The following is a 115,343-nucleotide window of genomic DNA, read 5'->3' as shown; positions in this document are numbered from 1 at the left end:
CCAATCCTCCTACAATTGTATTGCTGGACCAGAATTTCCGAAGGCTGAAACCGTCAAACATCATGTACGGGTTTTCCAGGTTTCCGATCAGTTTGGATCCCAGCAAAGCCCCGGCGGTAGCTCCTATCAGAACAGCAGCAGAGGTATTGAAAGACAGCTTTTCTTTTGATTTCCGTTTAAGATAAAAATAATACCTCATCCCCATAAACATTCCAACCGCCTCAAAAAGAGGATGGGCAAGAACTGTTTTGCCGAAAATATGAAAGGTTACAGGAAAATCCATAGCTTCAAAAATAATCCATTTGAGATTATTTACTACCTTTATTCTGACAAATAATTACAAAATGCGTATAGAATATGACATAAAACTGGGGTTCAAGGATGTAATGTTCCGCCCTAAGCGTTCAACATTAAAGTCCCGTTCAGAAGTGGATCTGGAAAGGGAGTTTATCTTTAAACATACCCGGAAGAAATGGAAGGGAGTTCCTGTGATTGCCGCTAATATGGATACTGTAGGGACTTTTGAAATGGCAGTAGAGCTGGCAAAAGACAAGATCATTACCGCAATTCATAAACATTATACTCCTGAAGAATGGAGCCGTTTTCTGGACAGTCAACCGGAAAATATCCATCAGTATATTGCCTTAAGTACGGGAACCGGAAAGGCAGATGAAAAAAAAATCCGGACGATCCTCGAAAAGCACCCTAAAATTGAGTTTCTATGTATAGATGTAGCCAATGGTTATTCTGAGCATTTTGTTGACTTTGTGAAGAAGGCAAGGGCGAATTTTCCGGACAAAGTTATTATCGCCGGCAATGTAGTTACCGGGGAAATGGTGGAAGAGCTGCTTTTAGTAGGTGCCGATATCATAAAAGTTGGAATCGGTCCCGGTTCAGTATGTACAACCCGTGTGAAAACCGGAGTGGGCTACCCGCAATTATCTGCTATTATTGAATGTGCGGATGCTGCTCACGGTCTGGGAGGTCATATCATTGCTGACGGAGGCTGTAAGGTGCCGGGAGATGTGGCAAAAGCTTTCGGAGGAGGTGCTGATTTTGTGATGCTGGGCGGTATGTTCGCCGGCCATGATGAGAGCGGAGGCGAAATGATTGAAGAAAACGGGAAGAAATACCGTCTCTTCTATGGAATGAGCTCAAAAACAGCGATGGATAAACATTCCGGAGGTGTGGCAGAATACCGGGCTTCTGAAGGAAAAACGGTAAAAGTAGCTTATAAAGGACCGGTCTCAGAAACCGTAAAAGACATTCTGGGTGGTGTACGTTCTACCTGTACCTACGTGGGAGCTTCCAAGCTTAAAGAGCTTTCTAAAAGAACAACATTTATAAGGGTTCAGGAGCAGGAAAACCAGGTATTCAAAGATTAAAAATAGCAATGAAAAGCCTTTCGGAAATATCGAAAGGCTTTTTTTATTTTGTTCTGATATATTTCTTTTTAAAATATTTCTGAAGCTGATCATTTACAAAACTCTGTTCCTCTTTTTCAGAGGCCATTTCATAAAAATATAAGGTTTTGGGGATCACTTTTATTTTTTCTACTACAACAGAATCTTTAGATTTTTCAATAATTGCTATCCTTTCATTCACTTCACGTTCATATTCCCTCAGATTTGTACTAAAAGCGTCTATCAACATATTGTTAATATTAAAATCAATATTAAAATAAGAATATCTTTCAGGAAAAATTTTCAGTGTTGGCAGAAAAATAATGAGGGCCGATATCCACCAAAATTGCTTAATTTTTTCAAATTTAAATACCATTAATACTGAGAAGGTAATAAAAAAATAAAAAATTATATTTTCAAAATGCCTTCCAATTGAATTGAGGAGGTAGCCTAAAAAAAGCATGGGAAGAAATGTAACACCCCAAAATAAAAAAGCTTCTTTAAAAGTTATTTTATACACAATATTTTTAAGCTCCTTTTCAAAAACCTTGATAAATAATGGAAGTATTAAAATTACTTTAAAAGCAATATATATATAATTTGCTCCAAAAATACCCACTCTCTTTATCCATCTTAATAATCCGTCTTCTACTTCTCCCATCCTGTTAAAATTTCCAGGAGCAAGAAAACTCACAAGTAAAAATACAGTTCCTAATATTAAAAAAGATAAACTTTGCCTATCCCTTTTTTGATAATAATACACAATCAAAAGTCCTTCCAGAATCAATGCCAAAAGTTCATTAGATCCCATCAAAATTATAATCAGTGCTGCTGATAGGTAAAGCCATATTTTGTTATGGGTATCTTTATTTTTTTTAAAAAAATAGAGCAGAAAACCAAATATAATTACCGGAAGAAAATATACATTAGAACCTGTTATCCAAAAATAATGTTCCGAAAGACGCGCAAGAAGAACAGTATAAAATAAAAATAAAATAATAGATTTTTGTAAAGATTTTCCAAGAGGATATTGAAAATAAGCCTTAAAATTAAGAGCTGAAACCCCGATAAAAGAAAGCATTAAAAAAAGTGGATATACCTTTGGAAGGATTCCATATTGATCGTAGGCAACAGGGTTAAGCATATTCACCGTATATCCGAAATATCTCCCTCCCCAGTATAAATAAGTGTGTGTAAAGTTTCCCAAAAGCCCATATTCCCGAGTACCATAAGCACACATATAATCATCGGTCTGGTATACATTAAACAAGCTAATATAAACCAGACCGATGAATAATATAACTGATAAGAATAATACTATATTCTGTATTTTTTTCATTTCTTAAGTCAGCATTCCGCCGTCTACATTGAGAGTCTGCCCTGTAATATAAGCGGACATTTCGCTTCCCAGGAATACACATGCATTGGCAATATCAGCAGGCTGCCCTCCTCTTTTCATTGGAATTTCCTCTCTCCATCCCTGCACTGTTTTTTCGTCCAGAACAGCTGTCATTTCTGTTTCAATGAATCCCGGAGCAATAGCGTTACATCTGATATTTCTTGATCCCAGCTCTAATGCAACAGATTTTGTAAATCCTATTACCCCTGCTTTGGATGCCGCATAGTTGGCCTGTCCTGCATTTCCTTTCACCCCGACTACTGAAGTCATATTGATGATAGATCCTGATCTTGCCTTCATCATCGGCTTGATCACTGCTTTTGTAAGGTTGAAAACAGAGTCAAGGTTTACTTTGATCACTTTATCCCAATCTTCTTTAGACATCCTCAACAGCAGGTTATCTTTTGTAATCCCTGCGTTATTTACCAAAATATCGATCTGCCCAAACTCAGCCATTACTTCATCCACCAACTTCTGGGCTGCATCATAATCTGATGCATCAGACTGATATCCTTTGATCTGGGTTACAGAACTTAAAGCTGCTTCTAATTCTTTAGCTTTGTCTACAGAGCCGGCATAGGTAAATGCTACTTTTGCTCCCTGCTGGGCAAACATTTCAGCAATCCCTTTTCCGATTCCTCTTGTAGCTCCGGTAATTAGTGCTACTTTTCCTTCTAATATTCTCATATCTATTGATAATTATTTCTTATAACTCATTCAGCTTGTGACCGCTGACTCATTCAATATTCATAATTCCTATCCGGAATTAAACGGTTTGCAAAGATATTATAAATTGTTATTCGACACATTTAAATCGTTAAAATACTGAACTTTTTTGATGAATTTCTTTCATTTCAGTTAAGCCGGGTGGTATTATTTTTAAATCTTGTGAAATAAATGAAGTCTGATTTTTTATTTTTGTCCAGTTTCAATACCTCTTTCTGCCATAGAAACTGATCATATACAATTTCCTTCAAAGGCTCATGCTGAAAGTTCGAAACACCATATTTCCCGTCTTTTTTTACCACAATTTCATTTTCAAAATTGCCAAACGTAACGATATCTTCGTAGATGAACGGTACAATTACCGTTCCTTTTCCATCGATAATACCATAAAAATGATCTGAGTTTCTGCAGACAAGCGGCTTTGAATATTCATTGAGAAAATTGAAATACCCGGTTCCTTCATCTTTGATCATGCTTATGTTTTTAAGCACTGCCATCGATTGGTCGACTGCTGAAAATCTATAATAGGTATTTTCTTTAAGTATAATAAGACCTTCAGGATAAAAGCCCAGAATATTAACCCCTTCTCCTATCGTATTTTTCAAATCCTTATCAAGGAGTTTTTCTTCATTTCCTTTTTTAAGATATATAAATTCTCTTCCGGAAATGGTAAAGTTTCTGATAAAGTCATATTCCTGAGGAAAAATCATGTTTCCCTGCAAATCAACAACTCCCGATTTCTGTGTTTTTTCGTTGTATACACTGAAAAGGTTATTGAAAAGAGGATTCAGGTATTTAAAATTATTGGGATAAAGCTTTCTGTCTTTCTTATGAAAGACCGTTGTAGTATTATTTTTAACAAGATAAATATATTCTTTCTTTCCAAAATATTCCGAGGTGATCTCTTTGTAAACTTCATCAGCAATTGTATTTTCTTCCGTGTCAATGAGCCCGTATTTTCCGGTAGCTTTATTTCTGGTAATCAGATATGGATAAGCATTGATATTTACCACCTGCTTTGAAAATTTATGCAGGGTCTGTCCGTTTATTCCTATAATTTCATATTGCCCGTCTTCATTGAGAATAAGTGCTCTTCCCTCTTCAAAGCTGTAATCTTCTTTAAACTCCCGGTCGCTGAGCTGCTTTCCGTCAAAGTCATACAGGAACCATTTTTTATTTTTTAAAACAAAAAATCTGTTCTTTCCGGAGAATCTGATCTTATCGGAAACAGGAATGATTTCTTTCCCATTATAGTCATACAGAACTTCTTTTCCTGATCCGGAAGCAATGATCCGTTCCTTACTCCACCAGGGTGTATCGAATTCCTGAACATCCAGAGGAATCAGCTCTTTTCCTTTCTCATCAATCACAGCTGATTTTCTCTTATTCCCCGTTTCTGCATACAGAATAAACCTGTTTTTAAAAGCGTGTAAAATACCTGCCTTGTAAGGAGACTCAAAGGTAATAGTGCCCAATGAATCTACGATTCCCTGTTTTTTTGAATCCGGATCATAAGTTACTCCGTATCCGTCTGAATAAGAACTGACCTCCTTTCCCGTCTTTTTAGACAGGATAACTTTCATATATTGGTTAGTCTGCCCTGCACAGACTGCAGAACACAATACAAAAATTAGTTTTTTCAATGAAAATCAAATAGAATTATTGATAATAAGAACGATCTCTCCTTTTAAAGTTTTGGTTTTGGAAAATTCAATCAACTCACTGATTGTTCCCCGTTTGGTTTCTTCAAACTTTTTAGAAATCTCACGGCTTAAGCTCGCTTTGGTCTCTTCGCCGAAGAACTCCCTGATCTGTTCCAGTGTTGTATTGATCTTATGAGGACTCTCGTAAAGGACGATGGTTTTCTTTTCTTCTGCAAGCTGCTTAAGTTTTGTCTGTCTTCCTTTTTTCTGTGGTAAAAATCCGGCAAAAAGGAATTCATTGTTCGGAAGTCCTGATACTACCAGGGCAGGAATCAGAGCGGTTGCTCCGGGCAGGCATATCATTTCGATACCATTATCCGCTCCGGCTTTTGCCAGTAAATAACCGGGATCGGAGATTCCAGGAGTTCCGGCATCGGTAATGATAGCGATATTCTGGCCATTTTTAAGGTCTGCAATCACTTTTTCTGTAGCCTGATGTTCATTATGCAGATGATAAGATTTTAAAGGCTTGGAGATTTCAAAATGTTTTAAAAGTATTCCGGAAGTTCTGGTATCTTCACACAAAATATAATCTACTTCTTTCAGGACGTTGACAGCCCTGAACGTCATATCTTCCAGGTTCCCGACTGGTGTGGGAACAAAATATAGGATTCCGCTCAAAATTATAAGAATTTATTTTCCACCAATATCCAAAGTCGCTGGGCATATTCATCCACCTTATTCCATTTTCTGTCGTAGTAAAGGTCACTCAGGTATTCTTTGGCTTCCTCGAGTGTTTTAAATTGGTTCAGCTGGGCTACCGTATCATTAAGATCTGCCTGGCTTCCTTCAAACAGCATTTTGGAGAAGGCAATTCTGTCATTCAGATCCAGTTTAAACTCCGGTTTCTGTTTTTCAGCCTCCATAAACTGGGTTGGAATATTTGATTTAAGGATGCTTCCGGTATCTTCCTTTACAGCGGCCGGCTGGCTCTCCTGAGGGGTTTCTCTTTCCAGAGGATCATCATCAAAAAGTGACTGAACTGCTTTCAATCCTTTGATATTGGCTAATTTTATTTTTTTCTCCTGCTGATATGCTTCTAAATTTTCAAAGCTTTCATCAGATGGATGTTTATCTGTTTCTTCAGGAACCGGTTTATCAATGTCAACAATTTTTCTTCTGTCATAGACTTCAGCGAGAACATTTTCTTCTTTCTTGCCGTCTTCTGAATAATCATTTTTGATGTCATTCAGGATATGTTCTACATTGGAAGTATCTGTAGCCATTTCGCCCTGTTCTATTGAGGTATTTGAAATAAACCGCTCTTCATTTTCCTCGATCAGCATTTCATCATCCAGCATCTCTGTATCAAAAATACTGGGAATGGTTTCCTTAACGGTATTTTCTTTTACGTTATTTACTACTGCGAAATCCGTCTCATTTTCTTTTGTTTCATCAGTCTCTTCATCATCGCTGTCTATTTCATTCAGCTGATTGTTGAAGATCGCTTCTTCTTCCGTTACATCATTACGAAACATATCTTCGCTGATATCTTCATCGGAATCAGGAGCAGAATCTGAAAGAATTTTCTCCTCATCCACAAAGTTGAGCAGGGCTCCGTCAGGGTTTTCTCCCACTTCATTTTCTTCAATTTCGTTCAACTGGTTATTAAATACCACTTCTTCTTCCGTAATTTCATTGGGATTGGTCTGTTCCTGGATATTTTGCACCGTGTTTCCGCCGGAGTTTTCTTCCACAAAACTTATGATATTCTCATGGAATTCATTTTCAACAATTTCATTCAGCTGGTTATTAAAAATAGCTTCTTCTTCAGACCTTTCTTCAAAAACCTCATTTTCATCAATCTCATTCAGTTCATTATTGAAGATGGCTTCTTCCTCCGTAACCTCATTGCCGGAGTCATGATATTCACTTTCACCGGAGGCAAAAGAAATATGCTGATGTTCCGGATGCTGCTCCGGATGATCTGTCACGAAGTATTCGATATTTTTTTCCAGCAGTTTCAAAAAAGAAATCCTGTTAGCAAGCTCATCTACAAGATCCTGCTTGGAAAGTAATTCGTCTACGTTATTTATTTTGTCCAGATTATCAATGATATTCATGGATTCAAAAAAAATCTTTTCCTTTAAATCTTGGATATTCTGCATAATAAGATTCTTATTAAAATTGCTTACTTTTGATGTTAAAAATATACGGCTAATTTAACAAATGTTTTTAGAAAATACAATTAATCATTCCAAACAAAGTGGTTGGATGGAAGTGATTTGTGGCTCTATGTTTTCCGGTAAAACCGAGGAATTGATCCGCAGATTGCGAAGGGCAGAAATGGCAGGACAGAATGTAGAAATTTTTAAACCGAAACTGGATATCCGGTATTCTGAAGAGGATGTAGTTTCTCATAATCAGAACAAAATACGCAGTACTGCGGTAGATAATCCGAATGAAATTCTTCTGCTGGCCTCCAATTGTGATGTGGTAGGAATAGATGAAGCCCAGTTTTTTGATGAAAGCATTGTTGATATTGCCAACCAGCTTGCCAACAGCGGAATAAGAGTGGTGATTGCAGGATTAGACATGGACTTTTTAGGCCGTCCGTTCGGACCAATGCCCAATCTGATGGCTACCGCCGAATATGTTACAAAAGTGCATGCTATTTGTAAGAGAACAGGTAATCTTGCCAATTATTCTATGAGAACTTCCCAGGGAAATGATCTTGTTGAGCTGGGAGAAACGGAAAGCTATGAAGCGGTAAGCCGTAGGGTTTTTATTGATGAAGTGCTTTCGAAAAGGAAGTAATTGATGAGAAAAGCTGAGTACAGCAACATAAAATAGATTTACATTTATATACAATGAAAAGCGGAAAGCACTGTTGAAGCATTTCAGAAAAGGGTAAATCAGCTTAATCCTATTGAGCCTGTCTGATCTTTTTTGAAATTTCCCTGTTGCTGTTTCGCCTAAAATAAAGCAGAAAGGGTACCAATGAATTATACAGTACAGCACATTGCAGAGATCACCAATGCACAGGTTATTGGAGACGGAAATCTGATGATCAGAAATATCGCCTATGACAGCAGGATTATTTATTCAACAAAAAATACTGCCTTTATAGCGATCAATACCCATAAGAATTCCGGTGAAAAATTTATTGAATCTGCAATTGACAGAGGTATCGGTGTCATTATTTCCGAACATTATGATCCGGAGTACAACAATGTAACCTGGATTATTGTTGAAAATTCTGTAGATTTTCTTCAAAAATTAGCCAGGTATCATTTCGAAAACTCTCACATACAATCTATCGGAATCACAGGAAGTAATGGAAAAACTATTTTAAAGGAATGGCTGTACCAATGCCTGTGGAATGAATTCCCTACTGTAAAAAGCCCGAAAAGTTTCAATTCTCAGATCGGTCTGCCCCTTTCTCTTCTTCAGATCAACAGCAATCACAAGCTTGGAATTTTTGAAGTGGGAATTTCAAAACCGGATGAAATGGAAAAACTTGAACATATTTTCCATCCTCAGATCGGATTGCTTACCCATATCGGAACCGCCCATGCCGCCAATTTTTCTTCCGAAGAGCAACTGATTGATGAAAAGATCAGACTTTTTAAAGATTCTGAAGTCATCATCTATAACGGAGACAATTCTTCGGTAGATCAGAAAATAAAAAAATCCTATTCCGGACGAAAATTGATTTCTTACGGATTTAAAAAGGAAAATAATGTCTTCATCAAAAATAATATTTCCAGGGATGAAAACATCATTGTTGAATATTTTGGTGAAGAAATCAGTTTTCCGGCCCACCAGAGGGACGAAGCGACGTTAACCAATGCTATGGCGCTTATCACAGTGCTTAAGGAGCTGAACATCGAAAATAAAAAGATCGTCGAAAAAATCAACCTTTTAAAGGCCGTCGAAATGAGGCTTGAATCCATCGAAGGAATAAAAGGCAATATTATCATCAACGATTCTTTCAACCTTGACCTCGATTCTCTTAAGACTGCCCTGCAGTTTCTGAAAGAATACAACAAATCTAAAAAGTCTTTGGTATTAACCGATATTGTTGGAGTGAATGTCAATTCACAGGAATTGTATGAAGAAGTTTCCGAACTCGTGAATGAGCAGCGTTTTGATTCCGTATTCCTGATCGGTGATAAAATATCAAAGTTCAGTGAATTATTTAAAACTAAAACATATACTTTCATTGACACTAAAGAGCTCATTGAAAGTAAACACCTTACTGAAATTGAAAACCAGATTATCCTTCTGAAAGGAGCCAGAAAATTCGAAATTGAAAAGCTTAAAGATATTCTTGAGCTCAGAAAACATGATACGGTTCTGGAAGTTAATCTGAATGCGATTCTTCATAACATCAATTATCATAAATCATTGCTTAAACCCGGAACCAAAATGATGGCTATGGTCAAAGCTAATGCCTATGGTCTTGGCAGTTTTGAGGTATCGGAATTCTTACAGCATCATCATATCGATTATCTGGGAGTTGCCTATGTGGATGAAGGTGTGGAACTTCGTAAAAAGGGAATCACCACTCCTATTATTGTAATGAATCCTGAACAGCACAGTTATCAGACCATTATAGAATATGATCTTGAGCCTGAAATTTACAGTTTCAGAGTTCTGGAGCTATTTTATGAAGCCGTACAAAAGTCAGGATATGATAAAAAATATCCGATTCACATCAAACTGGAAACAGGGATGCACCGTCTTGGTTTTAAAGATTTTGAGCTGGATCAGCTAAGTGAAACTTTAAGCGGTAAAAACCTGAAGGTTCAGAGCATGTTCAGTCACCTGTCTTCATCCGATATGCCTGAAGAACGGGCATTCACTTTAAAACAGTTTGAAGTATTCGAAAGAAATTCCAGCTATCTGATAGAAAAACTGGGCTACACTCCTATCCGTCACATTCTGAATTCTTCAGGGATTACAAGCTATAGCGACCATCAGTATGATATGGTAAGAATCGGTATCGGAATGCTGGGGGAATCTTCTGACAATGAAATTCAGAAACAACTACAGTCTGTGGTAAGTTTTAAAACCGTAATTTCACAGATATCAATGGTGGAAGGTGGAGAGTCCGTAGGCTACAGCAGAAGATATAAAGCTGATCATCTTACAAGGATTGCTACAGTTCCTGTAGGATATGCTGATGGGATTCCGAGATTAATCGGAAACCAGGTGGGAAGCCTGGGCGTTAATAAGACCCTGGCACCAATCGTCGGAAATATCTGCATGGATATGATGATGATCAATGTAGACAATATCCCAAATGTAAAGGAAGGTGACACTGTAACGGTATTCAACGCCAAACCAAGTTTAAAAGAATTCGCAGGCTACTGCAAAACGATAACCTATGAAGTATTAACCTCCATTTCGCCCCGGGTGAAACGGATCTATATAAAAGATTAACTATGAGAAAACTCCTGATCCTACTTTTCGTATTCCAATTACTGCTGATCCATTCTCAGGTAAAAAAAGATCTGGTAATTCCGAAAAACCCCAAAATAGGACTGTCGCTTGCCGGTGGTGGTGCCAAAGGTTTTTCACATGTCGGAGTACTCAAGGTCCTGGATTCTTTGGGAGTGAAAGTAGATTATATTGCCGGAACGAGTATGGGCGCTATTGTTGGTGGTCTGTACGCTTCAGGCTATTCCGGAAAAGAGATAGAAAAGATCGTTATGGATACGGATTTCTATTCACTTATAATGGATCCGAAGTCAAGGCAGGAAGCAAGTTTTTTTAATAAATCGGTAGATAAATACCTGCTATCTATTCCGCTGAAAAACGGAAAAATTACACTTCCCTCTTCCATCAGTACGGGACAAAGAAACGTGTATCTTCTAAAAGAACTTTTCAAAAATGTTTCGAATATTGAAGATTTTTCAAAAATGCCTATTCCTTTTTTATGTGTTGCCACCAACCTGGAAAGCGGAAATATGCAGATATTTGAAAAAGGCGATCTTGTTCAGTCAATTATGGCCAGTTCAGCCTTTCCTTCATTAATGGATCCTGTAAAAATCGGGGACAGTATTTACATTGATGGAGCGATGACGGTAAACTATCCTTCAAAGCCTTTAAAGGACAAAGGAATTGATATCGTAATCGGCGTGGACCTGAACCAGGATCTATCCAAAAGAGAGGATTTAAACAATATTATTGCCATCCTGAACCAGGTAATTGATTTCGGAATAAAAAGGGATACCCGGAAACAATATAAGTATACGGATATCAACATCAAACCTAACCTGAAAGGAATGTCTGCTACAAGCTACGATGACAAAAAAAAGATCCTTGACAGCGGGTATGTGGAAGGCCTTAAATATTCCCAGGTTCTGGATCAACTGCCCAAACGCCCTTTTGACCGCCTCAGACAAGCTGTAAATCCCATCTACTCCAATGTATATAAGATCGACAGTATTTCGATTGAAGGAAGCAAAATTTACGGGAAAAACTATACCCTGGGGAAAATGGGACTTCGTCTCCCCTCTTTACAGACCTATGGAAGCATCAATAAAATGATTGATAAACTGGTTGCCACCAACAATTACCGTTTTATCAATTATGATATCGTTCAGGAAAACGATGCCAATTATCTGAAGCTTTATGTAACCGAAGATGATACCCGGCATTTTTTAAAATTCGGATTGCATTACGATGAAGTTTTCAAAACAGGACTTCTGTTGAATTACTCTGCCAAAAGGCTTTTATTTAAAAACTCAAACCTTTCCCTGGATGTGGTTGTAGGCGACCGGTTAAGGTATTATCTGAACTATTTTATCGATAACGGGTATATTCCGGGATTCGGCCTTTATTCATCAGGAATGAGCTTTGATATAAAAAATGTTGATAATTATGTTGTAGACCGGTGGGAATGGATCAGAAATGAGGCTTATATACAGTCTGTATGGAAAGATAAGTTTGCTGTTGGAGGTGGAATCAGCCATGATTATTTCAAGGCTGAAAACAGCAATGGGGACAACAGACGTTACAGCCGTTTTTTAAACCCTTATGTCTTTATCAAAACCGATACTCAGGACGACAAGGAATTTCCTACCAAAGGCGTTTATTTTGCTGCAGAAGGGAAAGTTGTGGACCTGTTAAAATCTGAAGTTGATAAAAGAATAATTCAGATCAAGGCGGATCTTAAAGTCAATATCCCTCTTGGCAGGCAGTTTACTTACCGTCTTAATTTATTTGGAGGCGTTACCATTGGTGAAAATCTTCCATCTTATTATCAATACAGGTTAGGCGGAATTTTTGAACAGAATCTTATTAATTTTAAAAGTTTCGGAGGATTTTACTTTGCCCAGCTTTATACAAATAATGTGATCCTGGCATCTAATGATATTCAGTTTAAATTCAATAAAAACTATTTTATCAGCGGAAACTTTACCTTTGCCAACTTATCAAACGATATAAAGTTTGAAGATGCAGTGAAAGTAAATTACAGCTCATTGGGACTTACGGCAGGTTATAAATCTCCTTTCGGGCAGATTAAGGTTAACTTTAGCCACTCACTTAAAAACAATCAAAAAGGTATATTCAGTGTTATTTTAGGACACTGGTTTTAAAAAAATGATACAGTTCTTTTACGAAAATTTACCAGAGTCGGTAAATACAGATTACAAACAATGGCTGGAAGATCTTATTCTTTCAGAAGGAAAAAAAACAGGCGAAATCAATTATATTTTCTGTGATGATGAATATCTGCTGAAGATCAATCAGGATTATTTGCAGCATGATTATTATACCGATATCATCACTTTTGATTATGTAAAAGGGAAGACTATTAGCGCTGAGATTTTCGTATCTTTGCAGCGCATTTCTGACAACGCCTCTACCCTTTCCCGAGATTATGAAGAAGAATTAAGAAGAGTTTTAGCCCATGGAATTTTACACCTGGCAGGCTATAAAGACAAGACGGAAGAAGAGGAAAAAGAGATGCGGAGAATGGAAGATCTGTACTTAGCCAAATATAAGGATTTAAAGTTTTAATATTTAACAATCACTTAAAGTCCGATATCTAAAGTACTCAATTCTAGTAACAATATAGATTTACTTAGAGTCCATTCTTCAAAAATGTTTCACGTGAAACATTGATGATAAAGATAAGGTTTAAAGCTTAAAACAAGCGAGATAAAAATGATTTCAGAAATATATGATGTGATCGTAGTAGGTGCCGGACACGCAGGTTGTGAAGCAGCAGCAGCGGCAGCCAATCTGGGTTCAAAAACACTACTCATCACAATGAATATGCAGACCATCGGACAGATGAGTTGCAACCCCGCAATGGGTGGAATCGCAAAAGGTCAGATCGTAAGAGAGATTGATGCAATGGGAGGATATTCCGGAATTGTAGCAGACAAATCGGCTATCCAATTCAAAATGCTGAATCTTTCAAAAGGTCCTGCCATGTGGTCCCCGAGAACCCAAAATGACAGAATGCTTTTCGCCGAAGAATGGAGATTAGCATTAGAGAATACTCCCAATCTTGATTTCTTTCAGGATATGGTAAAACAACTGATTGTTGAAAATAATAAAGTAACCGGAGTAGTTACTTCTTTAGGAATTGAGATTAAAGCAAAATCTGTAGTTCTTACCAACGGAACTTTTCTTAACGGATTAATTCACGTTGGCGACAAACAATTAGGTGGTGGAAGAATGGGTGAACCAAGAGCATTTGGTATCACGGAACAATTGGTAAGTTTAGGTTTCGAAGCCGGAAGAATGAAAACCGGCACCCCACCGAGAGTGGATGGAAGAAGTCTGGATTATTCAAAAATGGAAGAACAGAAAGGAGACGAGAATCCTCAAAAGTTCAGTTATCTTGATACTCCGAAACTAACAAAACAATTAAGCTGTCATATCGTTTATACCAACGAAACGGTACACGATATCTTAAGAGAAGGTTTCGACAGAAGTCCAATGTTCAACGGAACGATTCAAAGTTTAGGTCCAAGATATTGCCCAAGTATTGAAGATAAGATCAACCGTTTTGCAGAAAGAAACAGACATCAGCTTTTCGTAGAACCGGAAGGATGGAAAACTGTAGAGATCTATGTAAACGGATTCAGTTCTTCACTTCCTGAAGATGTACAGATCAAAGCAATGAAACATATTCCTGGATTTGAAAATGTAAAAGTTTTCAGACCGGGCTATGCTATCGAATACGACTACTTCCCTCCTACCCAACTGAAGCATACCTTAGAAACCAAATTAATTGATAATTTATATTTCGCAGGACAGATCAACGGAACAACAGGATATGAAGAAGCAGCAGGCCAGGGTCTGATCGCCGGTATCAACGCTCACAATAAAGTTCACGAAAAAGGAGACTTTATTCTCAACAGAGATGAAGCATACATTGGAGTTTTGATTGATGATCTTATCACAAAAGGTACGGAAGAGCCTTACAGAATGTTTACTTCACGTGCAGAATACAGACTACTTCTAAGACAGGATAACGCTGATATCAGGCTGACTGAGAGAGCGTATCAGTTAGGTCTGGCAAAAGAGGACAGATTAAGACGAGTAGAAACAAAAATAGCTGAAAGTCAGACACTTGAAGACTTTCTTCGTGAAACTTCTTTAAAACCAGGCGTTATCAATCCCATCCTTGATACAATTGAAAGCAGTCCGGTAGATCAGGCCTACAGAGCAGCTCAAATTCTTACCAGACCTAATATGACATTAGAGAAGCTTGATGAAATAGACTTTATTAAAGAAGTTTCCTCTCAATACAATGATGAAGTAAGAGAGCAGGCAGAGATCAACATCAAGTACAAAGGCTATATAGAGAAGGAAAAAGAAAACGTTGCCAAACTTAACCGCCTGGAAAATATTAAAATTCCGGAAGATTTTGATTATACGAAGCTTTCAAGCCTTTCTGCAGAAGCAAAACAGAAGATGTCTAACGTACGCCCGAAGACTATTGCACAGGCAGGAAGAATAAGCGGAGTATCTCCGGCTGATATAAACGTTTTACTGGTCTATTTAGGCCGTTAAAAGAAAAATGTTTCACGTGAAACATTTAAAATAATAAAACGAAAATTAAGGTATTTATGAGCTTTTTAAAACTTATAGATATCTTAATTTTTTAAATATAACAGATTTCGACTTCATGAAAATAAAAGATCATTTTCTTTCACAGGAAATATTTGAAATTAAAGAAACAGAAACCAAGGGAGTATATAAAACCTCCCCTATCCCATCCAATATTTCAAGATATTACGAAAGCGAAGATTATATTTCTCATCACCAGGATTCCGGAAGCCTGAAAGAAAAGTTATACAAATTTCTTCAGTCCTTTAATCTGCAGTACAAGAAGAATATTCTGGTAGACAGAATTAAAAAAGGATCCAGAGTATTAGACTACGGATGTGGCGCCGGAGAGTTTGTAAAGTTTATAGAAAACGATTTTGAAACTTTCGGTTTTGAACCTGATGCGGATGCGAGAAAAGCAGCTCAGGGTAAAATTGCAAAAGCAAAAATTCTTGACGATATTCAGAAAATTGAAGATAGAAGCCTGGATGCAATTACTCTTTGGCATGTATTTGAACATATCGAAAACCAGGATGAAATGCTGAATATTTTTCACACGAAATTAAAGGACAAAGGTCTTCTTATCATTGCAGTTCCCAACCCCACTTCTTATGATGCAAGGCATTACAAAGAATATTGGGCAGCATATGACGTACCCAGACACATTTATCATTTTTCAAAAAATGGAATGGAAAATCTGATTTCTAAAAAACCTGACTGGAAAATGAGAAAGATCAAACCTCTGGTCCTGGATTCTTACTACATCTCTATGCTGAGCGAAAAATATAAAAAATCGCCCCTTTTCTGGTTAAAAGCAACCATCTACGGAACAATTTCGAACATAAAAGCCCTTTTTTCGAACGAATTTTCAAGTTTGATATATATTATCGAAAAAAGATAGAAAATGGATTTTTAAGGCATTTCTGAAGGTCAATTTTCAGTATTTCAACCCAAAAAATTAAAAACTCAGGAAATTATTCCTGAGTTTTTTAATGTAACCTACATCAAAAATTATCATTTCCAAAAATATTCAAAAACTAAAATAGAGAATTTGGACACAGTTCCTATACCACTCCCCTACTCCATATTCAAATAAAATTTTTTTGAAAGCATAAAATTCCAATAAGCCAATCAACATCGAATTTTTATTTCGAATCTGAAAAATTTTTATTTTTAGAGCACTTATAGAAAATTTGGAAGAAAAAATAGAAAAATTCAGATTTCAAAAGCCAAATCAACCAGAAACACTTCATTTTAAGCTTCATTTTTATTTTACACCTCTATAATCGGAAAATTTAAGAAAATTAATTTTTAAAGCATTTCTGAAGGTCAATTTTCCGTACTTTTTATCTTAATTTCTAAAATGGACTGAAAATTAAAGAAACTGAATCTTATAAAATATTTTATTAATTTTTATTTTCAATTGCTGGCATTAAAAGTTCTGGCGAAAAGAAATATCAGAAATTACATTCCCCTACTCTTTCAAATAAAAATTTTTATAAAATATGTAGACTCATAAAATATGCACAGAATAGAAATCAGCCATGCTAGTAAAAACTATCCGAAGCAATCGTAAAAAATCCATAATGAAAATCAATTAAAAAAATATAAAAAAGCAAAGCAGCTTCAAATTTTAAAAAAAAAAATTTCTGCAGAGACAATTCAGAAGAAAACAGGTAAAACAGATATAAATCAAAATTTAAAAACACTTAGTTAACTCACTATCAATATTTAAATTAGAAAAAGAAACAGCTTAAAAGTAATGAAAATATAAACTTAAAATTATCTGAAAAATACAGCAATAAAAAACATAATAAATAAGTTTAATAATTGATTTAAAAACACTTGCAAACACATCACGATTATATGAAATATTAAATTATTACAATAAGTAATTCATGTAAAAATAGACAAATAATAAGATTTAAAATTACAAGCTAAAAATCAGATAATCAATGTAAAATGGAAAGATTCCAATCATACGTTTAGATTTAAAACCAGCCATTCTCAAAAAAAATAAGTTGTTCTGCTCATCTATAGCCGCTACACAATCTCCTGCTTCCTGAGGACACTTATAAAATGTATTCCCACTATTTTTATTTTGCAGGATAAAAGTCAAGGTAAAAAAAGAGATTTAAGATCAAAACTTGCGGTAAGACTGGGAAAGGTATTCCCATTGTAACCAAAGAAATAAATACATTGTTTTTCTTCCAAATAAGAGCAGTTTTTAACAAGAATATTCTGGTCAGCAAAATTGATACTTTTAAGAATTCTAAAATCAGAAGAAGAGATTTCAATATAGAAATCATGGCCTGAAAATCATCAGACAATGCAAGAATTGCAAACTCTCCTTCCTGATGATCTCTCCTTTGGTTTTTAATTTGTCCATACCGTATGATCAAAATCTAATGTTTTAAAAGTATGTCTTTTCTTTTTATCGTTAAGTAGCAGCTTTGGGAAACGACAATATTCCTTATTATTTCCTTTAATTTCAGGTTCACTGGATATTAGTTAAAATGTACCTGGGGAGTTTAAAAATAGCTCTTCAAACCACTTCAAAATTATAATTTTTTAAACAAGGTTTTAATGACCTTTTATTCCAAAAAGTATAAAGAATAAGACACAATCTTACGAATAAATATTGAGAGATAATTGAGGATCTGACAGGTTTGGAGCTTAGAAAAACATAAGTTTCAGGAAATGAGTTCACTGCTAAAATCTATAACTTATAGTTATATCTATTCATAATATAAACCTAGAAGAATTCAGGATTTCACAATGAAAATTTGGGTATAAAAAAACCTGCTAATAATATTAGCAGGCTCCAGATATTGGGTTTTATTCTCTATTAATTATTGATAGCAGCCACACCAGGAAGCTCAAGTCCTTCAAGACTTTCAAGCATTGCCCCTCCTCCGGTAGAAACATAACTTACCTGATCAGCATATCCGAATTGCTTAACGAAAGCCACACTGTCTCCTCCTCCTACTAAAGAGAAAGCACCTAACCTCGTTGCTTCAGCAATACTCTCTCCAAGAGCAACAGTTCCTCCGGCAAAGTGAGACATTTCAAAAACTCCGATCGGTCCATTCCAAAGAATTGTTCTAGAATTTAATAGTACATCGTTGAACTGGTCTCTTGATTTATGACCGGCATCCAGTCCCATCCATCCTTCAGGAATAGCATAGATATCTGATTCTTTTCTTTCTACATCATTACTGAAACTTTCAGCGATGATGGCATCAGACGGTAAATATACTTTTACTTTATGCTCTTTTGCTTGTCCTAAGATCTCAAGTGCAAGAGGAAGCTTATCTTCTTCTACCAAAGAGTTTCCAACTTTACCACCAAGAGCTTTAATAAATGTAAATGCCATACCGCCTCCGATGATCAGATTATCTACTGCAGGAAGGATATTTTCTATAATCGTAATCTTAGTTGAAACTTTGGAACCTCCAAGGATTGCGGTAACCGGTCTTTCTCCGCTCTTCAGTACTTTATCAATCGCCTGAAGTTCTTTAGCCATCAGTAAACCGAAATATTTAGTTGATGGGAAATATTTAGCAATTACAGCTGTTGAAGCGTGAGCTCTGTGTGCAGTTCCGAAAGCATCATTTACATAAGCATCCCCTAATTGAGAAAGTTGCTCAGCAAAGCCTTCGTCTCCTTTTTCTTCTTCATTGTGGAAACGTAAGTTTTCCAGCAGTAAGATTTCTCCCGGTTTAAGATCAGCAGCAGCCTTTTCAGCTTTTTCACCCACACATTCATCTACAAATTTTACTTCCTGACCGAGAACAGCTGATACTTCATCTACAATATGCTTAAGTGAAAACTCATCCTTAACTTCTCCTTTCGGTCTTCCAAGGTGTGTCATTAAGATAACAGATCCGCCATCCTTAAGAATCTTTTCAACGGTTGGTTTCACCGCAACGATTCTCGTATTATCACTTACTTTCAGCTGGTCATCCTGTGGAACATTGAAGTCAACTCGTACAAGAGCTTTCTTATCTTTAAAATTGAAGTCGTTAATTGTTTTCATTTTATAATTTAGATTATTTTTTCTGAGATCTCAGGCAATCCTCCATCAGGCCCGGGATGCATTTCAGCAAATTCCGGAAGGGAGAATTCCATAAATTTCATTGAATTTCCGTTTCACAAATGTAAGGTTTTAAACTTTTTCAACAGTTTGATTGAAATAAAAGTTTTCAAAAACTTTCCCCGAAGCCAATCACCCATTAATCAACAATTCTTTTCTCTTCTTAAAAAAAAATAATGTAGTTGTTGTTATGTATTGTTAGTAACGGGGATAAGTTTTTAGCGTAAAGTTGATCATACTCAACTGGTATCCAATTCATATTTAACTCACAATATAAATCTCTGTAAACCTGCTGTTTCACACACTTATTCACAATTGTTGATAACTTTGAGGAAAAACCATTATGAGTTATTTTGCTATGGAAAATTCTGGGGATAGCTGAAGAAAACATCTGGAAAGTTGTGGTGAAAACTTTCAGAAAGATTTTCTATTACGAAATAAATTGATCTTTAAAAATAGAAAGTTGGTAAAAGTTTTCCACACTTATTAACATACCTTTTCACAATTAACTCCCGGTTTACTAACACGAATTGTTATTATTCTTACCTTTGTAAGGAAATAAAATCTAAAAAAGCTTAATAAGAGTATTATGAAAAGAAAAATTGCTATCGCAGCGGACCATGCAGGCTATGAATATAAGGAGATTGTTAAAAACTACCTTTCAGAACAGTTTGAAGTTCAGGATTTTGGTACGTTTTCCACAAACAGTGTGGATTATCCGGATTTTGTACACCCTGCTGCAACCTCTGTGGAAAACGGAGAGAATGAGCTTGGAATTCTGATCTGCGGAAGCGGAAACGGAGTTCAGATCACGGCAAACAAACATCAGAAAATCAGATGTGCACTTTGCTGGATGCCGGAGATTGCAACATTGGCAAGACAGCACAATGATGCCAACATGATTTCCATGCCGGCAAGGTTTATATCAAAGGAGCTGGCAATAGAAATTGTTGACAGATTCCTCTCAACAGAATTTGAAGGAGGAAGACACCAAAACCGGGTTGATAAAATCGCAGTTTGCTAAATATACTGAGGTCTGTAATTTGAATTGCAGACCTTATTTATTTTTTATTCGTACATTTGCATCAACAGAATAGAAATTACCACTCTATTATTTCCATAGCCGGCCTTTATTTGTTTTAGAATACAGATCAAAGGTTTCAAAATTTTTCCTCATACTCATATTGTATTTTTAAACTAAAATTATAGTTTTGTTACGGACTAATAATTAAAACTAAAGATTAAAATTAAACAACCTTCAAAAACAATATTAAAACGATTCGCTTCCAGGTATTGAAAATATAAAGCTGACCCAGCTATTGAACAATATAATTTTTGCTTCTGGTAAAACTATCTTATTTTCTATAGTGGTGAGTTTGAAAATATGGAGTATTTTTACTTTTCACCAATGGAAAATGAGTTTGATGATGGGCGTATTATGAAAGTTGCGTTTAAAAAAAATCATAAAAAGATTGGAAGGAAAATTGATAGATTAAAAAAAGAAGATCATATTTATATTTAAATGTGATGCTGATAAAAAGAAGAGCTTCTGAATTTGGAAAGAAGCTAAAACGAATTAAAAAGAAAATTAAAATGCCAAAAAAAAGAAAATATATAAGTCATAAAAATGATTTGAAACTGATGGAGATCGGAAGACTCATCCTACGTTTCATGAATGCCAATGCATCAAAGATCTATAACTATAAACAGATCGCTGATGGAATAGATTACAAAAATCCGAGACAAAGAGAACTTGTGATTCAGGCACTGCACAAACTTCAGGGGTCTGAAAAGATCAAAGAAGTGGAAAGAGGAAAGTATATCGTGAACCTGAAAATTGCAGGAACACTTACCGGAATTATAGATTTCAACCAGAGCGGAAATGCGTATGTGAATGTGGAAGGAATGGAAGACGATATCTTCATTCACTCCAAAAATGTGAAAGATGCCTTGCAGGGAGATAAGGTTCTTATTATAACTTATCATTATAAAGGAAAGAAACTGGAAGGCTCGGTTTTGGAAGTTTTGGAAAGAACAAGAACAGAATTTGTAGGAACTTTTCAGAAGGTTGCCCACAAAGATTTCGGGTTTGTAGTTTGTGATAAAAAATCAATCAATACTGATATTTTTATTCCGAAGAATAAATTCAATAATGCCGAAGATGGAGATAAGGTTATTGTAAAGATGACCGAATGGAAACCGGGGGATAAAAATCCTGAAGGAGAAATTATCCAGGTACTGGGTGCTCCGGGAGAACATGAAACAGAGATCCACTCTATCCTTGCAGAATATGGTCTTCCTTATGAGTTTCCACAGGAAGTGGAACTGGATGCTGACAAAATCGACAGAAGCATTACAGATGAAGAAGTGGCAAAACGTTGGGATATGCGTAATATCTGCACATTTACCATTGACCCCAAAGATGCAAAAGACTTTGATGATGCCTTATCCATAAGAAAATTAGAAAACGGAAACTGGGAGATCGGAGTTCATATTGCCGATGTATCTCATTATGTGGTTCCGGGAACGATTCTGGATGACGAAGCGTATCAGAGAGCAACCTCAGTGTATTTGGTAGACAGGGTAGTTCCGATGCTGCCGGAAGTATTGAGTAATGATGTGTGTTCCCTTCGTCCGAATGAGGATAAATATACATTCTCAGCAGTTTTTGAACTGAATGATCAGGCCGAAATTCAGAAACAGTGGTTCGGAAGAACAGTGATTCATTCAGACAGAAGATTTACCTATGAAGAAGCTCAGGAGCGTATTGAAACGGGTGAAGGAGATCTGGCTGAAGAAATCAATGTTCTGGACAGACTGGCAAAGATCATGCGTAATGAACGTATCAGAAAAGGAGCGATCACGTTTGACAGAAGTGAAGTAAGATTCAATCTTGATGAAAATAATGAACCGGTTGGAGTTTATTTTAAAATCAGTAAAGACTCTAATCACCTGATTGAAGAGTTCATGCTTTTGGCCAATAAAAAGGTATCGGAGTTTGTATCTTTATCCAGAAAAGGTGAGATTACCAATAATACCTTTATTTATAGGGTTCACGATGATCCGGATCCTGCAAAGCTGGAATCACTGAGAGATTTTGTAGCAACTTTCGGATATAAAATGAACCTGGCCAATACCAAAAAAGTTGCAGAGTCTCTGAACAAACTTTTGCATGATGTGAAAGGAAAAGGAGAAGAAAATATGATTGAAACGCTGGCGATGAGAAGTATGAGCAAGGCTGTATATTCTACAGAGCCTATTGGTCACTACGGTTTGGGATTTGAGTATTATACCCACTTTACCTCTCCTATCCGTCGTTACCCGGATTTGATCGCACACCGTCTTCTTCAGCACTATCTGGATGGCGGGAAATCTCCAAGCAGACAGGAGCTGGAGGAAAAAGCGAAACACTGCAGTGCGATGGAAAGACTGGCAGCTGATGCAGAAAGAGATTCTATCAAGTACATGCAGGTGAAATTTATGGAAAAACATCTTGGTGAAACGTTCACCGGAGTGATTTCCGGAGTTGCCGAATTCGGATTCTGGGTAGAAATTCCTGAAAACGGAGCTGAAGGTCTGATCAAATTAAGAGATCTTGTAGACGATTCATACATGTACGATGCAAAAACACATGCTGTATACGGCGTGAGACACGGAAATAAATATCAGCTGGGAGATCAGGTGCAGATCAAGGTGGTGAAAGCCAATCTGATCCAGAAACAATTGGACTTCAAGATTGTTTAATAATATCAGCAGTTAAAAATATATCAGTGTAAAGAGGTTGTTCCAAAACGGAACAATCTCTTTTGTTTTTGTCAACCTTCCGAAAATCATAAAATGAGATTACAGATCTGCTAAGGCTTCCGGTACTTCCCTCTTCCTTTCTTCCGGCTTCCTTTCTAAAAATTCATTCCCAACAGGAAGTAAAATAAACTTGATATATCACATCTTTATTGAATAATTAAATCATAAAGTATAACTTTGTATGAAACGGAATGGAATTTTTTTCCATTTTAAAATACCACTTAATGCTTGAACTAGTACTATCTGCCATCATTTTAGGATTCATGTTGAGTCTGGTTTTTATAGGACCTATATTTTTCCTGTTGATTGAAACCAGTTTTTCCAGAGGGCCAAGGCATGCCTTATCATTGGACCTGGGAGTTATTACTGCAGATTTGCTGTGTATTGTGGCAGCCTATTATGCCAGTGCAGATATTGTTACTTTGATTGATAAACACCCCGGATTCTACAGGATCACCTCGATTCTGATTTTTATCTACGGAATTGTAATGCTGGTCACCAAGACCAAAATGCATATGCCCGGTGAAGAAAAGATCATCAGTCAAAATTATATTAAGACCTTTTTTAATGGTTTTTTCTTTAATCTTTTAAATGTAGGAGTCATCCTTTTCTGGCTGGTAACGGTAATTTCCGTAAGGAATCAATATCCGGACACCAGCAGTTTTATTTTATACATAGGCATTGTGATCGGTACTTACCTTTGTATTGATCTTGCCAAAATATTCCTTGCCAAACAATTCCACGATAAGCTTACCCAGAAACTGGCCAATCAGATCAGAAGAGTGGTAGGTGTGATTCTTATTATTTTCAGTTTCTTTATCTTCCTGCAGAGTTTTAAAAAATTCAATCAGTTTGAAAAACAACTGGAGGAAGCAGAGAAAAAAGAAGTTAAATACCAAAAAACAAAATGAAAAAAATGATCTTTCCGAAGCCGCTGAAAAAAGGGGCGAAAATAGCTGTTATTTCTCCTGCCGGAGCGGTAGATGCCGCTCAGCTTGAAAAGGGGATAGCATTAATTAAAAGTAAAGGATATAAGCCGGTTTTAGGCGAACACCTTTACACAAAGTTTTCCAACGGGTATAATTATGCCGGAACAGAAAAGGAAAGAATAAAAGATATCAACTGGGCTTTAAATGATAAAGAGATCGGTGCGATATGGGCTTCCAGAGGTGGCTACGGATGTCAGCACCTGATCCAGCATCTGAAACTGAAAGGTTTTACAGAAAATCCGAAATGGTACATAGGATATTCAGATAATACGGTGATACAAAGTTATCTGTTGAAAAAAGGCTTCGCTTCCATTCATGGGCAGACCATCAAAACATCAAGCTTTGGGGTTACAGATGAAAGCTATGAGCTGATCTTTGATATTCTAAAAGGAAAAACTCCACAATACAGCTTAAAAACTCATCCATTGAATAAAACAGGGAATATTGAAGGAGAACTGGTAGGAGGTAATTTAGCCCTTATCTATGCCCTTCTGGGAACCCGGTATTCTTTTGATTTTAAAGATAAAATTTTATTCATTGAAGATATCGGGGAAAACTTCTATGCGCTGGACCGTATGATCATGAGCCTTGAGCTTGCTGGTGTTTTCAATAAGATCAAAGGACTTATTGTAGGAGGAATGACCAATATGGGCGATGAAAAAGATAATAAAGACTATGAAGCCAGCTTTGACGGATTTGCTTACAAACTGATCTCAGAAAGAATTTCAAAATATAAATTTCCCGTGGTATTCGGTTTCCCGAATGGACACATCAGAGACAACCGGCCTCTTATTATTGGCGGGAATGTAAAGGTAAAGTCAGAATCTAAAGTAAAGATAGCGTTCTGATAACTCTCATTAAAAGATATGGCTGATCATAACGACTTTGGAAAAATAGCAGAAGATCTGGCCGCCGGTCATCTTCAGAAGAACGGCTATAAAATTCTGGTCAGAAACTTCCGTTTTCAGAAGGCGGAAATTGATATTATAGCTGAAAAAGATAATCTGGTGATCATTGTTGAAGTAAAAGCAAGATCTACAGATGCTTTTATGCTGCCCCAGGAAGCTGTGACCAAAACTAAAATCAGGTCTATTGTGTCGGCAGCCAATCACTATCTTGAAGAATTTAATAAAGGAAATGAGGTGAGATTTGACATTATTACCGTCCTTCCTGATGAAAAAAGACAACTGACTATTGAGCATATACCTGATGCTTTTCAGGCATGGGATGCCAACTGATCTGTTATTTTTAAAAATATAATTTTATGAAGACAATATTGATCACCGGAGCAACTTCCGGAATAGGAAAATCCACTGCAGAGCTTCTGGCAAAACAAGGGAACAGGATAATCATCTGCGGAAGAAGAAATGAAGTACTTGAAGCCGTAAAATCGGAACTGTCCCAATATACCGAAATATTTAGTTTAAAGTTTGATGTAAGGAATCTCGATGAAGTGGAAGCTGCTATCAGTGCTCTGCCTGAAAACTGGAAAGATATTGACGTTCTGATCAATAATGCTGGTAACGCTCACGGATTAGACCCTCTTTCTGATGGGAAGACCGGTGACTGGGATTCTATGATAGACGGTAATGTGAAAGGCCTTCTGTATGTTTCTAAAGAAATTATTCCGGGCATGAAAACTAAAAATTCAGGTCATATAATCAATATCAGTTCTGTAGCAGCAAGACAGACCTATGCCAATGGAGTGGTTTATTGTGCTACTAAAAAAGCGGTAGACGTGATTTCCGAGGGAATGAGACTTGAGCTTACCGAATTTGGAATCAAAGTGACCAACATCCAGCCGGGAGCTGTAGAGACCGACTTTTCTATGGTAAGGTTCAAAGGAGACAGCGAAAGAGCAGCCAACGTATATGCAGGATACGAACCGTTGAAAGCAGAAGATATTGCAGATGCGATCGCCTATTGCATCAATGCCCCGAAACATGTTACGGTTTCTGATATGACCATTTATCCAAGTGCGCAGTCGGAACCGAGAACAATTCATAAAAAATAGTCTCAAAATAAAGGCTTAAATTTGCAGCATATTGTAGTGATTGTACGTTTCGTAATTTCACAGTTTAGCTTAAAACAAAAAAATGAAAATTCTATATCTTGAAACCTCTTCTAAAAATTGTTCGGTAGCAGTATCTGACAACGAAAAACTGCTTTGCCTTTGTGAAGAAGTCTCTGAAAACTATAAGCAGTCTGAAAGTCTTCATACCTATGTGGAATGGGCATTGGAAGGTGCGGGAATATCACTTAAGGATATCGAAGCTGTTTCTTTGGGAAAAGGGCCGGGATCCTATACGGGATTAAGAATCGGTGCAGCCTCCGCAAAAGGATTCTGTTATGGGTTGAAGGTTCCCTTCATTGCCATCAATTCTCTTGAAAGTATGATAGAGCCTTTTTTAGGCAATAACTATGATTTGATAGTACCTTTGATCGATGCAAGGAGAATGGAGGTTTATACGGCCGTTTATGATGGTAATACGGGAGAAGAACTGTCCGGTACCGAGGCTAAGATTCTGGATGAGACTTCATTTGAAGAATACAGGGATAAAAAAATCATTTTTGTAGGAGACGGGGCTAAGAAAGCAAAAGATATTCTACAGCTTCCTGATGCCGTTTTCAAAGACGATGTCTACCCTTCTGCACAATACCTGATCAAAAAGACACTGGAAAAAATTGAAAAGAAAGAATTTGAGGATATGGCTTATTTCGAACCGTTTTATCTCAAAGATTTCCACGGCGTAAAGAAAGATAAATCATAGGATTCTGATTATAAAACACAAAAAAGCGAAGATTCATTCTTCGCTTTTTTTATTTTTACTGTGCATTTTGCACTGACTTTTTATCGGCAGCGTTCTTTTTCAATTTTTGCTGTTGCTGGCCGCTTTGCTCGGGTATCACAGTCTCGAACTGTTTTTCTGGTGGTCCCGCATTCTGTGGCTGGTTAGGTATTCCTACAGGCTGCTGTACATGTTGTCCCGGTTGCCGCACCGCGGGTTGTTGAGGCTGTTGCGAAACTGGATTTCCTTTGTTATCTGTGGCCTGGAAGCTCAGATCACTTTTCAGGTAATTCAGCATTTCCTTTGCTCTTACACCTTCCGGAGTTTTAGAATAATTTAGGGCGATCTGTTCAAGCTGTAGTATCATTACTTCTTTCCCACTCGATTTTCCGGAATTGAAAGCATTTAAGAGATATAGCTTGGGAACCAGTGCATCCTTCGGGAATTTCTGAATGGTCTGATCAATGATATCCTTACTTTCCGTAAACTTTTCAGATTCAAATAAAGCATAGGCTCTTTTGTATTCATTTTCAACTTCTTCCGTTGATTTTACAAAAGATTTATTTTTAGGATTTCTGGCAAATTCAGCATAGGAAGTATAAGGATAATCGGTGAGAAGTATCTGTTTTGCCCTTTCGGAGGCTTGTGGATTTTTCTCATAATTCATGGCAAAAATCTCATATAACGCCTGAAGCATTACTTTTTCTTCCGGTTTCACATCGATGAGGTCATACAAAGTCTTTGTAGCCAGCGGTGTGTTCGTAAAGTAATTCTGATACATGATCCCAAGTCCCAAGGAAGCCGTATCCCTATCCTTCTTCAGTTGGCCCAGTTTGCCCTGATCTGTCGGGATCTGTTCTATATAGTAAGCCGGTTCAAAACGTCTCGGATTAGGTGCGGAAGTCACTCCTAATGCTTCATTCTTCATATCCTCAATCGTGGCCATTTTCTTGGAATAACGCCAGTTATCAGCAAGTGCCCTGTCGCCCCAGATCTGCTTAAATGAAGAGGTTCCTTTGCTTACCGTTCCTGTATTGCTGAAGTAAAAACCTTTGGTAGTAACTCCAAAATCTTCAAAAGAATTGGAACTGTTGGCAAAAACAGAGTTGGCACTGTAGTCACCGGTATCAAAGCCTTTATTTCTTTCTGCACGCCTTCTCTCCTGTTCTTCTTTCTCTTCTTTAGCTTTCAGTTTCGCAATATGTTTAGAGAAAAACTCTGTTCTCTGGTTGGTATCCATTTTTGCCAGAGAAAGAATACTGTCGTTCTTTTTGATCAGATAGTAATTTTTAGAGATCTTTTTGATGTATGCAGACTGATCTTTAAGTAAAATTTTTGAAGGCTCATAGGTCATCACTGCAAGAGCGGAATCATAATAACTTCCTGCCCCGATGTAATCATTCCTTTCAAGATAGCTTTTTCCTATTTCATAATAGGCAAGACCACGGATCTGAGGATCAGAAACTTTTTCAAACAAGGATTTTCTGAAGAACTGCTGTGCTTCGTCTTTTTTTCCTGCCTTATTGGCCATTAAGCCCAGTGCATAATAAAATTCGTTCTTTCTGGATCCGTAAGTTCCTTTCTTACTGATTCCTTCCAGATAATTTTTTGCCCCGTTATAATCTCCTTTACCATTGAATGTCTTGGCAATGGCGATCTGGGATTTTACTTCAAATTCAAAATCATTGGAATATTTGTATGCTGCCGTATAGCTTTCCCTTGCCTTATCATTCTGTCCCAGATTTTCCAGCACCTGCCCTCTCAGATAAGCAATTCTGCTCTTAAGTTTTCTGTTGCTGTTCAGGTCATAAGCGATATCAAGTTCTTTGGCGGCATCTTCCTTTTTTCCTGCATCCAGAAGAGATTCAGCATAATAAATACTCAGCAGTTTAGCATAGGTTTTATCAATCTTCTCCCCTTTCAGTTTGGCATATGTTTCATGCGCCCTGTGATAATCTTTGACTTTGTCATAAGCCAGACCCTGATATATTCTTGCCAGGGCGATCCTTTTATCATCTTTCATGTGGGTGAAAACGTAATTGAGTGCATCCAGTGCTTCCAAAGGTTTTCCACGATAAATTCTTGACTGAACAAGGATCATATAGGCATCAAAAATCTGTTTGTTCTTTTCTTCGCCGTTTCGGGTTACAGAATATTTATTAATTGCTTTCAGGGCTTTTGCTTCTGCAATTTCCAGGGTTGTCGCCCCTTTAGACTGCCCATTCGGACCCTCTGCATTGCTGCCCGGGCCGCCCGGCATATTGGGCACTCCGGAATTACCTCTTCCGGGAGCCTGGTTGGCCACTTCTGCCATTTTCATAGAATTTTCGGCAAAAGCTTCGGTCTGCCCCAGGTCACTTCCCAGCGGCTGTTCTTCATAGGTAAGAATAGGAATATAGGGAGCATAAAAATTATCTTTATGTCCTTTATCCCTTGTCGTAAATTCACTGTTTAACGCATCTTTGGCGTTAAAAAGCGTATTGTAATATGTGGAAAATCCTTTCAATAGCTTGGACCGCTGCTCCGGCTTTTTGGTTTTGGTAGCACAGGAAGCAACAAGGCATATTACTAAAAGGAATAATATATTCTTTTTCATTATTCAATATAACTCGCTAATCTGCTTTTTATTATCAGCAGTTTGATCATTTTGTAAAAATAATAAAATTTTATAATGAATAATATTTATTTCTTCTTTATAAACATCAGGAAGCTCGATCATTTTTTAAATCACGGAGATTTCCTTCAGAATTTTATAAACAAGATGGGTAGGAAGCCCCATAATGGTATAGTAACTTCCCTTCATATCTGTAATTTTGGCCATTCCAAGCCATTCCTGAATACCATAGCTTCCTGCTTTATCAAAAGGCTTATAGTTTTGAATATAATACTGTATTTCATCATCGGAGAGAGGAGCGAGGGTCACATCTGCCACATCCGTTTCTGTAAAGATCTGATCAGCTGTTCTGATGGTAATCCCCGTGTAAACCTGATGCGTTTTTCCCGAGAGGCTCTGAAGCATACTGAAGGCATCTTCCTCATCTCTTGGTTTTCCGAGGATCTGATGATCAATGGCCACCACTGTATCCGCAGTCAGTAAAACTTCATCTGAAACAAGGCTTCTGAATGTATCAGCCTTCAGTTCAGATAAATAAGCTGCAGCCTCTTCTATTTTGATATGTTCCGGAAGAATTTCCTCGCAGTCTATTTTTACCACTTCAAAGTCAAAACCAAGACTGGTAAGCAGTTCTTTTCTTCTCGGAGATTGTGATGCTAAAAGTAATTTCATAGTAGAATTATACAGATTGGGTATTATCATCATGCCAGTTCCCCTGTACTTTCATCACCTGTTCGATAACGTCACGTACAGCACCGCTTCCTCCTTTTTTAGTAGAAATATAATGGGAGACTCCTTTTACTTCAGGAACAGCATTTTCCGGGCACGCAGCAATCGCTGAGCGTTCCAGAATATGAATATCCGGAAGATCATCACCCATCGTCAGAATTTCTTCATTTTTAAGATTGTGCTTCTTTTTAAAATCCTCAAAATCCTCAATTTTATTGTGAGACTTCGGGTAATAATCCTGAATACCGAGGTAATTGATTCTGTGTTTTACCATTTCATCATTTCCTCCGGTGATCACTCCTATTAAATAATTGTTTTTTAAAGCTTTAACTACTGCATAGCCGTCAAGCACATTCATGACCCTGCACATATTTCCGCCCGGAAGAAGATAAACGCTTCCATCTGTAAAAACACCGTCAACATCAAATACAAATGCCTTAATATCTTTTAATTTCTCTTTATAGCTCATACATTTTCTGAATAGAATGATTCATTGTTTTATAAATTTCAAGACTTTCTTCGTCTTTTATTAACTGCTCATGCAATTCCAGTATCCTCAGATCATTTCTTACAGCAGGACCGGTCTGGGCTTTTTTAGGTTCAATTTCATGAATTTTCTGAACGGTCTCATCAATCAGAGGTAAGAAATAGTGGAACGGGATCTCCTGGGAATCCGAGATTTCCTTAGCCCTAGAAAAAAGATGATTCACAAAATTGCAGGCGAAAACTGCTGTCAGATGAATATATTTTCTCTTTTCATGACTGCTTTCCATGACATTTTGAGAGACCCGGGAAGCAAGGTCAAAGAGTATTTCCTTGTCAGCTTCATTTTCAGCTTCAATGAAAAACGGAATTTTTTCGTACTCAAGTTCTTTGGATCTTGAAAAGGTCTGCAAAGGGTAGAAGCTGGCCTTCCTGTATAAACCCGATAAAATTTCCTTTGGCAGAGAGCCTGAGGTATGGGCCACAAGACAATCTTTCCCTGTGATGATTTTTGAAACATCTTCCACGGCATTATCACTTACACAGATGATATAAAGATCTGCGTCTTTGAGCGATCCGGTGGAGTAGGGTACGTTTAATTCTTCCGAAATTTTACTCAGTTCTTTTTCGTTCCTGCCAAAAATCTGGGCAATGGAAATGCCTTTCAGTGTGAAAGCTTTTGCCATGTGATAGGCAACATTTCCGGAACCGATGATTACAATTTGCATCTAACAAATATAAGATTTTTAAGCTGATCCGGGAAGGGAATAACGGGACAGAAGCCCGGAACTCCAATCCAGGCACGTTTATTGCGTAACTGTCTCATATTATTTTAAATATTTGGATTGAAAATTGGAAAATTAATTTAACTTTCAGCTATTTTTGTAATCCAAAACAATGAAAGGCATCTTATGAAGATTAAGGACGCGGAAATTATTTCGTTGATGCAGAATCCACGGACCCAGGATAAAGGTGTCCGGGCCTTGATGGATGCCTATCAAAGCAGATTGTACTGGCATATAAGAAGAATTATTGTAGACGGAGATCTTGCCCAGGATACTTTGCAGGAGACTTTTATTAAAGCTTATCAGAATTTTCATCAGTTCAAAAATGATAGCCAGCTGTATACCTGGCTGTACAGAATTGCTACCAACGAAGCCCTGCAGCAGGTAAACAAACTGAAGAAAATGCAGAAGACTGATGAAGATCCTGAGTATCATATGCAGAATCTTATAGCTGATAACACCGAAGGAGATGCGGAAGAAATTCAGATCTTGCTGCAGAATGCCATACAAAGCCTGCCTGAAAAGCAGAAACTGGTATTTATGATGCGGTATTATGATGATTTACCTTACGAAGAGATATCCAAAATCGTAGATATGTCCGTAGGAACATTAAAGACCAATTATCATTATGCCAAACAAAAAATTGAAGATTATATTAAAGAAAATTACGAAAGATAATTTTTGATACAACAAAGATGAAAGAGTTCGACATAGAAAAACTGGAGCGTAAAAACATTTACACAGTACCTGACCGTTTGTTTGAAAATATTCAGGAGAACGTTATGAATGATATAAAGACAAGTAAAAAAGCACCTGTCTTTAAGCTGAACTGGATGTATGCAGCGGCAGCATCACTGGCGTTGATCTTTGGAGCAACTTATGTTTTCAATTCCGGTAATGATTCTGCTGACGAAACAATGAATACAAAAGGAGTATATGCCAAAGGAGAACCAAAAACAGAAAGTGAACTCGCTTATGAAACTTTACAATCTGATTTAACTTCTGTTGAAAATAATAATCAAACAATTGGAAATCAGAAAAATAATACTACCTACGCCTATAAAAGCGAAAATGTAAATGAAAAAACAGCAGAAACACCTCAACCGGTGAAAGCTGCTTCAAAAAAAGAAGAAACCCGGATGAATGAATATTTGGACTCATTTTCTAATTCTGAAATCGCAGAATTAGCAAGTAACTCAACTCAGGACGTTTATTTGGATTTATACAATTAAGTAAGAAGATGAAAAAGATATTATTAGCATTTTTGATTATTTATGGTTTTGGCTTAAATGCCCAAAGGACGGATTATGACTGGAAAAAGATGGATCCTAAACAAAGAAAGGAAGTCATCAATAACCTTTCTCCCGAAGAAAGAAAAGAGCTGCTGAAAAAATTCAGGAACAATATGATTATGGATAACCTGAATGTAGATCCGGGGGATAAAGCTGAGTTTACACAGCTCTATAACGAATACCTGGACAGCCAGAAGCAGATCAAAAGCCAGTTTGATCCAAGCTTTGATCCTGAAACCCTGTCTGATGACGAAGCAAAAGCCAAATTGCAGCAAAGCTTCGATGTAGGGCAGAAACTATTGGATAACAGGAAAAAATATGCAGATAAAATGCAACAGGTGATTCCCTGCCAGAAAGTTTTGAAACTGTTTCAGTCCGAAGGAATGATGAGAGATAAAATGAATGAAAGAAAACCCCACGGAAACTATAATAATACTCAAGGACCTAAACAAAACCCATAATAGTTTATTTTTTTAATGTTGGACGGCTCTCACAGATTTTTTTGTGAGAGCCGTTTGATTTTTTGTCAGAATTTTTAATTTTGTGAAAAAACAAATATGAAAAAAAGATTATTATTTTTGCTGTTCCCCATATTTATTTCTGCTCAAAAGTATCAATTTATAGAACTAAGAAAAAATATAAAAGATAAAAATCATGCTGCTGAATCTCTTACTTTACTTGACAGAAGAGAAGATAAATTTATAGGAATTGTATCTCATAGAAAAACTCCTTATGAAGTAAAATTTGAAAAGGATGATCTGAATAAATTAATTTCAGATTGGTTTATAGAATATAATAAAGAGCGTGGAAATAATCAATATTTTCTTATACTGGAATATTTAAAAGTTAAAGATATACCAATAGAAAGATCAGTTAAGGGACATTTGGAGATGCAGTTAGCTACTTTTCTTAAAAAAAACAATCAATTTTATTTTCTTAAAAAAAATAAAATTTCAAAAGATTATCAACAGAAAGATCATGCATATATTACAAGAGCTATAGCTACCAATATATCAGCAGAATTTTCTAATATTATAAAGGATTCTTATGATATAAAAGAATTGAATATTCCAGTTTCTGAGAATGATATGGAAAATTATGAACAGGTAATATCTGAAAAGCTGCTGATTTTTAGATCAGAATCTTTTACAGATGGTGTTTATAATGATTATAGATCCTTTGCGGAGCAAAAACCAAATAAGGAGCTTACGGTAAGAAAAAATAAAGACGGCGTAATTAAAGGTGTTAAAAGAGTCGATGATTATGACAACTTAAACAGAGAAGTTTTTGCAGTTGTCGATAATGGAATTGCCTATAAAAAAACACCAGTAAGTTTTATTGAAATTGAAAAAGATAATGATGGATTCTTTATAATAGCGTCAGAAGAAGAACTCTTTCCACAAAATAATACAATGACTATTGCAGGAGCGGTTTCTTTCGGTATTGTAGGTGGTATAGTGGGTGCTGTAATTGATGGTGCCACTTCAAAAGCTCGTAAACAGAATGCAAAGTATTCTAGAGTAGGAATTGATAGACTTACAGGGGAGTATGTTTTGCCAGAAAATTTTGGTAAATCAAAGTAAGAAGATAATTTCCGTTTTTTTATTCCATTGGTAAAATAAATAATCAAAAGAGCTTTTTATGTTATAAGCAAAATGATAACTTAATTTATGTCTTAAAATTATGTGTGATGAATTCACTTGCAATTTCTTATCTTTGCAAATTACAAGATTCTTAAATGAAAAACATACGAAATTTTTGCATAATCGCTCATATCGACCATGGTAAAAGTACCCTGGCAGACCGTCTTCTGGAGTATACCAATACCGTTACCCAAAGAGAATTACAGTCTCAGACGCTTGATGATATGGATTTGGAGAAAGAACGCGGGATTACTATTAAATCTCACGCTATCCAGATGGATTATGAGTATAAAGGCGAAAAATATATTTTAAACCTGATCGATACACCGGGACACGTTGACTTCTCTTACGAAGTTTCCCGTTCTATCGCAGCCTGTGAAGGAGCCCTTCTTATTGTAGATGCAGCTCAGAGTATCCAGGCACAGACGATCAGTAACCTGTATCTGGCATTGGAAAATGATTTGACGATCATTCCTATTCTGAATAAGATTGACCTTCCGTCTGCCAACCCTGAAGAAGTAACCGATGAGATCATGAACCTTATCGGATGCGAATATGAAGATGTATTAAGAGTGTCAGGTAAAACAGGTGAAGGGGTTCATAACCTGCTGGAGCAGATCGTAGAAAGAATTCCTGCACCGGAAGGAGATCCTGACGGGCCACTTCAGGCATTGATCTTCGATTCTGTTTACAACCCTTTCAGAGGAATTGAAGCTTACTTTAAAGTAGTAAACGGAAGCATTACAAAGAATGAAAAGATTAAGTTCTTTGCAACAGGAAAAGAATATGGGGCTGATGAAGTAGGTACACTGAAACTTAAGCAGGTTCCGAAAAAGACCATCCATTGTGGAGACGTAGGATATCTGGTTTCGGGGATTAAAGATGCCCGTGAAGTAAAGGTAGGAGATACGATCACTTCTTTTGATAAGCCGGCTGCAGCACCAATTGATGGTTTTGAAGAGGTAAAACCAATGGTATTTGCAGGGATTTATCCAATTGATTCTGAGGATTTTGAAGAACTCAGATTCTCACTTGAAAAATTAAGACTGAATGATGCTTCGCTGGTTTTTGAACCGGAAAGTTCAGCAGCTCTTGGTTTCGGGTTCCGTTGCGGATTCCTGGGAATGCTTCACATGGAAATCGTTCAGGAACGTCTTGACAGAGAGTTCAATATGAACGTGATCACTACAGTACCGAACGTATCTTATTTTGGTTACTCCAAAAAAGAACCTGAAGTTCCGATCCTGATCAATAACCCTTCTGAAATGATGGATCCGTCTATTATGGACAGGGTGGAAGAACCGTTCATTAAAGCTTCTATCATTACAAAATCTGATTTCGTAGGACCTGTAATGACGCTTTGTATCGAAAAGAGAGGAGAGATCGTTAATCAGAGTTATTTAACTTCAGAGAGGGTGGAACTGGTATTTAACATGCCATTGGCAGAAGTTGTTTTTGACTTCTACGACAGGCTGAAATCTATTTCTAAAGGATATGCATCATTCGACTATCATCCGATCGGATTCAGAGCCTCCAAGCTTGTGAAAATGGATATCCTGATCAATGGGGATATGGTAGATGCCCTTTCATCCCTGATTCACGACAGTAACGCTTATCATATCGGTAAAAAGATGTGTGAGAAGCTTCGTGAGCTGATCCCGAGACAGCAGTTTGATATTGCAGTTCAGGCAGCTTTGGGAACGAAAGTTATCGCAAGGGAAACAATTAAGGCCCTGAGAAAAGACGTTACCGCAAAATGTTACGGAGGAGATATTTCCAGAAAACGTAAGCTGTTGGAAAAACAGAAAGAAGGTAAGAAGAAAATGAAGCAGATCGGAAGGGTAGAAGTACCGCAGTCTGCGTTCATGGCTGTATTAAAGCTTAATGATTAAAATAAAACAGAAACCGCTTCAATCGAAGCGGTTTTTTTATGATCTATTTTTTACGGGTGAAATTTATTTCCATTGTTTTATACTCTTTTCCTGTCTTGGAATCAGCCCCGTACATTTCCATTTTTTGAGTATTATCATCAACAAATGTGAAAACCTCTCTGAAATCACAATCCTTTCCCGGTCTTGAAGGATCAGTCATTTTTCCTTTAAATTCAACCGACTTTGTTGAAGGATTCCAATCTCCTTCTCCATGCATTATTCCAGTTCCCATATTATCTATCCAGGTACTGACAAATTTCTTTTTTGAATTGTCATATCCTACAATGCTCATCCCTTCAAAGGGCATCCCCATAAAGCTTCCTTTATGATTACTGATCTGATAGCGTCCGCCATACATCATTTTATTGATCGCTTCAGATTTGCTCATCATTGGCTTGCCTCCATCCTCCATCCACATGGTGGTTTCTCCTGTCCAGGTTCCATCAGATTTTGCCAGCATTTTCTGCATTTCTCCAGGAGTTGAGTATTCCATCCAGGCTTTCATAGCGGTTGCTGAATCTACAGGTTTCCATTCGGTATTTGCTGCAGCAGAGTCCTTTTTATCAGAAGAATTGGCAGCTGTTGTTTTTCCTTTCTCACACGCTATAAATATAAAAGGGAGAGAAATAATTACTAATAAATTTTTCATAAATATTTAATTTTAAGTTGATTATATTAATAAACATAAAGTTATAAACTTTTATTATGTTTAAAATTTTTTTTATTGTGAGGATAAATTGTAACTTTGCGTATTCATAACGCAAATCAATTTATGGAGTCTCCAAAAAAAATACAGGATATCAAAGTAGCGGTAGATGCAGTCATTTTCGGATATTTTGACAAAAAAGACCTGCAGATTCTTTTAATTAAAAGGAATATTGAGCCCTTTAAAGGCGGTTGGGCGCTCCCTGGAGGGCTGGTTCTGGATGATGAAAATCTTGACGATGCTGTAAAAAGAGAACTGTACGAAGAAGCGGGCATAAAGCCGGATTTTCTGGAACAACTCTACACATTTGGTAACGTAGGCCGTGATCCGAGAAACAGAGTGGTTTCTGTAGCCTATCTGGGCCTTGTAAACCCATCATACCATGAGCTGTTTGCAGATTCGGATGCTGATGATGCCCAATGGTTCAGTGTTAACAGTCTTCCAGCAGTAGCCTTTGATCACAAAAATATTATTGACATTGCATTAAAAAGACTTCGTACCAAAATTCAATACCAGCCGATCGGCTTCAACCTTCTCAATGAAGAATTCCCTTTTTCAGACCTTGAAAATCTTTATAAAACCATTGTTGGGCAGGAAATAGACCGCAGAAATTTCCGCAAAAAGATCATGAGCTACGGATTGCTTAATGAAACCAATAACGTTAAAAAAGAAGGCAGCGGCAGGCCTGGAAAACTCTTTACTTTCAATCAGGAAAAATACAAAGAACTGGAAGAACAGGGATTTTATTTTGAAATCAAATAGTGTTTAGACAAAACTACAAACTTGTCGGTGAATTTATGATGTAAAGAATTACAGTAAAAAATAGCACAGAATATATTCAATAGAAACGGACTTTAGTCCGTTTTTTTTATCCCAACATTCCGACGGCTTTAGCCAAAACATAATAAATACTGTCATTTGTAATATTTCGGGTAATTAAATTTTAGTGCTGATAATCAGTTTGCTATATTTATTAGCGTAAAATTAACACAAATAAATTTGGTGAATAAAACTGAATTCCTTTAAATTTGTGTAAAAATAACGCAATAATGAAATACACCTTACAGAATATCACAGACCGTTTTCAAAAGAAGGAAAAGCTAAAATTTCTTTTTTTCTGGGGGCACACTGTAAAGGACGAGATTACTAAAGCGTGTTTCAGCCAGTGGTATCCGTCGAAATTTGAAGAAGACGGAGTTTTGTATAAAACCGCAGAACATTATATGATGGCAGAAAAAGCCAGATTATTTAATGATTACGAAATAGCAGAGGAAATTCTGCAGGCAAAGACCCCAAATCAGGCAAAGAGTCTGGGAAGGAAAGTAAAAAATTTTGATGCTCAGCTTTGGGATGAACATAAATATGAGATGGTAAAAAAAGGAAACCTTTTAAAATTCTCACAAAATCAAAAAATCAGGAAATTCCTGTTATCTACTGGGAAAAAGATCTTGGTTGAAGCCAGTCCTTATGATAAAATCTGGGGAATCGGAATGCTGGAAACAGACCGTAGAGCAGAAAATCCACTGTTATGGAATGGAGAAAATCTTTTAGGGTTTGCCTTGATGGAAGTTCGGGATGAATTGGAAGGGTAAAAACACAATAATCAAACACAAAATAAAAATCATGGAAAAGAAAGAATTACACTCACAGATATTTCTGATCAAAGATTTCCTGAACCACGAAGAATGTGATCAGTACATACACCGGTCGGAGGAACAGCAGTTCGAAGAGGCAAAGATCAGCGTTTATGGAAGACAGCTGATGAATAAAGGAATCAGAAATAATGACAGACTGATGATGTTTGATGAAAACATTGCTGAAGGTCTTTTTAAAAGAGCTGCAGAATTTTTGCCCCAGGAGCAGGATGGCTATAATATTCTGAATTTTAATGAAATGCTCAGGGTTTACAGATATGCTCCGGGACAGCAGTTTAAAATGCACAGAGACGGAAGCTACATCCGGAATGAAAAAGAAAAGAGCTTTTACACCTTTATGATCTATCTGAATGATGATTTTGAAGGTGGAGAAACGGAATTTGAAAACCTGCTTACCGTAACGCCTGAAAAAGGAACGGCACTGCTTTTTTACCATCCTTTAAGGCATGAGGGAAAAGCCCTTGTCAGCGGATTGAAATACGTATTGAGAACAGATGTCATGTACAGAAAAGATTGAATATGAAAAGAATATATGTTTTTGGAAATGGAAATATATCTTGGGAAAGATTTCATCAGTTTTACATAGAACCCTTACAGGGAACTGCCCTTTCAGAATGTGAATTTTTTATAGGTGATTTTTCGGGAACAGATACCTTGATGATGGAGTTTTTAAAAGACAAAACAGAAAAAGTAACCGTACTTCATATAGGACAAAAACCGAGATATACAGTGAATACATTCAATACCAGGGCCGCAAGCTGGAATATAAAAGGTGGCTTCGGTTCTGACAGAGAAAGGGATCAGTTCGCTATTGACAGATGCACCCACTATTTAGCCGCTGATTTTAACTCTGATGAGAAAAGAATAAGCGGAACGCAGAAGAATATGGAACAATGCTTTGCCTTGCAGAAAATAAAGCTGTAAAATCATGCCCTGTTGTTTTTGCGTAGTTATAACACAAAATAAAAACTTATGGAAGATGAATTAAAACCTAGATTTATTGAATCATTACAGAGAAATAATGATCAGATCAGAGAAGACCGTGCCAGAACGATCGGAGCAGATTCAGAATTGATCTACAGGCGCAGGGTTGAAGATATTGAACTGAAAATCAAAAGGCTGGAGCGTGAGCAGGAAGGTCTTATCGATATCAGTCCGTTAGACAGGAACAGCTTAACCTTTGCGGATTTCAATCCCGAAGAATTTGTTCAGAAAGACATGGAATTATCATTAATCATCAGAAATCTGAATATTCAGCTCGAAGTAACCGGAAAACGGGTTGAATATTTATTTGGAAAAAAACTTTAGTTATGGGAAGCACAAGATACGATATAGACGCTCGTTACAGCAGAGCAAGTAAAGCAGGTTACGGAACAAAATCCGCAGGTGAGATTTTCACTCAGAATGCCAAAAGAAGGGCCCACGAATCGATGAATCCACACGGTATTGCTTTCAGGGAATCAAGGGACTCTGAAGTTCATCCTTTTTCAGTTCCCATTATTCTGGGACTGGATGTGACGGGAAGCATGGGACATATTCCCCATGAGCTGATCAGGGAAGGACTGCCTAAACTGATGGGAGGAATCATCCAGGGCGGAGTTCCGGATCCGGCCCTTCTGTTCCTGGGAATCGGGGATCATGAATGCGACGGGTATCCGTTACAGGTCGGGCAGTTCGAATCCGGTGATGAAGAACTGGATATGTGGCTTACCCGGACTTATATAGAATCCGGAGGGGGTGGAAATGCCGGAGAAAGCTATCTTTTAGCATGGTATTTTGCAGCTTTTCATACAAGAACCGATGCTTTTGAAAAGAGAAAACAGAAAGGATTACTGTTTACCGTAGGCGACGAGCCTTGCCTGAAAACACTTCCTGCTTCAGCCATCAGAGAAATTATGGGAACCGGACAGCACACCTATACCCATTATGAACTGCTGGAAGAAGCGAAGAAAAGATATGAGATCTACCACATCAGTGTCTTACATTCAGATCAGGCGATCAGGGCCGATAAAGGCTGGAAAGAGTTATTAGGACAGAATTGTATATCCATAGAAGACCACAGGGAGATCCCTGAAGTGATTAAAAATATTATCTGTGACAGATTCAGAAATCAAACCTCCGGAACATCAGAAAACAGAGGGCTGGATAATGTTCAGATGCTTTAGGATCAAATAGCGGTAAAGAACAATATTCCTTTGAAAAACAAAAGGTGAATAGAACATAAAAGGTAAACAAAAAAATAGAAGATGAAAAAGGCCCAAATTGTTATAGGACTTGGTTTTGGTGATGAAGGAAAAGGAATCACTACCGATTTTCTGGCCCGGCAAAATCCTCAGTCTGTTGTGATCAGGTTTTCCGGAGGGCAGCAGGCAGCACACACGGTGATGATTGAGGATAGGAAACATGTGCATTCCAGCTTTGCAAGCGGGGCACTTCGGGGCTTACCTTCTTATTTTACTGAACACTGCACTATTCACCCTGTTTTTCTTTTGAATGAGCAGGAAGAATTAAAAGGAAAAAAAGGAAATACTGAGCTGCATATTCATCCGCTGGCAAAAGTAACAACCCCTTTTGATGTCTGGCAGAACAGAACAAATAGCAGAAACCTGGAACACGGGACCTGCGGAAAAGGAATAGGTGCTACCATGAAAAGACATGAAAGCCCTTATAAACTATTCGCTGCAGATCTGATCGCTCCCAGAGAAATGCTGATCGAAAAACTGAAAGGAATCGCTTATTACTACGGTTTTGCAGATGAAAATGAGATCAGAGAACTGCTGCAGGATTTTTTAAAAGCGATTGATACAATAGAATGGAATATAGAGGATTATTCCTTCCTGAATTCCTTTGATCACCTCATTTTTGAAGGCAGCCAGGGAATTTTACTGGATATGGATCATGGAATTTTTCCCAATGTAACCTACGCACACACAACATCGAAAAATGCCTGTGAAGTCTGTAAATTTTTAAAAATTGAAGATATTGAAATCTATTATGTGACCAGAAGCTATGCGACCCGCCATGGAAACGGATGGATGAGTAATGAAAAGAAAATAGACCTTAAAAATAATGAGGAAGAAACCTGTATCTTTAATGAATATCAGAAAGAACTCAGGTTGGGAACCTTGGATTATGATCTGCTGAATTATGCTTTAAAACTGGATGGAGCTTATAGCTATCCCGCAAGAAAAAACCTGGTGGTAACCTGTCTGGATCAGACGGATGAAAAATTTGATACCGGAAAACTGAACACAGAATTTGATACCGTTTACGGATCTTTTTCTCCACGGTCAGAAGATTTTAAAAAGCTTTATGAATAACCACAGATAAAGAGATTAATTTTATTTTTAAAGTGAAATAGAAGACTGATAATGTTAATGAAATAAAAAGCCCCATAATGACAGCGATACAGTATTTAAAAGGAGATGCCACATCCCCACAGGCAAAAGGAACAAAAATTATAGCCCATATCTGTAATGACATAGGAGGTTGGGGAAAAGGCTTTGTGCTGGCAGTTTCCAGAAGATGGGAAACACCTGAAAAAGAATACAGGCACTGGCACCGTTTCAGAAGTGAAAATAATTTTGCTTTGGGCGAAGTTCAGATTGTGCAGGTAGAAAAATACATGTATGTTGCCAATATGATTGGGCAAAAAGGAATAAAAACCGGAAGCAACGGAGTTCCTGTAAGATATGAAGCGATTGAAAAATGTCTGGAAACATTAGCTGACAAGGCTTCAGAACTCAATGCCAGTGTTCATATGCCAAGAATCGGATGTGGATTGGCAGGAGGGAAATGGGAGAAAATAGAACCCCTCATTGAAAAAACATTGCTGAACAATAATGTTGAGGTATATGTATATGATTTTGATTAAACTATAAAACAATGAAAACAACAAGACTTTACAGACCGGTAGGCGAAAAAGAAATGCTGCTGATCATAGAGAACGGATTTAAGAAGTTTCCGCCAAGATTAGAGTGGCAGCCGATTTTTTATCCGGTTATCAATGAAGAGTATGCCTCTGAGATCGCAGAAAAGTGGAATACCCGGGATGAATTCGGGAACTATCTCGGTTTTGTAACGCAGTTTGATGTTCTGGAAGACGTAGCCAATCAATACCCTGTTCAGAATGTAGGAGCAAGAAATCATAACGAACTGTGGGTTCCTTCCGAAGAACTGGAAACATTTAATGCTGCTATCGTAGGAACAATTGAGGTGATCAGAGTATTTATCGGAAAAGACTTTAAAAAGCCGGCAAATGATGCAATTGAGAACCTATTATTCAATATAAAAAAACTAACAATGACCAATAAAGAAATGGCAAAAGATACATTGGATATCCTGGCCAGAAAATATTATATCAACGAACAGAACGAAACAATATACATAGAAAACGAACTGGAAATCTGTAAAAAAGGAACCGTGCTGTACTCTCCGGAACAGCTTTCAGAAATGGCTGAAGCAACAATGCCGGAAACTGATTTTGAAACACAGTTTGAAACCTGGAAATGCAGTTCACTGAAAGCCATTTTGCAATTGGCTGAAGAGGAAAACCAGGAGAAACTCATGTGCCTGAATTTTGCTTCGGCAAAAAATCCGGGCGGTGGATTCATCAACGGAGCAGAAGCACAGGAAGAAAGCCTGGCAAGAACTTCCGGACTGCATGAAAGCCTGCTTCAGGCCTGGGATTACTATACCATTCACAGAAACATGGAATCCTGTTTTTATACAGATAACATGATTTACAGCCCGAAAGTACCCGTGTTCAGAAAAGATAAAGGAGAATTGCTTAACAAGCCTGTTTTATGTAATTTCATCACTTCTCCGGCAGTAAACGCTGGGGTTGTAAAGAAGCAGGAACCGGAAAGAGCCGGTGAAATACTGGATGCAATGGATGTAAGGACAGATAAGATGCTTTCGTTGGCTTTACATCAGGGAAATGAGGTATTAATTTTAGGAGCCTGGGGCTGCGGAGTCTTCAAAAATGATCCGAAAGAGATTGCAGGACTGTTTAAGAAATACCTTCAGGGGAAATATAAAAATAAATTTAAAAGAGTGGTTTTCGCTGTTCTTACCAAAAAAGAAGAGATGCTGAAGCCGTTCGAAGAAATACAATGAAAATTGAATTAATCCAGGGAGATATTACAAAAGTTCATGTAGATGCTGTTGTTAATGCTGCCAATTCTTCTTTATTAGGTGGAGGTGGTGTAGACGGAGCCATTCACAGAGCAGGAGGACCAAATATTCTGGAAGAATGCAGAGCCATCAGAAACAGACAGGGTAAATGCCATACAGGAGAAGCTGTTGTAACCACAGCAGGAAACCTTCATGCAAAATATGTAATTCATACCGTAGGACCCGTTTGGAATGGTGATGAAGAAAGAGGGGCAAAACTCTTATCTGACTGTTATGTCAATTCATTAAAACTGGCAGATGGCCTGGGAGTAAAAACAATAGCTTTTCCAAACATCAGTACGGGAATTTATAAATTTCCCAAAGAAATAGCCGGAAGAATTGCTGTGGATGAAGTAAGAAAATTTCAGGCAGTTACTATAGAGAAAGTTATTTTTGTCTGTTTTGATGATGAAAATGTAGAAATTTATAAAAAGCTTTTAAGACATCCTTTTAAGGATTAAAATCTTGTGCAATTGTGGCAAAATAAAGCTCAGTGTACAGAAAAAATTTAAACCAATGAAAAAACTAACCATATTAAGCGGCGCAGGAATAAGCGCAGAAAGCGGGATCAAAACCTTCCGGGACGGAGACGGCCTCTGGGAAAATCATAGCGTGACAGACGTAGCAAGCCCGGAAGGATGGAGAAAAGACAGAGCCCTGGTCCTTGAATTTTACAACCAGAGAAGACGTCAGCTGCACGAGGTAGAGCCCAACGAAGCCCATAGATTATTGGCAGAACTGGAAAAATATTTTGAAGTACAGATCATTACCCAAAATATCGATGACCTTCATGAGAGAGCCGGTTCTACCAACATTCTTCACATCCACGGTGAATTGTTCAAATCATGCTCATGCAGCAATAAAAGCCTGATTTATGATCAGAAAGATGATATAAAAATTGGAGATAAAGCCGAAGATGGAGCTCAGCTAAGGCCATTCATCGTTTGGTTCGGCGAAGACGTTCCTTTATATCAGACCGCAAGAGAAATTGTAAAAGATTCAGATATCCTTTTGGTGATCGGGACTTCCCTTCAGGTATATCCTGCTGCAGGACTCATTCATGATATCAAAGACGATTGCCTTTTGATTGTGATCAATCCTAACGAGACAGGATTTGGGTATGGGCAGCGGGCAGTGGTGATGAAAGAAACTGCTACACAAGGAATGAAATTATTATTCGATAAACTGGTGAATCTTGCCTGATGGAAAATAAAGTAAAAGCAGGAATCATGGGCGTTTGCGTAGGAGATGCCCTTGGAGTTCCGGTAGAATTTAAAAAAAGGCAGGATTTAAAAATAAATCCCGTCACAAAAATGCTGGAATATATGTCCTGGAATCAGCCCAAAGGAACCTGGAGTGATGACAGCTCGCTTACCCTTTGTCTGGCTGAAGAACTCACAAAAGGGTATGATCTTGAAAAAATCGGATCGGGCTTTGTAAAATGGGTAAAAGATGGGCATTGGACAGCTCATGGAAGACTCTTTGATATTGGAGGAACAACAAGACATTCCATTGCAAGGCTGATTAAAGGAGAAAGTGCAGGATTTTCAGGAAATATTTTTGAAGAAGACAATGGGAACGGTTCTCTCATGAGGATCCTTCCCCTTGCCTTTTATCTTCAAAATGAAAATGATACAAAGAAGCTCTATCTTACGGTAAAAGAAGTTTCTTCAATCACACACGGACATTTCCGGTCTGTTTTTGCCTGTTTTATCTATGTGGTTTTTGCCATTCAGCTGATCAAAGGGAAAAGTAAAAAAGAAGCGTATTCGCATATGCAAAACACAGCTTTGGAATATGCAGAAAATCAGGATTTTAACCCAAAAGAAATTGAGCTTTTCAACAGGGTTTTAAAGCATGATATTTCCGGATATCCCGAAGATGAAATCAAAAGTGGAGGCTATGTTCTTCACAGCCTGGAGGCTTCCCTGTGGTGTTTTCTCAACTCAGAAAGTTACTCTGAAGCGGTTTTGAAAGCCGTCAACCTCGGAGAAGATACAGATACAACAGGGGCCATTACAGGAGGAATTGCCGGAATTTATTATGGCTATGAAAATATTCCGCAGGAATGGCTCAATGTGCTGGTGAGAAAAGATGATATTGAAGCATTGTGCGAAAAACTGAACAATACATACAACCGGGACTGATGGAATTTTTAATGAAAGTAATGGCAGGTTTGTTTTCAGGAAGAAACAATTCAGATCTGAACAGAAAAACAGCTGAAGAAAATCTACCCGTATACCACGGTAAAATTGAAGTTGATAAATATGTGATGATTAAAGACAATAAAGTAAGAAGGTCAGATGATTATTTGTTTAAAACGCCGGATGAAATATTGAAAATTTTAAATCATGACACTCTACTGTGGGTAGATGAAAAAAATGATTTGCTGGGATACTCTTGTGCGGAAAGAACTAAGCTGTTTGTGTTAAGTGAAGTCAAAGGTTTTGAAATTCAGAACATGCTGCCTGCAAAAGGCGCAGGATATTCCTGGATGTCATTATGTTTATTAAATGGAACATCCTGTGAAATCGCTGACGCTACCTTTGAGAAATATGCCGATGAGATAAGGCAGATAACCGGAGTAGCCGTGACCGTTCTTCCGGAATATTATAATTGTTGATTAAAAACCAATAACAGCAGAAAAACATTGTGATAATGCCTGATAAGAAGTAATTTAAAAAACTAAAACCATTGATAACGCTATATAAACTTACATCAGAAAAAGAACTGCTGGGAATAGGAAAAACACTTTTTAAAGAATTTATTTCCGATATCCCTCTGCATTTTCATACCGTTATAATTCCCGATCCTATCCCGGAACCTGGAATGTTTCTTGTAAAGTGTGAAATTCAGGAAAATACAATCAGCAATTTTAAAAGATTGGAGAACGGAGAGCTGATGGTAGAAACTGATAGAATACCACTCTTCAATACTTTAATCAAGGATAAGATAAAAATCGTTGACTACTTTGGCCATACGAAAGAATTCGAAAAAGAAATCCCTGAGGTCTTGGAGAAGGAAGAAAGATTTTTTAAAATCAGGTTAGATACTTTTCTGGAGACGAATGACCATACAATTATTCCCTATGATGATTTAGACCAGCAGATTGATTATGACAATGATATATCTGAGCAAAATGAAGAAGATACTTCAATCCAATATGATGAAAAGAGATCGGAAATAAATACTGTGGAAGAGGCTGTAGATTTTTTAATAAATGAAGAATTGAGTGAAGATACTATCAATGAAATCAGGAACAGGTCATTAGCTTCAAAGTTTGATGAAATGGGTGGCCTTTTCGGTCTTGGAATGTATCTCCGGAATGTATTTATTTATCCGAATAAAAATGAAAAATTCCTACAGCACCTTAAAACTTACGATCCGCAATATCAGGTAAGCCGTGGAGAATTCGGAGAGGGAATTATTGAAGACCTGTTATGGAGGAAATTAAATCACAGTCTGATAAAGGATGAAAGTAAAAATAAAATTGCTGAACTGAAAAAGGAGGAATTTAAAGAGGAAACTTTTTGGGGCAATTATATAAAAGAGCAACTGCTTTCCTATAATCTTGCTGATGAGGTTATCAGAGAGTACTTGGATCTGAAAGATAAAAAAGACAGTGACGAAGAAAATTTTGAACTTTATTATTATGAACAGAAAAGAATTCTGGCAGGAATATCCAAGGGTGAAAGATCGGTTTATGATCAGTTAAGCCGGGATTATTTCACAGTCAGAGATCTTATTGAAAAATTAAAACAGAAATCATGAACGAAATAGAAAAGAAAAGAATAAGTAAATTTTTAAGCCTTATCCTAAGGCATCAGCCGGAAACCATCGGCTTGAAACTGGATGAAAACGGTTGGGCAAATGTAGAAGATCTCAGAGCAAGATCAGCCAAAAGAAGCGTGTATTTTACTCCCGAAGAGTTGGATGAAGTGGTGGAAACCAACAATAAGAAAAGATTTGCCTTCAATGAAGACAAAACCATGATCAGAGCCAGCCAGGGACATTCTATTGCAATAGACCTTGCTCTGGAAACACTGCAGCCGCCAGATTTTCTGTACCATGGAACAGCAGAAACCAATATCGCTTCCATTCTGGAAAATGGAATTGAAAAAAGAACCCGTCAGCACGTGCACTTAAGTGCTGATAAAGAGACTGCTACAAAGGTGGGCATGAGACATGGTAAACCTGTGATTCTTACCATCAGGACCGGTAAAATGCATGAAGACGGAATCGAATTCTACCAATCTGCAAACGGAGTCTGGCTGACGGATTTTGTAGATGCAAAATACATTTCGAAATGACCAGACCGGAATTTGAGGAGGAAACAAAAGATTTTTCTCCCGGAAAAGAAAATATCAGGGATAAGGTAGACGCACTGTTTGCGAAAGGAGCCAATGCTGTGTATGTCTTGCACTTCATTACACAACATTTGAACTGTCGTTTAACTGAAGCCCTGAAAGTGGCAGAATCCTGTCCGAACTACCATAAAAGATATGGTACAGATAAAAAAAACCGATGAGCAGAACATTAGTAATAGGAGATATCCATGGAGGATTAAGAGCCTTGAAACAGGTTTTTGAAAGAGCAGCAGTAACCCGTGAAGATAAGCTGATTTTTCTCGGAGACTTTGTTGACGGCTGGAGCGAATCTTCACAGGCCATCAGATTTCTGATAGAAGTTTCCGGAAATCAGGAATGTACTGTAGAAAGCTATACTGATTATTCGCGGGAAGAACTTGAAATTCACCTTGAATTTTTTCAAAGAATGAAAAATTACTATGTGGACAAAGACAACCGCCTCTTTATCCATGCAGGATACTCTTCCATGCACGGGCCTGAAAAGGAAGTGTATTCCAGCAATTACCACTGGGACAGGACCCTTTGGGAAACTGCTGTAGCAATGGACCGGAAACTGAAAACCAGTTCGGAATTATATCCTAAAAGGCTGCTTTTGTATAATGAAATATTCATCGGGCATACCCCAACCTTATACCTTGGCATCAGAACACCCGTCAACAAAGCCAATATCTGGAATATGGACACAGGGGCCGCTTTTACGGGGGCCCTTTCCCTAATGGATATCAATACCAAAGAATACTGGCAGAGTGATCCGCTTCCTCTCTTGTATCCTGATGAAAAAGGAAGAAATAATGATAAGGCAAAACCTAAAAACAGATTATAGAATATACAAAGCCTCACTAAGATTTAAGATCAATGAGGCTTTTATGTTTCTGAGGGTTGATGTGATTAAAACATTCTATATTTGCTAAAAGCTATTACCGCAATGAAAAAAAACATCTACCAGGAATTAACCAACGAAGACCTGATCAAAAAAAGCAAGACCTTCAAAGGGGTTTTAATCGGCTTAGGAACTGTCTTTTTATTGGGAGTGGCAACATTTATTGTTTTGCTTACTATGAAAGGAGCGAAAGACTTTCCTTTTGCAGCGTTCATTCCGTTTATCGTAATGCCTGTTACGTTAGTACCTTTACTGATCAATTTAGGTTTAATCAACAAAAAAATTAAAGCAAGAAATCTTTAATGAAACCGGAATAATCTGAGATCAATGCGGAAGTATTTTTTGCGTTTTGTTTTTTTGGCAGCATCATATTGACTAATTTTAAATCCCGAAAATTATGTCAGCAATGAAATTGAAATACCTCCTGCTTATTCTAAGTTCATCATTCGTATTGGCCCAAAAATCATTTCAGACCCCTTTTGAAAAAGGAAACGGTAATCAGACGGTTACTTATGACGAAATGAATGTCTATTATCAGGATCTTGCCAAAAAATTCCCGTCAATTCAATACCTTAAAAAAGGGGAAGATGACAACGGAAAGCCTATTTATGTGGTCATTTACAACCCGTTTCCTGAAAAAGACCTGGAAAAACTCAGAAAAAGTAAGGCCATTCTTTTTGTCAATAACGGAATTCATCCCGGAGAGCCGGACGGGATTGATGCAACCATGATGCTGATGCGTGATCTGGCCACCCAAAAGATCAAAACCCCGCAGAACTTTATCATGGCTGCCATTTCTGCCTATAATGTCAGCGGAATGCTCAACAGGGGAGCCTACTCAAGAGCCAATCAGAACGGGCCTGAGCAATATGGCTTCAGGGGAAATGCCAGAAATTATGATCTGAACAGGGACTTTATAAAAGCCGATTCTAAAAATGCCAGAAGCTTTCAGGAAATTTACCAGTGGCTGAAACCTGATGTTTTCATAGATAACCATGTAAGTAACGGAGCAGATTATCAATATACATTTACCTATATTTCTACCTTTAAAGAGCGTCTGGGAAATACTTTAGGGACTTATTTCTATAATGATTACCAGGCTAAAAACCTTAAGGATATGGAGAAGCTTGGGTATGAAAGCACTCCCTATGTAAACATTCACGGAGACGTTCCTGAAGTTGGTTTTGCTGCATTTGAAGACTCCCCGAGATATTCCACAGGATATACTTCCCTTTTCAATTCTCTGGGAACCGTTCCGGAAACCCATATGCTGAAACCTTATGATAAAAGAGTGGATGCGACTTACAAATATATGCTCGTAAACCTTCAGAATTTAGATAAAGAGTACAGTAAAATAAAACAGCTGCGCCTTGAGAACCTAAAGCAGTATCAGGCAGGGAAGCAATACGGTATCCGCTGGAAGATAGACTCTACAAAATATTCTACCATGGATTTTAAAGGCTATGAAGGGAAATACAAACCGAGTGAAATTTCAGGAAAACCAAGACTTTATTACGATAGAAGCAAGCCTTTTACAAAAAATATAAAACTCTTTACTACAGCAGTTCCTACAGGGTATATTACCATTCCGAAATATTATGTCATTCCCCAGTCACAATACCGTGTCATTGAAGAGTTCAGACGGAACAAAATCCAGATGAAGCCGATTCAGAAAGACAGTACACTGGCTGTAGAATCCTATAAGATCAGAGATTTTAAAACCGTGAAAAACCCTTACGAAGGACATTATCTGCATTATGAAACTACAGTGGACACTTCCCGCAGAAATCAGACCTTTTCAGCAGGGGATTATCTGGTTTCCACAGAACAGCCTGGTGTGAAATATATTATTGAAACCCTTGAACCTGAGGCATTAGACTCCTTTTTCAACTGGAATTTTTTCGATGGAATTCTGGCACAGAAAGAATATTACTCAGCTTATATCTTTGAAGATACTGCTGCAGAACTGCTGAAAAATGATAAAAAACTGAAAGAAGCATTTGAAGCAGCAAAAACATCAGATAAAAAAATGTCGGATAGCGGTGAAGCGCAGCTGGACTGGATCTACAGACACTCTCCTTATTTTGAAGAAAAAACCTTCAGACAGTATCCTGTATACAGGGTGTTATAAATCAAAAAAGGGTTTTCTGATGGTAAATTAAATAACCGACCTTGTAAATCTTTTTCTTCAGAGAAAATTTCAGGTATTATTCTTTTCTCAGAACATTATTATCAACAATATTTTTCAAAAATTTGATTTAAAAGATAATTGACATGTATTGGTGTTTTTTAATTAATTATAGATGTATTTATTAAATAAATCATTTTTTTTTAATTAAATTGGTAATAAAAAGTAAATATGAGAAAGATTTATCAATTTTTAATGATGGCCCTATTAATGCCATTAAGTATGTCTGCACAATATCTTCAAAGCTTTGATTCGGATACAGTGCCGGCAGATTGGACCATAATTAATGGTGGAGATTCCGGAACATGGGAAACATGGACTACCTACAGCGCATCTACTACTATTCTTCCGCATTCAGGATCTCACTATCTTGGATTGAAATACGGCTCCTCCGCTCATGATGACTATGCGGTAAGTCCTGCAATAGTTGTTACCGCAGGAGTATCTGATAAACTGACCTTTTGGAGTAAGAATGGAGGATCCAGTCTTGCAGAGGTGATTGATATCAAAATATCCACTACTACTCCTACTGCTGCAGCCTTTACCAATACATTAGCTGCCGCTGTGAAACCTCCTACTGTGTGGACACAGTATACCTATGATTTGACTCCTTATGTTGGGCAGACCATTTATATTGCCTTCTATTCAAGCACAACAGATATTTGGTTTATCGGAATAGATGATTTTGAAATTTCAGGAAGTAACCTTTCGGTTTCTGATGTAAATAAGGATAAGCATACTGCGTCCGTCTACCCTAATCCTGTACAGGATGTTCTGCATATCAAAAACAAAAATAAAATATCTGAGATAAGTATCCATGATCTTATAGGTAAGTTGCTGAGAAAAGAAAATATGAACTCAGAGAATGGAACGGTAAATGTAAGCGGGCTGTCTCCTGGAAATTATCTTCTGCAAGTGAAAGACCGTGAGGCGGTAAGAAGCTATAAAATCATTAAAAAATAACTGTATTCATAAAAAAAACGCTTCAGACGAAGCGTTTTTTTTTATCTTGGTAATCCTCTTTTCAGGGCAATCTCTGCTCTTTTAATGGCTACTTTCTCTTTCCAGTCCATATATTTCTTTCTGAAATTAGACTTCATAATGTCATCAAACTTACGCTGCACGGTCAGATTCCATAGAGAGTGTGCTTTTACTGCCCATGATTTGTCCCATGCTCTCAGGGATATGGAGAAGCTTCCGTCCAGATATTTCATCCAGTGCCACCATCCGGTTGGCATAAAAAGGGTGTCTCCGTGTTCCAGGTAACATTCAATACCTTCCACTCCGTCCAGAGCCGGGAATTTTGTGAAATCCGGGTTCTCAATATCATAATCTTCCAGTGCATAGGTTGCATAAGGAATCTGGTATAATCTTTCTTTCCATTTATAATCAAAAAGAAGAATATGCTTTCTTCCGTTGAAATGAGTATGGAAAATATGAGCCATATCAATATCAAAATGAAGGAACGTTACCGAACCTTTTCCTCCGAAGAACATATTGGGGTATTTATCAAGAAAACCTCCCATGAGTTCTTTGGGTGAAATATAATCTTCCAGCAGCTTAGGCGCATATTTTATTGGATCAAAAAGGAATATTCTAAGATCAGTGGGTTCACGCTGTATAAGATCTATATAATCTCCAAACTTCATTTTGGCCGCAGAAGCATTGATGGGAGCAGAAGGGTCTGCTTTTGAGCTGTCATATAACGGGACCTCCACATCTCCTACAACCTCCTTCATGTATTCCATCGTCCATTTTTGGTAAGCAGGCCACTTTTTTGCCATATTTTTGATGACAACGGGCCTTCTTGGCTTCAGATATTTTTCGAAGAATTCTTCCTTAGAAATTTCGTCTACAACATCTATAGGCTTTAAAATAATTCCCATTTTAATAAATTTATGTTACAAAATTATTAAATAAATATTTACAAACCTGCTGTTTAATTTTTTTTTAATCTATGATTCAAATCAGATTTTATTACTTAGTCTAAATAAAAATACAGATATTGCTATTTATGGAATAAAGATGGTCTTTTATTACACAGATAAAAACAAAATACCCTGTAACAGAACTTACAGGGCAAAAACACAAATTGGATGAATAATAATCCATTCAGATACGAATATATTATTTTTATTTAATAGATAAAATCAATATATAGTTGATAAAATTAATAATATGCAGTGAATGTCTTGTTTTATTTCGAATTACAGGGATATAATTCAAATTTTAATTTTAAAAATTAACTTTCTTTTAGAAATATTTTTCATAAATAAAATAAATTTCATTTTCTTTCAGTGTATTCAAATTGCTGATACTTTATGTTTTTGCAAAACCTTTTGTTTATAATGAACAGGTTTCATTTCAGGATAATACTTTTCTGATAATTTTCTTAAACTGTAAATCTTTTTTCGAACCCTTATAACGATTATTTTAGTGATAAGATTTAACCTTCGCCTGTAAAACATATCTTTTTAAAAAAACTGTAACGAAAAACCATAAAGGTTAACTAATTGAACAAATAATAAGTATGAAAAAGAATATTTCCTTATTTCTGATGCTTTTTTTCACAGTGCTCACTTTTGCACAGAAAACCGTTTCGGGAAAGATTACTGATGATGATGGGGTTGCAATACCCAGTGCCAGTGTTACGATTGAAGAACCCGGTAAAGATGCTATCCTTGCCTATGGAATTACCAATTCCAAAGGTGAATATAAAGTAACCTTTACCTCCGGAGAAGCCAATGTAGACCTTAAGGTAAAAGCATTCAATCAGAAACCCCTTACCAAACAAATCAGCAACAGCGATCAGACCCTGAATTTTAAAATGCAGTCTGAAGCTACAGAAATAAAGGAAGTACAGCTGAAAACCAAAATGATCACAGCGAGAGGAGATACCATTTCCTATGACCTGAAAGCATTCAACAACAAAAACGATAGAACCCTGGCGGATGTCATGAAAAAAATTCCGGGAATTGAAGTCAACAAAGACGGTAGTATTCTTTATCAGGGAAATGCAATCAATAAATTCTATGTCAACGGAAAAGACCTGATGGAAGGAGGCTATGGAACCATCAATAACTCGCTTCCAAAGGATGCCGTACAGAAAGTAGAAGTACTGGAGAACCACCAGCCGGTGAAAATCCTTCAGGATAAAATACCGTCAGATCAGGCAGCCATCAATATCAAACTGAAAAATTCCGTGACCATGACCGGTAGAGGAGAAGTGGGTTCCGGTTTCGGAGATCCATGGCTTTGGAATGTAAAACTGACACCAATGTTTTTCGGACAGAAAAGCCAATGGGTAGTCAATTACAAAACCAATAACATGGGTGAGCAGGTAGAAACAGAAGGGAATATTCTGGCTTTTGGAAGCTCATGGGAAGGAAGAAGGAGCAATATATCTCAAAATAACTGGCTGAGTGTGGAAAATGCAAGCACGCCGGATCTCCCTGTGAAAAGGTACCTGATGAACAGCGTACATTATCTGTCTGCCAATTATCTTACCAATATTGATAAGAAAAAAGAATGGGAGCTTAAAGCCAATGCCAACTACACCAATAATGCGGTAGAAAGAGAATCAAACAGTGTGACCAGGGATATCCAGCAAGGAACTCAATACAATACAAGATTCCTGAACAATTTCTATACAGATAAACTGAAGGGAGAATTAATATTTACTAAAAATGCCAAAAAAGGGTTTTTCAAAAATACCACTACATTTTCTCAATTTTGGAATGCAGACCGGGCTTTTGCAGAAAGAAATGACAAAACAGGATATCGATTAGGAAAAGAAGCTTTAGAATCTCCTACCTCTTCTTTTCAGAACTCTTTAAGCACCATTATTCCATGGAAAGAAAAAATGGTCAACTTTAAGTCTTATATAAGTTATCAGGATGACAGGCAAACTTTAGAAATTACGCCGGCAAACTACCTTCAGTTTCCTTACAGGGATTCGCTTACAGGTCCTGTTAAAACAATAGATTTTAAACCGGGAAGTACTGCTTACCAATATTTCAGAATTAAATCTTTAGATACATCACATTCTGCCAACATCAGTTTTTCTTCAAAAGGATGGACGTTTACACCACAGGCAGGATTTGATTTCTCATCAGATCAACTGAACACCAATTTTGATGGCATTACAGTAAATAATTCCCCGGATTTTACAAGCTTAGCTTACGAAAATGATTTGAAGTTTACGAGAATTAACCCAAATGCTTCAGTAGGTATTAATTATAAATCTGAATCATGGAGTCTCTATTCAAACTTCCCTGTAAACTTCAACAGTATTAAAGCTGAGGACGCTTTCAGAAATGTTTCAAAATCTCTGAATAAAGTAACCTTTACTCCTAATATTTTTGTACAGTATTCATTCGCTTCATTTTTCAAAGCAAGTATGAGCGGGGGAATCAGCAATAATTTCGGAGACATCCAGACAGCCTATGCTGGGTATATTCTGACAAGTCCGGGAGGGTTTAATGTGATGAACCCTAACAATCCTATCCCCGAAACCAATACAAAGAACGGTGGAGTAAGATTAGAATACAGAAACCCGTTAAATAATCTCTTTTTCAATTTAGGATATAGACTGAGCGATGCAAAAAATAATTTATTAGCCTCAAGCGCAGTCAATGAATTAGGTTTTAGTGTTATTGAATACATAGAAAGTGAAAATAAAAGAACCAGTAACAGTTTTTATGCAGAGATTGGAAAATATTTCCCGAAATTCAAAACCAATGCATCATTGACGTTTAATGATACCGGTTCAAAGTCACAATCAAGAAGAAATGACCAGGATATCAATACAAAAACAACAGGAAATACTTTAGGATTTAAATTCAATAATACCTATTTCTCCTGGATGAGTATTGATTTCAATATGACAAAATCATGGAACAAGCAGAATAACGGAATCATCCAGAACGATCTTGGTAAAACGGAAAGTTATACCCATAATCTGAACGTATTTTTCTATCCTTTAGAAAATCATACCATTGGTTTTTATTGGGACCAGATTAACTCGAAATTAGGACAGACAAAATTAAATAATGGCTTTTTTGATGTTTCCTATCAATTCAGCTGGGCTAAGAAAAAAGTTGATTTTGAATTGAAATGGATGAATATTGCGGACAGAAAAGTTTTTGAAAGAATAAATGTGGGCGACGCAACAATTACACAGACAACAATGCAGCTCCGCCCTAGCCAGGTTATGTTTACCGTAAAGTTCAATTTTAAATAAAATAAAAACCAATCCTCAGGATTGGTTTTTTGTTGAGATATACTATTATCATTTTAAATGATCAAAGATGAAAACCTGAAAAATAAGAATTGATTTATGTTGCCGAAAAGTAACTTCCAGCTTCCCACTCCCTGCTTCCATCCTTTTAACCCTGAGTGCATTAAAAGCCCTGATAATCAGCAGACGGGCCATAGCTTCCCGGTAATGGAATATCATTCAAACGGTAGTATACTCCTAATTGTGCCCTGTGGTGGGTAATCTGGTTCAGTGCATGCCGTATAGATTCATATTTGGTCCATTTGGCCAGCTCATGACCATTATGTTTTAAAGCCCAGGTGTCATTCAGATCATTCTCCTGAGCGTTCTCCAATGCTTCTTTTCCGGATTTGAAGTTCTGGTCAAGGGCCTGCAGCAGATCTTCTCTGGTGGATAACTGTTTACGCTGATTGCCACTGTTGGCAAAATCAAGTTCAGAAGTAGTGAGCATGGTATTGGGCCATTCGAAGATCTCGGCAATATGAGTAGACAGCGGCATCATTTTCATACTTTTCTCATGGGGCGCATACTCGTTCTTTCCTTCCGGATAAGCTTCAAAAAACTTTCTGGTAGTGTGATACTCGGCCTCAAGCTCATTTTTAAATTGGGATAAGGTGTCCATATTATTTTGTTTTTTAGAAACTTAAAGGTAAGGCTTTACCATTCGAAAATGTTTTAACGGAATCATAATTTTTAAGGTCTTTAAAATTGACAAAAATAAAATTTGAAAAAAACTGTAACAAAAGAACAGATCCGATTACTAATTATATAAACTTGCAAAATGAAAAAGCTTTTTTCAGTATTTCTTATCGCACTTTTTGCTTTCGCCGGAGCTCAGGAGACCAAGGAAACCGCAAACCGTTTCTTTTATGAGCTGACTTTTAAACCTAAGAAAGATTCGGCAAAACTGGATAAAGTAGTGACTATCTTAGATATAACAGATAAGAATAGATCAATATATCAGGATTATACCGTGATTGCTCAAGACTCTATCATGAAAATTGAAATGGAAGCGATTAAGAAATCAGGAATGATGAAAGATTTTTCAAAATCTCTTAAAACACCAAAAATTTCATCTAGGATATATAAGTCATACCCAAGCATGAAAGTGCAGTATGTGGATAAAATAGCCAATGGATTTACTCCAACTAATATTGGATATAGTGAAGATCTGAAGTTCAATTGGAATATTCTGGCAGATAAGCAGAAAATAGGAGAATATAACGCTCAAAAGGCAACAACTGATTTTGGAGGCAGAACTTGGACAGCTTGGTTCAGTACAGATATTCCATTTCAGGATGGTCCATATAAGTTTTATGGGCTTCCGGGTCTAATTGTGAAAATTGAAGATGCAGACAAAAACTATTCTTGGGTATTGCAGGGAAATAAAAAAGTAAAAGATTATACAGAATTTTCTTATATTGAAAATATGATGCATGCTTCAGGAGGAAAAGTAAATGAGTTATCAAGAGAAAAATTTGAAAAGACATTTAATGATTTTAAAAAGGATCCGTTCTCTTCCGTAAGACCAATGATGACACAAGAAATAATGTCTAAAACGATACCTGGAATGGATGGAACTGTAGGAGATATGATGAAAAAGCAGGAAAAACAATATAAAGATTTTTATAATGCCAACGACAATCCAATAGAAAAAGAGCAAACTTCCGACAAGAAGAAAAAATAAGCATTCATATCAACTAAATTATATTCAAATCACCCCAAATACATTGCTGTATCTGGGGTGATTTTTTTACTAAATAATTTTCTACACTTAATTAAAAACTGTTGAAAATAAACTTTATTTTGAGCTGATTTTCTAGAAGAAGCCTTATTTTTAAAATTTAGAAAACAGAAATTTCATTTTGTTGCTCTTCATTATATGTTTGTTTTACAACAAACTAAATATAATTGTAATGAAAAAAATCATTTTCACGTTGTTATTAGCAACATCTGCAATATTATTTGCAAAAACGGAAGAGCCAAAAGTGAAAACAGAAGAAAGTAAAAGTAAGGTTGAGGCTGTATTAATTGCCAAAAAGAATTTTAAGGACGAAAAAGCAGTAATAAAGGTGAGTAAAGAATTAAAACAAGCAATGAATTTAGAAGGGTGTTTGGCCATCGCTTTTACTATAATAAATGTTGATCCTCCATTAGGAACTGCTATGATAAGTAGTTGCTTAGATAATTATTCTAAATAAGTTTGAATTACAGAGTATATAAATTATATTAGGAAAAAACAACAGACTGTTTCAATTTTGAAACAGTCTGTTGTTTTTATAAATACGTTATTTAGATTAAATTTAAATAGCGTATATTTGCAGCACTAAAAATTTGGCTTTGAAAGAGAAAGGATTACATAAATTAAGTGGATTCCCCAAAAACAAAACGGGGAAGATATTGGGATATGATAATGACCATCTGAAAATGCCCAATAAAATCATAGAAATGGGGCTTCTTCCGGAGACCATTTTCAGGATTTTGTACCAGGCCCCCTTCAATGGGCCTATGTATGTGGAGTTTGGGGCGGAGAAAAGCCGGATTGCTCTTCGTGAGGAAGAAGGAGATTATATCATTGTTGAAGAATTGAATTAATGCAGGAAAACAAGAAAAAACAGATACTTTTAGTCGGAAATCCCAATGTAGGAAAGTCTACCGTTTTCAATTCGCTTTGTAACAAAAAGCAGAAAACCGGAAACTATGCCGGGGTTACCGTAGCAAGCCATTCAGGGAACTATGTATATAACAGTGAGGAAATCGAAGTTATCGATCTTCCCGGTTCTTACAGCGTGTATCCAAGCTCGGAAGATGAAGCTATTTTTTCCAAATATCTGATTGATGAGCAGAAAAACTATGCGGGAGTGGTGTATATTCTTGAAGCATTAAGCCTAAAAAGAGGCCTTCTCCTCTTCCAGCAGATTCAGGATCTAGGAATTCCGATGATTCTGGTTGTTAATCAGATCGATCAGGCTGAGAGAAGGGGAATTACTATTGATATTCAGAAATTTTCCGAATCATTAGGCATCAGAATCATTCAGACCAATGCCAAGGAACAGATCGGAATTGACGAAATAAGAAATGCCGTCCATAACAATGAATTTGTAAAAGCAGACAAAATTTCATTTGAAACCCCGAATGAGCACAGGGATTTTATACATAAACTGGCCTCACACAAAGGTTTTGATAACGAATATAAAGCCTGGATGAGCGTTTCATTAGGTACCGATCTCGGAAGACTGGAAACCGTTATGGAACAGATCCATGATGCTGAAGCTAAAAGCTTGGTCCCTAAAAGATTACAGGTTCAGGAGACCGTGAGGAGATATCAGAATGTTGATAAAATATTGAATAATGTTATTTCCAAAAAACCACAGTTTAAAGAACTGCTGACTGAAAAACTGGATAAGGTTTTAGTACATAAATTCTGGGGATATGTGGTCTTCATGGCCATTCTGTTAATTATTTTCCAGAGTGTATTCTTCCTGGCAGAATATCCGATGAGCTGGATTGAAGATACATTCTCATGGCTCGCAGCTTTTACCAGTGAGCACCTCCCGGAAGGACCGGTCAATTCTCTGATCTCCAATGGGATCGTGCCGGGAATCGGAGGAATTGTTGTATTTGCCCCTCAAATCGGAATTTTACTATATTTCCTCTACCTGTTGGAAGACTCGGGATACATGGCAAGAGTAGTCTTCCTGATGGACAGATTGCTTCGTCCTTTCGGACTTAACGGAAAAAGTATTGTTCCACTTGTTTCAGGGACTGCCTGCGCAATTCCTGCAGTAATTTCCACCAGGAATATTGAAAACGTCAGAGAAAGATTGCTGACTATACTGGTCACTCCGTTTATGACCTGTTCCGCAAGACTTCCGGTATACAGCATTATCATTGGCCTGATTATTTCAGAAGGAACATTCCTGGGAATAAAATATAAAGCATTGGTTTTGATGGGTATGTATCTCCTGGGTTTCCTGGTAGCATTATTTTCAGCAGCCATCCTTAAAAGATTTATTAAAAATAAAGGGAAAACCTATCTGGTAATGGATCTTCCGGCCTATAAAAAACCACTTTTCGGATATGATTTTAAAATGGTTTTAGGCAAAGTTTGGGACTTCATTACCGGGGCAGGAAAAATCATTTTCATCGTGAGCATCATTATCTGGTTCCTGAGTTATTTCGGGCCGAAGCAGAAAGCGGATGAATTTGTAGCTTCCAACGTTGAGCTGGATCATTCTTACCTGGCCAAAATGGGGAAAGGAATAGAGCCTGTTATCGCTCCGCTGGGTTACGACTGGAAAATGGGGGTGGGAATCCTGACCAGTTTTGTGGCAAGAGAAGTTTTCGTAGGAACCATGTCTACCTTATACAGTCTGGAAGATGACGCTCCGGAAGTAAAAGTAATTGATAAAATGAGAAGAGATGTAAAGCCGAACGGAGAGAAAGTCTTCAGCTTTGCAACAGGAATTTCCGTACTTCTGTTTTATGCATTCGCAATGCAGTGTGTTTCCACGCTTGCAGTAGTCTACAGGGAAACCAAAAGCTGGAAATGGACCGGCTTTCAGGTGGTCATGATGACAGGTTTGGCATATTTTGTGTCGATGATAGTATATCAGATTTTAAAGTAATGGATTCATCATTAATTTTTCAGTATGTCATTATCTTATTGGTGGTAGCATTCGCTTGTTACTCACTATTTAAGGTCTTAAAAAACAACTTTGCTCCAAAGAAATTCAGTTCCAAAAGAAGCAGCTGTGATAAAGACTGCGGTTGTTCTTAATATACCTTCAGCGGATAATTGAAAAAAATGTAGTATTTTCATTTTTTTAATTTAAATTATTCGTTTTGAATTTCTTAAAAGCAGGATCTGCTGCATTATTTTCTTTATTTGCCCTTAAGGGAAAAGCTCAGACTGATACCCTGAATACCAGGTCTTATGCAGACCAGGTCATGATCCGTGTCAATCTGGATACCAATATCGAAAGCTATACCTTTTCACAGGGAGAAGACGATGCGGATCAGACCACTCTTTCCATTAATAACAAAATAAAAACATCCTTATCACTCGATTACAGAATAATAAGTGCCACCTTATCCTTTGCACCCAAAATTTTCAACAGAGACGATGGGCTTAAAGGCAACAGTTCTTATACCGATTTCAGTTTCAGGCTTTTCCCGGGAAGATTCATTCAGAACGTTTATTATAAAAATGTAAGAGGTTTTTATATTGAAAATATGAAAGACCTTTTCCCCAACTGGCAGGAAGGAAGAGATCCTTATATCCAGTTTCCGGATTTGCGGGTTCAAAGCTTCGGAGGAACTACCTCCTATATTCTCAATAAAAACTTTTCAGCAAGAAGTATCTACACCCAGGGCGAATGGCAGAAGAAGAGCAGTGGAAGCTGGGTTCCGTTTCTGGATTACGACCTTACGGTTTTCAGGAATAAGATCGATGAGGTAAAAACCAAAGAATTCCAGTATAAAATAGGAGGAAATATAGGATATTTCTATAACTGGGTGATTGGGAAAAATGTAAATATTGCCCCTTATCTGACTTTGGGACTCGGAGGAAAATTTTCCAGCTACCGTAATGCCCAGAACGGAAATGCCAGAGAAACAGCTCAGTATATCACAGTCAGGATGGAAGGAGGTCTGCATGTGGGATATAATACCGATCGCTTTCTGTTTGGCGGAAGAATGAATTTCAATGCATACGCTTATGAGCAGAAAGATAACCGCACGGTGGAAAATAATAATGTTTATGGCTTACTGTATATCGGCTATCGTTTTGCCCCTCCGAAAGTTGTAAAAAACACCTATGATAAAGTTCAAAAAAAGATCCCTGTCCTCTAAGTTGAAGTCTTTTTAAGTATCTTTGTTTCGGACAAATTATTATAGTAACAACAAAGCAATATAAAAACATAATGTCGTTAATAAAATCTATTTCAGGAATTCGCGGAACTATTGGCGGAAAAGTAAATGATAACTTAACTCCACTTGATGTGGTAAAATTCGCTTCCGCATTCGGAACCTGGCTTCAGAATAATAAAAATAAAAAAGACCTGACACTCGTTATCGGCAGGGATGCAAGAATATCCGGGCAGATGGTATCTTCATTAGTTACTGCTACACTGCAGGGATTGGGAATCAACGTTGTTGATCTCGGGCTTTCTACAACGCCAACGGTTGAAGTAATGGTTCCTGAGCTTAATGCAGACGGAGGAATCATCCTTACCGCTTCCCACAATCCAAAACAATGGAATGCCCTTAAACTCTTAAATGAAAAAGGAGAATTCATCAGCGGTGAAAACGGGGCAGAAGTACTGGCTCTGGCAGAAAACGAAGATTTTAACTATGCAGAGGTGGATGATCTTGGAAAATACGAAACAAGAGATGATGCTTTTGATATCCATATTCAGCAGATTCTTGATCTTCCGATGGTAGACGTTGAGGCCATTAAAGCTAAAAACTTTAAAGTAGTGCTGGATGCAGTAAATTCTACAGGTGGTATTGCAATTCCAATGCTTTTAGACAAATTAGGCTGTGAAACCATTAAGCTGTATTGTGATCCTACAGGCCATTTTCCACATAATCCTGAGCCTTTGAAAGAACACCTGGGTGATATCTGCGAATTGGTGAAAAAAGAAAATGCAGACCTGGGAATCGTGGTAGATCCGGATGTAGACAGATTAGCCTTAATTGACGAAAAAGGGGAGATGTTCGGTGAAGAATACACGCTGGTAGCAGTTGCAGACTATTTATTAAAGCATAAAAAAGGTGCGGCCATTTCCAACCTTTCTTCAAGCCGTGCCTTGAGAGATGTGGCACAGGCCCACCATTCAGAATATTTTGCCAGTGCTGTAGGAGAAGTAAACGTAGTGACTCTGATGAAAGAGAAGAATGCAGTAATCGGAGGAGAAGGAAACGGAGGAATTATCTATCCTGAACTACATTACGGAAGAGATTCTTTAGTAGGCGTAGCTTTATTTTTAACGCATCTGGCTAAAGAAAATAAAACCGTTTCAGAGCTTAGAGCAGGCTACCCAGGCTACTTCATGGGTAAAAAGAAAATAGAACTTACTCCTGAGATCGATGTGGATAGTATTTTAAGCAAAATGGAACAGGAATACCAGAATGAAGAAGTTTCTACCGTAGACGGAGTGAAGATAGACTTCGAAAACAACTGGGTTCACCTTAGAAAATCAAATACAGAACCGATTATCAGAATCTATACAGAAGCAAAATCCCAGGAAGAAGCTGATAAGTTGGGAGACGATATTATTGCTAAAATCAAGAGTTTAATTTAAATAAATCGAAAAGAACGGAACCGGTAAAGCTCCGTTCTTTTTTATATCAGATGTTTGAGCATACCAACAACCGGTTTCCCTTCCCCAAAGAAAAATGGCGGAAATTTCTTAGCAGTTTCGAGCGTATGGAAATTCCTGCAAAAACTTTGCTGTTAAAAGAAGGAGAAGTTTCGTCCAATGCTTTTTACATTGAAAAAGGAATTGTAAGAGCATGGTATAATAATGACGGCAAAGATGTTACCTTCCAGTTTTTCCTTGAAAATACAATGTTTTCTTCCCTTGAAAGTTTTAAAAAAGGATTACCAAGTATGGTTTCTTTTGAAACTGTAGAATCTTGTGTTTTGTATAAAATCAATAAACCGGATGTGGAAGCCTTTCTGGAAGAGGTGTACGAGAATAAGGAACTGAGAAGCCTATTCATGGATGCGCTTTTTGAAAGGATATTTGATTATATGAAGAACTTCTTTTCATTCATAAAAGACACCCCACAACAACGGTATATCAACCTCACCAAGAAGAACCCGGAAATCATCAGAAGAGTTCCTCAGCATTATATTGCATCTTATTTAGGTGTTACAACGGTACATCTCAGCAGAATAAAGAGCAAAATATTAAAGGAGAATCGTTCTTAGACGGGAAATTGTAAACTTAAAGCAATCCCCTCTTTGCCGAGTGAAACGCCCTAGCGATCAAAAAATAAAGCGCCCGTTTGTAAAATTTCCCTGCGGTTTTTGCGTTACCATTCCTTTCTAATAATCTGAATTTAACCTTTCCATCTTGAATATTATCAGTACCCCTTGCTGAGTGAAACGCCCTAGCGATCGAAAAATAAAACGTCCGCATGTAAAATCTCCTTGCGGGTTTTGCGTTTTTTCTACTGCTTAGTACAAGATAGATTTCAATAACGCTGGCTCCTCTTCCAGCTTCCCCCTTCAATACAAACTGATAACAAATGTTATCGTCCGCCCGGCTCTTCTTATCCTAATTTTGTATAAAAATTTACAAAAATGAAAGCAGCAGTAGTATTTGAAAAAGGAAGCATTCCAAAATATACAGACATTGCAGAACCTGAAATTACCAGAGAAAATGAAGTATTGGTTACTGTAAAAGCAGCATCCATCAAGAACCTTGACAGAGCAAGAGCGGGCGGAAATCACTATTCCACGGAAAACGAAGCCCATCAGCCCAAAATTGTGGGATCAGACGGAGCCGGTTATCTCGAAGACGGAAGTAAAGTGTATTTTTTCAGTAAAAAAGGAACTGTTGCAGAAAAAGCTGTAGCAGCTAAGACTATGATGGTCACGATTCCGGAAGCTCTTGATTTTTCCATAGCGGCGGCTTTGCCTAATGCTGTTATGGGATCAGCGATGGCCCTGAAATATAAAGCCGGGATACAGCCCGGAAATACCGTTCTGATCAATGGTGCAACGGGAATTACCGGAAGAATTGCCGTTCAGATTGCTCAGCTATATGGAGCTCAGAGAATCATCGTTACCGGAAGAAATGAAGAATCCCTGAAGTCTCTCCTTGAATTGGGAGCAGATGAGGCGGTTTCCCTGCATCTCAGTGATGAAGGATTCAAACAGAAAATTAAAGATATTCATACCCAGACTCCCATTGATATTATTCTGGATTATATCTGGGGACATTCTGTGGAAATGATCCTTTCGGCTTTCAAAGGTGACGGAACATTTTCTCATAAAACCAGACTGGTTACCGTAGGAGGAATGAGTGGCGATACCATTCAATTGTCTTCGCAGATTCTCAGGTCTACAGATATACAGATTTCGGGTTCAGGATTGGGAAGCTGGACAAAAGAAGAGTCAGCCCTTCTTTTTAAGAAAATAATTCCGGAAATGTTTCAGGCAGCAGTAGAAGGAAGAATAAAAATTGAAACGGCAGACATTGATCTCAGAGATATTGAAACGGGCTGGAATGCTGAATTGGAAAATGGGAAACGGCTTGTAGTAAGAGTTTAACCGCAATTTTTCTTTTTTTATCCACAATCCTTTTATCGGTTTTCTTTTTTTACTATTTTTATAATAGAAATTTATGAAATGGAAAATTCAAAAAAAAGTTGCAACTTTGCATAAATATTTGAATATCAGTTTCAGATGTATTATTAATTAATAAGTTTGCCGAGGTCTGTAAGCACATTCAGACATCTGGCCGACAAAGAGGACACTATTGGAAGAGTATTTTGGAAATGAACTTGTAAAGAAGTTCGAGGAAATGATGGAAAACAATGACGAATTCTACTTCGATACCGAGGAGTTGGAAGATATTATTGTTTATTACTTGGAGCTTGGTGATTTTAATTACGCCGATATGGCTGTCAATTATGGACTGAAGCTTCACCCTAATTCATTAGATATCAAGATCAAAAAACTTGAAATTCTTCTGGAATGGGAAGAATATAATACAGCGAAGGAGCTTATCAACGAGCTGAAAGGTTCTTCTATGGAAAACACAGACTTTTTGGTTTGCTACGCCAAGTATTATTCTAGCCTGGGAAATCCCCGAAAATCCATTGAAATTTGTAAAAAAGCTTTGACATTAGAGGAAGAAGAAAACTTTCTCCACAACTTTATTGCGGATGAATATGTGAATCTGGGTGACCCCTTTAACGCTCTTAAACATTACAGAAAAGCACTCAAAGAAGATCCAACGGATGAATATTCCCTGGAAAACTGCATGGTGTGCTTCAGTGACCTGAATAAGAGTGAGGAGGCAATTGCCTTTCTTAATGAATATTTAGATGAATTCCCTTATTCTGAAACCGCATGGTTCGAATACGGGCAGTTTTATTTCAACAGAAAAAATTACGATGAAGCCATAAAAGGATATGACTATTTGTTGGCGATCAATTCAAACTCTGTAGGAGTATATGCCAATAAGGCGGCCTGCTATGAAGCACAGGGACAATACCAGAAAGCTATAGAAACTTATGAGGAAATGCTTGAGCTGGAATATACCAAAGCATTTACTTTTTATAAGATCGGACTTTGCAATAAAGCTTTAAAACAACCTATCCTGGCTTTAAACGCATTCCAGAAATCATTGAGAGAAGACCCGCAGTTTTATCTTGCAATGATGGAACAGTCTTATCTGTATGAAGAAATGGGAGGAATGTCTGAAGCTCTGCATTTTGCCAAAGAAGCCACCCAGCTGAATGAGAACAATCTTGATTATCAGAAAAGACTGGCCTTCTTATTCATCGATTCAGGAAAGTTCGAAGAAAGTCTTACCTGTCTTAAAAAGCTTGTAGATGTGGAGCCGACGAGATTTTATAACTGGTATGCCTATTCAGAAGTGCTGATGCTGGTAGGTGAGTATGAAGATGCGGTAACCATTCTGAACAAGGCGATAAAGAACCATCACAGAGCTGAATTGTATTACCAGCTGAGCAACTGTTTCTTCAATCTGAAAGAGCAGGATAAAGGACTGGAAGCACTTCAGATGGCCCTGGAGCTTGATCCGTCTCTGGTAAAGGATATGCAGAAAAAATATCCGTTCATCAAAGATGAGGTGAAAAAGGTGAAAGCTGCTAAAGTGAAGAAAAAGAACTAGATCAATCTGAAATAATGAAAGCCTGCATTTATGCAGGCTTTTTTATTGATAATGATGAAAAATTATTTTTTAGGATTGGCTCTTAAGAAGATGAGCCCGCCAATGATAATTCCGGCCCCTATAAACTGTAAATAGGTCAGCTTTTCGCCATCTATAATTCCCCAGATAATGGCAACAATAGGCATTACCAATGTAACGGTGGAAGCAAAAAGAGGGGTTGAAACTTTCAGTAAACGGTAATTCATCATCATGGCCAGACCCGTCCCGAAAATCGATAACAGGCTTACAAATAGCAACCCGAGCATATTGTCTTTCGAAAAATTGAATTCTGAGAAAAATCCGGTACTTGTAAGGGCAATAACAGACGGGAAGAATAAAACAAATGAAAATACAAAGGCAGAAAGCACCGTAGAAGAAACTTCCATAAGCTTTGATTTGACGGTTGTTGTGCTCAAAGCATAGCACAGTGTGGCCAGTAACAGAAGAAGGATCGGGATCAGTTTAAATTCTCCGCTGTCCCCACCTCCGAAGGCAAGAATACAAACCCCGGTGAAGCTAATAAAAGTTCCTATGATCTGTTTTTTCGTTGTTTCAAACTTCCAGACCAGAGCACCTACAATAATGACAAAAATCGGCATCATTGAGTTAATAATCCCGGCAATACTGCTGCTGACCTCTGTTTCTGCAATAGGAAAGAGGAACATCGGGATGAAATTTCCTGTAAAAGCTGCAAGAATTAACCATTTCAAATGCTTTTTAGGGAAAAGCTTATAATTGGAAATCGCAACAGGAAGTAAAATAATGCCGGCAATAAGAACCCTTAAAGAGCCCACCTGAAACGGATTGAAATGCTCGAGCGATTTTTTGATTAAAATAAATGAGGAGCCCCAAATAATGCTCAGGATCACCAGGAGAATCCATTTTTCTTTATCTGCGTTCATTATTTTCGTGTAAGATTTTTTAAAAACTCTTTTTTTGGAATCATTCTGGCTCCTAAACTCTCAAGGTGCTCAGTATGAGATTGGCAGTCAATTAATTCAAGTTGATCCTTATTGTTCTCAACAAAATGAATAAAACCTGCCTTTGAGGCATTGCTGACCTTGGCAAACATACTTTCACCACAGAAAACATTTCCGATCTGCAATCCGTAAAAACCACCGACAAGCTCTCCGTCCTGCCATACTTCAATGCTTCTTGCCAGGCCATATTCGTGAAGTTGGATAAAAGTATTCATCAGCTCATCGGAAAGCCATGTTCCGGTCTGTCCTTTACGGTTCACCTGCTGGCAGTTTCTGATGACTTCCCTGAAATTCCGGTTCTCGGAAAAAGTAAAGACCTCCCTGTTCAGTATTTTCCGCATTGATTTTGAAACTTTTATTTCATCAGGATACAGAACAAATCTCGGATCCGGGCACCACCAAAGGATTTCCTCTCCGGGATTGTACCAGGGAAAAATACCCAGCTGGTAGGCAAACCAGATGCGCTCTATAGACAGATCTCCGCCAAAAGCGATCAGTCCCTCGTGACCGTCATACACCTCCGGATCAGGAAATGAAATCTCGTTTTCGTCTAATCGGACCATTTTTTAGAAAAAAAATCCCACTTCAAAAAGCAGGATTTATATTTGATCTTTATTCTTTAATTAGAAAGGTAAATCGTCATCATCATCTCCGGCAAACGGATTCTCGTTGGAAACTGGAGAAGCTGACTGCTGAGGCGTAGCCTGAGTAGGTTCTGAAGCGTTATCAAAAACTTTTTCTACTCTCCACCCTGTAATAGAGTTGAAGTACTTTGTTTCACCCTGCGGAGAAACCCATTCTCTACCTCTGATGTTGATTCCTACCTTTACGTTTTCTCCTTCTTTAAGGTTATCTAGCAAACTGATCTTGTCAGATAAAAATTCTATGTTTATCGGCTGTGGATACTGTTCTTGAGTTAAGATAACCATTTCTCTTTTTTGAAATCCACTCGCAAATGTTTGAGTATCAAAAACTTTCTTTACCGTTCCTTGTAATTCCATATCGTAAGTATTAACGGTGTAAAAGTAAGAAAATGAATCGTAATAATAGGGGTGGCAATAAAAAAAAGTAGAAAATTTAATTTTTTTCTCGGAAAAGTTTGGAGGTAAAGGAAAATGTCCTATATTTGCACTCACAAAAACGAAGCAAGCTCTTTAAAACTTACAATATAAAAAACCAGCGGATGTGGTGTAATTGGTAGCCACGCCAGACTTAGGATCTGGTGCCGTGAGGCGTGGGGGTTCGAGTCCCTTCATCCGCACTATGCGAAAATAGCTCAGCTGGTAGAGCACAACCTTGCCAAGGTTGGGGTCGCGGGTTCGAATCCCGTTTTTCGCTCCACACCATGCCCTGGTGGTGGAACTGGTAGACACGCAGGACTTAAAATCCTGTGTCCGCAAGGACGTACGGGTTCAAGTCCCGTCTGGGGTACAAGACCCTCTGTAATATCTTACGGAGGGTTTTTTGTTTTAATAGAGACTGTGATCTTTAAATAAAAAATCTTATATTTGTAAGAAATAAAGCTGAATTTGGGAAGACCAATCAGCAAAAACCAGCGGATGTGGTGTAATTGGTAGCCACGCCAGACTTAGGATCTGGTGCCGTGAGGCGTGGGGGTTCGAGTCCCTTCATCCGCACTATGCGAAAAGACTCTTATAGGGTCAACTAAGAAGGTTGGAACCACTGGTTCGAATCTTTTTTTTTCGCCCCACACCATGCCCTGGTGGTGGAACTGGTAGACACGCAGGACTTAAAATCCTGTGTCCGAAAGGACGTACGGGTTCAAGTCCCGTCTGGGGTACAAAGCCTTCTGTAATCAATTACGGAGGGCTTTTTTATTTTCAAAACAGGATATATTATTCATTCGTTTTACTATTTCTTTTTTAACCTGAGAAAGTTTCTCCTTTCCCTGTTTAGTAACCTCTTATCTTCTAGCATATTTTCTTTTTTTTGTCAGGTTTTTTGTCAGTTCTGTCATTTTTAAAAAAAATAATTTTACCATGCCATATTAAGACAGATACCGTTTAACACTAATAAATAACTTATGAATTTAACCAATGACCAAGAAGTTTTACAATCCGTTGTAAAAAAAGCATGGAAAGATCCTGTGTTTAAAAACAGCCTGATCAGGAATCCGGTTTCTACTATGGAAGGTTTTTTAGGACGTTCTATTAATTTACCGGCAGGAAAGAATCTGGCGTTTGTAGACCAGACCGACTCTTCTACTATTTTTATAAATATTCCGGCAGAACTTGACATGGAAGATATGGAATTGAGCGAAGAGCAGTTAGACATTGTATCAGGAGGAAATGCAGGAGATCCGCCAATCTTTATAAAACCTGTGAATTCAGGTGACAATATATTCGGTGGAAAGTAGATGGTAAAAAATCCCGGAATCGTATATAGTTCCTGATTTCAAGAATTATATACGGTTTTTTATTTGAAGGCACTGGTTGTTAAGCGGTATCTGTCCATATGTTTATTACCACGTTTATGCCCAATATTATAAAGAACTTTTGTTATGAATTATAAATATATTTTGTTTTTTTGTCTTTTATCGTTTGGAAATAAGACTGAAATACACTCCCAGATTCATAATAATGAGAATACACCATCTTCTCTTACTAAAAACAGTGCAGACAGTCTTTTAAATATTGGTATAAAACAACAGGAATCCGGAAATTTTGCAGAATCTGTAGTCTATTTTAATAAAAGTTTAGCGGGTTATTATCAACATAAAGACTTTAAAAAAGCCGGAGACAGCTATAGTTATCTGGCTATTTCCTATTCTCTGCAAGGAAACTATACCCAATCTCTTTCTTATTTTGAAAAAAGTATCTCCGAATATAAAAAAGTAGGATATCAGCTAGGAATATCATCGGTAACAAACAATATGGGTGGAACCTACTACTATCTGGGAAACTTTCCTAAGGCTCTTAACTGCTATCAAAAAGTACTGGATATACAAAAAGAAATCAAAGATCCGAAAACTATTGCCATTACAACGCAGAATATTGGAGGCATATATTCTAAACTGGAAGATTATACCAATGCTTTAATGTATTACCGAAAAGCCTATGGTGTCTATACAAAACTCAATGATGTAAAAGCAATTGCCCAGAATCTGAACTCTACAGGATCTATTCAGGTGAGACTGAAAGATTTTGATATGGCCTATAAAAACCTCAGTAAAGCCCTTCAGATTGCAGGTCAGGAAAATGATAAACAGATTAAGATAGAGGTTTTAAATAATTTAGGAACCCTTTTTTACAAAAAGGCTGAATATCCTAAGGCTTTGGATTATTTTAATAATACACTGCTTTTAGCAAAAGAAATGAACAGCCAGCAGTATATCGGAGATTCTCAGGTTTCAATAGGGAATATCTATACGGAGCAGGGAAAAAATAAAGAAGCGGTTAAAAAATGTACCGAAGGTCTTACTATCGCTCAAAAAATAGGCTCCCTGTCTTTAAAGAAAGATGCATGTGATTGTTTGTATCAATCCTATAAACATCTGGGGGATTCTCAAAGTGCACTCAGCTATTATGAAAAATCAAATATTTTTGAAGATAGCCTGAATTCCAAAGAAACCTCTAACAGAATGATGAGTATGGAATTCCAGAAGCAGCAGCTTACGGATAGTATTGCTTATGTAAAGAAAGAGCACACTACTCAGATTAAGCATAGGGAAGAGGTGCAGAAGCAGGAGAAACAGAGGAATATTGTAATTGTTTCGCTGTGCTTTATTCTCATAGTGGCAGGAGGGCTATGGAACAGACTTAATTTTGTAAAAAAATCCAGGGAAGCTCTCAGAGTAGAAAAAGACCGTTCTGAAGAGCTTTTGCTGAATATCCTGCCTGAAGAGATCGCTGAAGAGCTCAAGCAAAAAGGAACTGTAAATGCCAGAGACTTCAATTTGGTATCCATTCTCTTTACCGACTTTAAATCCTTCACACAAACCGCCGAAAAAATGTCACCGCAAAGCCTGGTAGAAGAAATCAATGTATGCTTTAAGGCCTTTGACTTGATTTCTGAAAAATATAAAATTGAAAAAATAAAAACCATAGGTGACTCTTATATGGCTGCAGGAGGAATTCCCAAACCAGACCAGAATTCCTTGAAAAATATTGTTCTCGCAGGACTGGAAATGCAGGCATTTATGGCAAAGAGAAAAAGTGAAAATCAGGAAACGGAAAAACCGGCTTTTGAAATGCGTTTAGGTATTCACGCAGGACCTATCGTCGCCGGAATCGTCGGAGTAAAAAAATTCCAGTATGATGTCTGGGGAGACACTGTAAATACTGCAAGCCGCATAGAAAGCAATGGCATGGTAGGAAAAGTGAACATCAGCGAGTCGCTTTACCTTCTTATTAGAAATGAAGACTGTTTTACTTTTGAATACAGGGGAAACATCCAGGCAAAAGGGAAGGGTGAACTGAAAATGTATTTTGTTGACGCTGTTTTATAAGGGTTTTAAAAATAGAGTAACTGGCAATTTTAAAGCAAAAATTGGCTATTTTATACAAAAAACACCTCCTATCTTTACCATATTGAAAATAAAGATTATCAGAACAGATGAAACGGATAATTATTAAAAAGAAGAAAAATAAAGATGACAGTTTTGAAGTAAAACATGGCAAATCTATATAGAAAGGACCTTCTATCTTTACCTTATCAAAAGAGATTATTTGTGTAAATACAAATTCAAGCAATTGAAAAAGAGAAAATTATAGATGGCGATTTTGAAGTGAAAGTTGGCCATTTTATACAGAAATCACTTTCTATCTTTACCTTATTAAAATGAAGATTATCAGAACAGGCGAGAAGGATGATCATTGAAAGAAGAAAAATAAAGATGACAGTTTTGAAGTAAAACCTGGCAAATTTATATAAAAAATACCTTCTACCTTTACCCTATTGAAAAGTGAGTTATCACAACCAGGTAAAATGAAAGATGATTGAAATAGAGGATGATAGAGGTGGCGGTTTTGAAGTGAAACTTGGCAAATTTATAGAGAAAAAGCATTTTATATTTATCTCAACAAAATGGTAATGTTATGGAAGATAAAAAAGAACAAATAATACAAACAATTATATCTAAAGCCTGGGAAGATGCAGAATTTAGAAAAGAATTACTTTCAAATCCAGTAGAAACGATAGAGAAGCTGGCAGGTGTAGTAGTGATTTTACCAGAGGGGAAAGAGTTGGTAATTGTTGATCAGACTGATAAGTCCAAAGTGTATGTCAATATACCTGCTGAGCCGGAAATTGATAATTTAGAACTGACAGAAGATCAATTGGAAATCATCGCCGGGGGAGGACAAATGATATGGAAGGATTTGGTAAATTCTATATTTCCAGCATTAAAAGATTGCATAAAACTAAACTAAATTAAATATTCAATTATGAAACTAACTAAAAACCAAGAAGCGTTACAAAAAGCAGTTGTTGAAGCATGGGAAAATGCTGAATTCAAAAAACAATTATTATCTAATCCTGTTGAAGCGATTGAATCTCTTACAGGTGAGAAGTTTGAAATTCCTGCAGGAAAAGAATTTGTAATCGTAGATTCAAATGACGACTCTAAAATCTACTTTAATTTTCCTACTAAAGAATCGATTATGGAGGTTGAGCTTACAGATGAGCAGCTGGAGGCTGTGGCGGGAGGTGCCAATTGCAGCGTAGGAGATCTTAGAACCCTTACTATTATTGATTCTTGTTTTTGCACCGGAGATACAATATTATCAAATAACTAAAATAAAAATATAAATAAAATTAACAATTAAAAACTTTAACATTATGAGTACTTTAGAAAACTACAGAGAAAATTTAGAAAACCTTCAAAACACAGTAATTAACCTAAGCTGGTCTAGTGATTCTTTCAAGAAGCAATTATTGGCGAATCCTGAAAACTATTTAAGAGAGTACGGAGCACCAATCCCAGAAAACATTAAAGTATCTATCAAAGAAGTTGAAACGGCTACTCCAGTAGGTCTTGATGGTAATACTGTAACTCTTTATATTCCTGCAAAGCCAGATTATCAGGATGTACAATTATCTGAGAAAGAATTGGAAGTTGTAAGCGGAGGTGCAGAAGCTAGTATTAGATCTGTAATTTGCTCTTATTCAATGTGTGGTGATATCATTATCAATTTATAATATTGAATACATAAATTCTTATAAGTCATTTGATATCACATATCAAATGACTTTTATATTCATGTGAAGTAAGTATAATTCTCATTTTAATATTCTAAGTATGTCACAAAATTTTAATCATTTATATCTAAAGGCACTTCTGCCATTTGAGCGAATTAATGAAAGCTCCGTTTTTATCCCTTTTTCCGGAGAAAACAATAAGTATTTGGGATTCTGGAAAAAAAATATTGATAAAGATGGTTTAGAAGAACAATTTAAAAAATACTGTGAAGCTGTAAATATTAATGAAGATGATGTTACTCTTATGATCTCAAATGATTTTAAAGATAATAATGAAATAAAACCTTCTGTTTGGATAGAGCTATTACAAAAATTTCTAACCTACGAGAGCATTCTGATGATCAAAGAGAAAAATAATGACTTACCCTTTTACGACATTTTATTTCCTCTTGTAGATTTTTCAATATCTTCAATAGATAGAATATTATCAGATAACCTGGTGAATACCTTACAATCTTTTTTTTACAAAGATTTAATTTCAAGTTGTTATAATGTTTTTCTTGATGAGTTCCTCTTTTTTTTAGAAAAGCATAATTATACTGTTATTGAATCAGAAAATAGTAATATTTACTATAAAGAGTTTGCTCAAAAGAATATATCAGAAAAATATCTTGGTCTTTTTGATAAATATCCGATGTTAGCCAGGATACTAATGACCAAAACATACCGGAATATTCAATTTATTTCCAAACTTTTCGAAAGGTTGGAAAAGGACTATAATGATATTGAAAATAAATTTCAAGTTAAATTAGGTGAATTAGATGATATTATACTTAATGCTGGAGATAAACATAACGGGGAAACAACGGTTATTTTAAAGTTTGCGAAGAGTTATAAAGTGGTATATAAGCCTACTAATCTTGAAGTAACAGATGCATTCAATGATTTATTAGATTGGGTAGGCGATAATTTAGTAATTCCTCTGAAGAAATTTAAAATTATTAATAAAGAGGAATATGGGTGGATGGAATTTGTAGAATATAAGGAGTGTGAAACATTGAATGATATTGAAGAGTATTATGAAAAGGCAGGAATCATTACAGGGCTTGCTTATTTTCTTAGTACAAGAGATTACCATTATGAAAATGTAATAGCTTCTGGAAATTGTCCGGTTTTGATTGATCATGAGACTATTATTGGACCAAAGATAAAATATAGAATAAAGAATGATACCAAAAGGCTTGAAAATTCCATATTAGAAAGTTTACTGCTTCCTACAGATGAGACCGGAGATAGAGAAATTTGTGGATTGGGGTCTGTAGCTCAGAAAAAATCTAAAACAATTATTTCTCCCAAAATAATAAATCCGAATAGGGATACAATGAAAAAAGTTCCCCAGTGTATTACCCAAAACAATGAATCAAAGAATATTCCGCATTTAAATAATGTTCCTTATCATATTGAAGATTATAAAGATACATTTATATCAGGTTTTATTAAACTGTATCATTTAATATTAGATAATAAAGAATTTTTATTATCTGAACAATCTCCAATTAATAGTTTTGAGAATAAAAAAGTAAGATTCCTGGTACGGAATACGGAAGTTTATTTTAAATTACTCGTCATCCTTTCCCATCCTGAGTACCTGAAAGACTCTACAATGTATGGAATAAAGCAGGAGGTGCTGTCTAAAGCATATATGGTTAATAAACACCTGAATACAGGACTTTTGAAATCTGAGAGAGAACAAATAACCTTAGGAGATATTCCAGCTTTTTATATCAATACACTGTCAGATCATTTATTGTTGGAAAATGGAGAAAAGGTTGATTTATTTGATATGAATGCAATGCAAAATTTAAAAAATAAAATAGAGTCAGCTTCTATTGAAAATTGCAATGAACAAATTGATTTTATAGAAGAGTCATTATCTTTGCACGCAGTAAATGCATGATTTAATATGGGAAATAGTAAGTGTTTAAACTGTAATTCTGAGATTGAAAATAATTTCTGCTCCATTTGTGGGCAGAAAACTACTACGCATCGTTTTTCTCTGAAACATTTTGTAGTTCATGATTTTATACATGGTGTATTTCATTTGGATAAGGGTTTTTTGTTTACTATTAAAGAACTTTTTACAAGACCGGGTCATAGCATCAGAGAGTATATACAAGGGAAAAGAGTTCAATATTTTAACTATTTTACTTTGTTTTTGATTCTCCTCGGAATCAATCACTTCGTGCAGAACTATTCATCAGTTAATAATGTAGAGTTATATGGAAAAGAAATTGTTTCCGGATATATGACACTGGCGGAAAATTATTATAAAGTTTTAAAATTTATAAGTATTCCTTTTTGGGCATGTGTTGTATATTTATTTTTTAGAAAAAGTAAACAGAACTATCTTGAGATGCTTATCTTATGCATGTATATGATGTGCGGAATGCTGATAATATATCTCGTTTTTGAAATATTTCTCATCATCTGTAATGATCTGAGTGTTTTAAAAGCTATAAAAAGGATTATCGATTTTTTTACTGTTGTTTATTTTTTCTGGTTTATCTATCAATATTTTTCAGTTTTTTATTACAAAAAATATTCTTTAATAGTCCGATCTCTTGTTTGCACAATACTGATTATCCTGTTACAATGGTTTGTCCTGAATACAATTAATAATATAGGGAAAATGTATTTTCATTAAATAAGCTTATTATTCGTAGCATAGGCAATGGCTTCTGTAATATTGCTTACCTCTAATTTGTCAAACAATTTTCTTCTGTGAAATTTTACAGTATCCGGTGAAATAAAAATAGCCTCTGCGATGTCATTAATAGTAAAGCCCCTTGCGCAGAGTTGCAGGATTTCCTGTTCTCTTTTAGAGAGAACTACTTTTTTTTCCGTTTCCCAAATATTCCGGTCTAGTCTGTATTGGTAGACTTTATTTTCTCCGTTTTGATAGATTTTAATATTTCCGGAATCTCTTTCTGAAGAAATAGATATAATACATATTGCTTTCCAGATTTTCCCTTCTCTGTTGAGGAATAAAGGGGTTAGCTTTTGGTTTACCAATATCTTTTTATCCTCTTTGTTGATGATATGAAAATCATAAGAAATAGTATAGTCCAGCCTGTTTTCTAAGGCAATTTTTTCATAAAAATCAAATCCTACGGAATTAATCTTCAATAATAGTTCCAGATCTGTTTTAGGAACGTATTTAAAATAAAAGGCATATCCCATTTCCAGGACCTGTTGGGGGGTGTTGCCACAGAGAAATAATGGGTTGTCCGAAACATATTCAAAGCCTTGTTTCATATAATCAATTACGTAGATACTGGTGTAGGTAGCTCTTGCAAATGCCTTAATAGATTCAAGGTAACTGAACTGTTGTTCCTTCTCTTCTTCCGTTACATTATCAATAGTATTCTTATGATTGAAAAAAGAATTCGTTTCATTCGTGTTCATTATTATCAGTTTTATACAAAAATATAATAAAATGAATAACATCCATAGTCTTAAGGTATAAAATTTAATCTTTTTGTACTGATCTTAATGAAATATGGAATTTGTTTTAAAGGTCTTATTCATAGATGGTTATATAAAATTAAGAGACTACACTTTTAGGTAGTTGTTTGGTTTTCAGATCAATACTACAATTTGGTGTAGTGGAATTGACATTTATGCCAAGTAGATTTGTTAAAAACATAACCACCATGAGAATCACACAAAGTTATTTAAATCAATTAGAGCTGGAGCAGCTCAACGAACTGGCCAAATTTGTAGTAGAAGAAAACTTCAGCCATCATACTGAGAATTGTATACCGGAAATGGTTTTGCAAAATGATGTGGAGAAAGTTTATAATGAAGAACTAAATTATTTTAAAAATTCTGAAATTTTTGTTATAAAAGATTCCACTGGAAACATCCAGGGCTCTATCCGTATTATTAAATGGGATTACAAAATAAAACTTCCCATTCAAAAACTTTTTAATATTAATCCACTGGATATAAGCTTTTCACAGAATGCTTCTTCAATATGGCATATTGGAAGATTCGCAACCAATAAGTACAACCAGGATCGCACTCTATTTAAAAAGCTTATGGTACATGCTATTACGCCTATTTGTAAAGATGAAAATAGTGTTGCCTTTGCAGAATGTGATAGTAAACTTCTAAGGGTAATGAATATGATGGGAATAAAAGCAGATGTAATAGGTGATTCTATTAATTATTTAGGCTCCGAAACGATTCCTGTATCCATGAACTATGACGGACTTAAAGGATTTTATGACGCTAACAGATATTTAGTAAGCTAACATTACCAACTATAACCATTTAAAAACAAACTAATAATCCCACTAAGATGAATACAGCAAGAAATATAGACTGGAACTCTCCTGACATTCTGGAGCAGATCATTCAAAATATCAAGCACCCCCTGGAAAATATCATTTCTGTAAGCAAAAGTACCGCTTTGCACCATAAAGAAAAAAAAGATGAGATCATATTCTCAAGCAGTAAAGAAATCAGTGATATCATTGAAGAAATAATGCTGAAAACAAAATCTAAAGCATTGAATCTAACATTCAGAGGCCGTCCGGAGATTTTTGATATATACGAATCTAATGAGAATGTCCGGGAGCTTTGTTCAGACGAAATAAATCCTCAGAAAATTGCAAAAATTGATCAGGATTGGCTGATTAATCTGGAAAAAGAAATTTTTGGCTCACTTACCCAAAACGAGCTGAGTCTTTATGAACTTTCATACAAGATGGCAGTTAGCGAGAGACAATTACATAGAAAAATAGGGAACCTTGTTTTCCTGACACCCAATAAATACATAAGAATATTAAGGTTGCACAAAGCAAAGCAGATGATAGATAATTATATACAAAAATCTATTTCACAGATCGCTTATGCAGTAGGTTATAATGATGTGCATTACTTCTCAAAATTATTTGCAGATCAATATAACATCAGCCCTAAAGAACTCATCAACTCTTTAGAATAACAGATATAAAATAAAAATATGAACTTAACAGAAGAACAGAAAAAAGGACAGGAAGTATTCTTTAGAATTATCTCTGAAGCCTGGGAAAATGAAGATTTCAAAAAATATTTACTTGAAAATCCAGAAGAAGCTTTAGAAAAATTCTTTGGAAGAAAACCACCCATTGACAAAAAAATCAGAGTTACTGATCAGTCTGATCCGGAATATCTGTATATCAATATTCCTGTAAAGCCACAAACAGAATATATAGAATCAGATAACCCATCAGATGATGTAGTCAAAGACGATAAGAGTGGTCAGATCATGACAGATTATACAGGAATTTATGATTCTTTACAAAAAGTGAAAAGTAAATAAAGCGTCAGGTATCGCAGTTTTTTTGGCGTAATCATCAATGAAAAACAAAATATTTTAGCATAACCTTATTAAAAGAATCTATATTATGAAAAGAGTACTTTTTTTCTTAGGTCAATTAAATGACAGAGATGTAGAATGGATGATCCATAACGGAAATAAGCTGGAATTGCCGGCAGGATACACCCTTATCAACAAAGGAGAATGTATAGACAGCTTATTCATCGTGCTGTCGGGTCAGCTATCTGTGTTTTCAGATAGTAATAATAGAGACGCAATAGCAAAGCTGGAAGCTGGTGAAATCGTAGGAGAGATGTCTTTCCTGGAGTCAAGGCCTCCGTCTGTTTCAGTAGTTGTTACGCTGCCATCAGTAGTCTATCAGATTTCCCGGGATACAATAAGCGCAAGGATGGCTGAAAATCCGGAATTCAGATCAAACTTCTACTATGCTTTGGCATTATTCCTTTCAAACAGGTTGAGAAAAACAACCGATCAGCTGGGATATGGCAATCCTGAAGAAGAAGATCTTATAGATACCAATATTTTGGATGGAGTAGCTCAGGCAGGATCCCGTTTTGGGCAGATACTGCACAGATTTTCAGAAGTTTAACATAGAATTAATTCATCTCTAAAAATGAGGTTTTATAAATTTATCTGCGTGCTGTTTACGGGAGTCGGTATTACCGGCTTCTATGGACAATCCAAAATAAATTGTGATCTGGTGGGAATTTCAAATATAGCGTTTGAAAAAAATCCAACCATTCAGAGAAGTGCCTATACTATAAAAAGTGCGGAAGCCGATTTTCAGATTCAGAGAAGCGTATTTGATGTCAATCTGTTCTCGGAAGTCGCAGTTAAAACCAACCGGTATACCCTTTTTGGTGAAGATCCCAGAAATCAGTTTATAGATAAGATTTTAAAAACCAATACGTTGGATTTTTCTGCCGGAGTACGGAAGAAATTGAGAACAGGACAAATAACAGACATAAGTTTAAAATATGGTTTTAATAATAATAACTTTCCTTATGACGGCTTTAATCAATATGTTGGGGCTTTCTGGGGGAACCATGTAAGCTCAGTCAATCTTTCATTGACACAGCCTTTGTTGAGGGGAAGAGGGAGAGATGTAACCACAATTTCCGAAAGGATCTCACAACTCTATATAGAAAACTCCAAAAGCAGTAATGAGTTTACAAACTCAAATACCATTCTGCAAATCGGCCAGGCGTATTGGAATTATTACCTGGCTTATAAAAGAGTAGAAATTTATAAACAAAACGAAGGTCGGGTAAGAAATGTTTTGGATGTTACCAAAGAACTTATCAAAGCAGATAAAAAGCCGGCCGGAGATTTGGCCCAGGTGAATGCAGACCTTGCGAATCAGGAAAAGCTGACAGCTTTGGCAGAACAAAGTTTGTTTGAGGCAAGAGTAAATCTGGGAAGAGCAATTGGATTAAGCAATGAGGAAAGTTTACAGCTGGGTATTCCTGTCAATGATTTTCCTACCATTCCCGAATCTGAGTATAGAATTGACCTTGACAGAACGGCTTTTATCAAAATAGCAAAAGAAAAAAGAGGAGATTTACAGGCTGTAGGAAAAATTTCTGATGCACTGGAAATGCAATACAGATTGGCTGAAAACAATACAAAACCTCAGTTAGATCTTACCGGTTTTGTTTTCTATGGAAGTGCTATTGCTGGAAACGGAATTGATAAAACCTTTTCATCATTTACCAATAATGAGGGAAGAAATCTTGGGGCAGGTGCCAAACTTACTTTTACTTTTCCTGTCAATAATAATCTGGCAAAAGGAAATTATGCGAAAGACCTTGTTTCTTTGAATGATCAGAAAATATCGAATGAAAACCTTCAGCGGAATATAGAACTCAATATAAGCAATGCAATTAACAAACTGGATAATAGTGTCATTGTTCTGCAAAGAGCAAAAGAAGCGTTGGATTCTTATAAAGAGGCTTTCAACAGTGAGCAGGTAAAACTCCAAGCAGGGCTCACAACGATCCTGAATGTAATCTTATTCCAGGAAAGACTTACTTCCTCGGAACTGGAATATCTGCAGGCTTACCAGCAGTTTGCCAATGCCATTATCAGTCTCAGACATGAAACGGGAACATTAATCTCTCAGGGAGATAGAGGGTTTACTCTTAATCAGGATGTATTTTATACCATTCCAAACATAGCTAATTATTAAATACTAAAATTATGTCAGCAGGTTTTTTTAGAAAGTCAGCATTAGAAAAACTTTCTACTCCGGAAAAATTAGATCAGTTAATAAAAGTTACGGGACCAAAGGCATGGATTGCCCTATTTACTGTTTTCATTGCATTGGGGACAGGAATTTGCTGGGCCGTATTGGGTACTGTAAAAACGAAACTTAATGCAGTAGGTGTTGTACTTGGCGGAGAGGTTCATGAGGTGGTTGCAACCTCTCAGGGACAACTTGTGAAGTTACATATTGCTATAGGAGATAAAGTAAAAAAAGGAGATGTAATTGCTACGATACAGCAAACCGATCTTTTTCAGCAGATAGAAGATGCCAAGGCAGTACTATCAGACAGAAAATTTGAAATGGGAAAGCTAATGGCCTATGGAAACGAGGGCAATCACTTAGAAGGAAAACTGATCAGTCAAAACAGAGTCAGTATCCAGGGGGAAATCGAAGCAGAAAAGAAAAAACTTGCATTTCTTTATAGCCAGTTGGAATCTGAGAATAACCTTCTTAGTAAAGGGCTCATTATTAAGTCACAGGTCGCCGGAACAAAACAGCAGATAGACGCTTCAAAAAATACCATAGAAAGATTAAAAGCACAAATGGCTCAAACATCTAGCCAACAACATAATTTAGGCTTTGATCTGGAGCAGAAAATAACGCTGCAAAATCAGCGTATTGCTGAAGCAGAAAGAAATCTTCAGTTCCTTTCCGAAAGATATGAAACACAGAATAAAATAAAGAGTCCTTATGATGGAGAAGTTGTAGAAGTTCTTACAGATGCAGGAGTTGTGGTAGGAGCAGGAACTCCTTTATTTAAGTTAAAAAATTTAGGAACTGAAAAATTAGCAGGACTGAAAGGAGTCCTTTATATCCCTTCTCAGGATGGAAAGAAAATAAAAAAAGGAATGGAAGCTTTTGTTGTTCCTTCTACAGTACAACCTCAGGAATATGGATTCATAGAAGGAAAAGTTACTTACATTTCTGATTTTCCTATTACTCAACAAGGATTAATGACTTTAGTAAAAAATGACCAGCTGGCCAAAGGTTTGTTAGCTTCAGGCCCTTTATTCGAAGTGCATGTAGAGTTTGAAAAAGATGCCCAATCTTACAGTGGTTACAAATGGACCTCAGCCAAAGGACCTAATGTCGCGATAAAGGAAGGTACTTCCTGTAGCGGAAAAATTACAATTAATCAGGAACCTCCTGCCACAATTGTCGTTCCGGCGTTTAAAAAATTCTTTGATCTATACTAATAACCGAGTTTGAAAGATGGAAAAGAGTACTAACTTTGTGTTGAACAAACAGGCAAAACTTGTCAAGGTTCCTACTGTTTTGCAGATGGAGAGCGTAGAGTGCGGCGCTGCATCATTAAGCATTATTTTAGGGTATTTTGGCAAATTTGTTCCGTTGGAGAAACTAAGAATTGCCTGTGGTGTTTCGAGAGATGGGCTGAAGGCAACCAATATTATCAAAGCAGCAAAAGAATTCGGACTGGATGCTAAAGGCTACGCCAAATCTATTGAAAAGCTGATAGAGGTACAGACCCCTGCCATTATTTTTTGGAATTTTAATCACTTTCTGGTATTGGAAGGATTTACAAAGAATAAAGTATATCTGAGTGATCCTGCACAAGGAAGATATCAGGTTACCCATCAGGAGTTTGATGATGCGTATACAGGAGTAGTTCTTACTTTTAATCCTACTGAAAACTTTGAAAGAGGAAATGAAAAAAGGGGATTGATGTCTTCTTTGGCAGAAAGGATATCCAATTCCAAATTAAGTGTTATTTATCTTATACTGGCAAGCCTTTTCCTTGTTATTCCGGGATTGGTGATCCCGTCATTTATCAAAATTTTTATAGACAAATATCTGGTGAATGGGTATGCAGGCTTTGTGATGCCATTATTGCTTATCATGGGAGCTGTTTTACTGGTGAACTCAGCATTGGTCTACATCCAGCAGTACTATCTTCTGAAACTTGAAACAAAGTTGGCCCTTACTACCTCCAGTAGATTTCTCTGGCATGTATTTCATTTGCCGATTGCATTCTTTACCCAGCGTTATAGCGGTGAAATAGGTAACAGGGTTTCCCTCAATGATAAAGTAGCCAGGCTGTTGAGTGGCGATCTTGCCAACGCAGCCCTCAATATAATAATAGTTATTTTCTATGCATTTCTTATGTTCTCCTATGATGTGCCTTTGACCATAATAGGAATACTGATGGCAGCAATTAATGTAGCGGTTTTACGATATGTTTCTACAGCAAGAAAGGACGGTAACCGGCGCCTAAGCAATGAAAACGGAAAGCTGTTGGGGACTACAACCTCAGGAATCAGTATGATAGAAACCCTGAAAGCATCAGGAAGAGAAAATGACTTCTTCACCAATTGGATCGGATATCTTGCGAAAGTGACAAACGCTCAGCAGGAACTGGGCTGGTTAACTATCCGGCTGAATGCAATACCTCCATTGGTTACTTCACTTACTACAACCCTGATTTTAGGGGTAGGTGCATTAAGAATTATGGATGGTGAGATGACCCTTGGAACTCTGGTGGCTTTTACCTTTCTGATGGGGAATTTTATTTCTCCAGTCAATCAGTTGGTTTCTGCAGGTGCCATGTTGCATGAAACAGAAAGTGACATGAACAAAATTGACGACGTAATGAATTATGAAATTGATGATCAGTTTCTGGAAAATACAGATAAAAAAACAATAGTAAAAGAAGAAGGCAATAGCAAACTGGTAGGTTATTTTGAGATGCGTGAAGTAACATTTGGATACAATACCACAATGCCGGCTCTTATACAAAACTTTAGTCTGAAATTGAAGCCGGGTAGCCGGGTAGCTTTGGTAGGTGGCTCCGGAAGCGGAAAGTCAACAGTAGCTAAAATAGCTTCTGGCCTTTACAAGCCTTGGAAAGGTGAAATTTTATTCGACGGAAAAAATAAAGATGATATCCCAAGAAATGTTATCACAGAATCATTGGGAGTAATCGATCAGGATGTTCTTATTTTCAACGGAACAATTAAAGAAAATATCTCTTTCTGGGATGCTACAATTTCAGATAAAAGTATTATCCAGTCTGCAAAAGATGCGGCTATTCATGATGTAATTGCAGCAAGGAACGATGCCTATGACAGCTCAGTACTGGAAGGAGGGGGCAATTTCAGTGGAGGGCAGCGCCAGCGTCTGGAGATTGCAAGAGCTCTGGCTACCAATCCTTCTATTCTGGTGATGGATGAAGCTACAAGTGCATTGGATCCAACAGCTGAAAAAACCGTAATGGATAATATTAAAAAGAGAGGCTGTACCTGCCTGATTGTAGCTCACAGGCTCAGTACCATTATCGATTGCGATGAAATCATAGTAATGGAATACGGAAAAATCGTAGAAAGAGGAACTCATCAGGACCTTATGAAGCTCAATGGGGTGTATTCAAAATTAATTGAAACTAAATAAAACAAAATACCATGCCTGTAAAAGAAAAGATATATATCAATGTTGAAAATCCTTTTACCCTGAATGATACAGACAAATTTTGGATGGTACTTTCAGGAGAGGTAAATGTGTTTTATACTAAAATTGATGAGAATGGTAATTACCTGATTCCTCTGAAACATTTCTATACAGTAGAGAAAGGAGAGATAGTATTCAGTTTGAGGACTGAAAATCTTACTGAAAATACAAGACTTATTGCCTTTTCAGGGGATGCAAAACTTTTGCCGATAGATAAAAACAAACTTCTGGAGATGGATCATTTCTTTCTAAAGAATATGATTAACCGATGGATTTCAAAAACAACATCAGTAATCTGTAATCATAACAGCCCGAGAGTATACACGGCGCTGGATGATTATAAGATAATAAAACTAGAAAAGAATGCCATTGCTTTCCCTTCAAGCGGAATCAACTGGGTACATATCCTAAAGGGAGAAGTAAGTATTTATGCTGAAAGTACTCCCATTAGTCATGATAAATTACCCGGTTTTCTTACACCGGTATCGAATAAGTTGTGGATAAAATCATTGAATGGTAATGCTGAACTGAAAGTACTCAGTACACGGGAAGTACTTCAGGATGATATCTACTTTTTACTTTCATTGAAAAAGCTGGAAGAACATTTTTATAACAAGCTTAATGCTCTTATAGAGACTTATAAATCCGAAGAAAACAAGCGCTTTCAGGAAAAAAGAGTCTTGGAAGAAGACGGAATCAGAAATACTTTACAGAAAATCAGATCCATTGTTGCGGGTAATGAAGAACATGTTCAGGCTGAAACTTCAGGTTTTACAGGAAAGAAAAGTATTCTTTTCTCTACCTGCCAGCTGATAGGAGAACAATCCGGGTTCAAAATAGATGAGCCTAAACATATAGAGTCTTATGAAAACAGTGTAACTAATCAGTTGTATGCAATAGCCAAAAGCTCCAGAATAAGAATCCGTAAAATCATCCTGAGAGGAACATGGTGGAAAGAAGAAAATGGCCATTTATTGGCATTTACAAAAAAAGATAAAACTCCTGTTGCCTTATTACAGACAAAATCTGACACTTATACCATAAAAGACTTATCAACAGGAATAGAATCACGAATCAACAGTGAGATCGCAGAAACATTAGAACCTATCGGATATATGTTTCTCTCCGGATTTGACGGTAAGATGTCTTCCGTGAGAAAAGTGGCGGGCTTTGCCATGAAAGGAATACAGAACGATGCAAAAGTATTGGTGCTTGCAGCTTTGGCGGGCAGTTTAATAGGATTGTTGGTTCCCATATTGTCCGGAATGATGTATGATGATGTAATTCCTACAGCAGACAGATCGCTTCATTTAGAGGTTTTTGGGATTATGATTATGATTGGTCTCGTAACCGCAGGTTTGCATCTTGCTCAGGGAGTACTGCAGCTAAGAGTAGAAACCAAATCCAGTATCAACCTTCAGGCGGGCGTTATGGATCATATGCTGAGGTTACCGGTTACTTTCTATAAAAAATTCAGTGCGGGGGATCTGACAAACAGGGTTTTAAGTATAAACGCAATACGTCAGATAGTTTCCAGTACTTTAATGACAGCAGTATTGAGTGGCGCATTTTCTTTTGTGAATCTGATACTTCTTTTTTATTACGATTCCAAACTGGCCTGGATGGGAGTAGGACTGGGGCTTATTGCCGTTATTTTTATGGTTACCATCGGATGTTTGAAATTGAGGTATGACAGACAGGTCTCAGAATATCAGGGGAAAATACAAGGCTTTTTGTTTGAGTTCCTATCAGGGATATCCAAAATAAGAATAACAGGGGGAGAAAGAAGAGTCTTTGCACTGTGGGCAGATAAATTTTCTAAACTTAAAAAATTAGGATTTAATTCAGGAAGCTACCAAAACTTTGTGGAGACATTCAATGCTTCTTATCCGCTTCTCACAAGCATATTCTTCTTTTCTTTTCTTTACTATACGGTACTTAATTCCGATAAAGTCACCACGATGCTTACAGTAGGAGCATTTATGGCATTCATTACGGCATTCAACCAGTTTTTGAATGATAGTCTCAGACTGAGTATGGCCTTAATCACGTCCCTTAATGTGGTTACTCTGTATGAAAGGGTAAAGCCTATTTTGGAAGAAGAAACTGAGTCTGCAGAACAAAGTGTTGATCCGGGAGAACTGGCCGGGGAGATTGAGATGAATTCAGTTTCTTTCCGGTATAATCAGGATCAGCCTTTAGTATTGGATAATGTTACCTTTAAAATTAAACCCGGTGAGATGGTTGCTTTTGTCGGAGCTTCCGGTTCAGGAAAATCTACCATCATGAGGTTGCTGTTAGGATTTGAGCACCCGGAAGTAGGATCTATTTATTTCGATGGTGATTCTTTTGACTCTATGAATAAAGAGTTAGTGAGAAGACAAATAGGCGTGGTATTGCAAAACGGATCTCTGATGGCCGGAAGTATTTACCAGAATATTGTAGGGAATTCTGAACTTACACTTGATGATGCCTGGGAAGCCGCCCGAATGGCCGGAATGGAAGAAGATATAAAACAGATGCCTATGGAAATGCATACCGTAGTGAGTGAAGGAGCAGGAACATTTTCAGGCGGGCAGAGACAGAGGCTGATGATTGCCAGGGCTATCGTTCATAAGCCGAGATTATTATTCATGGATGAAGCTACCAGTGCGCTGGATAACAGAACCCAGAATATTGTTTCTGAAAGCCTGGATAAATTGCAGGCAACCCGTATTATCATTGCCCATAGATTAAGCACCATTAAAAATGCGGACCGTATCTATGTAATGGATAAAGGGACAATTGTAGAAACAGGAACTTATGATGAATTGATGGAAATGGATGGTCTGTTCTCAAAATTGGCTAAACGACAGATTGCCTGAAGCTAAAAGGTTCAAAAATGATAGCAATGAAAAATAACGAGGAATTTCAGGTTTCGAAAGAACTTGAATCTTATTTTCAAAATAAATTTTCTCCAGCAAGTATTACAACAATACCATCTGGAGAAAATTTTTGTATTAAGTTCTGGAAAGATTATCTTCAAACAAACAGCCTGAATTCATTTCAGACGCTGAAAAGTTTTTATCCCCAACTGCATTTTCCAATACAAGCAGATATCAACAAAACTGACGCCTATATCAATGCAGTTTTGAAAGGAAAAGAATCTTATAAGGAGTTTCAGCATGGCCTTAAACTGAATGATGTCGAAGGACTCACTATCAGTGTCCACGAAAGCATTGCCGGTGGAATTCCGGTGGTGTCTGTACCGGACAGTAAAGACTTTACAACCATTGTACAAAGTTTTCTCCATAAAAGCAACCCAATAGAAGTTCCTGAATCTATGGGGGCCTTTCTGGCAAGCGGGATGAATAACTGGGCAAGGATCCACGCATTGAAAAAGCAATGGACAGAAACGAATCCTTTCGGAAACTGGAATGAAGAATTTTCTAAAAATATCCTGCCTGATCCGGATTTATATAAAGATAAGATCATTGTTCTGAGCAATAAACCTTACAGTAATGTTTCGGCAGGCTATTTAGGCCTTCCGGATGATGAATGGAAGGCTTATTCGTATTTAATAAGGCTTGAGCATGAGTGTACACATTTATATACCCTACAAACATATGGATTTGCATCTAATAATTTGCATGATGAGCTTATTGCAGACTATATCGGAATAGCCAAAGCAGTGGGCAAATATAATAAACAATGGATGCTTTCATTTATGGGCCTGGAAGACTACCCAAACTACAGAAAAGGAGCCAGGTTACAGAATTACCTTGAAAGCCTGCTGCTGTCTGAAGAAAATTTCCGGATATTGACAGGCATCATTAAAAATGCGATTGAGACAATTGCCTGGTTTGACTGTGAATTAGGACCTATACAATCAGATAAAGATCAAAAGATGCGTATAGAAGCACTTTGCGAAACAGACCTGATAAATATAGCCTCCCGAAAAGGAGGCTATATACTGATGACAAAGTATAATGAAAAGGATTAATACAACTCCTAATTTGTCAGTTAACAGTTGTAAGATAAAAATCGGGAAATTTTTTTACAGATTGTTGGGTGGCAATATTAAATGCAATTTTTACACAACTTGCAGCTGCCAGAAATGAGGCAATGGACAATTGAGGAGGAGGAAGCTGTTTGTTTTCGTTAATATACTCTTCAACCACTTCTTCCAGCCATTTCTGGGGATTTCCCCAGTATCTCATATGGCTGGAAACATACTGTACTACGCTTACTTCATTGAAATTTTCCTCAGCTTTTTGCAGAGAATCCAATCCCATATTTTCGCTTATTACCATAACTAAGGCTCCCCAGCCCAGGTTATAGGGATGAAGAACAGGAATATTCTTTTCCTGGCAGATTTTGTCAAACACGATAGGAATATCACTTGAAAAATCTAATGCATTGATTGCCAGATCATGGCTGCCAATAATTTCCGATACATTGTCCTTATTGATAAACTCGCTATGGTAGCGGATGTTGGCATTGGGATTAATGCTTTTCAGACGTTGGTATAAAGTTTCTGCTTTATAAGAAGAGACATCCTGAAAAGTATAATTCTGCCTGTTCAGATTAGATAATTCTATAGTATCACCATCTACCAGTGTAATGTTTTCAAAACCAAAACGCAGGGCACATTCGGCAATATTGCTCCCTATACCGCATCCGGCAAGTAAAATAGAAAAATCCTTTATGATTTTCTGTTCTTCTTCTTTTACATATATCCTGTTTCGGGAATATTGCTCTTCCATTATTTACATTTTAAAACAAAAATAGAGGTATGTAAAAGAAATAAGACTACACAAAAGTTTAGTTTTTAGATTCAAAAATAAAAGATAAACCCGGTGCCTTAGAATTTGTTTAAAAATTCACTCAGGTCATTTTCCCTGTCGAGGCCAAGTTTGAACTTTACTTTAGTCTTGTATACCCTTATACTGCCTACGGTGAAGTTTTCGAGCAGGGAAATCTCTTTTGCAGCGAGATTAAGCTTAAAATAGACACATAGTTTGAGTTCCTGACTGGTGAGGAGGGGAAACTTTTCAGAAAGTCTTTCCATAAAAAGTTTGTTTTCAAGAGAACTTTCATTGATGAGGTCATTGCTTTTTCTGTCGATCATAATCAGGTTATTGATCTTGAACTGGAGGTCTTTCAAAACCTCTTCAGTATCTGTATTTTTAGCTTTCTTTATTTTTTTTAGATTTTCTAAAAATGCGCGTTCCGTTTCCGTCTTTAAGTTGAGGTTCAGATGGAGATTCCTGATTTTCTCCTTTTGCAGCTCAATATCCTGCTCCAGAATTTTGTGCTGGTTGGCAGAAATTACTTTTTCCTTTTTTACAAGTTCTTCTCTTTTTTTTCTTGATCTGATGAGATTTGTTGTGATAATCAGGAAGATAAAGCATAAAAGGACAACAGAAAATAGCAGCAGCATATTATTTCTTTTATGATAGCTGTTTTCAGTATTTATATTTTTGATGATGTAATTATCAGCAATATCAAAATTAATCTTTAATTCTTTTTCAATCAAATTGTTACGTTCTTTGTTAGCTTCCACAAGCTTTTTAGAAATTCTTTTAAAATTCTCAATATCATTTTTTTGAGAATAATATTCCTGGGTAAGCTCATACAGTTCAATTCTGTCCGCAGGTTTTTTCAAATTAGTTTCAATGGGTTCTAATGACTGAATGATCTTTCCTGTTTTTTCAGGTTCATGGAGAATGTTTTTATAAAGATCAATCAGCTTTTTTGCCGCATACAGGGCCATGCGATAATTATTATTATGGAGAGAGAAGTTGAGTTTGGTAGCCAAAAGATCTTCGGCTTTTTGATAATCCCTGGCTTGTAAAAAATATTCAGCAAGTCCCCCTTTCATATAATTGATAAAAATAAGTTCTCCATTATTGGGGTTTCGGTTTTTCTCCAGGATATCAATGGCTTTATAGGTTTCGCTGATGGCTTTGTCAAGGTTTTTCATTTTATCATAGCACATTCCTATATTGTTGTACATGGATGAAACATAGAGGATATCTTTTTGCGGATCATAAGAATGCAGTGCTTTATTAAAATAGTCCAGTGCATTTTTATAATCGTTTTTGTTGTAAAGAAGGCGGCCTTTGAAATGATAGAGATGTGGAAGGAAATATTTCTTCTCAGTTTTCTCACTATACTCTATAGCTTTGTCAATACACTTCAGAGACCAATCCGGAGAGCTGAGTTCAAATTGTGAAGCCAGATTATAATTGCCAATGATAGTGATGTATTCATACTTATTGTTGTTGAGCCTCAGCAGTTCGTATACCAAAGGAATTTGCTTCAGTCTTTCATCAGCAGACAGGGACATTTCAACATACTTGCTGCTTAAAAGAAATATTTTCTTTTCACTTTGTTTATACTTCTTAAGCTCCCTCTCGTATAACTTTTTGATCTGTTTCGGATTTTCTTTCCTGAGAAGAGATACTTCATCAGTAATAGAATCGAAGTAATCATTATCTTTTTCCGATGGCCCACAGGAAATAATGATGGTAAAGCATAGCAGACAGAGTAGAATTAATTTCATATTCAGGCAGGTGTAAAGAAAATTATAACTGATGCTTACCTTAAAAGAGTAAATAATAGAGGGTACTTTTCTTTTAATTTAAATTAACATGTTTTAATGTTTATTTTATTGGTTATCATCTGTTTATATTTTTAAAATTAATGATTTTCTCTCTAAAATACGAAATTTATTAATGCTAATTAATGTCTTCTTTTTAAATTTTTTTGATCGAGCACTCTATTTTTGACCATCCATCAACAGCTGGTCAGAAATTCCGTTGACCATTTCCGGACAGTTCTGGGATATAGGTGGATAAAACAAATGAATAATTAAAAAAATAAAAATGTATGAAATCTATTTTGATAACCCTTAGCCTGCTAAGTGGACTGGGAAACTTACACGCTCAGATGGGTAACGTAGGGATTGGTACCACCTCTCCGGGATCAAAAATTACCGTGAACGGTTCCTTTGCCGCTGCCTATGGAAATATTACCGCCAATACCTACAATATAAGTGAAAATGACTTTTATGTTTCCTGGGCCGGAACTGCAGATGGTACTGTAACACTTCCTGATTCTACTACAGGCCTGGACCGGAAAGGAAGAACGTATTATGTTAAAAATACTTCGCAGATGTATATTCTTACCATTGATGCGAATGGTACTGAGCTTATTGATAATGCTCAGAATGTTCCCTTATTGCCCGGAGAATCTGCTCTCCTGGTTAAGACAGATGATAATACAGCCGGAGGAACAACATATCAGCTGGTTTTACTGTCTAAAGCAGATACAAGCTATATCTGTGCAGTATCTTCTTCCACTTCGGAAACCCATAATCAGGGAACAACTTACAAGGCCAATTTTACTTCTGTGGACTTCAATACCAATGGCGGAGCAGACTTTAATCTTGCTACGGATACCTGGACTTGCCCGAAATCAGGATATTATAAGATCGAATTTATGGAAACGGGCTACCACACCAGCACAAATGTGGCGGCACATCGCCTGATGTCTATCCTTAAAAACGGAGTTGCGCAATCACAGCAGTATTATACAATGGTGCTTCTTGGCGTTTCGGCTTCCCAAAGGGCAGGGGCCTATGATTCTGTTGTCCTTAATCTGAAACAGGGGGATACCATCACAGGCAGCCTTGTGATGTGTAATGGTTGTGGTACTGCATCAATGACCTCCTTCCTACGAAGAATGGTCATTACAAAGATTTAAAAACAGGATTTAGATTTTTAATAAAAGAAAGTTCCCCGCATCATCTGTTGTGGGGAGCTTTTAATTTTATATTACTGGGATTTCGTTTCAAGCCTTTCAAGTCTTTCAAAAATACTGCTGAAAATATTTTTTTCTGCTGTGGAAACATAGCCTACCACTTTATAAGCCTGTTGGTTTTTTGTTTTTTGGTGATCAGTCAGATACTGTATTATTCCATCTGTGTGAAGCAGTAATGTATGGTGGCTTTCTGTGGTGAGGTCTGCCTTGTTCAGAAATAAAATATCCCCATATTGGTATTGCGGTAAAAGAGGTTTATCGGGTGTAAATTCATAAACGAGATCTACTGATGCTAATATTTTTTGCAAAATTTCTGAATCAGGGGTTTGTTTTTCCTGATCTGCTTTCGCTTCTTTATTATTCTGAATGGCCAATTCCGGGAAAAGCATCAGCTGGTCAATATCAGAAACACTTGCTAACTGATTTACCTGCAGGGTTTCTGTCAGTAATTTGTCAAGATTCAGATTAAAATGATGAGCAACCTTTAATATCGTTTCGATTTTCGGTTCGGCACGTCCTTCCTCATAAGAGCTTATTACCCCTCTGTTCAGATCAAACAGATCTGCAAAAGCTTTCTGGCTCAGCCCTTTTACCTGTCTTATTTTCTTAATATTAGTTCCAAAGAAGCTCATTTTGTCTAATCTTTTTTGCAAATATAGAGAATCTGAAATAAATGAATGCTAAAAATATTTGCAATTTGAAAATTTTATGTTATATTTGTGTAGAAGAAATTTGAACACAAAACAAGCCATCATGAAAAATCAAATATTTAGAACGGTCAAAGAGTGGTTGCAGGATTATGAGTTTACCATTACTCTTGAAGATGAGGCTCAGAGAATCCTGATCATTGAAAAAGAATCCAACGGGATAAAAAATATGATCCTTATTATATCAGACTCTATTCTGATCATGGAACAGTTTCTTTTCGAAATCAAAAACCCTTCCGAACAGACCTTCCGGAAACTGCTTCAGAAAAACAGGGATATCGTTCACGGTGCTTTTGTCCTGGATGGTACAGGCCGTAGGGTTATTTTCAGAGATACGCTGCCCACAGATAATATGGCCCAGAATGAAGTAATGGCATCTATCAATTCACTGGGGATCCTGGTAGGGGAATTTACCAACGAAATGCTTGAAATGAGTAAGTAATTTACAAAAGATATTTAAAATGAACATTTTTAAAAGATTATTAACAATTGGAAAAGCGGAGATCCATTCTGTGATCGAAAGCTTTGAAGACCCGATCAATACAACGGAACAGGGAATCCGTGAAATGAAAGAACAGCTGGGAAAAAGCATCGAAGCCCTGGCACAGCTGAAAGCGCTTGATATCCGCAAAAAAAATGAAGCCGAAGCCGAAGAGCAGACAGCCAAAGACTATTACAATAAAGCCATCGTCATCGTACAGAAAGCAGAAAAAGGAGAAGTGGAAACCGCAGAAGCAGACCGCCTTGCCAAAGAAGCCCTGAAAAGACAGACTTCCTCACAGGAAAAAGCCCTTGAATTACAGAAAGAACATGAAAAAATTCATGCCGAATGTGAAAAAATGCAGGGAAATATCAATCACCTGAAATCAAGTATCGCCAAATGGGAAAACGAACTGAAAACGCTGAAAGCAAGAGTACAGGTGAGCGAAGCGACTAAAGACATCAATCAGAAAATGACCCAGATGGACAACGGAAGTGCTGTAAGTATGCTTGAGAAACTGAAAGACAGGGTAGTGCAGCAGGAAGCCCTTGCAGACGCCTATGCCGATCTTTCAAAATCAGGAAAAACAATTGATGAAGAGATTGATGCAATGGTCAGCAATAAAGATATGGAAGCTGAAGAAGCTTTAAACAGATTAAAAGAAACACTTAAAAAAGGCTAAACTATGACCTTTCAGGAATTTTTAAATGTAGCGTTTTCCCCGGTCAATACAGTGTTAAGTGTATTGCTTGGCCTCTCGGTGATCTATTGGCTGTTTACCATCCTTACCGGCCTGGATATTGATGTGGGAATTCATTCTGACCTGGATGCCGGAGGCGATGTTCACGCTCCCGACGGTCATTTTCATGCGCCGGAACATGATCCTTCGGCATGGATGCATTTCCTGAAATTTCTTAATCTGGATATTGTTCCGGTAACCTATTTTCTTACTTTATCATTACTGGTTACCTGGCTGGGATCATTTTATCTGAATTATTTTTTTCCACTGCCTGTATGGGCCGGGATATTGGCCATATTTCCTTTAATGATCGGAGGAATGCTGCTTACCAAAATAGTATTGAAACCCCTGAACCCCTTCTTTAAAGAAATCAATCATAAAGGAGAAGCATCTTATGCTTTCCTGGGAAGAGAGGGACGCCTGAAATCAAACATTCAGGATGATAAAATAGGAATGATGGAAGTCTTTATCGGAAGCGATCCAATGACGCTGATGGTGAGAAGTAAAGACGGAAGCAGGCTGGAACACGGAACCCATGTCATGATTGTAGACGAAGAGCCGGATAAAAGGATTTATTACGTGCAAAGATCAATGAGATACTAAAAAACAAGACTAATAACCATGTTAACTCTTTTTTTGATCATGCTGAATTATATCGTGGAGATTATTCTCCGGTATTTTTAAAACAAAAAACACATTCACATATAAACTATAAACTTATAAAACTATGAACTTACCTTTAATTGCTGGGATTATTATTGTTGCAGTAGCAACAGTCGGATTGATTTTCTGGATTTTATCGATGTATAAAAAAACCGTTCAGGGAATCGTTATTTTAAGAACTGGTTATGGAGGTACAAAAGTCTTCTTCAATGCCGGAATTGTCATCCCTATCATCCACCGCATGGAATCTATGGATATTTCTGTGAAAAAGCTCGAAATTTCAAGAGAAGGCCGGGCCGGATTAATATGTAAAGACAATATGAGAGCAGATATTCAGGTCGCTTTCTTTATCCGTGTCAACAAATCGGTAGATGATATTGTCAATGTAGGACAGACGATCGGATGCCAGAGAGCTTCAGATGCACAGACCTTAAGAGAACTTTTTGAAGCCAAATTCTCGGAAGCCCTTAAAACCGTAGGAAAGAAATTTGATTTTACAGAATTATATGAAGCAAGAAGCGAATTCCGTCAGGAAATCCTGGACATTATCGGAACAGACCTGAACGGATATGTTCTGGATGACTGCGCCATCGACTATCTTGAACAGACTTCAATTGACAAATTAGATAAAGATAATATTCTTGACTCTGAAGGGATTAAAAAGATTACAGAACTTACGGCTACACAAAATATTAAAGCAAACCAGGTACGTCGTGACGAAGAAAAAACAATTACGAAACAGAACGTAGAAGCCCGTGAAGCCATCCTGGAGCTTGAAAAGCAACTGGCTGAAAAAGAAGAATCCCAGAAAAGGGAAGTGGCCAATATCAAAGCCCGGGAAAATGCAGAAATCTTAAAGGTAGAAGAAGAAGAAAGGCTGAGATATGAAACTGTACGCATTGCTACTGAAGAAAAACTGCAGATCGCAGAAGAAAATAAGCTCCGTCAGGTAGTTATTGCTGCTAAAAATAAAGAACGTGCAGACCTTGTAGAAACAGAAAGAGTATTGAAAGATAAAGCCCTTGAAGCTACAGAAAGAGAAAGAATTGTTTCCCTTGCTCAAATTGAGAAAGAAAAAGCAATAGAACTTGAGAAGAAAAGCATTCAGGATGCGATCCGTGAGCGTCTGACCATGGAGAAAACCGTAGTGGAAGAGCAGCAGGGGATCAAAGATCTTGAAGCCTTCAAAACAGCAGAAAGAAACAAGCAGGTAGAAATCACGGTAGCCACTCAGGAAGCAGAGAAAAAGCTGATCGAAGAAACCAGAGCAGCAGAATCCCGCAGACTGGCAGCCGAAAAAGATGCACAGAAATATGTAATCGAAGCCCAGGCAAAAAGAGATGCGGCAGAAAAAGAAGCAGAAGCACGCAAGATCATTGCTGATGCCAAAGCGAAAGAAGAAGCAACGGTAGGATTATCTGAAGCTCAGGTATTACATGCTAAAGCTGATGCAGCAGAAAGACAGGGAATCGTAGAAGCGGTTGTTATTGAGAAAAAAGCAGATGCATCCAGAAAAGAAGGAATTGCACAGGCTGAGGTGATCAAAGAAAAAGCCCTGGCAGAAGCTGCAGGAATTACAGAGAAAGCTGAAGCAATGAAGAAACTGAACGATGCCGGAAAAGACCACGAGGAATTCCGTCTTCAGCTGGCCAAAGAAAAAGATGTGGAACTGGCTCAGATCGCTATTCAGAAAGATATCGCAGAAGCACAGTCAATGGTATTGGCAGAAGCATTCAAAACGGCAAAAATTGACATCGTAGGTGGTGATAACACTTTCTTCGATAATGTGATCCGTCAGGTTTCTGCAGGAAAAGGACTGGATAAATTCGTAAGCCACAGTGAAAATGCACAGATCGTAAGAGAAAACCTTTTAGGGGACGGTGAAAATATCATTGGCAAAGTGATGGGAATGGTAGATAAATACAAAATCTCGTCAGATGACATCAAAAATATGAGCATCGCCTCCCTGATCTTCAAGCTGAACGGACTTGCCAACCAGCAGGAAAAAGGAATTCTGGAAAGAGCCCTTGATATGGCAAGACATCTTGGTGTGGAAAATAAACCGGTCAATAATAACCACGTTTAATTCAGCAATGTTTTAAACCGTAAAAAACTCTCATTGAAATATCCATTGGGAGTTTTTTTTAACAGACTTATACAAGGATCTGCTGTCTCACAGCAGTAATGACAACTTAAATAAATACGATGTCAGAACAACTTAATTCCGGAACCTACGAAATTATTCAGAACCGCCTGAATGAGCAGAAAAATGACCTTATTCAGAGGCTTCAAAAGTTGAATGAGAGCCGCAAAAATATATTTGGAGGCGTAGATTTTTCTCTTATTGCGAACGAAAGAATTTCAACAGAGCACAGCTGCATCGCCAAAGATATCTATTCGTTGGGAGACCATCTGGTCTTTGGTTCCAATGCCCATTTAGGCTTACAGACTGAAATCAACATTTCAGATGTTTTTTCAATATATAAAATTAATCAGAACCGGTTTGAACCTCAGGATTATAGCCTGATTAATGATGAGGTCTTCATCGATGAGTTTAAAAACCTTTACAAATACTACAGGAATACCTTTTTTGCCAGATTTACCTTTACGGAGAACTACCTTTATATGGTTTTCCAGCTTTCTGAAAGCACTACAGACATCAAGGCTTTCAAATGGCTCATTAAAGAAAATCAGCTGATCTATGTAGATTCAAGAAGTGCCTCAGAGACGTCATACCCTCAGCAGCATGGATTTCTCTGGACAAAAGCAACCAGAGATATGCAGCGCTCCGGGAAGCATCCCCATATCTCTCTGGCAGATAAAGTTTTTGTAGAAAGTATTGGCGGTGATATTACCATCAAGATAGAAGACAATACCGATACGGGAAAAGGAATCTATTCCGAAGATGTGATTCATAAAGATCAGAATCTGGATGATGCGGAGATCCATTTCTGTGATCTGGATAATCTTGTTCTGTTTAAAATAAAACCTTACCAGGAAACAGAACGTTATTTCATTTACAATCATAAGGAAAAAACGGTTTCCAGGGCAGACGCACTTAAATATTCAGGATTATTACTGCCTGAAAATCAGGGCGTATTGTTTTCCAATGGGTATGCACTTCAGACCGGCGGCTTAAAGGTCATTTCGCAGGATCAGAACAGGTTATATTATCTTAAAACAGTCATAGAACCGAACGGTGAGAATTTTTTATATGTTTTTTACGATGATAAAACAAACAACTACCAGCTGATCTCGTACAATATCATTACCCAGACGATAGAAACACCGATCCGTTGTAGCGGATTCACCTTCTTGAATGATGGAAAGCTGATCTATCTTCGTGAAAGCATAGAAACCACAAAAAACCATCTTGCCCAGATCTGGCAGACCCCTTTTTCCAAAGAAATTATACCGAACGCCGAAAAAGCAGACCGTTTAATTTATAAAATAGGGAATAAGGATATTGTAAGAGTAATGGCAGAAAGCCAGGAGCTGATCACACTTCTGAATAAAAAGGACTCGTACAGCGGGCTTTATAATGATATTGTAAAGCTGGCCACATTCATTCTGGATACTTACTATTTTCTGGGTGAAGAAGAAGTTCAGAAGCTGGATCAGCCGTTGAAGGAGATCAGAGCCATTGCCCATTCTGCAATCAATGAATATGAAAAGGTCGTAGAGCAGAGAAAGAATACAGAAGAAGCTTTAGAAAAGATAAAGCATTCCTGCGATAAAATTCTTGATGAAACCAAAAGACTTCACTATTCCCAGCTTACGGAATATATCGATGCGCTTTCACAGATCAGAGCCTTAAGAGGTGAAGTTACGGGCGCCCGTGAACTCAAATATGCAGATCCGGACTTATTGGATGCACTCGAAAAATCTTTAGCAGACCGCTACACCGAACTTTCCAATGCCTGCGTTGATTTTCTTCTTCAGGAAGGTGCTTTGCTGCCTTATGAAGAGAAAGCTCAGAAAATATCAGAAGACATTATTGCCCTGCAAAAAGCTATAGACGCAAAAACTATAGATGAAAACATCAATACCTTATCCGGTCAGCTGGAATTATTGGTGGATATTGTCAATAATTTAAAAATAGAAGACACTTCCCGGTCTACCCAGATCATTGAAAACATTTCGCTGATCTTTGCCCGCCTGAATCAGGAAAGACTTGAACTCAGCAAAAGGAAAAGAGAAATTTCAGGGAAGGAGCTTGCGTCGGATTTTCAGGCGCAGATCACTTTATTTGATCAGTCTGTTATTAATTTTCTGGAACTTTCCCAGACCCCTGAAAAATGTGATGAATATCTGACCAAGCTTTCCATTCAACTGGAAGAAATGGAGACAAAATTTATCGATTTTGATGATTTTATCCAGCAGATAGGAACCAAAAGAGAAGAAGTGTACGGCCATTTTCAGAATAAAAGAGTACAGCTTACCGAATCAAGAAATAAAAGAACACAGAATCTTTTCGATGCAGCTCAGAGAATCCTGAAATCCGTACAGACCAAAGCAGAATCATTTGATTCTGAAAATGAGATTAATGGCTATTTTGCAGCAGACCTGATGGTGGAAAAGGTGAGAGATCTTGCCAGGCAACTTGCAGAACTGGAAGATTCCGCAAAGTCGGAAGAAATCCAAACCCTGTTAAAAACCTCCCAGCAGGAAGCGGTAAGAAAGCTGAAAGACAAAAAAGAGATCTACGCAGATGGTGAAAGCGTTATTGCGCTGGGAGATTATAAGTTTGCGGTCAATCAGCAGAAACTGGATCTTACCTTGGTCCTGAGAAACGCCCAGTATTATTATCACCTTACCGGAACAAGCTTTTATGAGCCGTTGAATTTCAATACGGCAGATGAATTCAGAGAAGTCTGGAATCAGGAATTTGTGTCGGAAAACAGCTATGTAAAAAGATTCGAATATTTAGCCTGGAATGTATTCTCTTCCCATAAAGATATTGCAACTGATCAGCAGAACGAAAATGCGGTACAGCAGTTTCTCGCAGAACATTTCGGAGAAGGCCTTGTAAAAGGAATTCATGATAAGGATGCTCAGATTATTGTGACCCGGTTGCAGCAAATACATAACGAGCTCGGACTGATGAGGTTTACCGCACAGGAAAGAGCATTGGCCCAGCTGTTCTGGTTTTTCCTTGAAAAAGAAAGAAAAGATTACTATACCAAACAGTTTGAGGCAGCTGCCATCATCGCTCAGTCATTTACGGCAAAACAGGGATTTGAGTATTTAAGGAAGGAGCTGTCAGAAGAAATGAATGCTTTTGCATCAACGCATAACATTCTTAAAGAAACAGATTGTATCAACGCAGCATTCTACCTGAAACAGGAAGATAAAGAAAATTTCCTGATCTCGGAAAAAGGCGGTGCTTTGTATGAATTATTCATGAAGGAGCTGAAAGAAAAAGGCAAAGATCTGGAATTTATAACCCAGGTACAGGCAATGTATCAGCATCCTTCAGCATGTTATTATATTGCAGAAGGTGCATTGCAGGCCTTTGATCCGCAGGCTGAGAAAGATATTGTACAGGAAACGGCAGGATTTATCATCACTCAGAAATTTGATCCGAAAAATATCAGACGTATTTCTTATGAGGTCACCATTAAAGAACTGAAATCCCTTGAAAAGGATACGGAGTACCATCTTAATTATTTTGAATTTGTATCCCGTCTGAGCCGTTTCAATACAGTGACCGTTCCAAAGTATAAACGCCTTCAGGAATTGAAGTTCAGTTGGGTGGATGAAAAGAAAAAAGCATTAAAACTGGATACATTTAAGCCACAGATCCTGAGCTCTTTTGTCAGAAATAAGCTGATCAATGATGTTTATTTTCCTCTGATCGGGGCTAACCTTGCTAAACAGCTGGGAACAGTAGGTTCAGATAAGAGAACAGACAGAATGGGAATGCTTCTTCTGGTATCGCCACCAGGTTACGGAAAGACCACCCTGATGGAATATATGGCAGAACGTATGGGCTTGGTTTTTATGAAGATCAACGGTCCGTCTTTAGGCTATGATATTGTGTCCACTGATCCTGCAGAAGCTAAAAATGCCGGAGCAAGACAGGAACTTGAAAAACTGAACCTTGCCCTGGAAATGGGAGATAATGTGATGTTGTACCTTGATGATATTCAGCACTGTAACCCTGAGTTTTTACAGAAATTCATTTCGTTGGCTGACGGACAGAGAAAAATAGAAGGAATTTACAACGGGGAAAGTAAAACCTATGATCTCCGTTCCAAAAGATTCTGCCTGGTAATGGCCGGGAACCCATATACGGAAAGCGGAGAGAAATTTAAAATTCCTGATATGCTGGCCAACCGTTCAGATACCTATAACCTGGGAGAAATATCGGGATCAAAAACCGATCTTTTTGACCTGAGCCTTATTGAAAACGCCCTGATGTCTAATGAATACCTGACCAGACTGACACAGCCGGGAATGGAAAATCTTTACGAACTTTATGAATGCGTGATAACAAATAATCCGGCCGATAATCTGAAAGGGAATTTCAGTTCCAATGAAATATCAGACTTCAGAGCTGTATTGAAAAATACCATTATGGTGAGAAATACGGTTCTTAAAGTAAATAAAGAATATATTTCCTCTGCTGCGATGTCTGATGACTACAGAAATGAACCGCCGTTCAAACTACAGGGGTCTTACCGTAATATGAATAAGCTTATAGCACAGATCCAGCCTATTCTGAAAACCGATGAAGTAACCCAGATCATACTGAATCATTACCAGAATGAATCCCAGACTTTAACAACAGGAGCAGAGGCGAATATGCTTAAACTGAAAGAACTGATGGGCACCATTTCAGAGCAGGAAACGGAGCGTTGGGATGAAATCAAAAAAACGTTTGTAAAAAATAAAACAATAAAAGGATTAGGAGAGACCGACAGGATGTCCCAGATTGTGGCACTGCTTGCCCAATTCGGAGACGGGCTGGAAGGCATTAAAGAAGCTTTGAAAAAAGTGGAGTAATACTCACAGATCTTTTAAAAACCATTAACCGGGCTGTTTCAGAGAAACAGCCCGGTTTTATATAGCTTAAAATGCAAAAAAGTATATAATTCTGAATATGATAATCTCTCGCAGATATGGCAGATTACGCGGATTTTTATTTCAACGCAAGGATCTGCGCAATCTGTGTGATCTCGAGAAAAAATTATGTATCATGTTATTCTGGTTTTTAGAATGTAACCACAAAATTATGTACATCCTTGCTGAAAATCTTTAATTTTCTTGCGCCTTAAAAACAAGATAATATAAAAACCTTGGCGCCCTTGAGTTTTTCCAAAAGATCCACAGCAATCGGAATTCAAGATTAAAAAATGAAAATCTGTACCCATGATATTCTATTCTTCTGTATCTGTATCCAAAACCCGGGACTCCATAATTTTGTTAAGCAAGAAGAACACTTATGGAAACAATAGTTCAACATCAGGAACAGATTCAATATGCTGAAGTCTATATTTCAGACCTGTTGATACTGAAAAATATTTTTCTACAGGCACAGGATGCTAAGACTGTGAACCGGAGTTTCGGGCTTCCTTTCCTTTTGGCAAAAGATAAAAACGAAATCATTGCATTTGCGAGCCTTATCACCAATGGAAAAGACGGTATTACTTTTCAAATGTTTGATAAAAAAAGAATGCCGGAAACAGAAAAAGAAAATTTTGCTTTAAAGGCGGAAAACTATTTTAAAAAGAATGATACTCCCAATTTCCGCAATGCTGATCAACTGAAAAGCAGTATCAGCAATATGGTAGACTGGCTGAATTTTTAATAAAACACAGAGAAAATTGTACATTTACTTAAAACCGGAATTTCAATGTCTAAAGATATCCTGTACCTTAAAATAGCCAATTCCGTCACGGAGCAGATCAAAAGTGAAACGCTGCAGTTCGGGGAGAGGCTTCCTTCTCTGAGAAGTGCCCAGAAACTCTATAATGTGAGCCTGAATACCGTAAAGCAGGCTTATATGGAACTGGAAAGCCGTTCTCTGGTAGAGTCGAGGCCCAAATACGGATATTATGTAAGCCAGACTTCCCAGCGGAAACTGGCGTTGCCCTCTGTGGCTCAAATGAAACTGTCTGAAAAGAAAAATACCCCGCAGGATCTCATAGATAAAGTCTTCGGAACCATTGAAGGAACGGATATCACACAATTTGCCCTGGGAATTCCGGGGAAAAGCCTTCTTCCTGTAGCCAAGATGAAGAAATGTATGATTGATGTAATGAAGCGGAAAAATGACAGCGGTACCAATTATGAGCCGGTACAGGGAAGCGAGGTTCTCCGTCGGGAAATAGCCAAATGGTCTATCGTGATGGAAGGTAAGATAACCGAAGATGATATCGTGATCACCTCCGGTGCCATGAATGCCGTTTACAATTGCTTAATGGCAGTTACCCAGCCCGGTGATTCTGTGGCGGTGGAAAGTCCTGTGTATTTTGGAATGCTTCAGGCAATTCAGCTGTTAGGATTAAAAGCGGTGGAAATTCCTACCCATCCTATTTATGGAGTAGATCTGGATGCTTTAAAGAAAGTATTGCCAAAGCTTTCCGCATGCTGTTTTGTGACCAACTTTAATAATCCGCTGGGTTTCCAGATGCCGGATGAAAATAAAAAAGAACTGGTAAGGCTGATCACCGAATACAATGTTCCCCTCATTGAAGATGATGTGTACGGGAATATTTATTTCGGAGCAGAGAGACCGAAACCCTGTAAGTATTATGATGAAGCTGATCTTGTGATGTGGGCAGGCTCTGTTTCAAAAACGCTGGCCCCTGGGTTCAGGGTGGGATGGGTAGCTCCAGGGAAATTTAAAGATAAGATCATTCGCCAGAAACTGGTTCAGACCGTAAGTGGTCCGTCATTATTTTCTGATGTGATTGCAGATTTTCTTGCCCACGGGCGCTATGACCATCACCTGAGAATGTTCAGGAAGAAGCTGTATGCCAATTATCTGCAGATCCAGAAAGCCGTGAATCAATATTTCCCCGATAACACCAAAGTTTCGGAACCCAAAGGCGGTTTTATGCTCTGGCTGGAGCTGGATAAAAGAATATGTACAGAAGACCTCTATGATGTGGCATTGGACCAGAAAGTAAATTTTGCTCCCGGAAGAATGTTTTCACAATATAACCAGTATCAGAACTGTATGCGGCTGAACTATGCCCTTGAATGGACTGACCGTGTGGAAAGCGACCTTGAAAAACTGGGAAAACTGATTAAAAACAGAATATAACAAAAACCTTTTAGCGATGGATGATACTAAAGAAGAAGTAAAAATAGTGACTTATGAACCTCAATATAAAGCTGCTTTTAAAACTTTAAATGAAGAATGGATCAGAACATTCTTTGTGATGGAAGCTGGTGATTATAAAATTCTGGACCATCCCGAAGAAGAGATCTTGGCGAAAGGCGGACATATTGTTTTTGCCTTACTGAATGATGAGCCTGTGGGAACATGTGCTCTCATGAAATCAGGACATGAGCCTTCCATATATGAACTGGCAAAAATGGCAGTGAGCCCTAAGGCACAGGGAAAGAAAATCGGATATCTGCTGGGCAAAACATTGGTGGATCTGGCGAAAGATCTGAATGCTGGGAAAGTTGTCCTGGAAACGAATTCAGCATTGGTTCCGGCAATAAAGTTGTATGAAAAGCTGGGCTTCAGACACATTCCTATTACGGATGCAGGCTATGACCGTGTAGATGTACAGATGCAACTGGATCTCAATATTTAGGGCAAAAAAAAGATATTAGAACCCGGATAGAAAACCCTTGTTCTAATATCAAAAATTTAAATCTAATTGCTTTACTGTTTATCTTTTAATAAAAGTTTTCGTCAGAGACTTTTGGGTTCCGTTGATTTTAAGGAAATACATTCCCGCTGCAAGACTTTCAATATTCAGTTTTTCATCATAATAGCCGTTTGAAGATTTCAGATGATGGGTTGAAATAAGAATTCCTTTTGCATCAATAATATCCGCTTTAATCGATTTATCTTCAGACTTGTACTGAAAGGCAATAGTTGCAGAGGCAGGATTAGGAAATATTTTCAAATCATCTGCGGCAGTCTTTATTTCTCTTGTGGCCAATATTTCATTAGAACATGCCGGAATTCTGTTGATCCCGTCTATTCCCCATGAAGACTGTACCGGAATACAAAGCCAGTTCAGTACCGTAGGGAAGTGGTCTGTTTCCCTTGTGGTTGAGGTATAATCATAAATTTTGAAATTATTGGTTGTATTGGCATTATAAACAGGAGCTCCGGTAATAGCCATATTGTTGGCATTAGAACTTGAATCTGCCAGGGTGTTTCCGGAAGTCTCATTACATTTCCAGTTAGCCAGTAATTGAGCATAATAAGGATGGGATGGTGTAATATCCTGGTTGGCCCAGTTCACGATCACATCATTGGGAAGCGCTGATTTCCAGATTCTGATATCCTTATAAGACGCTGCCAGGTTGGGACTGTACGTATTCGTTCCGTCCTGATTTAAGGTCAAAGGAAGCCCGGAATCAATGTTTCCGATACTGCTCATTTTGGCAAAGGTTACCGGAACACCGTCTTCATAAAGCGTAACAAGACCGTCCCTGTCGAAGCTGGCGGCAATATGCTTCCATTTGTTGGTTTCTGCCTTTCCGCCTGTCAGGTCAATCCTGTTGGTTCCGTCACCGATATTCATTTTGAAAGTCTGTCCGGAATATCCTGAGAAAATGATTCCTTTATTTTTTCCGCTTGCCCAGTTTTTATTACCAAGCATTACAGGATCACTGCTATAGGAAGCATTTGGCTTGACCCAAAATTCAATGGTGAAATCCTGAGTGGCTCCAAAGTTAAAAGCAGCCTGATTAGCCGGTTTTGCATACGTTCCTGCAGGAAAGTTGAGTTGATTGAATGTTTTGTTGGATTCCAGAACCGTTTTGCTGATCTGCTGAGGAGTAAATCCCGGATTGGAATACACGGTAAAAATGTTTCTTTCAGATAAAGCGCCTCCTCCATGAGAGGTTTCTACCGCTCCGTGATCTGTGGTCAGTACTACCAGCCAGTCTTCATTGGCATAGGTCGGCCTGTTTTTCATTGCAGTAACAATTTCCCCGATAAAGGTATCTGTGGTCTGGATCGAAGAAACATATTGCGGAACCGTTGAAGAGAAACCGTAAGAATGACCGGCATGATCCACATCATCGAAGTCTACAAAAAGAATATCCGGATTGTCGTTCTGCAAAGCGTTTACCGCAGCATTTTTTACGGCAAGATCCGTGGCAAGATTGGTTTTTACGTCTGCATTCTGCACAATTTTATCATTGATCGGAGACCAGTGAGCCAGGGAAATGGTTCTTAAGCTGGGATTAAAAGTTTCAGCTCTTGTGAGAAAGTCCGGGTAATTGGCATAGTTCGGGCTTGTGAAATTGTTATCCTGAACATTGTGCTTCGTGTGCCATACCCCGGTAAGCATAGTGCTCCAGCCGTTTCCGCTCCAGGTGGTGGCAGCGCAAAGCCCGTCGAGAGAGTAAATAGACTGGCTGATGAGGTTCTGGATGTTGGGGGTAGAAGTAGACATCATTACGTCTGCACGGCATCCGTCAATACCGATAAATAGAACTTTTTTGGTCTGAGCTCCAAGGAAACAGCTCATTACAACCGCCATTGAGAATAGTTTTGTTTTCATGGGAAAAGGGTTTTGAAAAAGAAAAGTTTACAAATAGTAATTTATTTTTAATAATTGTAAAATTAGTTTACTATTTGTAAACATGTGTGAACGGAAAATTAATTAATTGATAATTAAAAAGTTCCTGTAAATGAGAATAGTAAAAGCCGTAAAGCCACAAAATGATTAAAAAATATCAGTTGTTTTTAAGTTTACTGAAATCTCTTGTTTTTACAAAAATATCAGCCAAAGTTCTACACTCCGCTGTACCGGAAGGGTATCAAATTCCTGATTTAGTAGTCAAAAAAGCACAAACATTTTCAACAGTATCATCATGAAAACATTTGTGCATCAGTATGTAAAAAAATGAGGCTGAATTAATAATTCAGGGGTGAAAAGAAGTTGTTAAAGAATACCTTCAGCCTCAGAAATCGTATTCAAAATATAATCAGGTTCTGCCCGCGCAAGCTCTTCCCTGCCCTGAGCACCGGAAAGTACGGCGATTGTCAATCCGCAGCCGGCATTTTTTCCTTCTTCAATATCAATCACGGAATCTCCGGCTTTTAGAACCTTACCCGCTTCAGTGATATTGAATTTCTTCATTGCAAGATGGATCATTTCCGGGCTTGGGCGGCTTTCTGAAACATCATCTGCTGTAATCAGGGCATCAAAATGAATCGTTTCTTTCCAGTTCAGTTTACTTAAAAGCTGATGAGCGATTTCGGAAGTGTACCCTGTATTTAAAACTATTTTTTTATGTTGGGCTTTCATTTTCAGAAGAAAATCTTCCGTTCCGTTGATGGGTCTTACTTCAAGGTTCTGGTATGATTCTTTTAGCTGGTCAGAAAAATTTTCAAAAATAGCCGGAGCATCTTCCTCATTACCGTTAATTTCTTTCAGCAGGCTGGTGATGGCTTCCAGTTTTTCCATTCCGGCGCAGGTAGATAATACTTTATCAAGGCTTACCTCATAGCCATAATCATTCACAGCATCCGTAAGGGTTTTATACACTACATTATCCTCGTCAATTGTTGTTCCGGCCATATCCAGAACCAGTAATTCTATATTTTTCATTTAAATTCTATGCGTAAATTTTTTCAATATTAAATTTAGAGAAACCACCGCTTCCCGTCATTCCCTTTCCTCCGATACCCGTTACAATATGAATATTGGCAGATGGGCTGTGCTCAAAAATGTCTTTGGTCTTGCACTGGGAATAAACCCCAAACCATCTTCTCTGGATTTCATAGGTAGGAAGGTCAATAATTTTCTTTGCTTCATGAATCATGAATTCATCAATCTCCATATTAAGGTCGTAACCAAGATCATCGGCATTTTTAGCATCGGCATATTCATGAGAATCGCCAAGAATGACCGAACCGTCAAGAGCCTGTTTGAATAAAATGTGGACCCCATATTTCTTTTCAAATGAATTAGGGTCTTCTAAGGCCTTGATTTTCTGGAAAGAAGGGCATTCGCTGAACGATTCATATCTTCTGATAGAAAGGCCGGTAAGAATATTCCCCTGAAGCGAATAAATCCCCTGCGGTTTGGTCTGAAGCATCTGAAGTTTACTCACTTCCAGGTCACTTTCATTGAATACGGCAGGATATAATGTCTTGAATTCATGGCCGCCGCAGATGATCATTTTGGAAGCATGAAATTCCTTGCCGTCTGCAGTGATAGCGGTACATTTTTGATCATCTTCCCAGGTTTCCAGAACCGTTGTGTTATAGAAGATCTGAAGTCCCATTTTTTCCTGTAAGAGCTTATGAAGTTTTATAATCATCTCTGCGGAATCTACGGAGAGTTCCTGTGGGAAGAAAAGCCCTCCTTTACAATAATCGGAACGAAGACCGTCAAACTTCTTGATACAATCGTTTTTTGATAATAAGACAGATTCATAATCATTATTTCTGTTGATTTCATAAAGCTCTTCAATCAGCTGAAGCTCTTCGTCATTGGAAGCAATGTATACAGATCCGTTTTTTCTGATGGTAAGATCAGCCTGGGTATGAAGTTCATTATATATTGCGAGGCTTTCTCTTCCGAAATTCTGCCATTTAAGATCCATTCCGGAGGGAACCACCTGGCCGAAATTTCTCACTGTAGCGCCCTGAGGAACAGCGTTTCTTTCCAGTAAGGCAACCTTAAGGTTTTTCTTCAGTGCATGATAGGCATGGAATGTTCCTAAAATACCACCTCCTACAACGAGTAAATCAAATTTTGTTGTCATAGTACTTATAATTTAAATTTTCGAAGTATCGAAATTGATGAATTGATTAGATTGAGAGTTTGAGTTTGATTTCGGCTTTGATTTTTTCCTGAAAGCCAGAAAAGCAATCACCGAAAGAATAAATACAGAGGCTGTAATAATATAATTTAATCCGATATAAAAATTAAGCCAGGAAGTCTGTGCCGAGCCGAAGTTCTTGTACAGCAGAATCAGGACACTTCCCAGATAACCGAATGAATCTACGATATAGATCAGGAATCCTACATTCCCCCTGATTTCAAAAGCGGCAATCATCCTGTCAAAATAAATTCCGTTGAAAGGAATATAGCAGATGTACATTCCAAAACCGGAAACGGTCATCCATAAAAACGGCGATAATAAACCTTTCTGGAATAAATAAGTTGAAAGTCCCACTGTAATAATCCCGGCAAAAAGAATGTAATGGTAATAAGCAAAAGCTTTCTTATTGTTTTTTACCTTCACCATAAAGCTCAGGATCACAAGAACCATTACTGCAATGGGAATTTCTGTTAAGGTGAAAACAGAGCTGTCAAATGTAAAATGCAGCCCGTCCCAGATCTCCCGGTTGAAATTATCCCTGAAATCTCTCAGAACCGTCAGGCAAATGTAAAGGAAGATAATACAGACAATCGGGATAAAAAACTGCTGAACCAGAGCTTTTCTTTCTGTACCATTCAGCGGCTGGCGTTTGTTTTTGAGCAAAATATCTTCTTCCGTAGGCTTCGGAATTCTTTCCAGCAGGATCCCGAAAAAGATCAGAGGAACAATGAAGATGAGTCCGGCCGAGAAAGGCATCCAGAACTCTGAGATATGGAAAGCATCCATGAGGAATTTCCCTACAGACTTTGTAAACCCTGAAGAAACCACAAAGCTCGAACATAGGAACAACCCTATAATTTCCGTTGTCTTACGTCCTTCAATATAAGAGAAAACAATACCCCAGATCATTCCCAGCGGAATACCGTTGATGAACATCAACAGGATATTGTAAGGAGCAGGAACCGCTGCAAACCCGAGCAGGGCAAGTTCAGCCATCGCAATGAAAGAGAATAGATAGGTAATTCTTTTTTTAGGCTCCAGCTCGGAAATAAATTTGATCCCGATAAATTTTGAAATGAAATATCCGATCGCCTGTGCGATGATGATCAGGATCTTATAATCTACTCCGAAATAAGAAAGTCCTTCAAAAGAAGCTACAGTGAAAGGTTTCCTGAAACCGTACATGCAGAAATAAACACCGAAAGCGGCAAAAGCAGCCTTCAGTGTTACTAACGTTTTTTTATTGATGGTTCTGGCCATGGTAATGGTTTAGAAATTCAGTTTTATTCCAAGATTGAATCTTACTCCGTAGTATTCCACCTGCTCGGGACGGTCTTCATTTTTACCGAAGTGATAGATCAGTGGTTTGTTCAGAATATTATTGACATCTGCGTATAAAGTCAGGTATTTTGTAAACTGGTAAGATCCTCCGAAGTCAAGATTACTGTATTTGCCGTAATAAGAATCATTGATGTCATCTTCAGCATATTCCACTGCATATTTTCCTTTGTAGTTGTAAGCAAGCCTTGCATTGAACCCTTTTTTCTCAAAGAAAAGCTGGGCATTATAAAGTTCCTTAGCCTGGTAGGGCAGCGCAACCTTTCTTCCGCTGGGTTTTTCCATTTCAGAAGTCATGAAAGTAGCATTAAGCTGCACTCCGAAATACTGAAGGAAACCTGGTAAAAAATCAAATCTTTTGTTGATTCCCAATTCGATACCGCCTAGCCATGCTGCATTCCCGTTGTTGGGAGCGGTAAACTGTACCCCGTTGATTCCGTTATAATTTCCAATGAAAGAATCCTGGAATATAGGATCAGTAATCGATTTATAGAAAACGCCACCACTCAGAATTCCCACATTGGAAAAATAATATTCTCCCATCAGGTCAAAATTCAAAGAATAGGTAGGATTAAGGTTAGGATTTCCACCTTTGAATTCATTATCCGCTTCAATATAAGTTCCTCCCGGTGTCAGGTCCCCGAAATTGGGTCTTGAGAACGTTCTTGTGGCTGCAAAACGGACATTGGTCTTATCATTCAGTGTATATTTTAAATGGATCATCGGAAGAACAGCCAGGTAGTTCTTGGTATTTTCAACAGGGGTAAGAACGTCGTCAATTACGCTGTATCCTCTTACTTTTGTATGGGTATTTGACAATCTGATTCCTCCAAGAAGGGTCATCTTATCATTCAGTTTATAAGTTGCCATTCCATAAGCATCTGCATGCTTTTCGAACACATCAAAGTTTCTCCCCAATGCCTTATTATATTCTAGCGCTTCGGAATCTGCCGTGTTAATCTTCAGATTTCCCTGATTCTGGTACCAGAACTGGTTCATTCCAGTCGTGGAAAGCACCGGTCCGAAAGTATTCCCGATATGGGTATTCATTTCACTTAAATATTTCGGCCCGTTGGCCTGTGTGGTGATGTATTGGGAATAATCTGACAGAAGGGGTGCCGTTCCGTTGCTCCAGTTGTAGAAAATATCCGAGAATTTCGCATTACGTTCTTTATCCCTGTATTTGAATCCGTATTTTAAAGTCAGTTGATCAGAAGCATTGATCTCATGATTGAACGCTGCTACGATTTTATCTTTTTCTTCCACAAAAACCTTATAGAATTCAAGATCTGTAAACCTCATCCGGGAGGCATCCATTTTAAAATTAGGATCGCTGTAGAAACCGAAGAGAGCATCGGGATTTTTATAGTCCAGTTTTCCGCCGTCGGCTTTCCAGTAGGCTCTTGGTCCGTTGCCGTGATCAGAAATATAATCCGGATTGATGCCTACTCCTGATTGAGTGTATTTGATAACATAATACGAGTTGTTCTGCTTGTCAGGAATATTGCCATACTTGAACCTATTGTCGTAATAAGATAAATCCCAGTCAATTTTTCCTTTACTTAAATTATGAATTCCACCCAAAGACACAGAGGTAAGTTCCGTGATCAGCAGATTGTGAATATTCTGAAGTTCAACCCTCGCCGTATTGTTTGCAGAACTGAATTTATCAAACCTGATTCTATGTTTGTAATGTGTTTCGTCATCTGAAAGCGTACCATACATCCCTTTCAGATAGAAAGTTGTTTTTGGAGATAAAACGTATTCAAAAGCTGTATTGATGCCGGTTGTTTTTCTCACCCCGTTGTAATCACGCAGCTCCATCCTGAATACACCTTCATCACCACTTCTTCTCGCTTCAAAATTATCCGTAGACCAGTTTCTGATAAAGTGGGCAAAGTTGAACAGATACCCGAACTTTTTATCTTTAGTTCTTCCGCCGTACAGCAATCCAAGATTGTAAACTCCTTTATCTGCCTTGCCATTATATCCGCTTCCCAAAGTTGCTTTGAACTCGGTTTTCATTGGCGGGGTTTTGGTAATGAAATTGACACCGCCACCAATTCCGTCAGCTTCAATATCTGGGGTAAAAGACTTATTGACATGTACATACGAGATCAGTTCCGTAGGAAAGAAGTCAAATGCTGTTGCTCTGGAAGTCGTCTCTTCTTCAGCGGTGGGAAGCCTGTTTCCGTTAATGGTCGTTGATGCCCAGAACGGAGGAAGTCCTCTCAGCGAAACGAATCTTCCTTCTCCCTGGTCCCTTTCGATGGATACTCCCTGTACACGCTGTACCGTTTCTGCTGCGTTTCTGTCCGGTAGTTTACCGATCCCGTCTGAAGCGATAACATTGGTAATATTGATCGCATTTTTCTGAAGGTTGAGTGCTCTTGCTTCCGTATTCTTTAAAGTTCCGGTCACTACAACCTCATCAATATTTTTTCGCTGCTGAGAAAGTCTGATCGTTCCCAGGTCAAATGTTTCTCCTGATTTCAGATCAACATTGATGTCGCTAGGTTCATAGCCGATGTAGCTTATCTGCAGGCTGTATTGGCCTTCTTTAATATCATTGATGGCGAATTTTCCGTCAACATCAGTGACTGTATTTTTCGACAGCCCTTTTATTTTAACTGAGGCGCCGGGAAGGGGCTGGCTGTCGTCAAGAACAGTTCCTATAATTAACTGTTTCTGTGCTGATACAAAAATAATGAAGCAGACAAAAACAAGGGTAAGTAATTTCTCTAATGCTGTTTTCATTTTTACATATATTAAATTTTTTATGCAAATCACGCCAATAATTTTAATATATATAAATATTTCGTGTTAAGTATTGATTAACAAATAGGTGCTGTTTGTTACGCTTATTTTACCTTGAAAATCACAGAAACAGGGAATGAAAATGAAGTGAAAGGCTGTTTAAATTCACTATATCAACGTTTTTTGTAAATAATGCCTGAAAATGGCTGATGTGGTTTTTTGTGAAAAAAGGGTCTGTTTCAGTTAATATTCTGTTCATTTAAGAAGAAAACAGAAAAACAAAAGTTGCATATTTGTAAACTTTTGTCAAGGCCAATAATGTAGATCAATCTGAAAAGTATAAAATAACAGCTTACCGGATGGGTCGGAAACTTTGAATTTTTTTCATCTTTTATGACTTACGTAGAAACCTCAATGGCTATTCATTATATTGAATCTGTTATACGGATTATAAGTTTAGGCTAAAGCCAATGGAATAATCTTTTTAATGAGAACGGGCTAAAGCCCGTCTCTCTTGAATAGAATGGCTAAGAGAATGTATTGCTGATGAAAACTATTATGCAGTATAAAAGTACAGCACCAGCATCACACAGCTTTGATCACTGATGCTTACCGGCACGTGTGGAAACTTACCGTTAAAATATAAAGAATCACCTTCTTTCAGAATTATCTCTTCATTATCTATGATATACTTGACTTCGCCTTTTAAAATATATTTGAACTCCCAGGCATCTGTGATTACCTTTTCCCTTTTAGAATTGGGCTCAAGAGTCAGCAAAACAGCTTCAAAACCTAAAGAGTGAAGACTTTTGCTGAAAATGTGCATATATTTAAACCCTTCAGCCTCAACCTCTTTTTCAATGATCTGCTGGCTTTCTCTGGGAACATAAATGAATTTCGCATTAGACTTTTTCTCTACACCTTCAAAGAAATAGCTGGCATCTATCTCAAGCGACTGAATCAGGTCCAGTAAAACAGGAAGCGATGGAATGGTTCTTCCGTTTTCAATCCTGGAAACAAGGCCGTTGCTCACATTGGCTTTGAA

General features: G+C 37.4%; 101 protein-coding genes and 5 tRNA genes (2 of these 106 cut by a window edge). 79 read left to right on the top strand and 27 right to left on the bottom strand.

The features are described 5' to 3' along the window. Positions 1-283: the 5' end (the start) of a prolipoprotein diacylglyceryl transferase gene (locus tag BBI00_RS16125; RefSeq protein ID WP_065399904.1), read on the bottom strand. The gene continues 470 nt to the left of window position 1, outside the view; 283 of the gene's 753 nt are visible here — the first part of the coding sequence; it begins with the start codon at positions 281-283; its stop codon lies off the left edge, out of view. A 61-nt stretch (positions 284-344) separates the two neighbouring features. Between BBI00_RS16125 and BBI00_RS16120 the strand changes: the two genes are divergently transcribed. Continuing rightward, positions 345-1,385, top strand: a complete 1,041-nt coding sequence (locus BBI00_RS16120) for a GMP reductase (protein ID WP_065399903.1) — start codon at positions 345-347, stop codon at positions 1,383-1,385. Between the two features lie 43 nt (positions 1,386-1,428). Here BBI00_RS16120 and BBI00_RS16115 read toward each other — a convergent pair whose 3' ends face one another. The 5 genes from BBI00_RS16115 to BBI00_RS16095 form a co-directional block, all read right to left on the bottom strand. Then, positions 1,429-2,742: a DUF6056 family protein gene (locus BBI00_RS16115; RefSeq protein ID WP_123843851.1), complete on the bottom strand. Its 1,314-nt coding sequence runs from the start codon at positions 2,740-2,742 to the stop codon at positions 1,429-1,431. A gap of 3 nt (positions 2,743-2,745) precedes the next feature. After that, positions 2,746-3,489: a 3-oxoacyl-[acyl-carrier-protein] reductase gene (gene fabG, locus BBI00_RS16110; RefSeq protein WP_065399901.1), complete on the bottom strand. Its 744-nt coding sequence runs from the start codon at positions 3,487-3,489 to the stop codon at positions 2,746-2,748. A 167-nt stretch (positions 3,490-3,656) separates the two neighbouring features. Then, on the bottom strand, positions 3,657-5,171 hold the full coding sequence (locus BBI00_RS16105; RefSeq protein WP_123902308.1) for a WG repeat-containing protein: 1,515 nt from the start codon (positions 5,169-5,171) through the stop codon (positions 3,657-3,659). Positions 5,172-5,177: 6 nt separating this feature from the next. Beyond that, positions 5,178-5,852: a 16S rRNA (cytidine(1402)-2'-O)-methyltransferase gene (gene rsmI, locus BBI00_RS16100; RefSeq protein WP_065399899.1), complete on the bottom strand. Its 675-nt coding sequence runs from the start codon at positions 5,850-5,852 to the stop codon at positions 5,178-5,180. 2 nt (positions 5,853-5,854) lie between these two features. Next, positions 5,855-7,339: a hypothetical protein gene (locus tag BBI00_RS16095; protein WP_065399898.1), complete on the bottom strand. Its 1,485-nt coding sequence runs from the start codon at positions 7,337-7,339 to the stop codon at positions 5,855-5,857. Between the two features lie 61 nt (positions 7,340-7,400). Here BBI00_RS16095 and BBI00_RS16090 point away from each other — a divergent pair, with 61 nt between their 5' ends. From BBI00_RS16090 to BBI00_RS16065, 6 genes are all read left to right on the top strand, one after another. After that, positions 7,401-7,988: a thymidine kinase gene (locus BBI00_RS16090; RefSeq protein ID WP_065399897.1), complete on the top strand. Its 588-nt coding sequence runs from the start codon at positions 7,401-7,403 to the stop codon at positions 7,986-7,988. A gap of 183 nt (positions 7,989-8,171) precedes the next feature. Continuing rightward, positions 8,172-10,619 carry a bifunctional UDP-N-acetylmuramoyl-tripeptide:D-alanyl-D-alanine ligase/alanine racemase gene (locus BBI00_RS16085; RefSeq protein ID WP_065399896.1) on the top strand — a complete coding sequence of 816 codons (2,448 nt, stop codon included), beginning with the start codon at positions 8,172-8,174 and terminating at the stop codon, positions 10,617-10,619. Positions 10,620-10,621: 2 nt separating this feature from the next. Continuing rightward, positions 10,622-12,781 (top strand): patatin-like phospholipase family protein, encoded by a 2,160-nt coding sequence (locus tag BBI00_RS16080; protein WP_065399895.1) that lies wholly within the window; start codon positions 10,622-10,624, stop codon positions 12,779-12,781. A gap of 4 nt (positions 12,782-12,785) precedes the next feature. Continuing rightward, the gene (ybeY, locus tag BBI00_RS16075) at positions 12,786-13,205 is read left to right on the top strand and encodes an rRNA maturation RNase YbeY (protein WP_065399894.1); all 420 of its coding nucleotides are present in this window, start codon (positions 12,786-12,788) and stop codon (positions 13,203-13,205) included. A gap of 147 nt (positions 13,206-13,352) precedes the next feature. Further along, on the top strand, positions 13,353-15,215 hold the full coding sequence (gene mnmG, locus BBI00_RS16070; protein ID WP_065399893.1) for a tRNA uridine-5-carboxymethylaminomethyl(34) synthesis enzyme MnmG: 1,863 nt from the start codon (positions 13,353-13,355) through the stop codon (positions 15,213-15,215). Positions 15,216-15,330: 115 nt separating this feature from the next. Then, on the top strand, positions 15,331-16,152 hold the full coding sequence (locus tag BBI00_RS16065; protein ID WP_065399892.1) for a class I SAM-dependent methyltransferase: 822 nt from the start codon (positions 15,331-15,333) through the stop codon (positions 16,150-16,152). A gap of 1,947 nt (positions 16,153-18,099) precedes the next feature. Here the strand turns inward: BBI00_RS16065 and BBI00_RS16055 are convergent. Beyond that, positions 18,100-19,290: a phosphoglycerate kinase gene (locus BBI00_RS16055; protein WP_065399890.1), complete on the bottom strand. Its 1,191-nt coding sequence runs from the start codon at positions 19,288-19,290 to the stop codon at positions 18,100-18,102. 646 nt (positions 19,291-19,936) lie between these two features. On the opposite strand from BBI00_RS16055, the gene rpiB reads away from it, so the two are divergent. The 7 genes from rpiB to tsaB all read left to right on the top strand — a co-directional run bounded on the left by rpiB (position 19,937) and on the right by tsaB (position 26,911). Continuing rightward, entirely contained in the window at positions 19,937-20,371 is a 435-nt protein-coding gene (rpiB, locus tag BBI00_RS16050; protein WP_065399889.1) for a ribose 5-phosphate isomerase B, read from the top strand. Positions 20,372-20,940: 569 nt separating this feature from the next. Then, positions 20,941-23,091: a ribonuclease R gene (gene rnr / locus BBI00_RS16045; RefSeq protein ID WP_065400399.1), complete on the top strand. Its 2,151-nt coding sequence runs from the start codon at positions 20,941-20,943 to the stop codon at positions 23,089-23,091. Between the two features lie 284 nt (positions 23,092-23,375). Continuing rightward, complete coding sequence (locus BBI00_RS16040) at positions 23,376-24,062, top strand: LysE family translocator (RefSeq protein ID WP_065400398.1); 687 nt, start codon at positions 23,376-23,378, stop codon at positions 24,060-24,062. Next, entirely contained in the window at positions 24,059-24,988 is a 930-nt protein-coding gene (locus BBI00_RS16035) for a S66 peptidase family protein (protein ID WP_065399888.1), read from the top strand. Before BBI00_RS16040 ends, BBI00_RS16035 begins: the two co-directional genes overlap by 4 nt. A gap of 18 nt (positions 24,989-25,006) precedes the next feature. Continuing rightward, positions 25,007-25,378, top strand: coding sequence for a YraN family protein (locus BBI00_RS16030; RefSeq protein ID WP_065399887.1), 372 nt, complete (start codon positions 25,007-25,009; stop codon positions 25,376-25,378). Positions 25,379-25,404: 26 nt separating this feature from the next. Then, entirely contained in the window at positions 25,405-26,154 is a 750-nt protein-coding gene (locus BBI00_RS16025; protein WP_065399886.1) for an SDR family NAD(P)-dependent oxidoreductase, read from the top strand. Between the two features lie 82 nt (positions 26,155-26,236). After that, entirely contained in the window at positions 26,237-26,911 is a 675-nt protein-coding gene (tsaB, locus tag BBI00_RS16020) for a tRNA (adenosine(37)-N6)-threonylcarbamoyltransferase complex dimerization subunit type 1 TsaB (RefSeq protein ID WP_065399885.1), read from the top strand. Positions 26,912-26,966: 55 nt separating this feature from the next. Here the strand turns inward: tsaB and porW are convergent, their stop codons facing one another. The 4 genes from porW to BBI00_RS16000 form a co-directional block, all read right to left on the bottom strand. Further along, positions 26,967-29,525 carry a type IX secretion system periplasmic lipoprotein PorW/SprE gene (gene porW / locus BBI00_RS16015; protein ID WP_228394784.1) on the bottom strand — a complete coding sequence of 853 codons (2,559 nt, stop codon included), beginning with the start codon at positions 29,523-29,525 and terminating at the stop codon, positions 26,967-26,969. Between the two features lie 126 nt (positions 29,526-29,651). Continuing rightward, positions 29,652-30,215, bottom strand: a complete 564-nt coding sequence (locus tag BBI00_RS16010; RefSeq protein WP_065399884.1) for a Maf family protein — start codon at positions 30,213-30,215, stop codon at positions 29,652-29,654. Between the two features lie 7 nt (positions 30,216-30,222). Beyond that, positions 30,223-30,741 (bottom strand): KdsC family phosphatase, encoded by a 519-nt coding sequence (locus tag BBI00_RS16005; RefSeq protein WP_065399883.1) that lies wholly within the window; start codon positions 30,739-30,741, stop codon positions 30,223-30,225. Then, positions 30,731-31,483 carry a Rossmann-like and DUF2520 domain-containing protein gene (locus tag BBI00_RS16000; RefSeq protein ID WP_065399882.1) on the bottom strand — a complete coding sequence of 251 codons (753 nt, stop codon included), beginning with the start codon at positions 31,481-31,483 and terminating at the stop codon, positions 30,731-30,733. The genes BBI00_RS16005 and BBI00_RS16000 overlap by 11 nt, the downstream gene beginning before the upstream one ends. Positions 31,484-31,666: 183 nt before the next feature. Here BBI00_RS16000 and BBI00_RS15995 point away from each other — a divergent pair, with 183 nt between their 5' ends. The 5 genes from BBI00_RS15995 to lepA all read left to right on the top strand — a co-directional run bounded on the left by BBI00_RS15995 (position 31,667) and on the right by lepA (position 36,367). Continuing rightward, a complete protein-coding gene (locus BBI00_RS15995) occupies positions 31,667-32,218 on the top strand; it encodes an RNA polymerase sigma factor (protein ID WP_065399881.1) in 552 nt (183 codons plus the stop codon). A 17-nt stretch (positions 32,219-32,235) separates the two neighbouring features. Continuing rightward, complete coding sequence (locus BBI00_RS15990) at positions 32,236-32,772, top strand: hypothetical protein (RefSeq protein WP_065399880.1); 537 nt, start codon at positions 32,236-32,238, stop codon at positions 32,770-32,772. A gap of 8 nt (positions 32,773-32,780) precedes the next feature. Then, positions 32,781-33,293 (top strand): hypothetical protein, encoded by a 513-nt coding sequence (locus tag BBI00_RS15985; protein ID WP_065399879.1) that lies wholly within the window; start codon positions 32,781-32,783, stop codon positions 33,291-33,293. Positions 33,294-33,389: 96 nt separating this feature from the next. Further along, positions 33,390-34,415: a hypothetical protein gene (locus BBI00_RS15980; protein ID WP_065399878.1), complete on the top strand. Its 1,026-nt coding sequence runs from the start codon at positions 33,390-33,392 to the stop codon at positions 34,413-34,415. A 155-nt stretch (positions 34,416-34,570) separates the two neighbouring features. After that, positions 34,571-36,367, top strand: a complete 1,797-nt coding sequence (lepA, locus tag BBI00_RS15975; RefSeq protein WP_065399877.1) for a translation elongation factor 4 — start codon at positions 34,571-34,573, stop codon at positions 36,365-36,367. Between the two features lie 43 nt (positions 36,368-36,410). On the opposite strand, the gene BBI00_RS15970 is transcribed toward lepA, so the two are convergent. After that, positions 36,411-37,055 carry a DUF1579 domain-containing protein gene (locus BBI00_RS15970; RefSeq protein WP_065399876.1) on the bottom strand — a complete coding sequence of 215 codons (645 nt, stop codon included), beginning with the start codon at positions 37,053-37,055 and terminating at the stop codon, positions 36,411-36,413. 141 nt (positions 37,056-37,196) lie between these two features. On the opposite strand from BBI00_RS15970, the gene BBI00_RS15965 reads away from it, so the two are divergent. The 20 genes from BBI00_RS15965 to BBI00_RS15865 all read left to right on the top strand — a co-directional run bounded on the left by BBI00_RS15965 (position 37,197) and on the right by BBI00_RS15865 (position 52,340). Next, on the top strand, positions 37,197-37,874 hold the full coding sequence (locus BBI00_RS15965) for an NUDIX hydrolase (protein WP_065400397.1): 678 nt from the start codon (positions 37,197-37,199) through the stop codon (positions 37,872-37,874). Between the two features lie 287 nt (positions 37,875-38,161). Then, a complete protein-coding gene (locus BBI00_RS15960; protein WP_065399875.1) occupies positions 38,162-38,704 on the top strand; it encodes an NADAR family protein in 543 nt (180 codons plus the stop codon). Between the two features lie 31 nt (positions 38,705-38,735). Beyond that, a complete protein-coding gene (locus tag BBI00_RS15955) occupies positions 38,736-39,284 on the top strand; it encodes a 2OG-Fe(II) oxygenase (RefSeq protein ID WP_065400396.1) in 549 nt (182 codons plus the stop codon). A 2-nt stretch (positions 39,285-39,286) separates the two neighbouring features. After that, the gene (locus BBI00_RS15950) at positions 39,287-39,691 is read left to right on the top strand and encodes a hypothetical protein (RefSeq protein WP_065399874.1); all 405 of its coding nucleotides are present in this window, start codon (positions 39,287-39,289) and stop codon (positions 39,689-39,691) included. Between the two features lie 48 nt (positions 39,692-39,739). Then, positions 39,740-40,075 (top strand): hypothetical protein, encoded by a 336-nt coding sequence (locus BBI00_RS15945; RefSeq protein WP_065399873.1) that lies wholly within the window; start codon positions 39,740-39,742, stop codon positions 40,073-40,075. Between the two features lie 2 nt (positions 40,076-40,077). Continuing rightward, positions 40,078-40,932 (top strand): hypothetical protein, encoded by an 855-nt coding sequence (locus tag BBI00_RS15940; protein ID WP_065399872.1) that lies wholly within the window; start codon positions 40,078-40,080, stop codon positions 40,930-40,932. A gap of 81 nt (positions 40,933-41,013) precedes the next feature. Further along, a complete protein-coding gene (locus BBI00_RS15935; protein WP_065399871.1) occupies positions 41,014-42,087 on the top strand; it encodes an adenylosuccinate synthetase in 1,074 nt (357 codons plus the stop codon). Positions 42,088-42,164: 77 nt separating this feature from the next. Beyond that, on the top strand, positions 42,165-42,641 hold the full coding sequence (locus BBI00_RS15930) for a macro domain-containing protein (protein ID WP_065399870.1): 477 nt from the start codon (positions 42,165-42,167) through the stop codon (positions 42,639-42,641). Positions 42,642-42,652: 11 nt separating this feature from the next. Then, the gene (locus BBI00_RS15920) at positions 42,653-43,885 is read left to right on the top strand and encodes a TIGR02452 family protein (RefSeq protein WP_228394783.1); all 1,233 of its coding nucleotides are present in this window, start codon (positions 42,653-42,655) and stop codon (positions 43,883-43,885) included. Continuing rightward, on the top strand, positions 43,882-44,403 hold the full coding sequence (locus BBI00_RS15915; RefSeq protein WP_065399869.1) for an O-acetyl-ADP-ribose deacetylase: 522 nt from the start codon (positions 43,882-43,884) through the stop codon (positions 44,401-44,403). The genes BBI00_RS15920 and BBI00_RS15915 overlap by 4 nt, the downstream gene beginning before the upstream one ends. Positions 44,404-44,458: 55 nt before the next feature. Further along, positions 44,459-45,145 carry an SIR2 family NAD-dependent protein deacylase gene (locus BBI00_RS15910; RefSeq protein ID WP_065399868.1) on the top strand — a complete coding sequence of 229 codons (687 nt, stop codon included), beginning with the start codon at positions 44,459-44,461 and terminating at the stop codon, positions 45,143-45,145. After that, positions 45,145-46,089: an ADP-ribosylglycohydrolase family protein gene (locus BBI00_RS15905; protein WP_065399867.1), complete on the top strand. Its 945-nt coding sequence runs from the start codon at positions 45,145-45,147 to the stop codon at positions 46,087-46,089. Before BBI00_RS15910 ends, BBI00_RS15905 begins: the two co-directional genes overlap by 1 nt. Continuing rightward, positions 46,089-46,565 (top strand): hypothetical protein, encoded by a 477-nt coding sequence (locus tag BBI00_RS15900; protein WP_065399866.1) that lies wholly within the window; start codon positions 46,089-46,091, stop codon positions 46,563-46,565. Before BBI00_RS15905 ends, BBI00_RS15900 begins: the two co-directional genes overlap by 1 nt. A gap of 71 nt (positions 46,566-46,636) precedes the next feature. Next, the gene (locus BBI00_RS15895; RefSeq protein WP_065399865.1) at positions 46,637-47,713 is read left to right on the top strand and encodes a hypothetical protein; all 1,077 of its coding nucleotides are present in this window, start codon (positions 46,637-46,639) and stop codon (positions 47,711-47,713) included. After that, complete coding sequence (locus BBI00_RS15890; RefSeq protein WP_065399864.1) at positions 47,710-48,252, top strand: RNA 2'-phosphotransferase; 543 nt, start codon at positions 47,710-47,712, stop codon at positions 48,250-48,252. Before BBI00_RS15895 ends, BBI00_RS15890 begins: the two co-directional genes overlap by 4 nt. Further along, positions 48,249-48,470, top strand: a complete 222-nt coding sequence (locus BBI00_RS15885; protein ID WP_065399863.1) for a hypothetical protein — start codon at positions 48,249-48,251, stop codon at positions 48,468-48,470. The genes BBI00_RS15890 and BBI00_RS15885 overlap by 4 nt, the downstream gene beginning before the upstream one ends. After that, positions 48,467-49,132: a metallophosphoesterase gene (locus BBI00_RS15880; protein WP_065399862.1), complete on the top strand. Its 666-nt coding sequence runs from the start codon at positions 48,467-48,469 to the stop codon at positions 49,130-49,132. The genes BBI00_RS15885 and BBI00_RS15880 overlap by 4 nt, the downstream gene beginning before the upstream one ends. Positions 49,133-49,234: 102 nt before the next feature. Continuing rightward, complete coding sequence (locus BBI00_RS15875) at positions 49,235-49,492, top strand: hypothetical protein (protein ID WP_065399861.1); 258 nt, start codon at positions 49,235-49,237, stop codon at positions 49,490-49,492. A 103-nt stretch (positions 49,493-49,595) separates the two neighbouring features. Beyond that, on the top strand, positions 49,596-51,320 hold the full coding sequence (locus BBI00_RS15870; protein ID WP_065400394.1) for a M14 family metallopeptidase: 1,725 nt from the start codon (positions 49,596-49,598) through the stop codon (positions 51,318-51,320). 228 nt (positions 51,321-51,548) lie between these two features. Beyond that, positions 51,549-52,340: a T9SS-dependent choice-of-anchor J family protein gene (locus BBI00_RS15865; RefSeq protein ID WP_083988551.1), complete on the top strand. Its 792-nt coding sequence runs from the start codon at positions 51,549-51,551 to the stop codon at positions 52,338-52,340. A gap of 41 nt (positions 52,341-52,381) precedes the next feature. On the opposite strand, the gene BBI00_RS15860 is transcribed toward BBI00_RS15865, so the two are convergent. Beyond that, positions 52,382-53,263 (bottom strand): cupin-like domain-containing protein, encoded by an 882-nt coding sequence (locus BBI00_RS15860; RefSeq protein WP_065399859.1) that lies wholly within the window; start codon positions 53,261-53,263, stop codon positions 52,382-52,384. Between the two features lie 644 nt (positions 53,264-53,907). On the opposite strand from BBI00_RS15860, the gene BBI00_RS15855 reads away from it, so the two are divergent. Next, positions 53,908-56,619 carry a carboxypeptidase-like regulatory domain-containing protein gene (locus BBI00_RS15855; RefSeq protein WP_065399858.1) on the top strand — a complete coding sequence of 904 codons (2,712 nt, stop codon included), beginning with the start codon at positions 53,908-53,910 and terminating at the stop codon, positions 56,617-56,619. A 160-nt stretch (positions 56,620-56,779) separates the two neighbouring features. Here the strand turns inward: BBI00_RS15855 and BBI00_RS15850 are convergent, their stop codons facing one another. Further along, positions 56,780-57,277 carry a DinB family protein gene (locus BBI00_RS15850; RefSeq protein ID WP_065399857.1) on the bottom strand — a complete coding sequence of 166 codons (498 nt, stop codon included), beginning with the start codon at positions 57,275-57,277 and terminating at the stop codon, positions 56,780-56,782. Between the two features lie 159 nt (positions 57,278-57,436). On the opposite strand from BBI00_RS15850, the gene BBI00_RS15845 reads away from it, so the two are divergent. From BBI00_RS15845 to BBI00_RS15800, 9 genes are all read left to right on the top strand, one after another. Next, complete coding sequence (locus tag BBI00_RS15845) at positions 57,437-58,342, top strand: GLPGLI family protein (RefSeq protein ID WP_065399856.1); 906 nt, start codon at positions 57,437-57,439, stop codon at positions 58,340-58,342. Between the two features lie 229 nt (positions 58,343-58,571). Next, the gene (locus BBI00_RS15840) at positions 58,572-58,856 is read left to right on the top strand and encodes a hypothetical protein (protein WP_065399855.1); all 285 of its coding nucleotides are present in this window, start codon (positions 58,572-58,574) and stop codon (positions 58,854-58,856) included. A 139-nt stretch (positions 58,857-58,995) separates the two neighbouring features. Continuing rightward, positions 58,996-59,250 carry a FeoA family protein gene (locus tag BBI00_RS15835; protein WP_065400393.1) on the top strand — a complete coding sequence of 85 codons (255 nt, stop codon included), beginning with the start codon at positions 58,996-58,998 and terminating at the stop codon, positions 59,248-59,250. Then, positions 59,250-61,283: a ferrous iron transport protein B gene (gene feoB, locus BBI00_RS15830; RefSeq protein WP_065399854.1), complete on the top strand. Its 2,034-nt coding sequence runs from the start codon at positions 59,250-59,252 to the stop codon at positions 61,281-61,283. Before BBI00_RS15835 ends, feoB begins: the two co-directional genes overlap by 1 nt. A gap of 217 nt (positions 61,284-61,500) precedes the next feature. Beyond that, a complete protein-coding gene (locus BBI00_RS15825; protein ID WP_065399853.1) occupies positions 61,501-62,508 on the top strand; it encodes a DUF4421 family protein in 1,008 nt (335 codons plus the stop codon). A 71-nt stretch (positions 62,509-62,579) separates the two neighbouring features. Continuing rightward, entirely contained in the window at positions 62,580-63,962 is a 1,383-nt protein-coding gene (gene glmM / locus BBI00_RS15820; RefSeq protein WP_065399852.1) for a phosphoglucosamine mutase, read from the top strand. A 125-nt stretch (positions 63,963-64,087) separates the two neighbouring features. Next, positions 64,088-64,594, top strand: a complete 507-nt coding sequence (locus BBI00_RS15815) for a Crp/Fnr family transcriptional regulator (RefSeq protein WP_228394782.1) — start codon at positions 64,088-64,090, stop codon at positions 64,592-64,594. A 375-nt stretch (positions 64,595-64,969) separates the two neighbouring features. Beyond that, on the top strand, positions 64,970-65,941 hold the full coding sequence (locus tag BBI00_RS15805; RefSeq protein ID WP_065399849.1) for a quinone oxidoreductase family protein: 972 nt from the start codon (positions 64,970-64,972) through the stop codon (positions 65,939-65,941). A 208-nt stretch (positions 65,942-66,149) separates the two neighbouring features. Next, positions 66,150-67,532 (top strand): tetratricopeptide repeat protein, encoded by a 1,383-nt coding sequence (locus tag BBI00_RS15800; protein WP_065399848.1) that lies wholly within the window; start codon positions 66,150-66,152, stop codon positions 67,530-67,532. A gap of 62 nt (positions 67,533-67,594) precedes the next feature. Here the strand turns inward: BBI00_RS15800 and BBI00_RS15795 are convergent, their stop codons facing one another. Genes BBI00_RS15795 through BBI00_RS15785 form a run of 3 tightly spaced genes read right to left on the bottom strand, consistent with a single transcriptional unit; the run spans position 67,595 to position 69,552 of the window. Then, complete coding sequence (locus BBI00_RS15795; RefSeq protein WP_065399847.1) at positions 67,595-68,473, bottom strand: DMT family transporter; 879 nt, start codon at positions 68,471-68,473, stop codon at positions 67,595-67,597. Further along, positions 68,473-69,114, bottom strand: coding sequence for a leucyl/phenylalanyl-tRNA--protein transferase (gene aat, locus BBI00_RS15790; RefSeq protein WP_065399846.1), 642 nt, complete (start codon positions 69,112-69,114; stop codon positions 68,473-68,475). Before aat ends, BBI00_RS15795 begins: the two co-directional genes overlap by 1 nt. 60 nt (positions 69,115-69,174) lie before the next feature. Then, the gene (locus tag BBI00_RS15785) at positions 69,175-69,552 is read right to left on the bottom strand and encodes a DUF3127 domain-containing protein (protein ID WP_065399845.1); all 378 of its coding nucleotides are present in this window, start codon (positions 69,550-69,552) and stop codon (positions 69,175-69,177) included. A 178-nt stretch (positions 69,553-69,730) separates the two neighbouring features. Between BBI00_RS15785 and BBI00_RS15780 the strand changes: the two genes are divergently transcribed. From BBI00_RS15780 to BBI00_RS15725, 12 genes are all read left to right on the top strand, one after another. Beyond that, positions 69,731-69,812, top strand: a tRNA-Leu gene (locus tag BBI00_RS15780). A 4-nt stretch (positions 69,813-69,816) separates the two neighbouring features. Further along, positions 69,817-69,892, top strand: a tRNA-Gly gene (locus BBI00_RS15775). A 6-nt stretch (positions 69,893-69,898) separates the two neighbouring features. After that, positions 69,899-69,982, top strand: a tRNA-Leu gene (locus BBI00_RS15770). Between the two features lie 124 nt (positions 69,983-70,106). Next, a tRNA-Leu gene (locus tag BBI00_RS15765) sits at positions 70,107-70,188 on the top strand. Between the two features lie 80 nt (positions 70,189-70,268). After that, a tRNA-Leu gene (locus BBI00_RS15760) sits at positions 70,269-70,352 on the top strand. 243 nt (positions 70,353-70,595) lie between these two features. Next, positions 70,596-70,928 (top strand): hypothetical protein, encoded by a 333-nt coding sequence (locus tag BBI00_RS15755; RefSeq protein ID WP_065399844.1) that lies wholly within the window; start codon positions 70,596-70,598, stop codon positions 70,926-70,928. 144 nt (positions 70,929-71,072) lie between these two features. Further along, positions 71,073-73,019, top strand: coding sequence for an adenylate/guanylate cyclase domain-containing protein (locus BBI00_RS15750; protein WP_065399843.1), 1,947 nt, complete (start codon positions 71,073-71,075; stop codon positions 73,017-73,019). A 589-nt stretch (positions 73,020-73,608) separates the two neighbouring features. Beyond that, complete coding sequence (locus tag BBI00_RS15745) at positions 73,609-73,941, top strand: NHLP leader peptide family RiPP precursor (RefSeq protein ID WP_065399842.1); 333 nt, start codon at positions 73,609-73,611, stop codon at positions 73,939-73,941. A 15-nt stretch (positions 73,942-73,956) separates the two neighbouring features. Next, positions 73,957-74,307, top strand: coding sequence for an NHLP leader peptide family RiPP precursor (locus tag BBI00_RS15740; protein WP_065399841.1), 351 nt, complete (start codon positions 73,957-73,959; stop codon positions 74,305-74,307). 43 nt (positions 74,308-74,350) lie between these two features. After that, positions 74,351-74,710, top strand: coding sequence for a hypothetical protein (locus tag BBI00_RS15735; RefSeq protein ID WP_065399840.1), 360 nt, complete (start codon positions 74,351-74,353; stop codon positions 74,708-74,710). A 100-nt stretch (positions 74,711-74,810) separates the two neighbouring features. After that, positions 74,811-76,667 carry a type 2 lanthipeptide synthetase LanM gene (lanM, locus tag BBI00_RS15730; protein WP_065399839.1) on the top strand — a complete coding sequence of 619 codons (1,857 nt, stop codon included), beginning with the start codon at positions 74,811-74,813 and terminating at the stop codon, positions 76,665-76,667. A gap of 6 nt (positions 76,668-76,673) precedes the next feature. Further along, the gene (locus tag BBI00_RS15725; RefSeq protein ID WP_065399838.1) at positions 76,674-77,414 is read left to right on the top strand and encodes a DUF3667 domain-containing protein; all 741 of its coding nucleotides are present in this window, start codon (positions 76,674-76,676) and stop codon (positions 77,412-77,414) included. On the opposite strand, the gene BBI00_RS15720 is transcribed toward BBI00_RS15725, so the two are convergent. Continuing rightward, entirely contained in the window at positions 77,411-78,175 is a 765-nt protein-coding gene (locus tag BBI00_RS15720; RefSeq protein ID WP_065399837.1) for a response regulator transcription factor, read from the bottom strand. The two genes, BBI00_RS15725 and BBI00_RS15720, sit on opposite strands and share 4 nt — an antisense overlap. A 248-nt stretch (positions 78,176-78,423) precedes the next feature. Here BBI00_RS15720 and BBI00_RS15715 point away from each other — a divergent pair, with 248 nt between their 5' ends. The 9 genes from BBI00_RS15715 (at position 78,424) to BBI00_RS15675 (ending at position 89,806) form a co-directional block, all read left to right on the top strand. Further along, positions 78,424-79,026, top strand: coding sequence for a hypothetical protein (locus BBI00_RS15715; RefSeq protein WP_065399836.1), 603 nt, complete (start codon positions 78,424-78,426; stop codon positions 79,024-79,026). 47 nt (positions 79,027-79,073) lie between these two features. Beyond that, positions 79,074-79,721 carry a helix-turn-helix transcriptional regulator gene (locus BBI00_RS15710; protein ID WP_065399835.1) on the top strand — a complete coding sequence of 216 codons (648 nt, stop codon included), beginning with the start codon at positions 79,074-79,076 and terminating at the stop codon, positions 79,719-79,721. Positions 79,722-79,739: 18 nt separating this feature from the next. Next, a complete protein-coding gene (locus BBI00_RS15705; protein WP_065399834.1) occupies positions 79,740-80,078 on the top strand; it encodes a hypothetical protein in 339 nt (112 codons plus the stop codon). A gap of 85 nt (positions 80,079-80,163) precedes the next feature. Further along, a complete protein-coding gene (locus tag BBI00_RS15700) occupies positions 80,164-80,685 on the top strand; it encodes a cyclic nucleotide-binding domain-containing protein (protein WP_065399833.1) in 522 nt (173 codons plus the stop codon). A gap of 24 nt (positions 80,686-80,709) precedes the next feature. Further along, positions 80,710-82,284 carry a TolC family protein gene (locus BBI00_RS15695; protein ID WP_065399832.1) on the top strand — a complete coding sequence of 525 codons (1,575 nt, stop codon included), beginning with the start codon at positions 80,710-80,712 and terminating at the stop codon, positions 82,282-82,284. A gap of 11 nt (positions 82,285-82,295) precedes the next feature. Next, positions 82,296-83,558, top strand: a complete 1,263-nt coding sequence (locus tag BBI00_RS15690; RefSeq protein WP_065399831.1) for an NHLP bacteriocin system secretion protein — start codon at positions 82,296-82,298, stop codon at positions 83,556-83,558. 16 nt (positions 83,559-83,574) lie between these two features. Beyond that, positions 83,575-85,767 carry an NHLP family bacteriocin export ABC transporter peptidase/permease/ATPase subunit gene (locus tag BBI00_RS15685; protein WP_065399830.1) on the top strand — a complete coding sequence of 731 codons (2,193 nt, stop codon included), beginning with the start codon at positions 83,575-83,577 and terminating at the stop codon, positions 85,765-85,767. Positions 85,768-85,778: 11 nt separating this feature from the next. After that, a complete protein-coding gene (locus BBI00_RS15680) occupies positions 85,779-88,688 on the top strand; it encodes an NHLP bacteriocin export ABC transporter permease/ATPase subunit (protein WP_065399829.1) in 2,910 nt (969 codons plus the stop codon). Between the two features lie 26 nt (positions 88,689-88,714). Next, positions 88,715-89,806 carry a DUF7005 family protein gene (locus BBI00_RS15675; RefSeq protein ID WP_083988550.1) on the top strand — a complete coding sequence of 364 codons (1,092 nt, stop codon included), beginning with the start codon at positions 88,715-88,717 and terminating at the stop codon, positions 89,804-89,806. Positions 89,807-89,822: 16 nt separating this feature from the next. Here BBI00_RS15675 and BBI00_RS15670 read toward each other — a convergent pair whose 3' ends face one another. Both BBI00_RS15670 and BBI00_RS15665 read right to left on the bottom strand, forming a co-directional pair. Then, entirely contained in the window at positions 89,823-90,569 is a 747-nt protein-coding gene (locus BBI00_RS15670) for a ThiF family adenylyltransferase (RefSeq protein WP_065399827.1), read from the bottom strand. Positions 90,570-90,667: 98 nt separating this feature from the next. Then, the gene (locus BBI00_RS15665; protein WP_065399826.1) at positions 90,668-92,371 is read right to left on the bottom strand and encodes a tetratricopeptide repeat protein; all 1,704 of its coding nucleotides are present in this window, start codon (positions 92,369-92,371) and stop codon (positions 90,668-90,670) included. Between the two features lie 326 nt (positions 92,372-92,697). Between BBI00_RS15665 and BBI00_RS15660 the strand changes: the two genes are divergently transcribed. After that, the gene (locus BBI00_RS15660; protein WP_123902307.1) at positions 92,698-93,573 is read left to right on the top strand and encodes a complement C1q domain-containing protein; all 876 of its coding nucleotides are present in this window, start codon (positions 92,698-92,700) and stop codon (positions 93,571-93,573) included. A 71-nt stretch (positions 93,574-93,644) separates the two neighbouring features. Here the strand turns inward: BBI00_RS15660 and BBI00_RS15655 are convergent, their stop codons facing one another. Further along, positions 93,645-94,262 (bottom strand): helix-turn-helix domain-containing protein, encoded by a 618-nt coding sequence (locus tag BBI00_RS15655; RefSeq protein WP_065399824.1) that lies wholly within the window; start codon positions 94,260-94,262, stop codon positions 93,645-93,647. Between the two features lie 121 nt (positions 94,263-94,383). Here BBI00_RS15655 and BBI00_RS15650 point away from each other — a divergent pair, with 121 nt between their 5' ends. The 8 genes from BBI00_RS15650 (at position 94,384) to BBI00_RS15615 (ending at position 105,996) form a co-directional block, all read left to right on the top strand. Then, a complete protein-coding gene (locus BBI00_RS15650; protein WP_065399823.1) occupies positions 94,384-94,779 on the top strand; it encodes a YbjN domain-containing protein in 396 nt (131 codons plus the stop codon). A gap of 19 nt (positions 94,780-94,798) precedes the next feature. After that, entirely contained in the window at positions 94,799-95,500 is a 702-nt protein-coding gene (locus BBI00_RS15645) for a PspA/IM30 family protein (protein ID WP_065399822.1), read from the top strand. Positions 95,501-95,503: 3 nt separating this feature from the next. Beyond that, positions 95,504-96,160, top strand: coding sequence for a hypothetical protein (locus tag BBI00_RS15640; RefSeq protein WP_065399821.1), 657 nt, complete (start codon positions 95,504-95,506; stop codon positions 96,158-96,160). 124 nt (positions 96,161-96,284) lie between these two features. After that, the gene (locus tag BBI00_RS15635; RefSeq protein WP_065399820.1) at positions 96,285-98,306 is read left to right on the top strand and encodes a flotillin family protein; all 2,022 of its coding nucleotides are present in this window, start codon (positions 96,285-96,287) and stop codon (positions 98,304-98,306) included. A gap of 119 nt (positions 98,307-98,425) precedes the next feature. Continuing rightward, entirely contained in the window at positions 98,426-103,228 is a 4,803-nt protein-coding gene (locus BBI00_RS15630; RefSeq protein WP_065399819.1) for a DNA repair ATPase, read from the top strand. 439 nt (positions 103,229-103,667) lie between these two features. Beyond that, positions 103,668-104,033 (top strand): hypothetical protein, encoded by a 366-nt coding sequence (locus tag BBI00_RS15625; RefSeq protein ID WP_065399818.1) that lies wholly within the window; start codon positions 103,668-103,670, stop codon positions 104,031-104,033. 45 nt (positions 104,034-104,078) lie between these two features. After that, positions 104,079-105,494: an aminotransferase-like domain-containing protein gene (locus BBI00_RS15620; RefSeq protein ID WP_065399817.1), complete on the top strand. Its 1,416-nt coding sequence runs from the start codon at positions 104,079-104,081 to the stop codon at positions 105,492-105,494. A gap of 16 nt (positions 105,495-105,510) precedes the next feature. Next, positions 105,511-105,996 (top strand): GNAT family N-acetyltransferase, encoded by a 486-nt coding sequence (locus BBI00_RS15615; RefSeq protein ID WP_065399816.1) that lies wholly within the window; start codon positions 105,511-105,513, stop codon positions 105,994-105,996. 78 nt (positions 105,997-106,074) lie between these two features. Here BBI00_RS15615 and BBI00_RS15610 read toward each other — a convergent pair whose 3' ends face one another. The 6 genes from BBI00_RS15610 to BBI00_RS15585 form a co-directional block, all read right to left on the bottom strand. After that, complete coding sequence (locus BBI00_RS15610; RefSeq protein WP_065399815.1) at positions 106,075-107,928, bottom strand: alkaline phosphatase family protein; 1,854 nt, start codon at positions 107,926-107,928, stop codon at positions 106,075-106,077. Between the two features lie 384 nt (positions 107,929-108,312). Beyond that, positions 108,313-108,981: an HAD-IA family hydrolase gene (locus BBI00_RS15605; protein WP_065399814.1), complete on the bottom strand. Its 669-nt coding sequence runs from the start codon at positions 108,979-108,981 to the stop codon at positions 108,313-108,315. A 7-nt stretch (positions 108,982-108,988) separates the two neighbouring features. Beyond that, positions 108,989-110,143, bottom strand: coding sequence for a TIGR03364 family FAD-dependent oxidoreductase (locus BBI00_RS15600; RefSeq protein WP_065399813.1), 1,155 nt, complete (start codon positions 110,141-110,143; stop codon positions 108,989-108,991). Positions 110,144-110,155: 12 nt separating this feature from the next. Beyond that, positions 110,156-111,463, bottom strand: coding sequence for a DUF5690 family protein (locus tag BBI00_RS15595; protein ID WP_065399812.1), 1,308 nt, complete (start codon positions 111,461-111,463; stop codon positions 110,156-110,158). Positions 111,464-111,472: 9 nt separating this feature from the next. After that, on the bottom strand, positions 111,473-114,298 hold the full coding sequence (locus BBI00_RS15590; protein WP_065399811.1) for a TonB-dependent receptor: 2,826 nt from the start codon (positions 114,296-114,298) through the stop codon (positions 111,473-111,475). Positions 114,299-114,854: 556 nt separating this feature from the next. Further along, positions 114,855-115,343, bottom strand: partial view of a helix-turn-helix domain-containing protein gene (locus BBI00_RS15585; protein ID WP_083988549.1) — the 3' portion only. The gene runs 81 nt beyond the window's last position; 489 of the gene's 570 nt are visible here — the last part of the coding sequence; its start codon lies off the right edge, out of view; its stop codon occupies positions 114,855-114,857.

Origin of the sequence: Chryseobacterium arthrosphaerae (genome assembly GCF_001684965.1) — a bacterium.
Classification (GTDB): Bacteria; Bacteroidota; Bacteroidia; order Flavobacteriales; family Weeksellaceae; genus Chryseobacterium; species Chryseobacterium arthrosphaerae.
The sequence above is the reverse complement of the archived record's forward strand: the minus strand, read 5'-3'. Positions and strand labels throughout refer to the sequence as shown.

Excerpts from the sequence above, each read along its gene's own strand:
- BBI00_RS16120 (WP_065399903.1), top strand. The coding sequence starts at position 345 with ATGCGTATAGAATATGACATAAAACTGGGGTTCAAGGATGTAATGTTC.
- BBI00_RS16115 (WP_123843851.1), bottom strand. The coding sequence starts at position 2,742 with ATGAAAAAAATACAGAATATAGTATTATTCTTATCAGTTATATTATTC.
- fabG (WP_065399901.1), bottom strand. The coding sequence starts at position 3,489 with ATGAGAATATTAGAAGGAAAAGTAGCACTAATTACCGGAGCTACAAGA.
- BBI00_RS16095 (WP_065399898.1), bottom strand. The coding sequence starts at position 7,339 with ATGCAGAATATCCAAGATTTAAAGGAAAAGATTTTTTTTGAATCCATG.
- BBI00_RS16090 (WP_065399897.1), top strand. The coding sequence starts at position 7,401 with ATGTTTTTAGAAAATACAATTAATCATTCCAAACAAAGTGGTTGGATG.
- BBI00_RS16085 (WP_065399896.1), top strand. The coding sequence starts at position 8,172 with ATGAATTATACAGTACAGCACATTGCAGAGATCACCAATGCACAGGTT.
- BBI00_RS16080 (WP_065399895.1), top strand. The coding sequence starts at position 10,622 with ATGAGAAAACTCCTGATCCTACTTTTCGTATTCCAATTACTGCTGATC.
- ybeY (WP_065399894.1), top strand. The coding sequence starts at position 12,786 with ATGATACAGTTCTTTTACGAAAATTTACCAGAGTCGGTAAATACAGAT.
- mnmG (WP_065399893.1), top strand. The coding sequence starts at position 13,353 with ATGATTTCAGAAATATATGATGTGATCGTAGTAGGTGCCGGACACGCA.
- BBI00_RS16065 (WP_065399892.1), top strand. The coding sequence starts at position 15,331 with ATGAAAATAAAAGATCATTTTCTTTCACAGGAAATATTTGAAATTAAA.
- BBI00_RS16055 (WP_065399890.1), bottom strand. The coding sequence starts at position 19,290 with ATGAAAACAATTAACGACTTCAATTTTAAAGATAAGAAAGCTCTTGTA.
- rpiB (WP_065399889.1), top strand. The coding sequence starts at position 19,937 with ATGAAAAGAAAAATTGCTATCGCAGCGGACCATGCAGGCTATGAATAT.
- rnr (WP_065400399.1), top strand. The coding sequence starts at position 20,941 with ATGCCAAAAAAAAGAAAATATATAAGTCATAAAAATGATTTGAAACTG.
- BBI00_RS16040 (WP_065400398.1), top strand. The coding sequence starts at position 23,376 with ATGCTTGAACTAGTACTATCTGCCATCATTTTAGGATTCATGTTGAGT.
- BBI00_RS16035 (WP_065399888.1), top strand. The coding sequence starts at position 24,059 with ATGAAAAAAATGATCTTTCCGAAGCCGCTGAAAAAAGGGGCGAAAATA.
- BBI00_RS16030 (WP_065399887.1), top strand. The coding sequence starts at position 25,007 with ATGGCTGATCATAACGACTTTGGAAAAATAGCAGAAGATCTGGCCGCC.
- BBI00_RS16025 (WP_065399886.1), top strand. The coding sequence starts at position 25,405 with ATGAAGACAATATTGATCACCGGAGCAACTTCCGGAATAGGAAAATCC.
- tsaB (WP_065399885.1), top strand. The coding sequence starts at position 26,237 with ATGAAAATTCTATATCTTGAAACCTCTTCTAAAAATTGTTCGGTAGCA.
- porW (WP_228394784.1), bottom strand. The coding sequence starts at position 29,525 with ATGAAAAAGAATATATTATTCCTTTTAGTAATATGCCTTGTTGCTTCC.
- BBI00_RS16010 (WP_065399884.1), bottom strand. The coding sequence starts at position 30,215 with ATGAAATTACTTTTAGCATCACAATCTCCGAGAAGAAAAGAACTGCTT.
- BBI00_RS16005 (WP_065399883.1), bottom strand. The coding sequence starts at position 30,741 with ATGAGCTATAAAGAGAAATTAAAAGATATTAAGGCATTTGTATTTGAT.
- BBI00_RS16000 (WP_065399882.1), bottom strand. The coding sequence starts at position 31,483 with ATGCAAATTGTAATCATCGGTTCCGGAAATGTTGCCTATCACATGGCA.
- BBI00_RS15995 (WP_065399881.1), top strand. The coding sequence starts at position 31,667 with ATGAAGATTAAGGACGCGGAAATTATTTCGTTGATGCAGAATCCACGG.
- BBI00_RS15990 (WP_065399880.1), top strand. The coding sequence starts at position 32,236 with ATGAAAGAGTTCGACATAGAAAAACTGGAGCGTAAAAACATTTACACA.
- BBI00_RS15985 (WP_065399879.1), top strand. The coding sequence starts at position 32,781 with ATGAAAAAGATATTATTAGCATTTTTGATTATTTATGGTTTTGGCTTA.
- BBI00_RS15980 (WP_065399878.1), top strand. The coding sequence starts at position 33,390 with ATGAAAAAAAGATTATTATTTTTGCTGTTCCCCATATTTATTTCTGCT.
- lepA (WP_065399877.1), top strand. The coding sequence starts at position 34,571 with ATGAAAAACATACGAAATTTTTGCATAATCGCTCATATCGACCATGGT.
- BBI00_RS15970 (WP_065399876.1), bottom strand. The coding sequence starts at position 37,055 with ATGAAAAATTTATTAGTAATTATTTCTCTCCCTTTTATATTTATAGCG.
- BBI00_RS15960 (WP_065399875.1), top strand. The coding sequence starts at position 38,162 with ATGAAATACACCTTACAGAATATCACAGACCGTTTTCAAAAGAAGGAA.
- BBI00_RS15955 (WP_065400396.1), top strand. The coding sequence starts at position 38,736 with ATGGAAAAGAAAGAATTACACTCACAGATATTTCTGATCAAAGATTTC.
- BBI00_RS15950 (WP_065399874.1), top strand. The coding sequence starts at position 39,287 with ATGAAAAGAATATATGTTTTTGGAAATGGAAATATATCTTGGGAAAGA.
- BBI00_RS15945 (WP_065399873.1), top strand. The coding sequence starts at position 39,740 with ATGGAAGATGAATTAAAACCTAGATTTATTGAATCATTACAGAGAAAT.
- BBI00_RS15940 (WP_065399872.1), top strand. The coding sequence starts at position 40,078 with ATGGGAAGCACAAGATACGATATAGACGCTCGTTACAGCAGAGCAAGT.
- BBI00_RS15935 (WP_065399871.1), top strand. The coding sequence starts at position 41,014 with ATGAAAAAGGCCCAAATTGTTATAGGACTTGGTTTTGGTGATGAAGGA.
- BBI00_RS15930 (WP_065399870.1), top strand. The coding sequence starts at position 42,165 with ATGACAGCGATACAGTATTTAAAAGGAGATGCCACATCCCCACAGGCA.
- BBI00_RS15920 (WP_228394783.1), top strand. The coding sequence starts at position 42,653 with ATGAAAACAACAAGACTTTACAGACCGGTAGGCGAAAAAGAAATGCTG.
- BBI00_RS15915 (WP_065399869.1), top strand. The coding sequence starts at position 43,882 with ATGAAAATTGAATTAATCCAGGGAGATATTACAAAAGTTCATGTAGAT.
- BBI00_RS15910 (WP_065399868.1), top strand. The coding sequence starts at position 44,459 with ATGAAAAAACTAACCATATTAAGCGGCGCAGGAATAAGCGCAGAAAGC.
- BBI00_RS15905 (WP_065399867.1), top strand. The coding sequence starts at position 45,145 with ATGGAAAATAAAGTAAAAGCAGGAATCATGGGCGTTTGCGTAGGAGAT.
- BBI00_RS15900 (WP_065399866.1), top strand. The coding sequence starts at position 46,089 with ATGGAATTTTTAATGAAAGTAATGGCAGGTTTGTTTTCAGGAAGAAAC.
- BBI00_RS15890 (WP_065399864.1), top strand. The coding sequence starts at position 47,710 with ATGAACGAAATAGAAAAGAAAAGAATAAGTAAATTTTTAAGCCTTATC.
- BBI00_RS15885 (WP_065399863.1), top strand. The coding sequence starts at position 48,249 with ATGACCAGACCGGAATTTGAGGAGGAAACAAAAGATTTTTCTCCCGGA.
- BBI00_RS15880 (WP_065399862.1), top strand. The coding sequence starts at position 48,467 with ATGAGCAGAACATTAGTAATAGGAGATATCCATGGAGGATTAAGAGCC.
- BBI00_RS15875 (WP_065399861.1), top strand. The coding sequence starts at position 49,235 with ATGAAAAAAAACATCTACCAGGAATTAACCAACGAAGACCTGATCAAA.
- BBI00_RS15870 (WP_065400394.1), top strand. The coding sequence starts at position 49,596 with ATGAAATTGAAATACCTCCTGCTTATTCTAAGTTCATCATTCGTATTG.
- BBI00_RS15865 (WP_083988551.1), top strand. The coding sequence starts at position 51,549 with ATGAGAAAGATTTATCAATTTTTAATGATGGCCCTATTAATGCCATTA.
- BBI00_RS15860 (WP_065399859.1), bottom strand. The coding sequence starts at position 53,263 with ATGGGAATTATTTTAAAGCCTATAGATGTTGTAGACGAAATTTCTAAG.
- BBI00_RS15855 (WP_065399858.1), top strand. The coding sequence starts at position 53,908 with ATGAAAAAGAATATTTCCTTATTTCTGATGCTTTTTTTCACAGTGCTC.
- BBI00_RS15850 (WP_065399857.1), bottom strand. The coding sequence starts at position 57,277 with ATGGACACCTTATCCCAATTTAAAAATGAGCTTGAGGCCGAGTATCAC.
- BBI00_RS15845 (WP_065399856.1), top strand. The coding sequence starts at position 57,437 with ATGAAAAAGCTTTTTTCAGTATTTCTTATCGCACTTTTTGCTTTCGCC.
- BBI00_RS15840 (WP_065399855.1), top strand. The coding sequence starts at position 58,572 with ATGAAAAAAATCATTTTCACGTTGTTATTAGCAACATCTGCAATATTA.
- feoB (WP_065399854.1), top strand. The coding sequence starts at position 59,250 with ATGCAGGAAAACAAGAAAAAACAGATACTTTTAGTCGGAAATCCCAAT.
- glmM (WP_065399852.1), top strand. The coding sequence starts at position 62,580 with ATGTCGTTAATAAAATCTATTTCAGGAATTCGCGGAACTATTGGCGGA.
- BBI00_RS15815 (WP_228394782.1), top strand. The coding sequence starts at position 64,088 with ATGGAAATTCCTGCAAAAACTTTGCTGTTAAAAGAAGGAGAAGTTTCG.
- BBI00_RS15805 (WP_065399849.1), top strand. The coding sequence starts at position 64,970 with ATGAAAGCAGCAGTAGTATTTGAAAAAGGAAGCATTCCAAAATATACA.
- BBI00_RS15795 (WP_065399847.1), bottom strand. The coding sequence starts at position 68,473 with ATGAACGCAGATAAAGAAAAATGGATTCTCCTGGTGATCCTGAGCATT.
- aat (WP_065399846.1), bottom strand. The coding sequence starts at position 69,114 with ATGGTCCGATTAGACGAAAACGAGATTTCATTTCCTGATCCGGAGGTG.
- BBI00_RS15785 (WP_065399845.1), bottom strand. The coding sequence starts at position 69,552 with ATGGAATTACAAGGAACGGTAAAGAAAGTTTTTGATACTCAAACATTT.
- BBI00_RS15755 (WP_065399844.1), top strand. The coding sequence starts at position 70,596 with ATGAATTTAACCAATGACCAAGAAGTTTTACAATCCGTTGTAAAAAAA.
- BBI00_RS15750 (WP_065399843.1), top strand. The coding sequence starts at position 71,073 with ATGAATTATAAATATATTTTGTTTTTTTGTCTTTTATCGTTTGGAAAT.
- BBI00_RS15745 (WP_065399842.1), top strand. The coding sequence starts at position 73,609 with ATGGAAGATAAAAAAGAACAAATAATACAAACAATTATATCTAAAGCC.
- BBI00_RS15740 (WP_065399841.1), top strand. The coding sequence starts at position 73,957 with ATGAAACTAACTAAAAACCAAGAAGCGTTACAAAAAGCAGTTGTTGAA.
- BBI00_RS15735 (WP_065399840.1), top strand. The coding sequence starts at position 74,351 with ATGAGTACTTTAGAAAACTACAGAGAAAATTTAGAAAACCTTCAAAAC.
- lanM (WP_065399839.1), top strand. The coding sequence starts at position 74,811 with ATGTCACAAAATTTTAATCATTTATATCTAAAGGCACTTCTGCCATTT.
- BBI00_RS15725 (WP_065399838.1), top strand. The coding sequence starts at position 76,674 with ATGGGAAATAGTAAGTGTTTAAACTGTAATTCTGAGATTGAAAATAAT.
- BBI00_RS15720 (WP_065399837.1), bottom strand. The coding sequence starts at position 78,175 with ATGAACACGAATGAAACGAATTCTTTTTTCAATCATAAGAATACTATT.
- BBI00_RS15715 (WP_065399836.1), top strand. The coding sequence starts at position 78,424 with ATGAGAATCACACAAAGTTATTTAAATCAATTAGAGCTGGAGCAGCTC.
- BBI00_RS15710 (WP_065399835.1), top strand. The coding sequence starts at position 79,074 with ATGAATACAGCAAGAAATATAGACTGGAACTCTCCTGACATTCTGGAG.
- BBI00_RS15705 (WP_065399834.1), top strand. The coding sequence starts at position 79,740 with ATGAACTTAACAGAAGAACAGAAAAAAGGACAGGAAGTATTCTTTAGA.
- BBI00_RS15700 (WP_065399833.1), top strand. The coding sequence starts at position 80,164 with ATGAAAAGAGTACTTTTTTTCTTAGGTCAATTAAATGACAGAGATGTA.
- BBI00_RS15695 (WP_065399832.1), top strand. The coding sequence starts at position 80,710 with ATGAGGTTTTATAAATTTATCTGCGTGCTGTTTACGGGAGTCGGTATT.
- BBI00_RS15690 (WP_065399831.1), top strand. The coding sequence starts at position 82,296 with ATGTCAGCAGGTTTTTTTAGAAAGTCAGCATTAGAAAAACTTTCTACT.
- BBI00_RS15685 (WP_065399830.1), top strand. The coding sequence starts at position 83,575 with ATGGAAAAGAGTACTAACTTTGTGTTGAACAAACAGGCAAAACTTGTC.
- BBI00_RS15680 (WP_065399829.1), top strand. The coding sequence starts at position 85,779 with ATGCCTGTAAAAGAAAAGATATATATCAATGTTGAAAATCCTTTTACC.
- BBI00_RS15675 (WP_083988550.1), top strand. The coding sequence starts at position 88,715 with ATGAAAAATAACGAGGAATTTCAGGTTTCGAAAGAACTTGAATCTTAT.
- BBI00_RS15670 (WP_065399827.1), bottom strand. The coding sequence starts at position 90,569 with ATGGAAGAGCAATATTCCCGAAACAGGATATATGTAAAAGAAGAAGAA.
- BBI00_RS15665 (WP_065399826.1), bottom strand. The coding sequence starts at position 92,371 with ATGAAATTAATTCTACTCTGTCTGCTATGCTTTACCATCATTATTTCC.
- BBI00_RS15660 (WP_123902307.1), top strand. The coding sequence starts at position 92,698 with ATGAAATCTATTTTGATAACCCTTAGCCTGCTAAGTGGACTGGGAAAC.
- BBI00_RS15655 (WP_065399824.1), bottom strand. The coding sequence starts at position 94,262 with ATGAGCTTCTTTGGAACTAATATTAAGAAAATAAGACAGGTAAAAGGG.
- BBI00_RS15650 (WP_065399823.1), top strand. The coding sequence starts at position 94,384 with ATGAAAAATCAAATATTTAGAACGGTCAAAGAGTGGTTGCAGGATTAT.
- BBI00_RS15645 (WP_065399822.1), top strand. The coding sequence starts at position 94,799 with ATGAACATTTTTAAAAGATTATTAACAATTGGAAAAGCGGAGATCCAT.
- BBI00_RS15640 (WP_065399821.1), top strand. The coding sequence starts at position 95,504 with ATGACCTTTCAGGAATTTTTAAATGTAGCGTTTTCCCCGGTCAATACA.
- BBI00_RS15635 (WP_065399820.1), top strand. The coding sequence starts at position 96,285 with ATGAACTTACCTTTAATTGCTGGGATTATTATTGTTGCAGTAGCAACA.
- BBI00_RS15630 (WP_065399819.1), top strand. The coding sequence starts at position 98,426 with ATGTCAGAACAACTTAATTCCGGAACCTACGAAATTATTCAGAACCGC.
- BBI00_RS15625 (WP_065399818.1), top strand. The coding sequence starts at position 103,668 with ATGGAAACAATAGTTCAACATCAGGAACAGATTCAATATGCTGAAGTC.
- BBI00_RS15620 (WP_065399817.1), top strand. The coding sequence starts at position 104,079 with ATGTCTAAAGATATCCTGTACCTTAAAATAGCCAATTCCGTCACGGAG.
- BBI00_RS15615 (WP_065399816.1), top strand. The coding sequence starts at position 105,511 with ATGGATGATACTAAAGAAGAAGTAAAAATAGTGACTTATGAACCTCAA.
- BBI00_RS15610 (WP_065399815.1), bottom strand. The coding sequence starts at position 107,928 with ATGAAAACAAAACTATTCTCAATGGCGGTTGTAATGAGCTGTTTCCTT.
- BBI00_RS15605 (WP_065399814.1), bottom strand. The coding sequence starts at position 108,981 with ATGAAAAATATAGAATTACTGGTTCTGGATATGGCCGGAACAACAATT.
- BBI00_RS15600 (WP_065399813.1), bottom strand. The coding sequence starts at position 110,143 with ATGACAACAAAATTTGATTTACTCGTTGTAGGAGGTGGTATTTTAGGA.
- BBI00_RS15595 (WP_065399812.1), bottom strand. The coding sequence starts at position 111,463 with ATGGCCAGAACCATCAATAAAAAAACGTTAGTAACACTGAAGGCTGCT.
- BBI00_RS15590 (WP_065399811.1), bottom strand. The coding sequence starts at position 114,298 with ATGAAAACAGCATTAGAGAAATTACTTACCCTTGTTTTTGTCTGCTTC.